90 protein-coding genes, 1 tRNA gene, 1 other RNA gene and 1 pseudogene are annotated in these 93,897 nt (G+C 68.5%); 51 read left to right on the top strand and 42 right to left on the bottom strand.

All coding sequences use genetic code 11. The features are described from left to right. Positions 1-914 (bottom strand): branched-chain amino acid aminotransferase (locus A5711_RS14225; RefSeq protein ID WP_067947505.1); only part of this gene is annotated, 914 nt, incomplete at its 3' end. 53 nt (positions 915-967) lie between these two features. Further along, positions 968-2,065 carry a glycine cleavage system aminomethyltransferase GcvT gene (gcvT, locus tag A5711_RS14220; RefSeq protein ID WP_067947485.1) on the bottom strand — a complete coding sequence of 366 codons (1,098 nt, stop codon included), beginning with the start codon at positions 2,063-2,065 and terminating at the stop codon, positions 968-970. A gap of 41 nt (positions 2,066-2,106) precedes the next feature. Between gcvT and A5711_RS14215 the strand changes: the two genes are divergently transcribed. Together A5711_RS14215 and A5711_RS14210 are read left to right on the top strand one after the other, a co-directional pair. Continuing rightward, entirely contained in the window at positions 2,107-3,231 is a 1,125-nt protein-coding gene (locus tag A5711_RS14215) for an adenylate/guanylate cyclase domain-containing protein (protein WP_067947483.1), read from the top strand. A gap of 11 nt (positions 3,232-3,242) precedes the next feature. Beyond that, positions 3,243-4,790, top strand: coding sequence for a leucyl aminopeptidase (locus A5711_RS14210; RefSeq protein ID WP_197520798.1), 1,548 nt, complete (start codon positions 3,243-3,245; stop codon positions 4,788-4,790). 7 nt (positions 4,791-4,797) lie between these two features. Here the strand turns inward: A5711_RS14210 and A5711_RS14205 are convergent, their stop codons facing one another. Both A5711_RS14205 and A5711_RS14200 read right to left on the bottom strand, forming a co-directional pair. Continuing rightward, on the bottom strand, positions 4,798-6,399 hold the full coding sequence (locus A5711_RS14205; protein WP_067947478.1) for an NAD(P)/FAD-dependent oxidoreductase: 1,602 nt from the start codon (positions 6,397-6,399) through the stop codon (positions 4,798-4,800). Continuing rightward, positions 6,396-6,845, bottom strand: a complete 450-nt coding sequence (locus A5711_RS14200; RefSeq protein ID WP_067947504.1) for an SRPBCC domain-containing protein — start codon at positions 6,843-6,845, stop codon at positions 6,396-6,398. The genes A5711_RS14205 and A5711_RS14200 overlap by 4 nt, the downstream gene beginning before the upstream one ends. A gap of 137 nt (positions 6,846-6,982) precedes the next feature. Here A5711_RS14200 and A5711_RS14195 point away from each other — a divergent pair, with 137 nt between their 5' ends. Next, positions 6,983-7,327 carry an aminopeptidase gene (locus tag A5711_RS14195; protein WP_067947503.1) on the top strand — a complete coding sequence of 115 codons (345 nt, stop codon included), beginning with the start codon at positions 6,983-6,985 and terminating at the stop codon, positions 7,325-7,327. Positions 7,328-7,335: 8 nt separating this feature from the next. Here the strand turns inward: A5711_RS14195 and A5711_RS14190 are convergent, their stop codons facing one another. Next, on the bottom strand, positions 7,336-9,111 hold the full coding sequence (locus A5711_RS14190) for an SDR family oxidoreductase (protein WP_067947476.1): 1,776 nt from the start codon (positions 9,109-9,111) through the stop codon (positions 7,336-7,338). A 196-nt stretch (positions 9,112-9,307) separates the two neighbouring features. Here A5711_RS14190 and sucB point away from each other — a divergent pair, with 196 nt between their 5' ends. The 5 genes from sucB (at position 9,308) to A5711_RS14165 (ending at position 14,543) form a co-directional block, all read left to right on the top strand. After that, positions 9,308-11,104: a 2-oxoglutarate dehydrogenase, E2 component, dihydrolipoamide succinyltransferase gene (sucB, locus tag A5711_RS14185; protein ID WP_067947474.1), complete on the top strand. Its 1,797-nt coding sequence runs from the start codon at positions 9,308-9,310 to the stop codon at positions 11,102-11,104. A gap of 15 nt (positions 11,105-11,119) precedes the next feature. Next, positions 11,120-12,031 carry a TIGR01777 family oxidoreductase gene (locus tag A5711_RS14180; protein WP_067947472.1) on the top strand — a complete coding sequence of 304 codons (912 nt, stop codon included), beginning with the start codon at positions 11,120-11,122 and terminating at the stop codon, positions 12,029-12,031. Positions 12,032-12,123: 92 nt separating this feature from the next. Then, positions 12,124-12,822, top strand: a complete 699-nt coding sequence (gene lipB, locus A5711_RS14175) for a lipoyl(octanoyl) transferase LipB (RefSeq protein ID WP_067947470.1) — start codon at positions 12,124-12,126, stop codon at positions 12,820-12,822. Next, complete coding sequence (gene lipA / locus A5711_RS14170) at positions 12,819-13,742, top strand: lipoyl synthase (protein WP_067947468.1); 924 nt, start codon at positions 12,819-12,821, stop codon at positions 13,740-13,742. The genes lipB and lipA overlap by 4 nt, the downstream gene beginning before the upstream one ends. A 48-nt stretch (positions 13,743-13,790) precedes the next feature. Then, positions 13,791-14,543, top strand: a complete 753-nt coding sequence (locus tag A5711_RS14165) for a DUF4191 domain-containing protein (RefSeq protein WP_067947466.1) — start codon at positions 13,791-13,793, stop codon at positions 14,541-14,543. Between the two features lie 8 nt (positions 14,544-14,551). On the opposite strand, the gene A5711_RS14160 is transcribed toward A5711_RS14165, so the two are convergent. Further along, positions 14,552-14,974, bottom strand: a complete 423-nt coding sequence (locus A5711_RS14160; protein ID WP_067947463.1) for an RDD family protein — start codon at positions 14,972-14,974, stop codon at positions 14,552-14,554. 245 nt (positions 14,975-15,219) lie between these two features. Here A5711_RS14160 and glnA point away from each other — a divergent pair, with 245 nt between their 5' ends. Continuing rightward, entirely contained in the window at positions 15,220-16,656 is a 1,437-nt protein-coding gene (gene glnA / locus A5711_RS14155; RefSeq protein WP_067947462.1) for a type I glutamate--ammonia ligase, read from the top strand. Positions 16,657-16,818: 162 nt separating this feature from the next. Then, positions 16,819-16,998, top strand: a complete 180-nt coding sequence (locus A5711_RS26875) for a hypothetical protein (protein WP_156744939.1) — start codon at positions 16,819-16,821, stop codon at positions 16,996-16,998. A 4-nt stretch (positions 16,999-17,002) separates the two neighbouring features. On the opposite strand, the gene A5711_RS14150 is transcribed toward A5711_RS26875, so the two are convergent. The 8 genes from A5711_RS14150 to A5711_RS14115 all read right to left on the bottom strand — a co-directional run bounded on the left by A5711_RS14150 (position 17,003) and on the right by A5711_RS14115 (position 28,391). Beyond that, positions 17,003-17,536, bottom strand: coding sequence for a GNAT family N-acetyltransferase (locus A5711_RS14150; protein WP_067947501.1), 534 nt, complete (start codon positions 17,534-17,536; stop codon positions 17,003-17,005). A 217-nt stretch (positions 17,537-17,753) separates the two neighbouring features. Further along, positions 17,754-18,614, bottom strand: a complete 861-nt coding sequence (locus A5711_RS14145) for a TIGR03619 family F420-dependent LLM class oxidoreductase (protein ID WP_067947460.1) — start codon at positions 18,612-18,614, stop codon at positions 17,754-17,756. Beyond that, entirely contained in the window at positions 18,611-19,255 is a 645-nt protein-coding gene (locus A5711_RS14140; RefSeq protein ID WP_067947458.1) for a PaaI family thioesterase, read from the bottom strand. Before A5711_RS14140 ends, A5711_RS14145 begins: the two co-directional genes overlap by 4 nt. Then, on the bottom strand, positions 19,252-22,227 hold the full coding sequence (locus A5711_RS14135) for a bifunctional [glutamine synthetase] adenylyltransferase/[glutamine synthetase]-adenylyl-L-tyrosine phosphorylase (RefSeq protein ID WP_067947456.1): 2,976 nt from the start codon (positions 22,225-22,227) through the stop codon (positions 19,252-19,254). The genes A5711_RS14140 and A5711_RS14135 overlap by 4 nt, the downstream gene beginning before the upstream one ends. A 63-nt stretch (positions 22,228-22,290) precedes the next feature. Further along, positions 22,291-23,628, bottom strand: coding sequence for a glutamine synthetase family protein (locus A5711_RS14130; RefSeq protein ID WP_067947454.1), 1,338 nt, complete (start codon positions 23,626-23,628; stop codon positions 22,291-22,293). 91 nt (positions 23,629-23,719) lie between these two features. Beyond that, positions 23,720-25,282 (bottom strand): alpha/beta hydrolase, encoded by a 1,563-nt coding sequence (locus A5711_RS14125; RefSeq protein WP_156744937.1) that lies wholly within the window; start codon positions 25,280-25,282, stop codon positions 23,720-23,722. 101 nt (positions 25,283-25,383) lie between these two features. Further along, positions 25,384-26,940, bottom strand: coding sequence for an alpha/beta hydrolase (locus tag A5711_RS14120; RefSeq protein WP_067947450.1), 1,557 nt, complete (start codon positions 26,938-26,940; stop codon positions 25,384-25,386). Between the two features lie 56 nt (positions 26,941-26,996). After that, positions 26,997-28,391: a wax ester/triacylglycerol synthase family O-acyltransferase gene (locus A5711_RS14115; RefSeq protein WP_067947448.1), complete on the bottom strand. Its 1,395-nt coding sequence runs from the start codon at positions 28,389-28,391 to the stop codon at positions 26,997-26,999. Between the two features lie 131 nt (positions 28,392-28,522). On the opposite strand from A5711_RS14115, the gene panB reads away from it, so the two are divergent. From panB to A5711_RS14100, 3 genes are all read left to right on the top strand, one after another. Next, a complete protein-coding gene (panB, locus tag A5711_RS14110) occupies positions 28,523-29,368 on the top strand; it encodes a 3-methyl-2-oxobutanoate hydroxymethyltransferase (protein WP_067947499.1) in 846 nt (281 codons plus the stop codon). Positions 29,369-29,522: 154 nt separating this feature from the next. Then, positions 29,523-30,716 carry a 1,4-beta-xylanase gene (locus A5711_RS14105; protein ID WP_067947446.1) on the top strand — a complete coding sequence of 398 codons (1,194 nt, stop codon included), beginning with the start codon at positions 29,523-29,525 and terminating at the stop codon, positions 30,714-30,716. Positions 30,717-30,839: 123 nt separating this feature from the next. Beyond that, positions 30,840-32,375, top strand: coding sequence for a CYTH and CHAD domain-containing protein (locus A5711_RS14100; RefSeq protein ID WP_067947444.1), 1,536 nt, complete (start codon positions 30,840-30,842; stop codon positions 32,373-32,375). 536 nt (positions 32,376-32,911) lie between these two features. On the opposite strand, the gene A5711_RS14095 is transcribed toward A5711_RS14100, so the two are convergent. Continuing rightward, complete coding sequence (locus tag A5711_RS14095; protein ID WP_067947442.1) at positions 32,912-33,505, bottom strand: TetR/AcrR family transcriptional regulator; 594 nt, start codon at positions 33,503-33,505, stop codon at positions 32,912-32,914. A 167-nt stretch (positions 33,506-33,672) separates the two neighbouring features. Between A5711_RS14095 and A5711_RS14090 the strand changes: the two genes are divergently transcribed. The 3 genes from A5711_RS14090 to A5711_RS14080 are packed head-to-tail and all read left to right on the top strand — an operon-like array spanning position 33,673 to position 37,422. Then, complete coding sequence (locus A5711_RS14090; RefSeq protein WP_067947440.1) at positions 33,673-34,884, top strand: cytochrome P450; 1,212 nt, start codon at positions 33,673-33,675, stop codon at positions 34,882-34,884. Then, positions 34,881-36,185: a DUF427 domain-containing protein gene (locus A5711_RS14085; RefSeq protein ID WP_067947438.1), complete on the top strand. Its 1,305-nt coding sequence runs from the start codon at positions 34,881-34,883 to the stop codon at positions 36,183-36,185. The genes A5711_RS14090 and A5711_RS14085 overlap by 4 nt, the downstream gene beginning before the upstream one ends. Positions 36,186-36,210: 25 nt before the next feature. After that, complete coding sequence (locus tag A5711_RS14080; RefSeq protein WP_067947436.1) at positions 36,211-37,422, top strand: cytochrome P450; 1,212 nt, start codon at positions 36,211-36,213, stop codon at positions 37,420-37,422. 47 nt (positions 37,423-37,469) lie between these two features. Here the strand turns inward: A5711_RS14080 and rnpB are convergent. After that, positions 37,470-37,870: RNase P RNA component class A (gene rnpB, locus A5711_RS14075), an RNA gene on the bottom strand. An 87-nt stretch (positions 37,871-37,957) separates the two neighbouring features. Here rnpB and A5711_RS14070 point away from each other — a divergent pair. Next, complete coding sequence (locus A5711_RS14070; protein WP_067947434.1) at positions 37,958-38,668, top strand: 2OG-Fe(II) oxygenase; 711 nt, start codon at positions 37,958-37,960, stop codon at positions 38,666-38,668. Here the strand turns inward: A5711_RS14070 and A5711_RS14065 are convergent. Further along, the gene (locus tag A5711_RS14065; RefSeq protein WP_067947432.1) at positions 38,653-39,303 is read right to left on the bottom strand and encodes a bifunctional 2-polyprenyl-6-hydroxyphenol methylase/3-demethylubiquinol 3-O-methyltransferase UbiG; all 651 of its coding nucleotides are present in this window, start codon (positions 39,301-39,303) and stop codon (positions 38,653-38,655) included. The genes A5711_RS14070 and A5711_RS14065 overlap by 16 nt on opposite strands. A gap of 46 nt (positions 39,304-39,349) precedes the next feature. On the opposite strand from A5711_RS14065, the gene A5711_RS14060 reads away from it, so the two are divergent. The 4 genes from A5711_RS14060 to A5711_RS14045 all read left to right on the top strand — a co-directional run bounded on the left by A5711_RS14060 (position 39,350) and on the right by A5711_RS14045 (position 42,916). Further along, on the top strand, positions 39,350-39,925 hold the full coding sequence (locus tag A5711_RS14060; protein WP_067947429.1) for a helix-turn-helix domain-containing protein: 576 nt from the start codon (positions 39,350-39,352) through the stop codon (positions 39,923-39,925). A 74-nt stretch (positions 39,926-39,999) separates the two neighbouring features. After that, the gene (locus tag A5711_RS14055; protein WP_067947427.1) at positions 40,000-41,169 is read left to right on the top strand and encodes a cytochrome P450; all 1,170 of its coding nucleotides are present in this window, start codon (positions 40,000-40,002) and stop codon (positions 41,167-41,169) included. Further along, positions 41,166-41,360, top strand: a complete 195-nt coding sequence (locus A5711_RS14050; RefSeq protein ID WP_067947425.1) for a ferredoxin — start codon at positions 41,166-41,168, stop codon at positions 41,358-41,360. The genes A5711_RS14055 and A5711_RS14050 overlap by 4 nt, the downstream gene beginning before the upstream one ends. Before the next feature lie 44 nt (positions 41,361-41,404). Further along, a complete protein-coding gene (locus A5711_RS14045; RefSeq protein ID WP_067947423.1) occupies positions 41,405-42,916 on the top strand; it encodes a molybdopterin-dependent oxidoreductase in 1,512 nt (503 codons plus the stop codon). A gap of 4 nt (positions 42,917-42,920) precedes the next feature. Here the strand turns inward: A5711_RS14045 and A5711_RS14040 are convergent, their stop codons facing one another. Genes A5711_RS14040 through cobC form a run of 6 tightly spaced genes read right to left on the bottom strand, consistent with a single transcriptional unit; the run spans position 42,921 to position 47,751 of the window. Then, entirely contained in the window at positions 42,921-43,121 is a 201-nt protein-coding gene (locus A5711_RS14040) for a hypothetical protein (RefSeq protein ID WP_067200991.1), read from the bottom strand. Between the two features lie 21 nt (positions 43,122-43,142). Next, on the bottom strand, positions 43,143-43,724 hold the full coding sequence (locus tag A5711_RS14035) for a TetR-like C-terminal domain-containing protein (RefSeq protein WP_067947421.1): 582 nt from the start codon (positions 43,722-43,724) through the stop codon (positions 43,143-43,145). Positions 43,725-43,740: 16 nt separating this feature from the next. Next, on the bottom strand, positions 43,741-44,859 hold the full coding sequence (locus tag A5711_RS14030) for a bifunctional RNase H/acid phosphatase (protein WP_067947419.1): 1,119 nt from the start codon (positions 44,857-44,859) through the stop codon (positions 43,741-43,743). Continuing rightward, a complete protein-coding gene (locus tag A5711_RS14025) occupies positions 44,856-45,593 on the bottom strand; it encodes a zinc ribbon domain-containing protein (RefSeq protein WP_067947417.1) in 738 nt (245 codons plus the stop codon). The genes A5711_RS14030 and A5711_RS14025 overlap by 4 nt, the downstream gene beginning before the upstream one ends. Then, on the bottom strand, positions 45,593-46,726 hold the full coding sequence (locus A5711_RS14020) for a Nif3-like dinuclear metal center hexameric protein (RefSeq protein WP_067947415.1): 1,134 nt from the start codon (positions 46,724-46,726) through the stop codon (positions 45,593-45,595). Before A5711_RS14020 ends, A5711_RS14025 begins: the two co-directional genes overlap by 1 nt. Continuing rightward, positions 46,723-47,751, bottom strand: coding sequence for an Rv2231c family pyridoxal phosphate-dependent protein CobC (cobC, locus tag A5711_RS14015; protein WP_067947413.1), 1,029 nt, complete (start codon positions 47,749-47,751; stop codon positions 46,723-46,725). Before cobC ends, A5711_RS14020 begins: the two co-directional genes overlap by 4 nt. Positions 47,752-47,832: 81 nt before the next feature. Between cobC and A5711_RS14010 the strand changes: the two genes are divergently transcribed. The 3 genes from A5711_RS14010 to A5711_RS14000 are packed head-to-tail and all read left to right on the top strand — an operon-like array spanning position 47,833 to position 49,845. Continuing rightward, the gene (locus A5711_RS14010; RefSeq protein ID WP_197520797.1) at positions 47,833-48,516 is read left to right on the top strand and encodes an HAD-IA family hydrolase; all 684 of its coding nucleotides are present in this window, start codon (positions 47,833-47,835) and stop codon (positions 48,514-48,516) included. Beyond that, complete coding sequence (locus A5711_RS14005; RefSeq protein WP_067947411.1) at positions 48,509-49,000, top strand: low molecular weight protein-tyrosine-phosphatase; 492 nt, start codon at positions 48,509-48,511, stop codon at positions 48,998-49,000. The genes A5711_RS14010 and A5711_RS14005 overlap by 8 nt, the downstream gene beginning before the upstream one ends. Positions 49,001-49,011: 11 nt before the next feature. Then, a complete protein-coding gene (locus A5711_RS14000) occupies positions 49,012-49,845 on the top strand; it encodes an SURF1 family protein (RefSeq protein ID WP_156673146.1) in 834 nt (277 codons plus the stop codon). Here the strand turns inward: A5711_RS14000 and A5711_RS13995 are convergent. Further along, on the bottom strand, positions 49,827-50,768 hold the full coding sequence (locus tag A5711_RS13995; RefSeq protein WP_369829938.1) for a cobalamin biosynthesis protein: 942 nt from the start codon (positions 50,766-50,768) through the stop codon (positions 49,827-49,829). The genes A5711_RS14000 and A5711_RS13995 overlap by 19 nt on opposite strands. Positions 50,769-50,811: 43 nt before the next feature. Beyond that, complete coding sequence (locus A5711_RS26870) at positions 50,812-50,964, bottom strand: hypothetical protein (RefSeq protein ID WP_156744933.1); 153 nt, start codon at positions 50,962-50,964, stop codon at positions 50,812-50,814. A gap of 94 nt (positions 50,965-51,058) precedes the next feature. Here A5711_RS26870 and A5711_RS13990 point away from each other — a divergent pair, with 94 nt between their 5' ends. After that, the gene (locus A5711_RS13990; protein ID WP_067947495.1) at positions 51,059-51,883 is read left to right on the top strand and encodes an oxygenase MpaB family protein; all 825 of its coding nucleotides are present in this window, start codon (positions 51,059-51,061) and stop codon (positions 51,881-51,883) included. On the opposite strand, the gene A5711_RS13985 is transcribed toward A5711_RS13990, so the two are convergent. Continuing rightward, the gene (locus A5711_RS13985) at positions 51,880-53,001 is read right to left on the bottom strand and encodes an epoxide hydrolase family protein (RefSeq protein WP_067947493.1); all 1,122 of its coding nucleotides are present in this window, start codon (positions 52,999-53,001) and stop codon (positions 51,880-51,882) included. The two genes, A5711_RS13990 and A5711_RS13985, sit on opposite strands and share 4 nt — an antisense overlap. A gap of 88 nt (positions 53,002-53,089) precedes the next feature. Between A5711_RS13985 and A5711_RS13980 the strand changes: the two genes are divergently transcribed. Beyond that, entirely contained in the window at positions 53,090-54,370 is a 1,281-nt protein-coding gene (locus A5711_RS13980) for an NRAMP family divalent metal transporter (protein WP_197500908.1), read from the top strand. 24 nt (positions 54,371-54,394) lie between these two features. On the opposite strand, the gene A5711_RS13975 is transcribed toward A5711_RS13980, so the two are convergent. From A5711_RS13975 to A5711_RS13960, 4 genes are all read right to left on the bottom strand, one after another. Next, positions 54,395-54,469, bottom strand: a tRNA-Val gene (locus tag A5711_RS13975). A 46-nt stretch (positions 54,470-54,515) separates the two neighbouring features. Beyond that, positions 54,516-54,977 carry a peroxiredoxin gene (locus A5711_RS13970; RefSeq protein WP_067947403.1) on the bottom strand — a complete coding sequence of 154 codons (462 nt, stop codon included), beginning with the start codon at positions 54,975-54,977 and terminating at the stop codon, positions 54,516-54,518. Further along, positions 54,977-55,399 carry a DUF3052 domain-containing protein gene (locus tag A5711_RS13965; protein WP_066951594.1) on the bottom strand — a complete coding sequence of 141 codons (423 nt, stop codon included), beginning with the start codon at positions 55,397-55,399 and terminating at the stop codon, positions 54,977-54,979. The genes A5711_RS13970 and A5711_RS13965 overlap by 1 nt, the downstream gene beginning before the upstream one ends. 92 nt (positions 55,400-55,491) lie before the next feature. Further along, positions 55,492-56,073, bottom strand: a complete 582-nt coding sequence (locus A5711_RS13960; protein WP_067947402.1) for a hypothetical protein — start codon at positions 56,071-56,073, stop codon at positions 55,492-55,494. Between the two features lie 185 nt (positions 56,074-56,258). Between A5711_RS13960 and aceE the strand changes: the two genes are divergently transcribed. The 7 genes from aceE to A5711_RS13925 all read left to right on the top strand — a co-directional run bounded on the left by aceE (position 56,259) and on the right by A5711_RS13925 (position 66,077). After that, entirely contained in the window at positions 56,259-59,051 is a 2,793-nt protein-coding gene (gene aceE / locus A5711_RS13955) for a pyruvate dehydrogenase (acetyl-transferring), homodimeric type (protein ID WP_067947400.1), read from the top strand. A 174-nt stretch (positions 59,052-59,225) separates the two neighbouring features. Continuing rightward, entirely contained in the window at positions 59,226-60,554 is a 1,329-nt protein-coding gene (locus A5711_RS13950; protein ID WP_067947398.1) for a CdaR family transcriptional regulator, read from the top strand. A 137-nt stretch (positions 60,555-60,691) separates the two neighbouring features. Further along, the gene (locus tag A5711_RS13945; protein WP_067947396.1) at positions 60,692-61,600 is read left to right on the top strand and encodes an ACP S-malonyltransferase; all 909 of its coding nucleotides are present in this window, start codon (positions 60,692-60,694) and stop codon (positions 61,598-61,600) included. An 81-nt stretch (positions 61,601-61,681) separates the two neighbouring features. Beyond that, on the top strand, positions 61,682-62,026 hold the full coding sequence (gene acpM, locus A5711_RS13940) for a meromycolate extension acyl carrier protein AcpM (RefSeq protein ID WP_066949723.1): 345 nt from the start codon (positions 61,682-61,684) through the stop codon (positions 62,024-62,026). Then, positions 62,023-63,273: a 3-oxoacyl-ACP synthase KasA gene (gene kasA / locus A5711_RS13935; RefSeq protein WP_067947394.1), complete on the top strand. Its 1,251-nt coding sequence runs from the start codon at positions 62,023-62,025 to the stop codon at positions 63,271-63,273. The genes acpM and kasA overlap by 4 nt, the downstream gene beginning before the upstream one ends. A gap of 81 nt (positions 63,274-63,354) precedes the next feature. Then, entirely contained in the window at positions 63,355-64,608 is a 1,254-nt protein-coding gene (gene kasB, locus A5711_RS13930; RefSeq protein WP_067947392.1) for a 3-oxoacyl-ACP synthase KasB, read from the top strand. A 47-nt stretch (positions 64,609-64,655) separates the two neighbouring features. Continuing rightward, a complete protein-coding gene (locus A5711_RS13925; RefSeq protein ID WP_067947389.1) occupies positions 64,656-66,077 on the top strand; it encodes an acyl-CoA carboxylase subunit beta in 1,422 nt (473 codons plus the stop codon). 87 nt (positions 66,078-66,164) lie between these two features. Here A5711_RS13925 and A5711_RS13920 read toward each other — a convergent pair whose 3' ends face one another. The 3 genes from A5711_RS13920 to A5711_RS13910 form a co-directional block, all read right to left on the bottom strand. Continuing rightward, positions 66,165-67,724 carry an FAD-dependent monooxygenase gene (locus tag A5711_RS13920; RefSeq protein ID WP_067947387.1) on the bottom strand — a complete coding sequence of 520 codons (1,560 nt, stop codon included), beginning with the start codon at positions 67,722-67,724 and terminating at the stop codon, positions 66,165-66,167. Positions 67,725-67,789: 65 nt separating this feature from the next. Continuing rightward, positions 67,790-69,334, bottom strand: a complete 1,545-nt coding sequence (locus tag A5711_RS13915; protein ID WP_067947385.1) for a glycerol-3-phosphate dehydrogenase/oxidase — start codon at positions 69,332-69,334, stop codon at positions 67,790-67,792. After that, positions 69,331-69,906, bottom strand: a complete 576-nt coding sequence (locus tag A5711_RS13910) for a TetR/AcrR family transcriptional regulator (RefSeq protein WP_067947383.1) — start codon at positions 69,904-69,906, stop codon at positions 69,331-69,333. The genes A5711_RS13915 and A5711_RS13910 overlap by 4 nt, the downstream gene beginning before the upstream one ends. A 47-nt stretch (positions 69,907-69,953) precedes the next feature. On the opposite strand from A5711_RS13910, the gene A5711_RS13905 reads away from it, so the two are divergent. Continuing rightward, positions 69,954-71,534: an FAD-binding oxidoreductase gene (locus A5711_RS13905; RefSeq protein WP_369829937.1), complete on the top strand. Its 1,581-nt coding sequence runs from the start codon at positions 69,954-69,956 to the stop codon at positions 71,532-71,534. Next, positions 71,531-72,448, top strand: coding sequence for a diacylglycerol kinase (locus tag A5711_RS13900; RefSeq protein WP_067947379.1), 918 nt, complete (start codon positions 71,531-71,533; stop codon positions 72,446-72,448). Before A5711_RS13905 ends, A5711_RS13900 begins: the two co-directional genes overlap by 4 nt. A gap of 66 nt (positions 72,449-72,514) precedes the next feature. Here A5711_RS13900 and A5711_RS13895 read toward each other — a convergent pair whose 3' ends face one another. From A5711_RS13895 to A5711_RS13885, 3 genes are all read right to left on the bottom strand, one after another. Beyond that, positions 72,515-73,027: a DUF3145 domain-containing protein gene (locus tag A5711_RS13895; RefSeq protein ID WP_055405156.1), complete on the bottom strand. Its 513-nt coding sequence runs from the start codon at positions 73,025-73,027 to the stop codon at positions 72,515-72,517. A gap of 140 nt (positions 73,028-73,167) precedes the next feature. Continuing rightward, a complete protein-coding gene (locus A5711_RS13890; protein WP_067947377.1) occupies positions 73,168-73,986 on the bottom strand; it encodes a serine hydrolase in 819 nt (272 codons plus the stop codon). After that, on the bottom strand, positions 73,986-75,044 hold the full coding sequence (locus A5711_RS13885) for a class I SAM-dependent methyltransferase (RefSeq protein ID WP_067947375.1): 1,059 nt from the start codon (positions 75,042-75,044) through the stop codon (positions 73,986-73,988). Before A5711_RS13885 ends, A5711_RS13890 begins: the two co-directional genes overlap by 1 nt. 32 nt (positions 75,045-75,076) lie before the next feature. On the opposite strand from A5711_RS13885, the gene A5711_RS13880 reads away from it, so the two are divergent. Beyond that, positions 75,077-76,162, top strand: a complete 1,086-nt coding sequence (locus tag A5711_RS13880; protein WP_067947373.1) for an S-(hydroxymethyl)mycothiol dehydrogenase — start codon at positions 75,077-75,079, stop codon at positions 76,160-76,162. Further along, the gene (locus A5711_RS13875; RefSeq protein ID WP_067947371.1) at positions 76,162-76,785 is read left to right on the top strand and encodes an MBL fold metallo-hydrolase; all 624 of its coding nucleotides are present in this window, start codon (positions 76,162-76,164) and stop codon (positions 76,783-76,785) included. The genes A5711_RS13880 and A5711_RS13875 overlap by 1 nt, the downstream gene beginning before the upstream one ends. 131 nt (positions 76,786-76,916) lie before the next feature. Here A5711_RS13875 and A5711_RS13870 read toward each other — a convergent pair whose 3' ends face one another. Then, positions 76,917-77,489: a hypothetical protein gene (locus A5711_RS13870; RefSeq protein ID WP_067947369.1), complete on the bottom strand. Its 573-nt coding sequence runs from the start codon at positions 77,487-77,489 to the stop codon at positions 76,917-76,919. After that, on the bottom strand, positions 77,486-78,982 hold the full coding sequence (lnt, locus tag A5711_RS13865) for an apolipoprotein N-acyltransferase (RefSeq protein ID WP_082975734.1): 1,497 nt from the start codon (positions 78,980-78,982) through the stop codon (positions 77,486-77,488). The genes A5711_RS13870 and lnt overlap by 4 nt, the downstream gene beginning before the upstream one ends. Before the next feature lie 35 nt (positions 78,983-79,017). Here lnt and A5711_RS13860 point away from each other — a divergent pair, with 35 nt between their 5' ends. From A5711_RS13860 to A5711_RS13850, 3 genes are all read left to right on the top strand, one after another. Further along, on the top strand, positions 79,018-79,974 hold the full coding sequence (locus A5711_RS13860) for an SDR family oxidoreductase (RefSeq protein ID WP_067947367.1): 957 nt from the start codon (positions 79,018-79,020) through the stop codon (positions 79,972-79,974). Between the two features lie 16 nt (positions 79,975-79,990). Further along, positions 79,991-81,085, top strand: a complete 1,095-nt coding sequence (locus tag A5711_RS13855; protein ID WP_067947365.1) for an SAM-dependent methyltransferase — start codon at positions 79,991-79,993, stop codon at positions 81,083-81,085. Between the two features lie 73 nt (positions 81,086-81,158). Next, on the top strand, positions 81,159-81,563 hold the full coding sequence (locus tag A5711_RS13850; RefSeq protein WP_067947363.1) for a hypothetical protein: 405 nt from the start codon (positions 81,159-81,161) through the stop codon (positions 81,561-81,563). Between the two features lies 1 nt (position 81,564). Here the strand turns inward: A5711_RS13850 and A5711_RS13845 are convergent, their stop codons facing one another. Together A5711_RS13845 and A5711_RS13840 are read right to left on the bottom strand one after the other, a co-directional pair. After that, entirely contained in the window at positions 81,565-83,337 is a 1,773-nt protein-coding gene (locus A5711_RS13845) for an Hsp70 family protein (RefSeq protein ID WP_067947361.1), read from the bottom strand. Positions 83,338-83,442: 105 nt separating this feature from the next. Beyond that, entirely contained in the window at positions 83,443-84,528 is a 1,086-nt protein-coding gene (locus A5711_RS13840) for a dihydrodipicolinate reductase (RefSeq protein WP_067947359.1), read from the bottom strand. A gap of 101 nt (positions 84,529-84,629) precedes the next feature. Between A5711_RS13840 and A5711_RS13835 the strand changes: the two genes are divergently transcribed. The 4 genes from A5711_RS13835 (at position 84,630) to A5711_RS13820 (ending at position 87,360) form a co-directional block, all read left to right on the top strand. Further along, entirely contained in the window at positions 84,630-84,971 is a 342-nt protein-coding gene (locus tag A5711_RS13835) for an MmpS family transport accessory protein (RefSeq protein WP_197520171.1), read from the top strand. Between the two features lie 22 nt (positions 84,972-84,993). Next, on the top strand, positions 84,994-86,292 hold the full coding sequence (locus A5711_RS13830; RefSeq protein WP_067947355.1) for a cytochrome P450: 1,299 nt from the start codon (positions 84,994-84,996) through the stop codon (positions 86,290-86,292). 78 nt (positions 86,293-86,370) lie between these two features. Further along, positions 86,371-86,910 carry an ester cyclase gene (locus A5711_RS13825; RefSeq protein WP_067947353.1) on the top strand — a complete coding sequence of 180 codons (540 nt, stop codon included), beginning with the start codon at positions 86,371-86,373 and terminating at the stop codon, positions 86,908-86,910. 9 nt (positions 86,911-86,919) lie between these two features. After that, positions 86,920-87,360 carry a hypothetical protein gene (locus A5711_RS13820; protein ID WP_067947351.1) on the top strand — a complete coding sequence of 147 codons (441 nt, stop codon included), beginning with the start codon at positions 86,920-86,922 and terminating at the stop codon, positions 87,358-87,360. On the opposite strand, the gene A5711_RS13815 is transcribed toward A5711_RS13820, so the two are convergent. Continuing rightward, complete coding sequence (locus A5711_RS13815) at positions 87,361-88,059, bottom strand: haloacid dehalogenase type II (RefSeq protein ID WP_067947349.1); 699 nt, start codon at positions 88,057-88,059, stop codon at positions 87,361-87,363. A 6-nt stretch (positions 88,060-88,065) separates the two neighbouring features. Between A5711_RS13815 and A5711_RS13810 the strand changes: the two genes are divergently transcribed. The 7 genes from A5711_RS13810 (at position 88,066) to A5711_RS13780 (ending at position 93,329) form a co-directional block, all read left to right on the top strand. Next, positions 88,066-88,437 (top strand): YidH family protein, encoded by a 372-nt coding sequence (locus A5711_RS13810; RefSeq protein ID WP_067947347.1) that lies wholly within the window; start codon positions 88,066-88,068, stop codon positions 88,435-88,437. Beyond that, on the top strand, positions 88,434-88,736 hold the full coding sequence (locus A5711_RS13805) for a DUF202 domain-containing protein (protein ID WP_067947345.1): 303 nt from the start codon (positions 88,434-88,436) through the stop codon (positions 88,734-88,736). Before A5711_RS13810 ends, A5711_RS13805 begins: the two co-directional genes overlap by 4 nt. Positions 88,737-88,815: 79 nt before the next feature. Then, positions 88,816-89,379, top strand: a complete 564-nt coding sequence (locus A5711_RS13800) for a sigma-70 family RNA polymerase sigma factor (RefSeq protein ID WP_067947343.1) — start codon at positions 88,816-88,818, stop codon at positions 89,377-89,379. Then, positions 89,376-90,074 (top strand): anti-sigma factor domain-containing protein, encoded by a 699-nt coding sequence (locus A5711_RS13795; protein ID WP_067947341.1) that lies wholly within the window; start codon positions 89,376-89,378, stop codon positions 90,072-90,074. The genes A5711_RS13800 and A5711_RS13795 overlap by 4 nt, the downstream gene beginning before the upstream one ends. Positions 90,075-90,278: 204 nt before the next feature. Continuing rightward, positions 90,279-90,839 carry a fasciclin domain-containing protein gene (locus A5711_RS13790; protein WP_369829936.1) on the top strand — a complete coding sequence of 187 codons (561 nt, stop codon included), beginning with the start codon at positions 90,279-90,281 and terminating at the stop codon, positions 90,837-90,839. 99 nt (positions 90,840-90,938) lie between these two features. After that, a complete protein-coding gene (locus A5711_RS13785) occupies positions 90,939-92,660 on the top strand; it encodes a cytochrome c biogenesis protein DipZ (RefSeq protein ID WP_067947489.1) in 1,722 nt (573 codons plus the stop codon). A gap of 135 nt (positions 92,661-92,795) precedes the next feature. Further along, entirely contained in the window at positions 92,796-93,329 is a 534-nt protein-coding gene (locus A5711_RS13780) for a fasciclin domain-containing protein (protein WP_231987476.1), read from the top strand. A 171-nt stretch (positions 93,330-93,500) separates the two neighbouring features. Here the strand turns inward: A5711_RS13780 and A5711_RS13775 are convergent. Beyond that, a pseudogene (locus A5711_RS13775) lies at positions 93,501-93,897 on the bottom strand (NAD(P)/FAD-dependent oxidoreductase); the annotation flags it as partial.

The raw sequence follows: 93,897 nt of genomic DNA, 5'->3' as shown, positions 1-93,897 counted from the left end.
TCGCCGGCGGCGGCCTTCTTCTGCCATTCGTCGATGTCGATCTTGCGTTCCTCGACGGAGAACCCGGCGTCAATCGCCAACTGCAGCAACGAATCCCGGGTGATCCCGGGCAACAGCGAACCGGACAGCTCCGGGGTGACCAACCGCGCGGACCCGCCGCTGCCGAACACGAAGAAGATGTTCATGCCGCCCATCTCCTCGACGAAGCGGCGTTCGACGGCGTCCAGCCACACCACCTGGTCGCACTGGTGTGCGGCGGCCTCGGCCTGGGCAAGCAGGGAGGCGGCGTAGTTGCCGCCGAACTTGGCCGCGCCGGTGCCGCCCGGGCTGGCCCGCACGTAGTCCGTCGACACCCAAACGGTGACGGGGTTGATGCCGCCCTTGAAGTACGCGCCGGCCGGTGAGGCGATCAGCAGATACCGGTACCGCTTGGACGGCCGCACGCCCAACCCTGGCTCGGTGGCGATGATGAACGGGCGCAGATACAACGCGTCTTCCCCGCCGGCCGCGGGCACCCAGGCCTTGTCGACGGCGATGAGCTGGCACAGCGAGCCCATGAACAGTTCGTCAGGCAGTTCGGGCATCGCGAGGCGCCGCGCCGACGACCGCATCCGCGCGGCGTTGGCCTCGGCGCGAAACGACACGATCGAGTCGTCGGCCCAGCGGTATGCCTTGAGCCCTTCGAAGATCTCCTGCGCGTAGTGCAGCACGATCGCCGAGGGGTCCAGTTCGATCGGGCCGTACGGGATGACGCGCGCGTTGTGCCAGCCCCGCTCCTCGTCGTAGTCGATCGAGACCATGTGGTCGGTGAAGTATTTGCCGAAACCGGGTGCGGCCAGGATGGATCCACGTTCGGCGTCGGTCGCGGGGTGGGCCGAACGTGAAACCGTGAACTCGAGGGAGCCGCTGGTCATGGGGCTGATTGTATATCCGCCTGCGACCGGGCTTTTCACCTGAACCGGCCGCACTAACGAGTTTTCGCGTCGACGAAGGGCGGCCGCACGACTTCGCACTCTGCGGCGCGCCCGCGGATGTCGACGGTGACCCGCTGGCCGTCCTCGATGCCGGCGCCGGTGTCGATCAGCGCCAGCCCGATGCCGAGTTGCAGCGTCGGGGAGAAGGTTCCCGACGTGGTCACCCCCACCGGCGTCTCGCCGGCGAGCACCGTCAGACCGGGCCGCAGCACACCGCGCCCGACCATCCGCAGGCCGCGCAGCAGCCGCGGCGGTCCGGCCTCCTTCTCCGCCAGCAGCGCGTCGCGGCCGAAGAACGCGCCCTTCTTCCAGCCGATCGCCCAGCCGCATCGGGCCTGCAGCGGCGAAATATCCAGCGCCAGTTCGTGCCCGTGCAGCGGGTAGCCCATCTCGGTGCGCAGCGTGTCGCGGGCGCCCAGCCCGGCGGGTTCGCCGCCGGCGGCGCCGACCGCCGCGGCGAGCGCGTCGAACACCACACCCGCGGATTCCCACGGCGGCAGCAGTTCGTAGCCGTGCTCCCCGGTGTATCCGGTCCGGCAGACCCGCACCGGGACCCCCGCGTAGGAGGCGTCGGCATAGCCCATGTAATCCATGCCGGTCGGCAGGCCCAGCTCGCCGAGCACATCCGTCGAGCGCGGGCCCTGCACCGCGAGCACCGCGTAGGAGCGATGCTCGTTGGTGATCGTCAGACCCGCCGGGGCAGCCGCCCGCAGCGCCTCGACCACCGCGGCGGTGTTGGCCGCGTTGGGCACCAGAAAGATCTCGTCGTCGTCGACGTAGTAGGCGATCAAATCGTCGATGACGCCGCCGGATTCGTTGCAGCACAACGTGTATTGCGCCTTGCCGGGCCCGATTCGGCTCAGGTCGTTGGTGAGCGTCGAGTTGACGAATTCGGCGGCGCCCGGCCCGCGGATCAACGCCTTGCCCAGGTGGCTGACGTCGAATAGGCCGACGGCGTTGCGGGTGGCGTTGTGTTCGCTGACGGTGCCCGCGTACGACACGGGCATGAGCCAGCCGCTGAACTCGGCGAAACTGGCCCCCAGGTCGCGGTGGCGGTCTTCGAGCGGGCCATGCTGCAGGTCATCGGTCACGACGGTTCACCCTAATCGCGGCTGCTGGCACACTTGGGTGGGTGGTCGATTCCCCGGATTTCGAAGCGCTGGAGGCTGCCGGAATCGCTCGTGCGCGCGAACGGTCAGACCTGATCAAGTACCTCGACGAACTCGGCTTCAGCGTCGACGAAATGGTGGAAGCCGAGCAGCGCGGGCGGCTGTTCGGGCTTGCCGGCGACGTCCTGCAATGGTCGGGGCGCCCGATCCACACGATGGCGACCGCCGCCGAGCAGCTCGGCTTGTCACCCGAGGAAGTCACCCACGCGTGGGGTCTGCTCGGTTTGACGGTCGCCGGCCCCGACGTTCCCGTGCTGAGCCAGGCCGACGTCGACGCGCTGGCGACCTGGGTGGCCTTGAAGACGGTGGTGGGCGAGGACGGCGCGTTCGGGTTGCTGCGGGTGCTCGGCGCGGCGATGGCCCGGCTCGCGGAGGCCGAGTCGACCGCGATCCGGGCCGGGACTCCGGACATCCAGATGACCTACACCAACGACGAGCTCGCCACGGCGCAGGCGTACCGCGCGGTCGCGGAGTTCGTCCCCCGGATTTCGGCGCTGATCGACGTCGTTCACCGCCACCATCTGACCGGCGCCCGAACCCACTTCGAGGGCGTCCTTCGCGACACCTCGGCAAGCGTGGTGTGCGGCATCGGTTTTGCGGATCTGTCCGGCTTCACCGTGCTCACCCGCGCGCTGACCCCCGCCCAGCTTTCGGATCTGCTCAACGAGTTCGCCGGGACCGTCGCGGATGTGGTCCACCGCGACGGCGGCCGGGTGGTGAAGTTCATCGGCGACGAGGTGATGTGGGTGAGCGCGTCGCCCGAACGCCTGGCCAGGGCGGCGGTCGACCTCGTCGAGCACCCGCGGGCACGCGAGGAGGGCCTGCAGGTCCGCGCCGGCCTCGCCTACGGCAGCGTCCTGGCGATCAACGGGGACTACTTCGGCAGCCCGGTCAACCTGGCGGCGCGCCTGGTCGGGGCCGCCGCCCCGGGCCAGATCCTGGCCGATTCGGCCCTGCACGAGCAACTGCCGGATTGGCCGGCGACGGCCCGCGGTCCCTTTGACCTCAAGGGTTTTGACGCCCCCGTCGTCGCCTTCGAGCTGCAGGGCGCGGGCGCCGCCGACCTCGGCGCGGGCTCCGGCGTTTAGGGTAAATGCCCGTGAGCACCGAATTGAGCTATCCAGGCCCATCCGTCAACGTCGCCACGTCGCTGCCGAAACGCGGGGCGGGTTCTTCGGTATTGATCGTGCCGGTCGTCTCGACCGGCGACGAGGACAGGCCCGGGGCGGCGGTCGCGGCGGGCGAGTCGCTGCTGCCGGCCGACGCGGTCGCCGAGATCGAATCCGGCCTGCGGGCGCTGGACGCCACCGGCGGCAGCGAGCAGGTCCACCGCCTGGTGGTGCCGTCGCTGCCGGTGTCGAGCGTGCTGACGATCGGCCTGGGTAAACCGCGTCCGGAGTGGCCGGCCGACACCGTCCGGCGCGCCGCGGGTGTGGCGGCGCGGTCGCTGGGCACCGCCGAGGCGGCGCTCCTCACGCTGCCCGGCGACTTTGACGCCGACGTCTGCTCGGCGGCCGTCGAGGGGCTCATCCTGGGCAGCTACCGGTTCACCGAATTCCGCAGCGGCAAGACCGCGCCGAAAGACAAAGGGCTGCGCAAGATCACCGTGCTGTCCGCATCGACGGACGCCAAAGCGGGCGGCGCGCACGGCGCGGCCGTGGCGACGGCGGTGGCCACCGCCCGTGACTTCGTCAACACGCCGCCAAGTCACCTCTTCCCGGCCGAATTCGCCAAGCGCGCAAAGGCTTTGGGTGAATCCGTCGGACTCGAGGTGGAGGTGCTCGACGACAAGGCGCTACAGAAGGCCGGCTACGGCGGCGTGATCGGCGTCGGGCAGGGCTCGTCGCGGCCGCCGCGGCTGGTGCGGCTGACCCACCGGGGCGCGAAGCTGGCCAAGAAGTCGAAGCAGGCCAAGCGAGTGGCGCTGGTCGGCAAGGGCATCACGTTCGACACCGGCGGCATCTCGATCAAGCCGGCGGCGTCGATGCACTACATGACCTCGGACATGGGCGGCGCGGCCGCGGTCATCGCCACGGTGGCGCTGGCCGCGCAGTTGCGGTTGCCGATCGACGTGATCGCCACCGTGCCGATGGCCGAGAACATGCCGTCGGGTACCGCGCAGCGTCCGGGCGACGTGCTGACCCAGTACGGCGGCATCACCGTCGAGGTGCAGAACACCGACGCCGAGGGTCGGCTCATCCTGGCCGACGCCATCGTGCGGGCGTGCGAGGACAACCCCGATTACCTGATCGAGACGTCCACGTTGACCGGTGCGCAGACGGTGGCGTTGGGCGCCCGGATCCCCGGCGTGATGGGCAGCGACGCGTTCCGCGACCGGGTCGCCGCGATCTCGCAGCGGGTGGGCGAGAACGGTTGGCCGATGCCGCTGCCCGACGAACTCAAGGACGACCTGAAATCGACCGTGGCCGACCTGTCCAACATCAGCGGCCAGCGCTTCGCCGGCATGCTGGTCGCCGGGGTGTTCCTGCGCGAATTCGTCGCCGACGGCGTGAGCTGGGCGCACATCGACGTGGCCGGCCCGGCGTACAACACCGGCAGCCCGTGGGGGTACACCCCCAAGGGCGGCACCGGTGTGCCGACGCGGACCATGTTCGCGGTGCTCGAGGACATCTGCGAAAAAGGCTAGTGAACGGCTAGCGCTTACCCGCCACCAACGAGAAGACGGCCCGCTGCACCGTGCGGCGGGGCCAGCCGGTCGCGCCGTCGGCGGCCAGCGCGGCGTTGGCCGCGTTGCGCCCGCAGGCTCCGTGCACCGAGCCGCCCGGGGTCGCCGAAGCGCTACCCAGATACAGCCCCTGCACCGGAGTTTCGGCCCGGCCCATGCCGGGTGCCGGGCGGAAGATCAGCATCTGCTGCAATTGCGCGGTGCCGCCGTTGAGCGCCCCCATGTGCAGGTTCGCGTCGCTGGCCTCCAGGTCCGACGGCCGCTGCACGAACCTGTCGATGACCGCCGAACCGAAGCCCGGCGCGTGTTCCTCGATGACCCGGTCCATCCGCTCGGCGAGCCGGTCGGCCGACGCGTCGTCGGCGACGTTGCGCGGCAAATGCGTATAGGCCCAAACACTTTCGGTACCCGCCGGAGACCTGCTCGGATCCGCGGTGGTGGTCTGGCCGAACAACATGAACGGATGCTCGGGCACCACCCGGGTGTTCAGGTCGGCCATCCAGCGAACCAGCCCGTCGCCGTCGGCCCCCAGGTGAACGGTGCCGACACCGTGCAGGTCTTTGGCCCGCCAGGGAACGGCCCCGCCCAGCGCGTAGTTGACCTTCACCACCGGCGGATCCCACGTGAAGTGCTCGAGGTCGCGTAACAGTTTGGGCGGCAACGCATCGGCGGGCAGCATGTCACCGAACAGGCGCGGTGCCGTCACGTCGGCGACGATCGCCCGCCGGGCCGCGACGGTGCGCCCCTCGGCCGTCGTCACGCCGACCGCGCGTCCGCCCCGCACCTGGATGCGGGAAACGTTCTGGTTGCATTCGATTCGCGCGCCCGCCGAGCGGGCACGGTTGACCAGCGCGGCCGTCAGCTGACCGGAACCCCCGACCGGCACGGGCCAGCCGCCGTCCTGGGCCAGCATCGTCATCAGGAATCCCATGGCGCCGCTGATCGGCGCGTCCGGCGGGACGTCGGCGTGCATCGCGTTGCCCAACAACAGAACTCGGGGCGCCTCGCCGGCGAACAGCTCGCTCGCCATCGTGTTGGCCGGCTGCACCAACAGTCGCGCCACCCGAATCGCCTCGGCCGTACCGAGTTTGGTCAGCAGTCGCATCAGCGGGCGCACGGGCGGGAAGGGCGCCAGCATGGCGTCGAGCAGCGGGGCCTTGATCCGCTGCCACAAGTCCACCAGCCGCCACCAGTTATCGCCGTCGGCGGGTTCCCGCCGCGCGAATTCCGTTGCGGTGCGGGCAGGGTCGCGATACACGATGGGCGGATCGTCATCGGCCGCGCTGCGCGGATGCCCGACCACCGCCGGCGCGTGCGACCACCGCAGCCCGTGGTCTTCGAGCCGCAGCGCCGCCATCGCCGGTGAGGCGACCGTCATCGGGTAGTAGGAGCTGAACAGGTCGGTGATGTAGCCGGGCGTCAGCTCCGCGCTGCGGACCGCGCCACCCGGTTCCGGCTGGGCTTCGAGCACCAGCACGTCCCATCCGGCGTCGGCCAGCATCGAGGCGGCGACCAGGCCGTGGTGTCCGGCCCCGATGACGACGGCGTCCGCGGTGTCCCGCACGATCACTTCACCTGGCTCGGCTCCTTGCGCTCCGCCAGGGCCCCCAGTCGCCACAGGCATTCTTTGTTGCGCGGGTAAGCCGCGGCCAGCGCAAGCGAATTGGGCACGGCCCCCATCGGGCCCTCGACGGGCACTTCGATCATCTCCACCCGGCAGCCCGTCGGGGTCTCGTGCAGCAGCATCGTTATCCGCGCGGCGCCGAGCGGCCCAAGGCGGGCGCACAGCACCAGCTTGTGCGGCGGTTCGGCCTCTTCGACGATGGTCGCGTCGTTGATCACCAGCGGCCAGATCCCGATCGAGTGCCTGATCGATGAGCCGGGCTCCGGCCAGTTCGGATCGACCGCCCGCATGCGGCTGTTGCCCACCACCCACTGGGTGTAGGTCCACCCTTGGGCCAGCACTTCCCACACCCGCTCGCAAGGCGCGGCCACGTCCCGCGTCGCACTCAGCACCACAACCAATTCCCCTTTCGGTACCGCGGCGGAATACCCACGTGGCGGGCGTCGTACCGGATCAAATTCGGGTTTACCGGGCCCCGACAGTGGTTAATCTCCTAGCGGTCCAAATCCGGACGGCGAAAGGCGAGATCGTGACGATTCGACGGTTGATCCTCGGTGTGGGCGCGGTTCTTTTGCTGGCCGGTGTGATCGGGCTGTTGGCGCCGGTGTCGATTTCCGACGGCAACGGCCATTCGATTGGGTGCGGCAACGCCGTCGCGACGGACCTGTCCGCGGCCAGAAGCGCGAACAACAACAGCGTGGCGAACATCCCGATCCTGAATCAGGTCGTGCCCCACACCGACTATGTGGCGCAGTGCCAGTCGTCGGTGGGCAGTCGGCGCATGTGGTCCATTCCGCTGGCCGTCATCGGGCTGCTCGCGATCGGCGGGGTGTTGCTCACGGGCCGTCAGGGCGCGGCGCGGGCGGGCACCTGAACCGCGGGTCAGATCACCCGCATCCGCGCGAAGTTGCGCAGGCCCTGCGGCGCGACGCGCGAGAGTCCGTACAGCGCATAGGCTTCGGGGGCCACGGGGCGAATCGGCTTCTTCTTCTTGACCGACGACAGGATCGCGTTGGCGACCTTGTCGGGGCCGTAGTGCCGCAGCGCGAACATCTTGCCGAGCTGGCCGCGGCGGCCGTCGACCTGTTCGACCTTTCCGGCGGGCGCGTCGAACCGGGTGGTGTTGATGATGTTGGTGTCGATGACGCCCGGGCAGATAGTGGTCAGCCCCACTCCCGCGGCGTCGAGTTCGGCGCGCAGGCAATCGGAGAACATGTAGGTCGCCGCCTTCGAGGTGCAGTACGCGTTCAGCGACTGCAACGGCGCGTAGGCCGCCATCGATGACACGTTGACGATGTACCCGCCGGTGCCCCGCTCGACCAGCCGGCGCGCGAAGGACCGGCAGCCGTTGACCACGCCGCCCAGGTTGACGTCGAGCACCCGGTCGAACTGGTCGGCCGGGGTGTCCAGAAACCCCCCGGCCTGGCCGATGCCGGCGTTGTTGACCACGATGTCGGGCACCCCGTGCTCGGCGCTGACCCGCTCGGCGAACGCCTCCACGGCCGCGGCGTCGGACACGTCCAGCACGTAGGGGTGCGCGACGCCGCCGCGGGTGGCGATCTCGTCGGCCGTGGCCTTGACGGCCGCCTCGTCGATGTCGCTGATGACCAGCTCGGCGCCCTCCCGTGCGAACGCGAACGCCGTCTCGCGACCGATTCCGCTGCCGGCGCCGGTGACCGACACCAGGGTGTCGCCGAAGGATCCGCGGGGGCGGCCGACCTGCGCGCGCAGTAGCGCGCGGCTGGGTGGTTTGCCCTCGGCCAGGTCGGCGAACTCGTGCACCGCCGCGGCCATCACCTGCGGGTGGGACATCGGCGAGAAGTGGCCGGCCTTGATGTCGCGCCGCCACAGCCGCGGTACGAAGCGCGGGGTGTGGTCGTACCCGTACGGCCGCACGTACTTGTCCTTGGTGTTGACGATCAGCTGCACGGGCACGTCGACGACGTGGACGCCCTGCCCGCGGCCGGAGAACGAGCGAAAGTAGTTGGCGGGATAGGTCTTCACCGAACGGGCGGCGTCGCGGGCCAGGTGCGGCGAGTGGTGAATCTGCTCGACGGGGATGTTGTCCACCGCATTGCGCCGAAGCGCCGGGATCGACAGCGTCAGCCGCAACGCCAGCGGCGCGAGCACCGGGATCGAGAAGAAGATCATGTAGGTCAGCCGCAGCGCCTGGCTGACCGCCCGGGCGAAGGTGCGCGGGCGCCAGGGCCGCCGCAGGCCGCTGAAGATGTAGTCGACCAGTTGGTCCTGGCTGGGGCCGGACACCGACGTGAACGTGGCGACCCGGTCAGCGGCGCCCGGCCGCTTCAGGTAGTGCCACACGCCGACCGAGCCCCAGTCGTGGGCGAGCACGTGCACGGGCCGGCCGGGGCTGAGCTCGGCGGTCACCGCGGCGAAGTCACCGGCGAACCGGTCCATGCGGTACGCCGACACCGGCTTGGGCGCCGAGGACTCACCGACACCACGGTTGTCGTACCGCAGGATGCGGAACCGGTCGGCCAGCAGCGGCACGACACCGTCCCACAACACGTGGGAGTCGGGGAAGCCGTGCACCAACACGACGGTGGGCCCGTCGGGGTTGCCTTCCTCGTAGACCGCGATTCGCGCGCCGTCGGCGCTGTCAACGAAATGCTGGACTAGCTGTTGTGTTGCCGGCATCTCCGACCTCCCCGCTTCAACTGCAGTGGCCACACCGTAGCAAGGGCGTTCGGGGCTTCCTGGCAACCGCGCGCGGTCCGCCCTGGATGTGTGCCGATGCGGACGCAGTGACAGGATAGTTTTGGATAGTTACTTCGAACGGCTAGCGACATGTTCGACCCACCCCGACCCACGAGCGATCGAGGAGTCAAAAACGATGGCCTTCTCCGTCCAGATGCCGGCACTCGGTGAGAGCGTCACCGAAGGGACGGTAACCCGCTGGCTCAAGCAGGAAGGCGACACGGTCGAGCTCGACGAGCCCCTCGTCGAGGTGTCCACCGACAAGGTCGACACCGAAATCCCGTCGCCCGCCGCGGGTGTGCTGACCAAGATCGTCGCCCAGGAGGACGACACCGTCGAGGTGGGCGGCGAGCTGGCCGTGATCGGCGACTCGGCGGAGGGTGGTTCGGAGGGCGGCGGTTCCGAGGCGGCCCCGCAGGCGCCCAGCCATCCGGAGCCGCAGGCGGAATCCGCCCCGCCGGCCCAACCCGAGCCCGAACCCGCAGCGCCGGCCCAGCCGGAGCCCGAGCCCCAGCCCGCTGCGCAGAGCTCCGGCGGCGGCGACGCCACCCCGGTGTTGATGCCCGAGCTCGGCGAGTCGGTGGCCGAGGGCACGGTGACCCGCTGGCTGAAGAAGGTCGGCGACTCGGTCCAGGTGGACGACGCGCTGGTGGAGGTGTCGACCGACAAGGTGGACACCGAGATCCCGTCCCCGGTGGCCGGCGTCCTGATCAGCATCACCGCCGAAGAGGACGCCACCGTCCCGGTCGGCGGCGAGCTGGCGCGCATCGGCAGCGGCTCGGAAGCCGCTTCCGCGCCCACGCCGCCGCCCGCCCCCAAACCGGAACCCAAGCCCGAGCCGGCACCCGAGCGGCCCAAGGCCGAGGCGAAGCCCGAACCGCAGCCGGTTTCGCAGCCCGAGCCCGCACCGAAAGCCCAACCGGCGCAGGCACAACCGGCGTCCGAGCCGAGCGGCTCGAGCCCGAACGGCGCACCGTACGTGACCCCGCTGGTGCGCAAACTTGCCACCGAGCACAACATCGATCTCGCCGAAATCAGCGGCACCGGCGTCGGCGGCCGCATCCGCAAGCAAGACGTGCTCGCCGCGGCGGAAAAGAAGCAACAGGCCCAGAAGGCGCCCGCGCCGCAGGCGCCGCCCGCTGCCGCGCCGGCCGGGGACGGCAAGCCGGCTCCGGCGGCCGCGCCCACCCCGGCGCCGGCGCTGGCGCACCTGCGCGGCACCACGCAGAAGGCCAGCCGGATCCGCCAGCTCACGGCGAACAAAACTCGGGAATCCCTGCAGGCCACGGCCCAGCTCACCCAGACGCACGAGGTCGACATGACCAGGATCGTCGGGTTGCGGGCCAGGGCGAAGTCGGCGTTCGCCGAACGCGAGGGCGTGAACCTGACGTTCCTGCCGTTCATCGCCAGGGCGGTGATCGACGCGTTGAAGATCCACCCCAACATCAACGCGAGCTACAACGAGCAGACCAAGGAGATCACCTACTACGACGCCGAGCATCTCGGCTTCGCCGTCGACACCGATCAGGGCCTGCTCTCCCCCGTCATCCACAACGCCGGCGACCTCTCGCTGGCCGGACTGGCCCGGGCCATCGCCGACATCGCCGCGCGCGCCCGCTCCGGTGACCTCAAACCGGATGAACTGTCCGGCGGAACCTTCACCATCACCAACATCGGCAGCCAGGGCGCGTTGTTCGACACCCCCATCCTGGTCCCGCCGCAGGCCGCCATGCTGGGCACCGGTGCCATCGTGAAGCGGCCCAGGGTGATCGTCGACGAATTCGGCAACGAGTCCATCGGCGTGCGCTCCATCTGCTATCTCCCGCTCACCTATGACCATCGGCTCATCGACGGCGCTGATGCCGGACGCTTCCTCACCACGATCAAGAACCGGCTCGAAGAGGGAGCGTTCGAGGCCGACTTGGGTCTTTAGGGGAGCGGGCATACGGTGGCCAAGCTCGTCATCGCCATAGCGGGTTCGTCCGGACTGATTGGATCCGCTTTGACCGCGGCGCTGCGTGCGGCCGACCACCGGGTGTTGCGCATCGTGCGCCGGGCGCCGTCGAGTTCCGACGAATTGCACTGGAATCCCGAGAGCGGCGAGATCGACGTCGACGCGATCAGCGACGTCGACGCCGTCGTTAACCTGTGCGGTGTCAACATCGGCCAGCGTCGCTGGTCGGGCGCCTTCAAGCAGGGCCTGCGGGACAGCCGCATCGCTCCCACCGAAGTCTTGGCGCACGCCGTCGCCGAGGCCGGGGTGGGCACCCTGGTCAACGCCAGCGCGGTGGGCTACTACGGGAACACCAAAGACCGCGTGGTCGACGAAAACGACCGGGCGGGAAAGGGATTCCTGGCCCAGCTGTGCGAAGACTGGGAGGCCGCCACGCTGCCGGCGCAATACGGTGGCGCCCGGGTGGTGCTCGCCCGCACCGGGCTGGTGTTCTCCCCCGCGGGCGGCGCGCTGGGGCGCCTGCGGCCGTTGTTCCGAACGGGCCTCGGGGCCAGGCTGGGCAGTGGCCGTCAATACATGTCCTGGATCACCCTGGAGGACGAGGTGCGCGCGTTGCTGTTCGCGATCACCAACACCGCGCTGTCCGGGCCGGTCAACCTGACCGGGCCCGCGCCGGTCACCAATGCCGAATTCACCACCGCATTCGGGCGGGCGGTCAACCGGCCGACGCCGTTGATGATGCCCGGGTTCGCCGTGCGCGCCGCGCTCGGTGAGTTCGCCGACGAGGGCGTGCTGATCGGCCAGCGCGCCATCCCGTCCGCGCTGGAACGGGCCGGTTTCCAATTCCACCACAACACAATTGGCGAGGCGCTCGGCTACGCCACGGCGCGACGCGACCGCGACTAGCCACGGCCGGCGAGTGTGGCTGACGCCGCCCAGCGTCACGCGGGCGTGGCGCGGCGTCGCGGGGCGCCTGCCCGGCGAGTACCGTCGCGAACGTGAGCGACTCCATCCGGTCCAGCCGGGCCGCGATCGACGTTCGCCAGCTCGGAACGGTCGACTACCGCACCGCCTGGCAGCTGCAGCGCGAGCTGGCCGACGCGAGGGTCGGCGGCGGCAGCGACACACTGCTGCTGCTGGAGCACCCGCCCGTCTACACCGCGGGGCGGCGCACCGAGCCGCACGAACGGCCGGTGAACGGCACCCCCGTGGTCGACACCGACCGTGGCGGCAAGATCACCTGGCACGGCCCTGGGCAGCTGGTCGGGTATCCGATCATCGGCCTGGCTGAACCGCTCGACGTGGTGAACTACGTTCGCCGCCTCGAGGAGGCGCTGATCAAGGTGTGCGGCGACCTGGGCCTTCAGACATGCCGGGTGCACGGCCGCTCCGGGGTGTGGGTGCCCGGCAGTGGCGGCCGCCCCGACCGCAAGGTGGCGGCCATCGGCGTCCGGGTGTCACGCGCGACCACCCTGCACGGGTTCGCGCTCAACTGCGACTGCGACCTCGGCGCGTTCGGCACGATCGTGCCCTGTGGCATCAGCGACGCCGGCGTGACGTCGTTGTCCGCCGAGCTGGGACGTCCGGTGGTGGTCGACGACGTCCGCGCGGCCGTCGCCGCCGCCGTCTGCGATGCCCTCGACGGCGCCCTGCCGGTCCAGGAACACCCGGGCACGCGCGTAGCATCAGCCATGTGACTGTCGCACCCGAAGGCCGCAAATTGCTGCGCCTCGAGGTCCGCAACGCGCAAACGCCGATCGAACGCAAGCCGCCGTGGATCAAGGTCCGGGCCCGGATGGGACCCGAATACACCCAGTTGAAGGGCCTGGTCCGCCGCGAGGGGCTGCACACGGTCTGCGAAGAGGCCGGCTGCCCCAACATCTTCGAGTGCTGGGAGGACCGGGAAGCCACCTTTCTGATCGGTGGTGACCAGTGCACCCGGCGCTGCGACTTCTGCCAGATCGACACCGGCAAGCCCGCCGACTTGGACCGCGACGAGCCGAGGCGCGTCGCCGACAGCGTGCGCACCATGGGACTGCGTTACGCCACCATCACCGGCGTGGCCCGCGATGACCTGCCCGACGGGGGGGCCTGGCTCTACGCCGAGACGGTGCGCGCCATCAAGGAACTCAACCCGTCGACCGGCGTCGAACTGTTGATCCCCGACTTCAACGGCGAGCCCGCCCGGCTTGCCGAGGTTTTCGGGTCCCGCCCGGAAGTGTTGGCGCACAACGTCGAAACCGTGCCCCGCATCTTCAAGCGGATCCGGCCCGCGTTCAGCTACCGGCGCAGCCTCGACGTCATCACCGCGGCGCGCGATGCCGGGCTGGTCACCAAGAGCAATCTCATTCTCGGGCTGGGCGAAACCGCCGACGAGGTGCGCACCGCCCTGGCCGACCTGCGGGGCGCCGGCTGCGACATCGTCACCATCACCCAATACCTGCGACCGTCGACGCGGCACCATCCGGTCGAACGCTGGGTGCATCCCGACGAGTTCGTCGAGTTCGCCCGGCACGCCGAGGCGCTGGGCTTCGCCGGCGTGCTGGCCGGGCCGCTGGTGCGGTCGTCCTACCGGGCGGGCCGGCTCTACGAGCAGGCCGCGCGCACCCGCGCCTGAAGATGCCGCGGCGCGCTAGTCACCGGCGCCGGTACGTATTCTTTGACTATGGCTAAACCCCGCAACGCCGCTGAGAACAAGGCCGCCCGAGCGCAGGCGCAAGCCGCGCGCAAGGCCGCCGCGAAGGAGCGGCGCGCCCAGCTGTGGCAGGCGTTCAACATGCAGCGCCGCGAGGACAAGCGGCTGCTGCCCTACATGATCGGTGCCTTCGTCCTGATCATCGCCATCTCGGTGGCGGTCGGTTTGTGGGCCGGCGGGCTGACGATGATCACCCTGATCCCGCTGGGCGTGGTGCTGGGCGGGCTGGTCGCCTTCATCATCTTCGGCCGCCGCGCCCAGAAGAGCGTCTACAGCAAGGCCGAGGGCCAAACCGGTGCCGCCGCATGGGCTTTGGATAACTTGCGCGGCAAGTGGCGGGTGACGCCGGGGGTGGCCGCGACCGGCCACCTCGACGCGGTGCACCGGGTCATCGGCCGGCCCGGCGTCATCTTGGTCGGGGAAGGGTCGTCGGCACGGGTCCGGCCGCTGCTGGCCCAGGAGAAGAAGCGCACCGCGCGGCTGATCGGCGACGTGCCGATTTACGACATCATCGTCGGCAATGGCGACGACGAGGTTCCGCTGTCCAAGCTGGAGCGCCACCTCAACCGACTGCCGGCCAACATCACCGCCAAACAGATGGACACGCTGGAGTCCCGGTTGGCCGCGTTGGGAACGCGGGCCGGTGCCGCCGTCCTACCGAAGGGACCGCTCCCCAACGCCGGCAAGATGCGGGGCGTGCAGCGCACCGTGCGCCGCAAGTAGCCCTCGACTCAGCGTCGCACGACCGCGGTTGCGGTCAGCCGATCCTGTAGACCACGGCCATCCCAGTCGGTGAACAACGCCGGGACGACCGTTCCCACCAGCACGCCCCGCACCACCGCGCGGACGATGCCGACCGCCGCCTGCCCGTCGACCGGCACCACCCGCAGCCCCAGCACCAACTGCCCCGGCGTGAAGCCGAACAGCCGCACCGAGACCACGCCCAGCACGAACCAGATGGCCAGCACCGCCGTCGCCAGCATGTGTTCGGAGAAAGCACCGAAGCGCAGGGCCAGCGCCGCCAGGCCGTAGGAGATCAGCCAGTCGATCATCAACGCGCCGAGCCGGCGTCCCATCGGGGCCAGGGACCCCGGTCCGGTTTCCGGCAGGCCCAGCTTCTCGCCGGGGTACGCGGACCGCGATTCGGACGTCATCGGCCGAAACCGGGGTTCGGCTCCCTGACCTGCACGGGCCGGGCCAAAAAGACAACGCTGCGCTCGGGCGCCGGACCAGATACGATCTTGCGATCCATGGCCCCACAATAGAACCCGCCGCCGACGCCGCCTCTTTTGTGGATGACACGGGTCGCGTAACGTGCGCGCAACACGGGGTTGACTGGCGGGCAACATCTGCTCCATAGCGTCAGGCCGCGGATCTCACCAAGTAAAGGAGCATTTCTGTGACGGAAACGACGCCCGACGACGTCTTCAAACTCGTCAAGGACGAGAACGTCGAGTTTGTCGACGTCCGGTTCTGTGACTTGCCAGGCATCATGCAGCACTTCACGATTCCGGTTTCGTTTTTCGATGAGAGCGTCTTCGAGGACGGCCTGGCCTTCGACGGCTCGTCGATTCGCGGATTCCAGTCCATCCATGAGTCCGACATGCTGCTCCTGCCGGACCCCGCGACGGCGCAGATCGACCTGTTCACCGAGCACAAGACGCTGAACCTGAACTTCTTCGTGCACGACCCGTTCACCCTCGAGCCGTACTCTCGCGACCCGCGCAACATCGCCCGCAAGGCGGAGAACTACCTGATCAGCACCGGCGTCGCGGACACCGCCTACTTCGGCGCCGAGGCCGAGTTCTACATCTTCGACTCGGTCACCTTCGACTCGCGCACCAACGGGTCCTTCTACGAGGTCGACGCGATCTCGGGGTGGTGGAACACCGGCGAGCCGACCGAGAACGACGGCACCCCCAACCGCGGCTACAAGGTCCGCCCGAAGGGCGGGTACTTCCCGGTCGCGCCCGTCGACCACTACGTCGACCTGCGCGCGGACATGCTGTCGAACCTCATCAAGGCGGGCTTCAGCCTGGAGAAGGGCCACCACGAGGTGGGCAGCGGCGGGCAGGCCGAGATCAACTACAAGTTCAACACGCTGCTGCACGCCGCCGACGACATGCAGCTGTACAAGTACATCGTCAAGAACACGGCGTGGCAGGCCGGCAAGACCGTCACGTTCATGCCCAAGCCGCTGTTCGGCGACAACGGATCCGGCATGCACACCCACCAGTCGCTGTGGAAGGACGGCAGCCCGCTGATGTACGACGAGACCGGTTACGCCGGCCTGTCGGACACCGCGCGGCACTACATCGGCGGCCTGCTACACCACGCCCCGTCGCTGCTGGCGTTCACCAACCCGACCGTCAACTCCTACAAGCGACTGGTTCCGGGGTACGAGGCGCCGATCAACCTGGTCTACAGCCAGCGCAATCGCTCGGCGTGTGTCCGCATTCCGATCACCGGCAGCAACCCGAAGGCCAAGCGCCTCGAGTTCCGCTGCCCCGACTCGTCGGGCAACCCGTACCTGGCGTTCTCGGCGATGCTGATGGCCGGGCTCGACGGCATCAAGAACAAGATCGAGCCGCAGGCCCCGGTGGACAAGGACCTGTATGAGTTGCCGCCGGAGGAGGCCGCCAACATCCCGCAGGCGCCCACCCAGCTGTCCGCGGTGATCGACCGGCTCGAAGAGGACCACGAATACCTCACTGAGGGCGGCGTTTTCACGCCCGACCTGATCGAGACGTGGATCAGCTTCAAACGCGAGAACGAGATCCTGCCGGTGCAGATCCGGCCGCACCCGTACGAGTTCGCGCTCTACTACGACGTCTAACTCGACGTTCGTCCGCAGTAGCTCCGAGAAGAGTCCACCCGCTCCGCGATCAGTTCGTCGATTGCCGAGCGGGTGGACTCATCGCTTTCTGCAGGAAATGTGGCGGAAAGTTCAGATTTGAAGCCTTGCGGCGGCAACGGATTCGGCATTAGTTTTTGGGCCATGACTATCAGCACCGCACAGGTAATGGTTAAGAGCGCCCACATCGGCGGGGGCGCCGGCGGCGGCCGCAGTGGTGGCGGCGCCGGCGGGGGCTTCGTTGGCGGCGGTGCCGGCGGCGGCTTCGTTGGCGGCGGTGCCGGCGGGGGCTTTGTCGGTGGCGGTGCCGGCGGGGGCCGCTAACCAATCACACGATCGGGCTAGGCGGCTCGTCGGGGTCGGCGGTGCCGCCCAGGTCGAGTTGCATCCACGCGACGTCGTGCCAGCGACCGTGTTTCCATTCGACGCGCCGATATAGGCCGGCGTCCTGGAACCCGAACGATCGGTGAAAGCTGGTGCTGGCCTCGTTCGGTTGGGTGATACCGGCGAACGCTCTCCGGTACCCGCGCTCCGTGAGCCGGCTCAGCAATCGCGTGTAGAGCTCACGACCGCCGCGCGTGCGGTGATGGTCGAGGTCGACATAAATCCCGGTTTCCACCGACCATTGGAAGCTTGGAAGTCGTAGCAGCGCGTGGCCGTAGGCGAAACCGATGGCCCGGCCGTCGCGTTCGAGGACGAGCCAGTCGTGCGCGTCGCGGATGCGGTTGGCCATCTCGCCGACGCTCGGGACTTCGACCTCCCAGCTGATCGTCGTTCGCTCGACATACGGGCGGTAGATCGCAAGGCACTCCGCGGCATCCGCCGCGGACGCCGGACGCACCTCGTCGATGTTCGCTGGCATGCCCGGCATTCTTTCAGGCTTGCAAGGGGTTACCACCGGCCGCCCAATCGCGATCGAACTCGCGAGACATAAACCACGGCGCTCGTTTGCGGCGTGTCGTCGCCATAGGTTAAGTGTCGCGGCGAGCAGGCAAGTGTCGCGACGAGCCAGCGAGCAGGCGAGCATGGCGAGCAGGCGAGCGAAGGCGAGCAGGCGAGAAGCCGAGAAGGGCCAAGAGCTAGCCGTCGAGCGCCAGGTCCTTGCGAAAGCGCTGCATGCCGTCGATCTTGTCGGCCAGCGACGCGTCCGGCCCCGCGTAGAACATCCACGGCATCGTAATGACGCCCGTGATCCCCGCGTCGGCGGCGCGTTGGTAGTCGGCGGTGGTGAAGGCGTCGGTCAGCGGCGTCAGGATGGTGAAATCGTCCATCGACAAACCGTTTTCGGCGCGCAACTCCCGCAGCCGGCCCACGGCTTCGATGGCGCGCTCGGTCTTGATCAGATCACCGATCCAGCCGTCGTTGCGGGCGGCGCGGCGCAGCGCGATGTCGCTGAGCCCGCCGACGTACACCGGGATCGGCGGGGGCGTCGGCTCCATTTCCAGCCGAGGGGTGCGATAGAACGTGCCCTCGAATTCCGTCCAGCCCGTCCGCCACAGCGCGCGCATCAGGTCGATGATCTCGTCGGTCCGCTTCCCGCGGGCCTCGAACCGCTCGCCCATCAACGCGAATTCCTCACGGCACCAGCCGACGCCGATGCCGAGCTCCACCCGGCCCGCCGCCAGAACCGCCGCGGTGCCAATGGCTTTGGCGGCCGAATACGGGTTGCGCATCGCGGGGATGTAAACGGTGGTGACGAAGCGCAGCCGCGTGGTGACCTGAGCCAGCGCGCCGATGAGAACCCACGGGTCGGGCCAGTCCGTGAACGGCTGCCAACGCCGTTGCCCGTCCTTGGTGTACGGGTACGGGGTGTTCAGGGTCTCCAGGTTGACGACGTGATCGGGAATCCCGATGCCGTCGTAGCCGAGTTCGTCGGCAGCCTTGGCGAGCTCGATGATCTCCCGGGTGTTCAGGAAGGCGCTGCTGATGTAGAACTTCATTCGGCTTCCCGGGCCCACGCCGGCTCGATGAAGACGCCCTCGGCCTCGACGGTGACCCCCGCGGCATCCGAAATCGTCCCGCGCGCAAAGACTTTGCGGCCCTCCTTGCCGTCGACCCACGCCTCGCAGCGAAGCGGCCCGAGCGGGGTGCCGCGCAGGTACTTCACGGTGATCGTTCCGGTGAAGCGCGCCTTGGACAGCCCCTCGCTGGCCGCCTCGCCGAGCATGTGGTCAAGCACCAGGGCGCTGACCCCGCCGTGCACCAGCTTCGGTGGACCCTCGTAGGCCGACCCGAGGACGAACTCGCTCCAGCAGCGCCCCCCGCCGTCGTGGTGGACGACGATCGGCGGCGCGATCGGGTTGCACACGCCGATCGCGGCGTTGCCCAGCGGCAGCGGGCGGCCGTCGACGCGGTAAGTCACCCCGACCGGCCGGGTGCGTTGCCGCAGCGACTCGGTGACGGCCTCGATCGCGGACCGTGCCTGGGCGACGACGTCGTCGTCGACCTCGGTCCGGATGGTGGCGTCGACGAGTTCGCGCACGGCGTCGGCCAACGGGGCGTAGAGCGCTGTGACTCGCTGCGCCTCCGCCGCGTCGAGCACCTCGAATATGGCGTCCAACGCGCCGGCCTCCTGACTCAACTGCCAAACACCTTCCGTACCACGACTTTTGCCCGTCGCGTCACCCGTAGATAGTTGTCCAAGAACTCCCCGCCGTCGTCGGTCGGCCAGCCCGCGGCCACCGCGACGGCGTTGAGCTGGCGTCCGGGTCCCGGCAGCTGATCGGTCGGCTTGCCGCGGACCAGCACCAGCGCGTTGCGGGCGCGCGTCGCGGTGAGCCACGCCTGCCGCAGCAGGTCCACCTCCTCCGCGGGCACCAGGTCGGCCGCGGCGATCGCGTCCAGGCATTGCAGCGTCGAGGTGTTGTGCAGGGCGGGAATCTCGTGCGCGTGCCGCAGCTGCATCAGCTGCACGGTCCATTCGATGTCGGCCAGTCCCCCGCGGCCCAGCTTGGTGTGCGTGTTGGGGTCGGCGCCGCGCGGCAACCGTTCGGACTCGACGCGGGCCTTGATGCGGCGGATCTCCCGCACCGCCTCGGCGGACACCCCGGCGGGTGGGTAGCGCGTCTCGTCGGCCATCAACAAGAACCGCTCGCCCAGGTCCGCGTCGCCGGCGACCGCGTGCGCCCGCAGCAGGGCCTGAATTTCCCACGGCTGTGCCCACTGCTGGTAATAGGCGGCGTAGGCACCCAGTGTGCGCACCAGCGGACCCTGGCGGCCTTCGGGCCGCAGGTTGGCGTCCACCTCCAGCGGCGGGTCGACGCTGGGCGTGCCCAGCAGCGTGCGGACCTGCTCGGCCACCGTCGTCGACCAGCGGATCGCCACCGAGTCTTCGACGCCGGCCGCCGCCTCGCACACGAACATCACGTCGGCGTCGGACCCGTAGCCCAACTCCATGCCGCCCAGCCTGCCCATACCGATCACCGCGATAACCGCCGGCGCCTTGCCGTCCTTGGGGAGGTTGGCACGGATGATCGCGTCCAGCGCGGCCTGCAGCACGGCCACCCACACCGAGGTGAGCGCCCGGCACACATCGGTGACCTCGTAGAAGCCGAGCAGGTCGGCCGAGCCGATGCGGGCCAGTTCGCGGCGGCGCAGCGTGCGGGCGGCCGCGATCGCGCGCACCGCGTCGGGGTGGCGGCCGGCCGAGGCGACCAGCGCCCTGGCCACCGCGGCGGGATCGGTTTCGAGCAGCTTGGGCCCGGCCGGACCGTCGCTGTAGTCCTCGATCACCCGGGGCGCGCGCATCAACAGGTCCGGCACGTAGGAGGAGGTGCCCAGCACGTGCATGAGGCGCTTCGCCACCGCGGGCTTGTCCCGCAGGGTGGACAGATACCAGGTCTCCGCGGCCAGCGCCTCCGACAGGCGGCGGTAGGCCAGCAGCCCGCCGTCGGGGTCGGGGGCGTACGACATCCAGTTCAGCAGCCGGGGCAGCAGCACCGACTGCACGCGCCCCCGCCGGCCGCTCTGGTTGACCAGCGCCGACATGTGTTTCAACGCCGTCTGCGGCCCCTCGTAGCCGAGCGCGGCGAGCTGTCGTTCGGCGGCCTCCGAGGTCATGCCGTGCCTGATCTCCAGGCCGGCCGGGCCGATCGACTCCAGCAGCGGCTGGTAGAAGAGCTTGGCGTGCAGCTGCGACACCCGCAGGTTCTGGTGCCGCAGCTCCTCGCGCAGCACGCCCGCGGCGTCGTGCCGCCCGTCGGGGCGGATGTGCGCGGCGCGGGCCAGCCAGCGCACGGCCTCCTCGTCCTCGGCCTCCGGCAACAGGTGGGTGCGTTTGAGCCGCTGCAGCTGCAGCCGGTGCTCGAGGAGCCGGAGGAATTCGTAGGACGCGGTCAGGTTCGCCGCGTCCTCGCGTCCGACGTAGCCGCCCTGCCCCAACGCCTCGAGCGCGTCCACGGTGGACGCGACGTGCAGCGAATCGTCGCTGCGGCCGTGCACCAGCTGCAGCAGCTGCACTGCGAACTCCACGTCCCGCAACCCGCCGCTGCCGAGTTTGATCTCGCGGCCGCGCACGTCGGCGGGCACCAGCTGCTCGACGCGGCGGCGCATGGCCTGCACCTCGCTGACGAAATCCTCGCGCTCGCAGGCGACCCACACCATCGGCATCAACGCGGTCAGGTAGCGCTCGGCGAGTTCCTGATCACCCACGGCCGCGCGGGCTTTCAGCAACGCCTGGAATTCCCAGGTTTTCGCCCAGCGCTGGTAGTAGGCGATGTGCGATTCGACGGTGCGGACCAGCTCGCCGCTGCGGCCCTCGGGCCGCAGCCCGGCATCGACCTGGAAGAAGGCCTCCGACGCGATCCGCATCATCTCGCCGGCCAGCCGGGTGGTGAGCGCGTCGGCGCGCTCACCGACGAAGATGACGTCGACGTCGCTGACGTAGTTCAGTTCGCGCGCACCGCATTTGCCCATCGCGATGACGGCCAGCCGTGGCGGTGTGCGGTCCCCGCACACGCTGGCCTCGGCCGCCCGCAGCGCGGCGGCCAGCGCGGCGTCCGCTAGGTCCGCCAGCTGGGCGCCCACCACGGTGAACGGCAGCACCGGCTCGTCTTCCACCGTCGCGGCCAGGTCGAGCGCGGCCAGCACCAGCAGCTGGTCGCGGTACAGGGTCTGCAGGCGCGGCACGATCGAACCCGACGCCTCGTCGACACACTGGGTGAACACCGCCCGCAGCTCGTCGCGCGTGGGCAGTTTGGCCTTGCCCCGCAACAGTTTCCACGACTGCGGGTGGACGGCCAGGTGATCCCCGAGGGCCAACGACGCGCCGAGTACCGCGAACAGCCGCCCGCGCAAGGGCCGTTCGGTGAGCAGCGCGGCGTTGAGCTCGTTCCAGTCGGTGTCGGGGTTCTCCGCCAGCCGAATCAGGGCGCGCAGCGCGGCGTCGGGGTCGGGTGCGCGCGACAGCGACCACAGCAGGTCGACGTGGGCTTGGTCGTCGTGGTCGTACCAACCCAACTGCGCCAGGCGATCGCCCGCGGCAGGATCGACCAGGCCAAGCCGGCCCACGCTGGGCAACCGGGGGCGCTGCGTCGCGGGTTTGGTCACGCCCACGACGGTATCGCAACCCCCCGCAGCGCACGGGCAAGGCGGCCGCCCTGTTAACGGCGACGCGAGTTACAGCGACAGGTAGGTGCTCAGCTCGTACTGCGTGACATGGCTGCGGTAGTTCGCCCACTCCGTGCGCTTGTTGCGCAGGAAGAAGTCAAAAACGTGCTCCCCCAACGTTTCCGCGACGAGTTCGGAGGACTCCATGGCACGCAGCGCGCTGTCCAGGCTGGTCGGCAGCTCGCGGTAGCCCATCGCGATCCGCTCCTCGGGCGTCAGGTCCCACACGTTGTCCTCGGCCTGCGGCCCCAGCACGTAGCCCTTCTCCACCCCGCGCAGCCCGGCGGCCAGCAACACGGCGAACGTCAGGTACGGGTTGCAGGCCGAGTCGGGGCTGCGCACCTCGATGCGCCGCGACGACGTCTTGTGCGGGGTGTACATCGGCACCCGCACCAGCGCGGACCGGTTGGCCGCACCCCACGACGCGGCGGTGGGCGCCTCTCCGCCCTGCACCAGCCGCTTGTAGGAGTTGACCCACTGATTGGTGACCGCGCTGATCTCGGAGGCGTGCTCCAGGATGCCGGCGATGAACGACTTGCCGACGTCGGACAGCTGCAGCGGGTCGTCGGGGCTGTGGAACGCGTTGACGTCACCCTCGAACAGGCTCATGTGGGTGTGCATCGCCGAGCCGGGGTGTTGCCCGAACGGCTTGGGCATGAACGACGCCCGGGCGCCGTTCTCGATCGCGACCTCCTTGATGACGTAGCGGAACGTCATCACGTTGTCGGCCATCGACAGCGCGTCGGCGAAGCGCAGGTCGATCTCCTGCTGGCCGGGCGCGCCTTCGTGGTGGCTGAACTCCACCGAGATGCCCATGAATTCCAGCGCTTCGATCGCGTGGCGGCGGAAGTTCGAGGCGGAGTCGTGCACCGCTTGGTCGAAGTAGCCGGCGTTGTCGACCGGGACCGGCACCGACCCGTCGTCCGGGCCCGGCTTGAGCAGGAAGAACTCGATCTCGGGGTGGACGTAGCAGGAGAAGCCGAGGTCGTTGGCCTTCTGCAGCTGGCGGCGCAGCACATGCCGCGGGTCCGCCCAGGACGGCGAGCCGTCCGGCATGGTGATGTCGCAGAACATCCGGGCCGAGTGGTGGTGGCCGCCGGAAGCCCACGGCAGCACCTGGAAGGTCGAGGGGTCCGGGTTGGCCACGGTGTCGGATTCGGAGACGCGCGAGAAACCCTCGATCGAGGATCCGTCGAAGCCGATCCCTTCCTCGAAGGCGCCTTCGAGTTCGGCCGGGGCGATGGCGACCGACTTGAGGAAACCGAGCACGTCGGTGAACCACAGCCGAACAAAGCGGATATCCCGTTCCTCCAGGGTGCGGAGGACGAATTCCTTCTGGCGATCCATAACCGAAACAGTAGGCAACAGCTGTTAATTCTGTGTTACCGACGCACGATCGGAACAATTGCGAACATTGCAAACAGGCTGCTCAGTGCGGTCACGACTGGCAGCGGTAGGCCGCGGGCGGCAACGTGCCCGCGACGAGGTAACGCATGACGGCGGCGTCCACACACTGATCGCCGTTGAACACCGCGGTGTGCTGAGTCCCGTCGTAGGTGATCAACGGGCCGCCCAGCTGGCGCGCCAGGTTCACGCCGGCCTGATAAGGGGTGGCCGGGTCGTGCGTGGTGGAGACCACGACCACCTTGCCCGGCGCGGCGGGCGACGCGGCGTGCGGCGTCGACGTCGCCGGGACCGGCCACAGCGCGCACAGATCGCGGGGCGCGTTGCCGGTGAACTGCCCGTAGCTGAGGAACGGCGCGGCCTGGCGGATGCGCTGGTCGGCGGAAACCCAGCTCGCCGAATCCCGCGGCGTGGGCGCGTCGACGCACCGGATCGCGTTGAACGCGTCCTGATCGTTGGTGTAATGCCCGCCGCGGTCCCGGCCCTCGTAGTCGTCGGCGAGCAGCAGCAGGTCGCCCGCGTCGGTGCCGCGCTGCAGCCCGAGCAGGCCGCTGGTCAGGTACTTCCAGTGCGCCGGGGTGTACAGCGCGTTGATGGTGCCGGTGGTGGCGTCGGCGTAGCTCAGGCCGCGCGGGTCCGACGTGCGACCCGGCTTGGCGACCAATGGGTCGACCAGCGCGTGGTAACGGTTGACGAACTGGGCCGGGTCGGTGCCCAGCGGGCAGCCCGCCGAGCGGGCGCAGTCGGTGGCGTAGTCGTTGAAGGCGGTTTGGAAACCCGCCATCTGCTGGACGTTTTCGTCGACCGGGCCGACGGTCGGGTCGATCGCGCCGTCGAGCACCATCGTCCGGACGTGGGCACCGAACTTCTCCAGGTAGGCCGTCCCGAGCTCGGTGCCGTAGCTGTACCCGAGGTAGTTGATCTGGTCGTCGCCCAGCGCCTGGCGGACCGTGTCCATGTCGCGCGCCACGGACGCGGTGCCGACGTTGGCCAGAAACCCGCTGCCCATCCGGGAAACACACTGCTGGGCCAGCTGCTGGTAGAGCTGTTCGATGTGCGCGACGCCGGCCGGGCTGTAGTCGACCATCGGCTCGCGCCGGTAGGCGTCGAACTCGGCGTCCGAGCGGCAGCGCAGCGTCGGGGTCGAGTGACCCACCCCCCTCGGGTCGAAGCCGACCAGGTCGAAGTGCTGCCTGATGGGCGTGCCCTCCAGATTCGGGGCCATCGCGGTCACCATGTCCACCGCGGACCCGCCGGGACCGCCCGGATTGACCAGCAGCGCGCCGATCCGTTGGCCGGTCGCCGGCACGCGAATCACCGCCAGCTTGGCTTGGCCGGCTCCCGGGTTGTCGTAGTCGACCGGGACGGAGACGGTGGTGCATTGCGCGGTGGGCACTTCGTTTGTGTCCGTGGCGAATTGGCCGCAGCTCCCCCAGGCCTGCGGCGTCGCGACCGACGGTTTCGGCGCGGGGGTCTGCCCCGCACCGGGTTCCGGGGTGGCGCCCGCCACCGGCAGTCCCACCGCCGATTGGCCCACCAGCAGCCCGAATGACAGCAGCGCCGAGCTCAAGGATCTCAGGCGCGACATGGCTGTCATCGTGTCAGCCCCGGGTACCCGAAGCGGCGCGAAACGGTTACGCCTTGGTCTCGTCTGGCTGCCCTCGCGGGGGTGCGGCCGGCGTCAGACCTCCACGCGCGCTAGCACTTCGCGCCGCTGGGCGGCGTGGCGCCGCCGACCAGATACGCGGTGACATAGTTGTCGATGCAACTGTCGCCCTGGAACACCACCGTGTGCTGGGTTCCGTCGTAGGTGAGCAGCGAACTGCGCAGCTGGTTGGCCAGATCCACCCCGGCCTTGTAGGGCGTCGCCGGGTCATGGGTGGTCGACACCACCACCGTCGGCGCCAGGCCGGGCGCGGAGATGGTGTGCGGCTTGCTCGTCGGTGGCACCGGCCAGAACGCGCAGGTGCCCAGAGGGGCGTCGCCGGTGAACGTGCCGTAGCTCATGAACGGCGCGATCTCCCGCGAGCGACGGTCCTCGTCAATCACCTTGGCGCGGTCGGTGATTGGCGGCTGGTCGACGCAGTTGATCGCCACCCGCGCGTCGGTCGCGTTGGTGTAGTGGCCGTGGGCGTCCCGGCGCATGTACATGTCGGCCAGGGCGAGCAGGGTGTCGCCGCGGTGGTTGACCAGTTCGCTCAGCCCGTCGGTCAGGTGGTGCCACAACGTCGGTGAGTACAGCGCCATGATCGTGCCGACGATGGCGTCGCTATAGCTCAGTCCCCGTGGGTCGTTCGTCGGCGCCGGCCTGCCGACCATCGGGTTGTTGGGGTCGACGAGCGGGTCGACCAGGCTGTGGTAGACGTCGACGGCCTTGGCCGGATCGGTCCCCAGCGGGCAGCTCGATTGCTTCGCGCAATCGGTGGCGTAGTCGTTGAACGCGTCCTGAAAACCCTTGGCCTGGCGCAGATCTGCCTCGATGGGGTCGGCGTTGGGGTCGACCGCGCCGTCGAGGATCATCGCGCGCACCTTGTCGGGGTAGGCCTCGGCGTAGGCGGAGCCGATCCTGGTGCCGTAGGAGTAGCCGAGGTAGGTCAGCTTGTCGTCGCCCAGCGCCGCCCGGATCGCGTCCAGATCCCGCGCGACGTTGACCGTGCCGATGTTGGCCAGGAAGTTCTTCCCCATCTTGTCGACGCAGCGGCCGACGAATTGCTTGGTCTCGTCCTCGATGTGGGCCACGCCGGCCGGGCTGTAGTCGACGTTCGGCTCCGTGCGCAGCCGGTCGTTGTCGGCGTCGGAGTTGCACCAGACGGACGGCCGCGACGACCCCACCCCCCGGGGGTCGAAGCCGACCAAATCGAACCGTTCGCGGACCCGCTTCGGCAGCGACTGAACGACACCCAGGGCGGCCTCCATACCGGACTCGCCGGGACCGCCGGGGTTGATCACCAACGAACCGATCTTGTCCCCGGTGGCGGGGAAGCGAATCATCGCCAGCGTCGCCACGTCTCCGTCGAGGTGGTCGTAGTCGACCGGTACCGCCAGCTTGCCGCACAGCGCACCGGCGGGAATCTTGACCTTCGGGTTCGCCGTCCGGCACGGTGTCCACTCCACCGCCTGGCCGAGCTTCGGTTCAGCCAGCAGGGCGCGGCCGCCGACGACACGCACGCAGCCCGCGACAAGGAGCGCCACGGCAGCGACCGTTGTCCAAACCAGCAGCGTGCGCGCAATCGTGTCGCGGCGAGACAGACCCATGCCAACATATGCTGCCAGAGGAAACCTGAGATCCTCATGAGCGGCACCACCGCCGGCTACCGGGTGGCCGCGAGCAACTCCTCCATCGCCACCGCGAACTCGTCGGCCATCTCCCACAGGTCCGGCACCAGATCGGGGCACGCGAGGAGCCCGACGTCCAACTTGCCCCGCAGCGACATCGCGGTGATGTTGAGTCCCGACCCGTGAAAGATCGGACCCAGCGGATACATCGCCTTGACCTCGCAGCCCAGCATGTACAGCGGCACCTGCGGGCCGGGCACGTTGGACACCACCAGGTTGTGCACCGGCATGCTGTCGGTGAACCGCGTCCTGGCATAAAGCCGCATCGCGATACCGAAAACGGCCGGCGCGGCGAACTGCGTCCAATCCTGCAACAGCGACGCGCCGATGGCGGAACTGTGTTCCTTGGCAACCGAATTCGCGTGGGCGATGGCCTTCAGGCGCTCCACCGGATCCGCGACATCGGTATGCAGGCTGGAGAACATGGCCGACACCTGGTTGCGGCCGGGCCGCTCGGATTTTCCATGCACGGAAACCGGCACCGACGCCACCAACGGCGAGTCCGGCAAAGCGTTTCGGTCGGCCAGGTACTGGCGCAGCACAGCGGAAACCAACGCCATCACCACGTCATTGACTTTGACGCCGTCGAATCGATTCTTAACCGCCTTGATGTCGTCGAGATTCAATTCGGCGTAGGCGATGTTTCGGCGGTCGGTGATCCGGGCGTTGAATGCGGTGGCCGGCGCCGCGAACGGCCGCGCCATCGCCTGGCCCTCGAGCGCCCGCCGCAACGTGGTGACCACCGAGGAGACGGTGTCGGGCACCACGTTGGCCAGCTGCAGCGGCCTGGCGGCGAATCGGACGAGCCCGCCCGCGGCGATCTGCCACCCACTGGCGCCCCCGACCCCGCGGGCCGGATCCGGGGGCGGGGCGTCGGGTTCGGTGCCGCAAAGCTGCGACATCAGGTTGGCGCCGGTCACGCCGTCGACGCCGGCATGGTGCACCTTGGTCATCACCGCCAGCCGCCCGTCACGATGGCAATCGGTGCCCGCCACGCCTTCGACGACCCACATCTCCCACAGCGGCCGGCGCCGGTCCAGCGGTGACTCCGCGATATGCCCGCAAATCTCGGCGAGCTCGGCGCGGCCGCCCGGCGCGGGCAGCGCGATCCGGTGCAGATGGCGGTCGAGATTGAAGTTCTCGTCATCCACCCAGACCGGATGATCGAGATTCAGCGGGTTGTCGGCCAGCTTCTCGCGGAACTCCGGGATCGCTTTGATGCGCAGCGCCAGGGCGTCGCGAAGCCGGTCGAAGGTGTAGCCGCCGGGCATCGTCGAGGTGTCCAACTCCATGATCGAGCACACGTGCATGGGCTGCGACGAGGTCTCCAGGTAGAGGAAGCTGGCGTCGAGTCCGCTGAGCCGCTGCATCCGAGCATGGTATGTCTCACATCACCAGAGCGGTGCAACCGCGCAGAAGAAATGGCAGAATGGCACCGTCAGACGAACCCGGGGACCCTATCCGGCCACGAGGATCGAACCGACCACCTTTAGGGACAATGATGTCTGAGCAAAACGTTTACGGTGCAGGCACATCTGAGCACGCGCAACCGCTCACCAAAATTCGCACGCACCACCTGCAGAAGATGAAGGCCGAAGGCCACAAGTGGGCCATGCTCACGGCCTACGACTATTCGACGGCCCGCATTTTCGATGAGGCGGGCATTCCGGTCCTGCTGGTCGGCGACTCGGCCGCCAACGTCGTATACGGCTACGACACCACGGTGCCCGTCTCGATCGACGAGATGATCCCGCTGGTGCGCGGCGTCGTGCGGGGCGCCCGTCACGCCCTGGTCGTCGCGGACCTGCCGTTCGGCAGCTACGAGGCGGGGCCGGCCGCGGCCCTGGCGTCGGCCACCCGATTCATGAAGGAGGGCGGCGCACACGCCGTCAAGCTCGAGGGCGGCGAGCGGGTCGCCGAGCAGATCGCCTGCCTGACCGCGGCGGGCATCCCCGTGATGGCGCACATCGGGTTCACGCCGCAGAGCGTCAACAGCTTGGGCGGCTTCCGCGTCCAGGGCCGCGGCGACGCCGCGGAACAGACCGTCGCCGACGCGATCGCCGTCGCCGAAGCCGGCGCATTCTCCGTCGTCATGGAGATGGTGCCGGCCGACCTGGCCACCCAGATCACCGGCAAGCTGACCATCCCGACCATCGGCATCGGAGCCGGCCCGAACTGCGACGGCCAGGTGCTGGTGTGGCAGGACATGGCGGGCGTCAGCAGCGGCAAGGCCGCCCGCTTCGTCAAGCGGTTCGGCGACATCGGCGCGGAATTGCGCCGGGCCGCAATGCAATATGCGCAAGAAGTGGCCGAGGGGGTCTTCCCGGCCGACGAGCACTGCTTCTGACGGAAGCCACCAGAGGGTTTCCGCCCACCGCAACCCCCGATCCTGTCAATTTCCGAAACTCCTTGTGTGGCAGGCGGGTACGATTGCTCTTGGATAAAGTCTCTACTCCGAGAGCAAGGGTGAACACATCGACCGGGAGATTTGCGGTGACTTCGTGCACCGTCGAACGGTACTGAAGCTTCCGCTGTTACTGGCGGGAGGCGCTGCACTGACTCGAGCACCTCGCGCGTCCGCGGAACCCGCGCCTGGCAGCTCGCCGCAGGCGAGCCGCTGGTCACCCGAGCGCGCCAACCGGTGGTATCAGGCGCAGGACTGGCCGGTCGGGGCGAACTACATCACATCGAACGCCATCAATCAGCTGGAGATGTTTCAGCCCGATACGTTCGATCCCCGGCGGATCGACACCGAGTTGGGCTGGGCCCGCGGCATCGGGTTCAACGCGGTCCGCGTCTTCCTGCACGATCTGCTGTGGGAGCAGGGCCCCCGGGGGTTCCAAGTCCGCCTCGCCCAGTTCGTCGACATCGCGGCGCGCCACGACATCAAGCCGCTGTTCGTGTTGTTCGACTCCTGTTGGGATCCTCACCCCCAATCCGGTCCACAGCGCGCGCCGACGCCCGGCGTGCACAACTCGGGCTGGGTGCAGAGCCCGGGTGCGCAACGCCTCGGTGAACGCTCCTACATCCCGACCCTGCGCAGCTACGTCACCGGGGTGCTCAGTCAATTCCGCACCGACGACCGCGTTTTGGGCTGGGACCTGTGGAACGAGCCCGACAATCCGTCCAAGTACTACCGCTCGGTCGAGCGGAAGGACAAGCTCGAATTGGTCACCGACCTGCTCCCCCAGGTGTTCGGTTGGGCCCGTTCGGTCGATCCGAGCCAACCGTTGACGAGCGGCGTCTGGGACGGCGAGTGGGCGAACCCCGCGCGCCGCAGCGCGATCAGCGGCATCCAGCTGGACAACTCGGACGTGATCACGTTCCACTCCTATGCCCCGCCGGCCGAGTTCGAGAGCCGCATCGCCGAGCTCGCGCCGCTGGGGCGCCCCATCCTGTGCACCGAATACATGGCCCGGCCGTTGGGCAGCACCATCCAGGGCGTGTTGCCCATCGCGAAGCGCCGCAACGTCGGCGCGTTCAACTGGGGCCTGGTCGTCGGGAAGACGCAGACCTTCTTCCCCTGGGACTCATGGGAGCACCCCAACCCCGCCATGCCGGCTGAATGGTTCCACGACCTGCTCACGCCCGACGGGCAACCGTTCCGCGATCCCGAGGTTCAGACGATCCGCGAGCTGGGCGGCCTGGCGATGCATCTCCGCGAAGATTCCCCGCCGCCGGCGCCGCCCGGCTGAGCCCCGCGACAGTCGGCGGCCATCGCCGCCAGCCGCGTCACCGCGGTATGGCAGGCTATGAGAGCCCAGCACCACCGTCCATGACGTTCAAGGCCGCGGCGACGCGCCGCAACGGAGCCGAACATGCCTGCAAAAGCGCCGCAAGCCTCGCGCCATCGAGAGGTGGAGCGCAAGTTCGACGTTGGCGAATCCACCGTGTCACCCTCGTTCGAAGGCATCGCCGCCGTGGCGCACGTCGACAAGTCGCCGACTCAGACACTGGACGCGACGTACTTCGACACCCCGGCACAGGACCTGGCCCGCAACAAGATCACCCTGCGCCGCCGCACCGGTGGGTCCGACGCGGGGTGGCACCTCAAGCTGCCGACCGGTCCCGAAGCCCGCACCGAGGTCCGGGTGCCGCTGGACGCGTCCGGCACCGACACCGTGCCGGAAGAGTTGGTGGACGTCGTGCTGGCGATCGTCCGCGACAGTCCCCTCGTACCGGTCGCGCGGATCACCACCCAACGCGAAAGCCAGGTGCTCTACTCGGCCGACGGCGAGCCGCTGGCGGAGTTCAGCAACGACCACGTCACCGCGTGGTCGGCCCGTACTTCCGAGGACGCCGACCTGGAGCCCACGCAACAGGAGTGGCGCGAATGGGAGCTCGAACTCGCCGAGCAGAATGGGGCCCCGGACACCGAGCTGTTGAACCGCTTGGGTAACCGGCTGCTCGACGCCGGCGCCGCACCCGCCGGTCACGCCTCCAAGCTGGCACGCGTGCTCGGCACCACCACGGCGCAGCCCGACAGCGCGCAGCCCGCCGAGCACCCCTTGCAGCGCGCGGTGGCCGAGCAGATTCGCGAACTGTTGGTGTGGGATCGCGCCGTGCGGGCCGACGCTTTCGATTCCATTCACCAGATGCGGGTCACCACCCGTAAGCTGCGCAGCCTGCTGCGCGACTACCAGGAATCGTTTGGATTGCCCGACGACGGCTGGGTTCTCGACGAGCTGCGCGAGCTGGCCGGCATCCTCGGCATCGCGCGCGACGCGGAGGTGCTCGCGGAACGTTACGAGCGTCAATTGGACGGGCTGACACCGGATTTGGTGCGCGGGCCGGTGCACGAACGGCTGGTCGGGGGCGCCCAGCGCCGTTATCAGACCGGGCTGCGCCGGTCGCTGATGGCCATGCGTTCGCAGCGCTATTTCCGGCTGCTCGACGCCCTCGACGCGATAGCGGCGCAACCCCCCGGCAGCGCCTCGGGCGAGGAACACGCGCCGGTCACCATCGACGCCGCCTACAAGAAGGTTCGCAAGGCCGCCAAGGCCGCGACGCAAATTTACCGGGACCACCCGGACGACCAGCATCAGCGCGACGAGGCGGTGCACCGGATCCGCAAGCGGGCCAAGCGACTTCGCTACACCGCGGCGGCCACCGGCGAGGACAAGGTTTCCGAGCAGTCCAAGGCCGTCCAGTCGCTGCTCGGTGACCACCAGGACAGCGTGGTCAGCCGCGAACACCTGCGCCACGAATCCGAAGCCGCGCACGCCGCCGGCGAGGACACCTTCACTTACGGCCTGCTGTACCAGCAGGAGGCCGACCTGGCCGAGCGGTGCGAACAGCAGCTCGACGACGCGCTGCGCAAACTCGCCAAGGCGGTGCGCAAGGCCCGGCACTGAGCGGGGCGGACGAGTTGGCCTGCAAGCCGGATTCTGTTATCTGGGCGTTTGCACCGTTTGCTGTGTTGGCCGAGTCAGAAATACCGAGGTCACAGGGTTGGTTGCGTTGACCAATTACGACTGCGATTAATTCTGCTGCGGACTGGCTGCGGACCAGACCGCCGCCATGGCGACGGTTCCCAACGCCCGGTTATTTCCAGCAGCGGGCCCCACTCGAACGTGACATCGCGCCATTCCGTACATACGTCGCTGTCACGCTGCAATCCGAACCGTCGGTAACAAACGATGAGCGTTGGCTGGAACCGAATCGCAAGCTGAACAGGAACAGTGAGCGTCGACTATTAGCCCGCGTTGGCTTCTTGCCGGCCTGTTGCGTTGGCGACGTTGACCAATGGGGGCCGCTGTTTGGACCTACTCCGGACGGACTGCGGACGCTTCGTCCGAAGCCATCTCTCCGGAGAGAGACGGTGCTCGCCGTACGAGGCGCACGTCAGTCGGTCGAGCGGACACCCCCCACCCCTGTCGATCCCGCCCGACTAGCTCGGAGGGGGTTCGCCTTCGACTTCGCGGAGGTAGCGCTCGACGAGTCCGACTATCTCGGTGTGCCCGGCGGTGATGTCGATTTGGTCCTCCATGAATAGGACTGGCGGGATGACGGTCATCAGGAATGCCACCGCCATGGGCGGAACGCTTCGTTCATCGACGTCGTACTTCTTCAACACGGCGGCGACCATCTCAGCTTGCTGGGCGCGGAACGTCTGTGCGTAGTGGCGTAGTTCGGCTGCGAGTTGCGGACGATGGTTGGCCAGGGCAAGAACCTCGATGGCCCACTTACCCCAAGGGGCATCGCGAATCATCCGCCAGAGTGCCCACAGCGGCTGCGGCGATTCAAGGGCTTCGGCATGTGCTGAGGACCCTGTTTCGGCTTGGCGTTGGAAAACCGCCCGAAGGAGATCGTCCATGGTGCCGAAGTGGTAGTGCACGAGCTGTGAGCCAAGACCGGCTCTCTCAGCAACGCGGCGGCCAGTGACGGCTGCCCAGCCCTCATCGAGCATAAGTTGCTCGGCTGCATCCAGTATCACGGTGCGTGTCTTCGCGTTTGGCGACGCGATCCGTCGTGGCGATGCCATTCATGACTCGCATTCTTCGTAAGTGCTGACAGGTCAGGCTATCGGGTTGACCAGCTTCGCCTCGGCGTGTTAAGCAGGTGCTTAACTTTTAAGCACCTGCTTAAAAGTACTTCACAACCCGGCCAGCGGCAAATAACCGCACGTCGGCGAGGTAGAGGAGCGACAAAATGTCCCGCAACACGATTGGTGAGCTTCGTTTCGATCCTTACGACGTCGACCTTGTCGCCGATCCCTACCCTGTGTACCGGCGGTTACGAGACGAGGTGCCGCTCTACTACAACGAGCAGCACGACTTCTTCGCGCTGAGCCGCTACACAGATGTCGAGAAGGCACTTTTCGACAACAAGACGTTCAGTTCCGCACGCGGCGACATCTTGGAGTTCATCAAGGCGGATATGGAGATTCCGTCCGGGCTTATCGTCGCGGAGGACCCGCCCCGACACGACATTCACCGAAGGCTGTTGTCGCGGATGTTCACCCCGCGCAAGATCAGCGCATTGGAGCCTCAGATTCGAGAGTTCTGCGTGCGCAGCCTCGACCCGCTCGTCGGTGCGGGCGGGTTCGACTTTGTCACGGACTTCGGCGCGGAACTGCCCATGCGGGTAATCGGCATGCTGTTGGGCTTCCCCGATGAGGATCAACTGAGGTCCCGCGACCACGCGAACGCGATTCTGACGACGGAGGCGGGTCGGCCCATGGAAAGCGCGTCGACCGGATTCGATGACGGTCAACTCTGGGCGGACTACATCGACTGGCGAGCCGACAATCCTTCCGATGACATCGTCACCGAACTGCTCAATGTGCAGTTCGAAGACGAGCATGGCGTCACTCGCCACTTGGAGCGCGCCGAGCTGCTCATGTACGTCAACATGGTCGCCCTGGCGGGCAATGAGACGACAGCACGGCTTATCGGATGGGCGGCAAAGGTGCTCGCCGAGCACCCTGACCAACGAAGCGAGCTTGTCGCCGATCCAGGTCTGATCCCTCAGGCGGTCGAGGAGTTATTGCGTTTCGAAGGGCCCGCTCCCTTCGTATCGCGCTACGTCACACGCGAGGTCGAATACTACGGCCAGCAGGTGCCTAGCGGCAGCGTGATGACGCTCCTCATCGGTTCGGCTAACAGAGACGACCGCCAATTCGGTTCCGACGCAGAGAGTTTCAACATACACCGCCAAAACCGGTCACACATCGCCTTCGCTGTCGGTACGCATTTCTGCATCGGTGCGGCCCTGGCGCGTCTGGAAGGGCGCATCGCACTCGAAGAGATCCTTAAACGGTTTCCCGAGTGGGACGTCGACCTCTCGGCCGCACGGATGTCGACCACCTCGACCGTCCGAGGCTGGGAAACCATGCCCGCACTCGTCAGAGATAAATCGTGACACCCACCGACCGGCATGCCGCGAGCGATCAGGTCGACTCGGCGTGGCCCGACCACCCGGACTATCGGATTGACATCACGCCCTCTCAGCACACCGGTCAGGTCTGGCACGGTGACGTGCTCATCGCCGAAAGTGACGGCTGTCTGGTGGTGACCGAGACCGATCATGTTGACCGACTGTATTTCCCGAAGTCCGACGTCCGTTGGGACCTGTTGACGCCCTCGGATCGGACAACGGAATGCCCGTTCAAGGGTCGCGCTGCATATTGGGACCTCGCAGGTGCCCACGACCACGCGGACAGCGTCGCGTGGACCTACCGCACTCCGCTTCCCGAGGTCGCAGGGATCGCGGACTACGTGTCGTTCTACGACACGCCCTGTCGCATCGAAATCGTCGAGCGGTGGCCTGACGGCAGGAGCGTTCCAGCCTCCTTCCCGCTGTGGGGCGACGCTGCCGAGCTGGTGCGGATCATTGATGTCGAGCCCGCCGGTGAGGGCCGGTTCGTCGGCCCCGCGCACGGACCTACCTGGCGCAACGTCGTGGAGGGTGGCCAACTCGTCGCAGAGTCCGTCGTCGCGGTATCCAAGTCGCTTCCGGGCCAACGAGTTACCTCTGTATCGACCATTTTCACAAAATCAGCAGCCTTCGATGGCCCGGTCGATCTAACCGTCGAGGTGCTGCGGCACGGCAAGACCTTCTCTACGACGCAAGTCCACGCCACTCAACACGGTGGGCTGTGCTGCGCGGCGCTAGTGCTCGCCGATTCCGGCGCACCCGACCTGATTCGCGACCAGCCACCCATGCCCGACGTGCCAGGACACGAGGCGGCGGAAAGCTTTCCGGGATTCGGAGTCACCGGACGCGAGATCCGAGTCGTCAACGGAGCCTACGATTCCGACCCCGACCGCATCGGACCGCCCCACATCGATGTGTGGGTCCGCTTCCGGGATGCGCCTGACGAGTCGTATTTGCACGCTGCGCTTCTTGCCCAATCGACCACACATTGGACCATTGCGGCAGGCATGGCACCGCATCGGGGCTTCGGTGAAGCCCAAGCACACGACACCATCTCGACCGCAGTCATGATGAGCACCATCGCCTTTCACGACGACGTCGATGTCAGCAACTGGCTGCTGTACAGCAATGACGCGTTCTGGTCGGGACGTGGACTGATCCAAGGCAACGGCAAGGTCTTCACCGTCGACGGTCGCCTCGCAGCGTCGTACACAGTGCAGGCCATGGCACGCGCCTTCGACCGCACCCCGGCAGCTATGGGCCGCGACAATCGCACTGCGATGTGATGTATCCGAGGTACTGGAGGGTGCCATGACGACCGCAGAAATCGTCTTCGATCCGTTCTCGGAGGACTTCTTCAACGGGGCCTACCAGACCTACCGACGCATGCGCGATGAGCAACCGGTCTACTACAACGCCGACCTCGACTTCTACGCACTGACCCGCCATGCCGACGTCGCGCCCGCGTATAAAGACGCTGCGACATACTCGTCGGCCCGTGGAACCGACCTCGCCTCGATCCGCAATGGACTACCCGTCGACACCGGCCCACGCATGATCATCATGATGGACCCTCCCAGCCATCGAGACATGCGAAGCTTGCTCAACAAAGTCTTCACGCCCAGAGCAATCCAAGCCCAAAAGGCAATGGCGACCGAGAAGATCGACAAGTACCTCAACCGAGTCGACCCCGACGGATTCGACGCCGTCCAGGACTTCGCCGCACCGTTTCCAGTGGAAGTCATCACCAGCATGCTCGGCGCACCTGAGGACGACGCACAAAAGGTGCGGCACTGGGTCGACTTGTCCTTAACGCGCGAGATCGGACAACTCGAACTGACCGAGGAGGGCACCCAAGCCTCCATCGATACTGCGATGTACTACTACGGGCTAATCGAACAGCGCCGCGCCCAACCCAGAGATGATCTGCTCACCAAATTGCTCGGAGCCGAGTTGGTCCGTCACGACGGAAAGAAGACTCGACTCGATGACATCGAAATCGCCGCATTCGCAACGATGCTCGGCGGAGCGGGAGCCGAAACCGTGACCAAGCTCGTCGGCAGCGCGATCTACCTCTTCGCCCGGCACCCACACCAATGGCAGAAGTTGCTCGATGATCGGAGCCGGATTCCCGCTGCGGTCGAAGAATTACTGCGGTACGAGGCACCTTCCCAATACAACGTCCGCGTCGCCACGAGAGACGTCCAGCTGCACGGACAAACGATCCCCGAGGGCGCCCCTGTGTTCCTGATCAATGGGTCTGCCAATCGTGACCACCTGGCGTGGACTGACGCCGACACGTTCGACATCGACCGAGACCGCACCGAGGCCCAGAATCTCGGCCTCGGATACGGCATCCACAGTTGCCTCGGTGCCGCCTTGGCTCGCATGGAAAGCGCCATCGCGTTGGAGAAGCTACTCGACTTCATGCCCCGATACGAAGTCGACTTCGAACGGTGCGAACGGGTTCAGATGGCGAATGTCGTCGGCTGGAAAACAATACCGGTACGGGTAATCAGATAGGACTGTAGAAGAGCTAACCCCTGAACGTGCAGCTCAGGATGTTAGCGCGGACGAGTTGGCCTGTAAGCCGGATTCTGTGCCGCACACCTCCGGAAGCCGGAGATGCGCAGTGGCGACCATCCATCTGGACACACCGTCACCGGGTGCCTCGAGCGGCCTACCCGCAGGCTCGGGCGAGCAACCCTCGGACGCCTGCGCGGCCACACCTTTCGGTGCGGCCTTCTTGGCCTTGCTTCGGGTGGGGTTTGCCTAGCCACCCCGGTCACCCGGGATGCTGGTGCGCTCTTACCGCACCGTTTCACCCTTACCACCGCGAGGGTGGCGGTCTGTTTTCTGTGGCACTGTCCCGCGAGTCACCTCGGATTGCCGTTAGCAATCACCCTGCTCTGTGAAGTCCGGACTTTCCTCGAACCGCCTTGCGACGGTCCGCGGCCGCCCGGCCAACTCGTCCGCGACGATCCACGGTACTACCTGCGCGATGCCGGTGCCAGCAACTATCGCCGGCCGGCGCCGGGACGCCTCTATCGTGGACGGAGTGGACCGGTGGAACAAGCGAGTCGACTCCGCCGACTGGGACGGCGTCGCCGCCGCGGTCGACGAGTACGGCGGGGCGCTGCTGCCACGGCTCCTCACCGGCGCCGAGGCGGCCCGGCTGCGCAGACTCTACGCCGACGACAGCCTGTTCCGCTCGACCATCGACATGGCACCCAAGCGGTACGGCGCCGGGCAATACCGCTACTTTCACGCGCCGTATCCCGACCCGATCGAGGACCTCAAACAGGCGCTGTACCCCCGCCTGTTGCCGATCGCCCGCGACTGGTGGGCAAAGCTGGGCCGCCACGCGCCCTGGCCGGACACCCTCGACGATTGGCTGGCCACCTGCCACGCGGCCGGCCAGACCCGGTCCACCGCGCTGATGCTCAAGTACGGCCCGGGCGATTGGAACGCCTTGCACCGAGACCTTTACGGGGACTTGGTTTTTCCGCTACAGGTGGTGATCAACTTGAGCGAACCCGACACCGATTACACCGGCGGCGAATTCCTGCTCGTCGAACAGCGGCCGCGCGCGCAGTCCCGCGGCACCGCAACGCAATTGCCGCAGGGCCATGGATTCGTGTTCACCACGCGGGAGCGGCCGGTGCCCTCGAGTCGCGGCTGGTCCGCTGCCCCGGTGCGGCACGGGGTCTCGGTGGTGCGCTCCGGTGAGCGTTACGCCATGGGGCTGATCTTTCACGACGCGGCCTGAGCGTCCCCGGCCCGTCGCCACACCATCACATGGTCGGTCACGGTCCCGACTTGCCCTTTCGGGCCGGTCGCCTCGCGTTCGGCCGCCTCAGCCCGGACCCGGGCCCAGCGGTCGCTGTCCAGCCGCAACGAGGCGAGCACCTCGTCGATACCCGGAAGGCGGTGATCATCGTGCTCTGCCCACGGCGGGGGCGCTCCATGGTCGACGATCAACAGCACGCCCCCGACGTTCACGTGCTCGGCCGCGCGTCGCAGCACCGCCTCACGGTCCAACCGGGCCGGCGAGTGCAGATACTGCGCCGATACCAGGTCGAACATGCCGTCGGGAAAGCTCTCGTTGAGGTCGTGTTGCTGAAAGTCGATCTGCACGAGCAGATTCCGCTCCGAGGCCGCCTCCCTCGCGCGTTGCAGCGCGGTGGCCGAGACGTCGACGGCCACCACGCGCCAACCGCGTTCGGCCAGCCATAGCGCGTCGGCGCCCTCCCCGCAGCCGAGGTCGAGGGCACGGCCGGCCGGCACGTCGGCGACCGCTTCGGCAAGGCGGGGATTGACCCGTCCGGTCCACACCCGCCCCGTCGAGCGGTAGCGCTCTTCCCAGAACCGCCGGGCGTCATCGGGTTTGCAAGAAGTTTCCATGCCGCGAGATTGCCCAGCGCCGCCCAATTTGCCAAGGTTATTTGCCATGCAGGCAAAATCTGCTCCCGATATCGACCTTCAGGTGCGCCGGCGGCTGCGGGAACTTCGCATCCAGCGGGGCATGACGTTGCAGGAGGTGGGTGTGCGCGCCGGGATCGACATCTCGACGCTCAGCCGCCTCGAGTCGGGCAAACGCCGGCTCGCGCTCGACCACCTGCCACGCCTCGCGCGGGCCCTGTCGGTGAGCACCGACGAGTTGTTGGCGACCTCTGAAGCCCACGACCCGCGGGTGCGCGGGGCGGCGCACACCCACCACGGGGTCACCTACTGGCCGCTGACGCGCCAGGGTCCCGCCGGCGGCCTGCACGCCTTCAAGGTCCGCGTCAGCACCCGGCGCCGCACCCCGCCCGCGGAACTGCCGGTGCACGAGGGGCAGGAGTGGATGTACGTCCTGTCCGGTCGACTGCGGTTGGTGCTGGGCGACCGCGACTTCACCATTGCTCCGGGCGAAGCGGTCGAGTTCTCGACCTGGACACCGCACTGGTTCGGGGTGGTCGACGGGCCGGTGGAGGCCATCATGATCTTCGGGGCGCACGGCGAGCGGCTTCACCTGCACAGTTGACGCCCGCGCACCGATTGTGCGACCGCTTAGCATTGACCATTGCCCAGCGGGGATGTTGGTGCCAGTCTGACCAGATGACAGAAACCGAAGGGTTCGTCGACCAGACCGTGACCGGTCTCGCGGAGCCGCAGCCGATGTACAAGGCGCTGCGCGAAACCAGCCCGGTGTTCCGGTCGCCGCAGGCCGTGGTCCTCAGCCGCCTGGCCGACATCGAGATGGCGCTCAAACGCACCGAGGTGTTCTCGTCGAACATGGACGCCGTCGACCTGGGCAATGTGCGGCCGCTGATCCCCCTGCAGATCGACCCGCCCGAACACGCGAAGTACCGCCGCGTCCTCGACCCGCTGTTCACCCCGCGGGAGATGGCCCGCCGGGAACCCCGCGTCACCGAACTGGTGAACGAGATGATCGACCGCTTCGCCGATCGGGGCGAATGCGACTTCCACGCCGAGTTCGCGGTGCCCCTGCCGTGCACCGTCTTCCTGCAGGTGCTCGGGCTGCCGCTGGAGGACCTCGACAAGTTCCTGGAATGGAAGGACGGCGTGATCCGCCCGGAGGGGGATTCCGGCTTCGACCGCCGCCACGAAAGCTCCGCAGCGGTGGCGCAACAGATCTACGACTACTTCGACCGCGCCATCGACGACCACATCGCCAGCCCCCGCGACGACGTGCTGTCGGCGATGATCGCCGCCGAGATCGCCGGGCAGCCGCTGTCGCGCGAAGAGCTCCTGGACATCTGCTTCCTGTTCCTGATCGCCGGCCTGGACACGGTGACCGACTCGCTCGACTGCTTCTTCGTGTACCTCGCCCGCCACCCCGACCACCGTCGCCAGCTGGTCGAGCAGCCCGACGTGCTGCCGGGCGCCGTCGAGGAGTTACTGCGCTGGGAGACACCGGTGCCCGGTGTCGCCCGCGTCGCCATTCAAGACGTCGAGGTGGGCGGGTGTCCCATCAGCAAGGGCGAACGGGTCAGCCCTCTGCTGGGGGCCGCCAACACCGACCCGGCCGAGTTCGCCGACCCGGAACTGGTCGATTTCACCCGCAACCCGAACCGGCACCGCGCATTCGGCGGCGGCCCGCACCGCTGCCTCGGCTCTCACCTCGCCCGCATGGAGCTGCGGGTGGCGTTACGCGAATTCCACCGGCGCATACCGGATTACGAGATCAAGCCCGGCACCCAGCTGACCTACACCGCCGCGCTGCGTTCGGTGGAGTCGCTGCCGCTGGTGTTTCCGGCGCCATGACCCGGATAGTCGTCGACGCCGACCGTTGCACCGGGCACGGGCGCTGCTACACCCTGGCGCCCGACGTCTTCGACGCCGACGAGGTCGGCCACTCCGTCGTGCTCGTCGCCGAGGTGTCCGGCGAACTCGAGGCGCAGGCCGTCACCGCGGAGCAAAACTGTCCCGAAGGCGCAATCTCCCTATCCCGTTGAGGCAGAACGTAACTCCGGTGGCCGCCCCGCCGTCGAATGAGCGGATGATCGCCGGGGTCGCCGCCGCATCCGTCGCGCTCGGGATGGCCCAGCTGGTGGGCATCCCGTTCGGTGCGCGGGCCGACGCACGTGCCGCCATCGGCGCGGCGGTCGTCGACCTGACACCCGGCCCGGTCAAAGAGTGGACGATTCAGACCCTGGGCTCTTTGGACAAACTCTTCCTGGCCGTGGCCGTGCTGGTGGTGATCGCGGCGATCGCCGCCATTGCCGGGACGCTGGAGACCCGGCGCCGCCCACTCGGGAGCGCCGTGATCGCCGCGGCGGGCGCGCTCGGATGCGTCGCGGTGTTGTCGCGACCGGGAGCGACGGCGCTCGACGCGATCCCGACCATCGCGGGCGCGGCGTGCGGCGTGGCGGCCCTGCGCCTGCTCACCCGTCGTTTTCGGCAGGATCCCGAAGACGCTGGCAACCACGACGAGCCGGATGCCGACAGACGCAGGTTGGTCCTGCTCGGCGTGCTCGGATTCGGAGTCGTGAGTGGCGTGGCGGGCGCGGTCATCACACGGTTGGCGCATTCGGTGGCCGCGGACCGCACCGGCTTCACGTTCCCCAAGCCGCGCACGCCGGCACCCCCGGTGCCCGCCGATGTGCAGCCGAAAGGCGTTGCGCTGCCGAGCTTCGTGACCCCCAGCGCCGACTTCTACCGGGTGGACACCGCGCTCACCGTTCCCCAACTCAGCCACTCCGACTGGCGGCTGCGCATTCACGGCATGGTGAATCGCGAAGCCACTTACAGTTTCGCCGACCTCGCCGGCTTCGACGTGATCGAAAAGGTGGCGACGCTCACCTGCGTTTCCAATCCCGTTGGGGGCAACCTCATTTCGACTGGGGTGTGGACGGGCTATCGAGTGGCCGACCTGTTGGCGGCGGCCGGCGTGCGTCCGGAGGCCGACATGGTGCTGTCGACGTCGATCGACGGGTTCACTGCCGGCACGCCGGTGGATGCGCTCACCGATGGCCGCGACGCGCTATTGGCGGTCGCCCTCAACGGTGAGCCACTGCCGATCGAGCATGGCTATCCGGCCCGCCTGGTCGTCCCGGGGCTCTATGGGTATGTGTCGGCCACCAAGTGGGTCGTCGACGTGGAGCTGACCCGCTTCGACAAGGCGCAGGCGTACTGGACGCGGCAGGGCTGGGCACCGCGCGCACCCGTCAAGACCGAGTCGCGGATCGACGTGCCGAAAAACGGTCAGCGGGTGCCGGTGGGTCCCGTCGTTTTCGGCGGTGTCGCGTGGGCGCAGAATCGTGGCGTGCGGTCCGTGGAAGTCCGCATCGACGACGGCGCGTGGCAGGCCGCCGAACAGGGCGCGAGCTACTCCAACGAGACGTGGCGACTGTGGAGCTTTCCCTGGCAGGCGAAAAGCCCTGGGCAGCACGCCATCACCGTGCGCGCCACCGACAACACCGGGGAAACCCAGACCTCGCACAGAGCCGCTACGGTCCCCGACGGCGCCACCGGCTGGCACACGGTGGACTTCACCGTGACGGGGACGTGAAGCCCTATTTCGACGAGAGTTTCCGCCAGCTGACTACGGCGATCACGATGCCGATCACCGCAGTGATCGGACCGATGACCGACCAGGTGGTGGTGTTGCTCATCGGGCTACCACCGAGCACCCCGAATCCCTGAAGCGCCCAGATCAAGCCGAACAAGGCGACGATCAAACCGAAGGCTAAGGTCGCGACGAATGTCCTTCTCATAGGGGGATGGTACGACCAGGCTCACCGGCGGGCGAGCGCGTGCCAGGCCAAGTCAACGATGGCGGCGCAATAATCGTCGTCGACCGGAACGTCGGAGTACAGGGCCCGAATGTTGAGCGGCGCCAACAGGATCTGAACCGCGGCCAGGGTGTTGACGCCGTCGCGCAATTCACCCCGCTCCCTGGCCCGGTCCACGACCGCACGCATCGCATTGAAATGTGCCCGCCAGAACCGCACGCGGGTGACTTCGTCGTGCCCCCCGCGGCGGTCCATCACCAGCGCACGCAACAGTGTGCAGCCGACTTCAGTGTTGATCCGGTTGGTCACATTGCGGGCCAAGGCCTCCAGGTCTCCCCGCAACGAGCCGGTGTCGGTTCCCGACCTCACCGTCTCGACGTCGGAAAGCACCGCGTCGACCATGAGTTGGCGCCGATCTGCCCAATAGCGGTACACCATCGCGGGGTCGAGGTGATGCCGCTCGGCCAACGCCTCGATGCTGAACCGCTCGACGCCCCATCGGGTCAACTCGTCGAGTACGGCCGGCATCACCAGCGCCCGAACGTCCGCAGGAATCGGATCTGCTGATGGTTGGGACGGCCGCATGAGTTCTCCTTGGCGCCTACAGGTAGCCCGTCTGGTTCACCAGACGCACGGACGACGCCCCGTCAGAATAGAACTCCGCAATGCTCAGCGATGCCAGGTCGAGATGCAGCCGGTACAGGATGCCCGGCCCGGCCTCCAGCGCGAGCCGCAGCAGCATCTTGATCGGCGTCACGTGGGACACCACCAGCACCGTCGTGCCCTGGTGCGCGGCGATGATGCGTTCGCGCGCCCGCAGTACCCGGTCGAGCACGTCGTCGAAGCTTTCACCGCCCGGCGGGGTGGTGCCGGTGTCCCGCAGCCAGCGCCCGTGCAGTTCCGGGTCGCGCTCGGCGGCCTCGGCGAACGTCAATCCCTCCCAGGCGCCGAAGTCGGTCTCGATCAAGTCGTCGTCGACGGTCACGTCCAGGCCGAGCGCCTTGGCGGCCCTGGCCGCGGTGTCGTAGGCCCGCTGCAGCGGCGAGGCGAACACCGCCGAGATTCCGCCGCGCTGCGCCAGATAACGCGCCGCGGCGTCGGCCTGCCGGCGGCCCACTTCGGTCAGGGCCGGGTTGCCGCGGCCCGAATAGCGGCGCTGCGCCGACAGCTCGGTCTGGCCGTGTCGCAGCAGCAGCAGCCTGGTGGGCGTACCGCGCGCCCCGGTCCATCCGGGCGCATGCGGGGGTGGCGAGGACTGCGCCGCAGCGGTTTTCGCGGGTTCGGCCGCGGCCAGTCCGGGATCTTCCCCCGTGCCGCTGGCGGCGGCGTCCATCGCCTCGTTCGCCAGCCGATCGGCATAAGAGTTGCGGTCCCGCGGAATCCACGTGTAGCTGATCCGATCGAAGCGCGCCGCCAGCTTTCGGGCCTGGCCGTGCAGCTCGACCAGGTCGGGATGCTTGACCTTCCACCGCCCCGACATCTGCTCCACCAGCAGCTTGGAATCCAGGAAGACCGCGGCCTCGGTCGCGCCAACCCGCAGGGCGTCGTCCAAACCGGCCAACAGGCCACGGTATTCGGCCACGTTGTTGGTGGCCCGGCCGATGGCCTGCTTGGTTTCCGCCAGCACCGTCGCGCGGTCCTCCGTCCAGACCACGGCGCCGTATCCGGCCGGGCCGGGATTGCCGCGCGACCCGCCGTCGGCCTCGATCACCACCTTCACTGGTCCATCCCCTTGACCCGCAACAGGATCGCGCCGCACTCCGGGCACCGCACCACGTCGTCGTTGTTGGCGGCGGAGATCCGCGACATCTCGCCGCGGTCGATCTCGAGGCGACAGGCACCACACCGCCGCCCGAGCAACGGTCCGGCGCCCGGGCCTCCCCCGGCGCGCTGGCGTTCGTACAAGGCGGACAGGGCCGGGTCCAGCGCCGCGCTCAGCGTTTCGCGCCGTGACGAATGCGCTTGCCGGGTCTCGCTGATTTCGGCGAGCGCGGCGTCGAGAGCCCGCTGGGCGTCGGCGAGTTCGGCCTCCAGCGCTTCGACCTTGCCCTGGCCGTCATCCAGCTGGGACTGCAGTTCCTCGCGGCGCTCCAGCACATCGAGCAGCGAATCTTCCAGGCTGGCCTGGCGGCGCGTCAGGGTCTCCAGCTCGTGCTGCAGATCCGACAGTTGCTTCGCGTCGGTGGCACCGGACTGCAGCAACGAGCGGTCGCGGTCCTCGCGCTGGCGAACCGCCTCGATTTCGGACTCGAGTCGCGACACCTGAACGTCGATGTCCTCCAACGCGATCCGAATGGCGCCCACGCGGTCGCCGGCGGCGCTGAGCTCCTCCTGCAGCCGCTCGCAGGCCTGTTGCTCCGCCAGATGGCTGGCCCGGTGCGTGATGCGGGACAGCTCGGCATCCAGCTTCGACAGCTCGAGCAGCGAACGCTGCTGAGCGACTTCGGCCTTCATCAGTGGTCACCCTCCAGTTGCCCCATAGTCCATGGGTCGGTGCGAATGGTGCATACCCGCACCGGCAGCGCGGCACCGAAACGCGACCGCAGCAGGTCGGCGGCCTGGTCGCACCAGGGGAATTCGCTCGCCCAGTGCGCCACGTCGATCAGCGCCACGCCGGAGGCCCGGCGATGTTCGTCGGCGGGATGGTGCCGCAGGTCGGCCGTGACGTACGCCTGCACATCCGCGCCGGCCGCCGCCGCGAGCAGCGAGTCCCCGGCGCCGCCGCAAACGGCGACCCGGGATACCGACAGGTCGGGATCGCCGGCCGCGCGGACGCCCCACGCCGTGCGCGGCAGGGCGGCTTCGACGCGGGCCACGAAGTCGCGCAGCGGTTCGGGCCGGGGCAGGGCGCCGATGCGGCCCAGCCCGGCGCCGCCGGGCGGGGGCAGCAACGCGAAGACGTCGAACGCGGGCTCCTCGTAGGGATGGGCGGCGCGCATGGCCGCCAGCACGGCGGCCCGGATCCGGGCGGGCGCGACAACCTCGAACCGGTCCTCGGCCACCTTCTCGACGGCTCCGATGCTGCCCACCGCGGGCGATGCGCCTTCGTGGGGCAGGAACTGCCCGATGCCGCTGACGCTCCAGCTGCAGTGCGAGTAGTCGCCGATGTGCCCGGCGCCCGCCTCGAACACGGCCGCCCGCACCGCTTCCGCGTTGTCGCGCGGGACATAGATGACCCACTTGTCCAGGTCGGGCGCGGCCGTTCGCGGCTCCAGGGCGGCTTCGACGGTGAGGCCGAGGGCCTGGGCCAGCGCATCGGACACGCCCGGTGACGCCGAGTCGGCGTTGGTGTGCGCGGTGAACAGCGAACGCCCCGTTCGGATCAGGCGGTGCACCAGCGCACCCTTGGGCGTGCTGGCCGCCACGGTGTCGACCCCGCGCAGCAGCAAGGGGTGATGGGCCAGCAGCAGGTCACCCTCGGGAACTTGGTCGACGACGGCGGCCGTCGCGTCGACCGCGACGGTCACCGACTCGATCGCGTCGCCGGGGTCGCCGCACACCAGGCCCACCGAGTCCCAGGATTCGGCGAGCCGCGGCGGGTAGGCCTCGTCCAGCACGTCGATGATGTCGGCCAGCCGCACGCTCACCGGCGCACCTCCGCGATGGCTGCGACCAGCAGCGGCCACTCCCGGCGCACCGTGGCCCGCAGGTAACTCTCGTCCAAGCCGACGAAAGTATCACAGCGACGGATAGCTATCTCCTTGTCCCGCAATGCCTTTCGAAGCTCCACCGCGTCAGGCCTGCGGAACAGCACGAACGGTGCCCGGCCGTCGACCACCTCGGCGCCCACCGACGTCAGGCCGGCCACCATCTCGGCACGCAACTCCGCCAGGCGCGCGGCACCGGCCGCCGCCTCGGCGACGGCCTGCCGGCCGCAACACGCCGCGATGGCCGCCAGTTGCAGCGTCCCCACCGGCCAGTGGGCACGCTGCGAGGTCAACCGGGCCAGCATTTCCGGGGAGCCCAGGGCGTAGCCCACCCGCAATCCCGCCAGCGCCCACGTCTTGGTCAGGCTGCGCAGCACCAGCACATCGGGCAGCGAATCAGCGGCCAGCGACTCGGGTTCGCCCGGGATCGAATCGGCGAACGCCTCGTCGACCACCAGGATCCGGCCGGGCCGGCGCAACGCGAGCAGCTGCTCGCGGGTGTGCAGCACCGAGGTCGGGTTGGTCGGATTGCCCACCACGACCAGGTCGGCGTCCTCGGGAACGCTCACCGCGTCCAGGCCGAAGGGCGGCTCGAGCACCACGTGGTGCACGGGCACCCCGGCCGCGCCCAGAGCGTCCGCCGGCTCGGTGAAGGCGGGCGCGACGACCGCCGCCCGCGCCGGACGCAGGTTGCTCAGCAGCGCGAACCCCTCCGCGGCCCCGGCCAGCGGCAGCACCTCGTCGTGTTGCCTGCCGTGCCGCTCCGCGACCTTTTCCTGCGCCGCGCGCACGTCCTGGGCGCTGGGGTAGCGCCCAAGATCCGGCAGCCGCGCGGCCAGCCGCCGCACCAGCCACTCGGGCGGTTGCGCGTGACGGACGTTGACGGCGAAATCCAGCATCCCGGGTGCGACGGCCTGATCACCGTGATAGCGCGTCGCAGGCGGGCTCAAGTTCAGACTCGCCATCCGAGAAACACTAGTGGGCCGCTCGGGCGGGTGGCAGCGACACCGTCACACCCGGACGCGGCCATCGAGGACAATGGTGAGGTGACAGGCACAACGGCCACCGATCGCCCTTCGCCGGGCCTCACCACCGAGCTGGTGATCTTCGACCTCGACGGCACCCTCACCGACTCCGCGGAGGGCATCGTGGCCAGCTTTCTGCATGCACTCGAGCACGTCGGCGTCGCTGTGCCCGACGGCGACCTGGTGGCGCAGATCGTGGGCCCGCCGATGGACGACACCTTCCGGTCCATGCTGGGCGGGGACGCCGAGCGGGCCATCACCGCCTTCCGCGCCGAATACGGCAGCCGGGGCTGGGCGATGAACACGCTGTTCGAGGGCATCGAGCCGCTGCTGGCCGATTTGAGCGCCGCCGGTGTCCGGCTGGCCGTGGCCACCTCGAAGCTCGAACCGACGGCGCGGCGCATCCTCGCCCATTTCGGGCTCGATGGGTATTTCGAGGTGATCGCCGGGGCGAGCCCCGACGGCTCCCGCAAGACCAAGGTCGACGTGCTGGCGCACGCGTTGGAGCAACTGCAGCCGCTGCCCGAGCGGGTGCTCATGGTCGGCGACCGCAGCCACGACGTGCACGGCGCGGCCGCGCACGGCATCGACACGGTGGTGGTGGGCTGGGGTTACGGGCGGGACGATTTCGCCGACGGGTTCGGCGTCACCGGCGTGACGCACGCCGCGACCATCGACGAGCTGCGGGCGGCGCTCGGTGTCTGAGCCGCTGCACGTCACCTTCGTCTGCACGGGGAACATCTGCCGGTCGGTAATGGCCGAGAAGATGTTCGCCGACCAGCTGCGCCGCCGCGGCCTGGCCGACGCCGTTCGGGTGACCAGCGCGGGCACCGGCAACTGGCATGTCGGCCAATGCGCCGACGAGCGGGCGGCCGATGTGCTGCGCGCCCACGGCTACTCCACCGACCACCGCGCCGCTCAGGTCGAGGCCGACCATCTGGCCGCCGACCTGGTGGTGGCGCTGGGCCGTAACCATCTGCGGATGCTGCGCGAGCTGGGTGTCGACGACGAGCGGGTGCGGATGTTGCGGTCCTTCGACCCGCGTTCGGGCGCCCACGCCCCCGACGTGGAGGACCCCTACTACGGCGACGCGCAGGACTTCGAGGAGGTCTTCGCGGTCATCGAGGCCGCGCTGCCCGGCCTGCACGCCTGGGTGGACGACCGGCTCGGCGGGAACGGATCGCCCTGATGCCCCGGGTGCTGCGTCGGCTGGCGTTCCTGCTGCGGCCCGGCTGGATCGCGCTGGCGCTCGTGGTCGTCGCCTTCACCTACCTGTGCTTCACGGTGCTGGCGCCCTGGCAGCTGGGCAAGCACAACCGGACGTCGCGGGAGAACCGCCAGATCGAGTATTCCCTCAACACCGAACCCGTCCCACTCAAAACGCTGCTGCCACAACAGAATTCCTCGGCCACGAACGCGCAGTGGCGCCGCGTGACGGCCACCGGGCACTACCTGCCCGACGTCCAGGTGCTCGCCCGGTTGCGGGTGATCGAGGGCAAGCCGGCGTTCGAGGTGCTGGCACCGTTCGTCGTCGACGCCGGACCCACCGTGCTCGTGGACCGCGGCTACGTGCGGCCCGAACAGGGATCCCACGTCCCGCCGATCCCCCGCCCGCCCCAGGACACGGTCACCATCACCGCGCGGCTGCGCGACTCCGAGGCCGTCGCGCCGGGCAAAGATCCCTTCACCCAAGACGGTGTGCAGCAGGTGTACTCGATCAGCACCGAACAGGTCGCGGCGCTGACCAAGGTCCCGCTGGCGGGCTCGTATCTTCAGTTGACCGAGGACCAGCCCGGCGGGCTCGGCGTGATCGGCGTGCCGCACCTGGACGCCGGGCCCTTCCTGTCCTACGGAATTCAGTGGATCTCGTTCGGCATCGTCGCGCCACTCGGGTTGGGCTACTTCATCTATTCCGAGATCCGCGCGCGCCGACGGGAAAAGCAACAGCAACCCGCGGCCGAGGCGGCGCCGGCTCCGGAGACCCCGAAGACCGTGGAGGCGAAACTCGCCGACCGCTACGGCCGCCGCAGGTAACACAGCGGCACCGCCAGCAGCGCGGCGCCCGCTTGCACCGTCCGCGACAGCGCCACGGCGCGGCGCAGGTCGGCCACCGTCGGCTGGTGTCCGTCGCCCAGGGTCGGCCGGATCTGCAACTCGTGGCGGTACTGGGTGGGCCCGCCGAGTCGGACCCCCAGGGCCCCGGCGAAGGCCGCCTCGACGACACCGGCGTTGGGGCTGGGGTGACGGGCGGCATCACGGCGCCAGGCCCGCACCGCACCCGAGGGCGACCCGCCGACGAACGGCGCGAACATCACCACCAACACCGCCGTCGCCCGCGCGCCGAGGTAGTTGGCCACATCATCCAATCTCGCTGCGGCCCAACCGAATCGGGCGTAGCGGGCCGAGCGGTAGCCGATCATCGAGTCCAGCGTGTTGACGGCGCGGTACGCCAGCACCGCGGGCGTCCCGCCCATCGCCGCGCACAGCAGCGGCGCCACCTGGGCGTCGGACGTGTTCTCCGCGACCGATTCCAGCGACGCACGCGTGAGGCCGGCGCCGTCCAGCATGGCCGGATCGCGCCCACACAGCGACGGCAACAGCCGGCGCGCGGCCTCGATGTCCCCGCGTTCCAGCAGTTCCGCCATCGCCAAGCCGGTGCGCGCCAACGATGTTCCGCCCACCGATACCCAGGTGGCCGCTGCGATGGCGGCGATCGACCAGGGCGGGCCGGCGCGGTCGGCGGTCCGTTGCAGCGCGGCGCCGAGCAAGCCGACGGCCCCGACCAGCGCGCCGACGTGCACCGCCCCCGCGGCCCTGCTGTCGCGGTAGGTCAGCTGCTCCAACCCGGCGGCGGCCCGCCCGAAGGCCGCGACCGGATGCCCCCGCACCGGGTCGCCCAGCGCGACGTCGGCCAGGTAGCCGGCCAGCACGCCGGCCAACCGGGTCCGCGTCGCCAACACCCTGGCAGCGTCTCACACGGGACGCGCCGGCCAGGCGGGCCTACGCCATGGCGAAGACGGCCGCAACGATCACCACGGCGATCAGCAGGCCGATCACCCACCACATCAGTAGGGATGATTCGAGGGCGCCCGTCGACACGGCCGCCCGGTGGCGCGGCGGCCCGGAAGCCGAGACGCCGAAATGGGTACTCATCTGCCCAGGCGTGCCCGTTTTCGGCCGGTTATAACGTCTCGGCCCTCGGCATGTGGGAGTACGTGGTTGACTCGGCGGCATGGCGTCGTCCGCGATGAAGCGGCCCGCGACCCGGGCCGCCGACCTGTTGAACCCGGCGGCACTGCTGCTTCCGGCCGCGAACGTGATCATGCAATTGTCCCTGCCCGGCGTCGGGTACGGGGTGCTGGAAAGCCCGGTGGACAGCGGCAACGTCTACAAGCATCCGTTCAAGCGGGCCCGCACCACCGGCACCTACCTCGCGGTCGCCACGATCGGGACCGAGTCCGACCGCGCGTTGATCCGCGGCGCCGTCGACATCGCGCACCGGCAGGTCCGATCCACGTCGTCAAGCCCGGTGTCCTACAACGCTTTCGACCCCAAGCTGCAGCTGTGGGTGGCCTCGTGCCTGTACCGCTATTTCATCGACCAGCACGAGTTCCTGCACGGCCCGCTCGACCCGAATGATCCGGCCACCGCCGACGCCGTCTACCTCGACGCCAAACGGCTGGCCACCACGCTGCAGGTGCCCGATCGCATGTGGCCGCCGGACCGGGCGGCGTTCGACGAGTACTGGAAGCACACGCTCGACGAGCTGCGCATCGACCCTCCGGTACGGGAGCATCTGCGCGGCGTGGCGTCGCTGGCGTTCCTGCCGTGGCCGTTGCGAGTCTTGGCGGGGCCGTTCAACCTCTTTGCGACGACGGGGTTTTTGGCTCCGGAGTTTCGCGCGCTGATGCAGCTGGACTGGTCCCCCGGCCAACAGCGCCGGTTCGAGTGGCTGCTGTCCGCGCTGCGGCTGGCAGACCTCTTCCTGCCGCACGGGATCTGGCTCCTCGGATATCAGATCTACTTGTGGGACATGCGTTTTCGGGCGCGGCGCGGCCGGCGGATCGTCTAGGCCCGCACCGTCGCGAAGAACGCGCCCACGTCCTCGACGAACAGCTCCGGCTGCTCGAACGCGGCGAAGTGCCCGCCGCGCTCCATGGTCGTCCAGTGCGTGATGTTGTAGACCGGCTCGCACCAGCTTCTGGGCGCCTTCAGCAGCTCGCCCGGGAAAGCCGCGACGCCCGTGGGCATTTCGACGCGGCCCAGCTGACCAAAGACCCTGAAGCTCTCCCAGTACAGGCGGGCCGACGACGCGCCGGTGTTGTTCACCCAATAGAGCATCACGTTGTCCAGCAGCTCGTCTCGGGTGAACACATTCTCCGGGTGACCGTCGCAATCGGCCCACGCCCAGAACTTCTCGACGATCCACGCCATTTGCCCCACCGGCGAATCGGCCAGCCCGTAGCCCAGCGTTTGCGGCCGGGTGGACTGCTGCTTGGAATAGCCGGTGCCCCACTCGCGGTGCTCGGCCATTGCGGCCATTGCCCGCTGCTCCTCTTCGGTCGGGTTCTTGAGCGACTCCGGGGTGGGCCGCCCGATCGGCATGTTGAGGTGGATGCCCGCGCAGTGGCCGCCGTTACGGCCGATCTGGGTGGTCACGGCGGCGCCCCAGTCGCCGCCCTGGGCGCCGTAGCGGTCGTAGCCCAGGCGCAGCATCAACGTCTCCCAGGCCTCGGCGATCTTCTGCACGCCCCAGCCCGTGCGCGTCGGCTTGCCGGAAAACCCGTATCCCGGCAGCGACGGGCAGATCACGTGGAAGGCGTCCTCGGCGCGCCCGGACGCCGGATTGGTCAGCGGCTCGATCACCTTGTGGAACTCCACGATCGAGCCGGGCCAGCCGTGGGTGATCAGCAGCGGGAACGCGTCGTCGTGCGGCGACCGGTGGTGGACGAAATGAATGTCCAGCCCGTCGATCTCGGTGATGAACTGGTCGAAGCGGTTGAGCGCGTCCTCGCGGGAGCGCCAGTCGTACTCGTCGGCCCAATAGCCGGCCAGTTCGCGGGTGTAGGCCAGCGGCATGCCCTGGCTCCAGTCGTCCACGCATTCGGCTTCCGGCCAGCGGGTGCGGGTCAGCCGCGATTGCAGGTCGTCCAGGACGTCGTCTGGGACGTCGATGCGAAACGGTTCCACGGGTTCGACATTCACGCCCCTGAGGCTGCCACACCAGGGCGAGCCATAGAAGTCGATCGACAGCCGAGCCATGTGCCATCATTCGGGCGTGTCCCTTCGTGCCCGCGCCGCGGCCGCCTGGCACATTCTCGGACCCGGGTTCGTCACCGGGTCGTCCGACGACGATCCATCGGGCATTCAGACCTATAGCCAGACCGGTGCCCAATTCGGCTACGCCCAGCTGTGGGTGGCCGCATGGACGTACCCGTTCATGGGTGCGATCCAAGAAATCTGCGGACGGATCGGCATGGTCACCGGCCGCGGGCTGGCGGCGGTGCTGCGCGAGCACTATTCGCGCCGCGTGCTCTACGTGGCCGTGTCGCTGCTGTTGGTCGCCAACACCGTCAATGTCGGTGCCGACCTCGGCGCGATGGCGGCAACCGGTCAGTTGCTCGTTCACGCCCCGCTGCTGGCCTGGTTGGCGGTGATCGTCGGGATTTCGCTGGCGCTGCAGATTTCAGTGCCCTACCCGGCTTACGCGCGGTTCCTCAAGTATGTGTGCCTGAGCCTGTTGGCCTACGTCGTGGCGGCGTTCGTCGTCCACCATCCGTGGTGGCCCACGGTGGCGCTCAGCGCGTTCACACCGCATTTCGAATGGTCGCGCGACTATGCGCTGAACATCGTGGCGGTGCTCGGGACCACGATCACGCCCTACTGCTTTTTCTGGGAGGCCGACCAGGAGGCCGAGGAGGATTTCGCCCGGGGGCGGATGAAGTTCTACGGCAAGGGCGTCCCGGTCGTGGTCGAAAGCGATATCCGCGGCATGCGCGCCGACACCGCCGTCGGAATGGGCTTCTCCAACATCGTGCAGTTCTTCATCATCCTGACCTGCGCGTCCGTGCTGCACCCGGCGGGTGTGGTGTCGGTGGACACCCCCGACCAGGCGGCACTGGCTTTGCGGCCGCTGGCCGGCGATCTGACCTATCTGCTGTTCGCGGTGGGGATCATCGGCGTCGGCTTCCTGGCCGTGCCCACGCTGAGCGGCTCGGCCTCCTACGCGCTGTCCGAAGCGCTGGGCTGGAAAGCGGGCCTGGGCTACACATTCCGCGAGGCGCGCGCCTTCTACGTGGTGATCGCCCTGGCCACGCTCGTGGGCGTGGGGCTGAACTTCATCGGGATTCCCCCGTTCCGGATGCTCTATTACGCCGCCGCGGTGAATGGCGTGCTTGCCCCGCCCTTGATGGCGATGATCACGCTGGTCGGCAACAACCGGGCAATCATGGGGCGGCACACCAACAACGGGTTCGCCAACGTGATGGGATGGGCGATCGTCGCGATCATGGGCGTGTGCGCCCTGGCCCTGATCGCGTCGCTGATCGTCGGGCCGTGACCAAAAAGAAAGCCGACGAGTTCTTGGTGGGCGCGGACGGTATCGAACCGCCGACCGCTGGTGTGTAAAACCAGAGCTCTACCACTGAGCTACGCGCCCGTGCCCGAGGCAGGCTACACGCACAACGCCCGAGTACCCAAAACTCTCAGCCCCGCAAAGCCGCCAGCGCGTCGGTCCACAGCCGCTGGTTGCGGGATTCGCCGGGTTGTTTCATCTCCGCGAACCGGATCACGCCGGAACGGTCGATGACGAAGGTGCCGCGGTTGGGGTAGCCGGCCTCGTCGTTGAATACGCCGTAGGCCTGGCTGACCTCTCCGTGCGGCCAGAAGTCCGACAGCACCGGGAACGTGAATCCGCTCTCCAGCGACCAGATCCGGTGCGTGGGCGGCGGTCCCACCGAGATGGCCAGTGCCGCGCTGTCGTCGTTCTCGAAGTCGGGCAGGTGATCGCGAAGCTGATCCAGCTCGCCCTGGCAGATGCCGGTGAAGGCCAGCGGGAAGAAGACCAACAGGACGTTCTTGGCGCCGCGGTAGGCGCTCAGGCTGACCCGCTGTTGGTTCTGGTCGCGCAGTGTGAAGTCCGGGGCGGTGGCGCCGACGGGCAGCATCAACGCTTCCCGGCTCGGGACTTCGGCTGCACCAGGCGGCTGGCGCTCCAGTCACCCAGGTTGACCGAGGACGTCGGCATCAGGCCGGCCGTGGGGGCGGCCTCGGCGATCTCGGCGGGCAGCACGTGGCCGGGCTTGCCGGTCTTGGGCGTCAGCACCCAGATCACGCCGTCCTCGGCCAGCGGGCCGATCGCGTCCATCAGGGTGTCCACCAGGTCGCCGTCCCCGTCGCGCCACCACAGCAGGACGACGTCGACCACCTCGTCGGTGTCCTCGTCGAGCAACTCGGCGCCGCACGCTTCCTCGACGTCAGCGCGGATTTCGTCGTCGGCGTCCTCGTCCCAGCCCCATTCCTGGACAACTTGGTCTCGTTGGATGCCCAGTTTGCGAGCGTAGCTCGAGGCGTTATCCGCCGCGACCACCGTGGAGCCTCCTTAAACCGTCCAGCGCCGTGCGATGGGGATTATCGTCGCACAGCCGCAACCGCGTCGACACTCGCGCCTCACGAGGCGCCTCAGAAGGACGCCAGGCAAAGTTTGAGTGCCTTCGTCTTGGCGTCGTTGAGCCGGTCCACCCGCCGGTTGAATTCCCCCGTCGCCGCGTGGGTGCCGATCGCGTTGGCCACCCCGCGGGCCGCGTCGATATACGAGTTGAACGCGTCCTTCAGCTGCTGGGACAGCGCATCGTTGAAGCTGTTGCTGACCGTGTCGGCGCTGTTGTTCAGCGCGTCGATGGCGGGGCCCTCCGTGGGACCGGTGCCGCGGCCCGCGTTGAACGCGCCGACGAAGATGTTCACCTTGTCGATCGCGTCCTTGCTCGTCGTGGCCAGGTTGTCGCACGAGGTGCGCACCGCCCGGGTGGTCAGCGACTGCTGCCGCTGCGACTCGCGGACCCGCGAGGTCGCCGACGACGCGGACACCGACGCGGACACCGACTGCCGATAAGCCGGGGCCACCTGCGTATCGGGCCCGGCCGTGCCGTTGGTGACGGTGGTACACCCCACGATCCCCATCAGCGTCGCCGCGATACACCCGAGCGCCAGAGCGCCTCGCCTGGGAAAGCTCCCCGCAAGTACGGCACGCCATCCGATGAGCACGGCTCCTGACGTTACCGGTTGGCTTTGCCGATCGTCCCGCTACGCACGAGTTCGTGTCGGCCGGGTGAACCCGTGCCAGCTACCCGACGTCGGCTAGCCCCGCCCAACGCCGGTGCGGCACGATAGAGGGAGACGGTGCGCAGCACCCCGAGGGCACAAGCCCCGCCAACTACAGGAGCAGTGCGTTGACAACCGAGTTCGCACGCCACGATCTGGCCAAAACCCCTAGCAGCGCAAGCGAACCCGACCGCGTTCGGGTGATTCGCGAAGGCGTCGCGTCGTACCTGCCCGACATCGACCCCGAAGAGACCTCGGAGTGGCTGGAGTCGTTCGACGAACTGCTGGAGCGCTCCGGGCCGGCGCGGGCGCGGTACCTGATGCTGCGACTGCTGGAACGGGCCGGCGAGCAGCGCGTGGCCATCCCGTCACTCACGTCAACCGATTACGTCAACACCATCCCGACGGAATTGGAACCGTGGTTCCCCGGCGACGAGGACGTCGAACGGCGCTTCCGGGCGTGGATCCGGTGGAACGCCGCCATCATGGTGCACCGCGCCCAGCGCCCGGGAGTCGGCGTGGGCGGCCACATTTCGACCTACGCCTCGTCGGCCGCGCTGTACGAGGTCGGCTTCAACCACTTCTTCCGGGGCAAATCGCATCCCGGCGGCGGCGACCAGATTTTCATCCAGGGCCACGCGTCCCCCGGGATTTATGCGCGCGCGTTCCTCGAAGGGCGGCTCAGCGAGGATCGGCTCGACGGCTTCCGCCAGGAACACAGCCATGCCGGCGGTGGCCTGCCGTCCTACCCGCACCCGCGCCTGATGCCCGACTTCTGGGAGTTCCCCACCGTGTCCATGGGCCTGGGCCCGCTCAACGCCATCTACCAGGCGCGGTTCAACCACTATCTGCACGACCGGGGCATCAAGGACACCTCCGACCAGCACGTGTGGTGCTTCCTGGGCGACGGTGAGATGGACGAGCCGGAGAGCCGCGGGCTGGCGCACGTCGGGGCGCTCGAGGGCCTGGACAACCTGACGTTCGTCATCAACTGCAACCTGCAGCGCCTCGACGGGCCGGTGCGCGGGAACGGCAAGATCATCCAGGAACTGGAGTCGTTCTTCCGCGGGGCGGGATGGAACGTCATCAAGGTGGTCTGGGGCCGCGAGTGGGACGCCCTGCTGCACGCCGACCGCGACGGCGCGCTGGTGAACCTGATGAACACCACCCCGGACGGCGACTACCAGACATATAAGGCCAACGACGGCGCCTACGTGCGCGACCACTTCTTCGGCCGCGACCCGCGCACCAAGGCGCTCGTCGAGAACATGACCGATTCCGAGATCTGGAATCTCAAGCGCGGCGGCCACGACTACCGCAAGGTGTACGCCGCCTACCGCGCCGCCGTCGACCACAAGGGTCAGCCGACGGTGATCCTGGCCAAGACCATCAAGGGCTACTCGCTGGGGGCGCACTTCCAGGGCCGCAACGCCACGCACCAGATGAAAAAGCTTGCGCTGGAAGACCTTAAGTGGTTCCGCGACTCCATGCGGATCCCGATCAGCGACGCGCAGCTGGACGAGGACCCCTACCTGCCGCCCTACTACCACCCCGGCCCGGACGCGCCGGAGATCCGCTACATGCTCGACCGTCGCCGCACCCTCGGCGGCTTTCTGCCCGAGCGCCGCACCAAGGCCAAGGCGCTCAAGCTGCCCGGGCGCGAGATCTACTCCGCGCTGAAGAAGGGCTCGGGCACCCAGGAGGTCGCGACCACCATGGCGACCGTGCGCACCTTCAAGGAAGTGTTGCGGGACAAGGAGGTTGGCCCGCGAATCGTGCCGATCATTCCCGACGAGGCGCGCACATTCGGCATGGACTCGTGGTTCCCGTCGCTGAAGATCTACAACCGCCTCGGCCAGCTGTACACCGCCGTCGACGCCGAGCTGATGCTGGCTTATAAGGAAAGCGAAGTCGGGCAGATCCTGCACGAGGGCATCAACGAGGCGGGCTCGGTGGGCTCGTTCATCGCGGCGGGCACGTCGTATGCGACGCACAACGAGCCGATGATCCCGATCTACATCTTCTATTCGATGTTCGGCTTCCAGCGCACCGGCGACGGGCTGTGGGCCGCGGCCGACCAGATGACCCGCGGCTTCCTGCTCGGGGCCACCGCGGGGCGCACCACGCTGACCGGCGAGGGGCTGCAGCACGCCGACGGCCACTCGCTGCTGCTTGCCAGCACCAACCCGGCGGTGGTCGCCTACGACCCGGCCTTCGCCTACGAGATCGCCTACATCGTGGAGAGCGGGCTGGCGCGGATGTTCGGGGACAACCCCGAAGACGTGTACTTCTACATCACCGTCTACAACGAGCCGTACGTGCAGCCGCCGGAGCCGGAGAACTTCGATCCGGAGGGCGTGCTGCGGGGCATCTACCGCTACCGCGCCGCCACCGAACAGCGCGCGAACACCGCCCAGATCCTGGCCTCCGGGGTGGCGATGCCGTCGGCGCTGCAGGCGGCCGAGATGCTGGCCGCCGAGTGGGACGTCGCCGCCGACGTCTGGTCGGTGACCAGCTGGGGCGAACTCAACCGCGACGGCGTGGCCGTCGAGAGGGCGAAGCTGCGCCACCCCGACCGGCCCGCCGGGACCGCCTACGTCACCCAGGCCCTGTCGAACGCCGCCGGCCCGGTGATCGCCGTGTCGGACTGGATGCGCGCCGTCCCCGAGCAGATCCGGCCATGGGTGCCCGGCACCTTCGTCACGCTGGGCACCGACGGGTTCGGTTTCTCGGACACCCGGCCCGCCGCGCGCCGGTATTTCAACACCGACGCCGAGTCGCAGGTGGTCGCGGTGCTGGAAGCGTTGGCGCGCGACGGGGAGATCGACCCCTCGGTTCCGGTCGCGGCCGCCCGCCAGTACAAGATCGACGACGTCCAGGCCGCCCGCGGGCAGAGCGCCGAGGCGGGGACGGCCACGTAGCGGGGGTTCGCTGGTCCGCGAGCGCCCGGCCAGCCGGGCGGCGGGACGTGAGCATGCGGCCAGCCGCACATTCGGCGTCGAGCGTGCGGCTGGCCGCACACTCGACCGCGGCGCACAGCGCACCTCGCCCGACGCTTTGGCGGTAACTTCCAAAAAGTGGCGTAGGTTTTAGGGGTGAATGACAACCCGTTCGCCGGCCCGTTCGCCAAGCAGCCCCGGTCGCCGCTCGAACTTCTGGACACCGTGCCGGATTCGGTCCTGCGCCGGTTGAAGCAGTACTCCGGCCGGCTGGCCACCGAGGCGGTCTCGGTAATGCAGGACCGGTTGCCGTTCTTTGCCGACCTGGAGGCCTCCCAGCGGGCCAGCGTCGCCCTGGTGGTGCAAACGGCGATCAACAACTTCGTCGAATGGATGCAGGACCCCCACAGCAACGTCAGCTACACCGCGCAGGCCTTCGAGCTGGTGCCCCAGGACCTCGCCCGACGGATCGCCTTGCGGCACAGCGTGGACATGGTCCGCGTCACCATGGAGTTCTTCGAAGAGGTGCTGCCGCTGGTGGCCCGCTCCGAAGAGCAGCTGACCGCCCTGACCGTGGGCGTCCTGAAGTACAGCCGCGACCTGGCCTTCACCTCGGCCTCGGCCTACGCGAACGCAGCCGAGGCGCGCGGCACCTGGGACAGCCGGATGGAGGCCAGCGTCGTCGACGCGGTGGTCCGCGGTGACACCGGCCCCGAGCTGTTGTCCCGGGCCGCGGCGCTCAACTGGGACACCACCGCCCCCGCGACGGTCGTGGTCGGAGTCCCCGCGCCGGGCCCCGGCGGATCCACTGGACCGGGCGACGACCAGCGGGCCAGCCAGCACGTCCGCGACATCGCCGCCCGGCACGGCCGCGCCGCCCTCACCGATGTGCACGGCACCTGGCTGGTCGCTGTCGTATCGGGCCAACTGTCGCCCACCGACAAATTCCTCGGCGACTTGCTGGAGGCGTTCTCCGACGGCCCGGTGGTCATCGGGCCGACGGCGCCCATGCTGACCGCGGCCTACCACAGCGCCAGCGAGGCGATCTCCGGGATGAACGCCGTCGGCGGCTGGCGGGGGGCGCCCCGCCCCGTGCCGGCGCGCGAACTCCTGCCCGAACGCGCCCTGATGGGGGACGCCTCGGCGATCGTGGCGTTGCACACCGACGTCATGGGGCCGTTGGCCGCGGCGGGCCCCACGCTCATCGAGACCCTTGACGCTTACTTAGATTGTGGCGGCGCGATTGAAGCTTGTGCCAGAAAGTTGTTCGTTCATCCAAACACCGTCCGCTACCGGCTCAAGCGGGTCACCGACTTCACGGGGCGCGATCCCACGCAGCCCCGCGACGCGTATGTGCTGCGAGTGGCGGCGACGGTTGGCCAGCTCAACTACCCCACCGCTCCCGCTAGCGTCGGCACCAACGCGATGCCGCCGGTTCCGCTGCCGGTCAGGGCCGCTATTGGGGGTCAATCCGAGGCGCAGTGACCCAGGCCACAGATCGCGGCGCGGTATCGAACATGTAGCTTACGGAGCTATTTTGTGGGGACTACACAAAAACCTAAGACGAGGTTCATAATCTGTTACACCCGCCAAAACCGTTTCCACAGTGTTCTCTTAAACACGTGATCGCATTGCTTGCGCCCGGACAGGGTTCGCAGACCGAGGGGATGCTCTCGCCGTGGCTCGACCTGCCGGGTGCCGCGGACCAGCTCGACCTGTGGTCGAAGGCCAGCGGCCTCGACCTGGTCCGGCTGGGCACCACCGCGTCGACCGAGGAGATCACCGACACCGCGGTCACCCAGCCCCTGGTCGTGGCGGCCACCCTGCTGGCCCACCAGGAGCTCACCAAGCGCGGCCTGCTGTCGTCCGCGGAACTCATCGTGGCCGGCCACTCCGTCGGCGAGATCGCGGCCTACGCGATCGCCGGTGTGATGGCCGCCGATGACGCCGTCGCGCTGGCCGCCACCCGCGGCGCCGAAATGGCCAAGGCCTGCGCCATCGAGCCGACCGGCATGTCCGCGGTGCTCGGCGGCGACGAGGCCGAGGTGCTGGCCCGTCTCGAGCAGCTCGACCTGTTCCCCGCCAACCGCAACGCCGCCGGCCAGATCGTCGCCGCCGGCCCGCTGACGGCGCTGGAGAAGCTGGCCGAGGACCCGCCGGCCAAGGCCCGGGTCCGCGCCCTCGGGGTGGCCGGGGCGTTCCACACCAAGTACATGGCTCCGGCCCTCGACCGCTACGCCGCCGCGGCAGCCGCGGTCGCGACCGCCGAGCCCACCGCCACGCTGCTGTCCAACCGCGACGGGCAGCCCGTCGCCTCGGCGGCGGCGGCGATGGACGCGCTGGTCGCTCAGCTCACCCAGCCGGTGCGCTGGGACCTGTGCACGGCCACCATGCGTGACCGGGAAATCACGGCGGCGGTGGAGTTCCCCCCTGCGGGCACTCTGACCGGAATCGCCAAACGCGAACTTCGGGGGGTTACGACCCGCGCCGTCAAAGCACCCGCAGACCTGGACGCACTGGCCGAACTCTAAAAGCCGCTTCCAGTACAACCACATACCGCTCTAAAGAACATTCTGTTCGATCAACACAACACATTACGAAGGGAAGAGGCTGTGGCCGTCACTCAAGAAGAAATCATTGCCGGTATCGCGGAGATCATCGAAGAGGTCACCGGTATCGAGCCGTCCGAGGTCACCCCGGAGAAGTCGTTCGTCGACGACCTGGACATCGACTCGCTGTCGATGGTTGAGATCGCGGTGCAGACCGAGGACAAGTACGGCGTGAAGATCCCGGACGAGGACCTCGCCGGTCTGCGCACCGTCGGTGACGTCGTCGCCTACATCCAGAAGCTCGAGGAAGAAGACCCCGAAGCCGCCGCAGCGCTGCGCGCCAAGCTGGAGTCGGAGAACCCCGACGCCGTTGCCAACGTCAAGGCGAGGCTGGAAGCGGACAAGTGAGCAAGCCTTCCACTGCCAATGGCGGTTACCCCAGCGTTGTGGTAACCGCCGTCACGGCGACGACATCGATCGCGCCGGACATCGAGAGCACGTGGAAGGGTCTGTTGGCCGGCGAAAGCGGCATCCACGTACTCGAAGACGAGTTCGTCACCAAGTGGGATCTGCCCGTCAAGATCGGCGGTCACCTCAAGGAGCCCATCGACGAGCACATGAGCAGGCTCGACCTGCGGCGTATGTCCTACGTCCAACGGTTGGCCAAGATGCTCAGCACTCAGCTCTGGGAATCCGCCGGCAGCCCGGAGGTCGACCCCGACCGGTTCTCGGTCGTGGTCGGCACCGGTCTGGGTGGCGCCGAGCGGATCGTGGAGAGCTACGACCTGATGAACGAGGGTGGCCCCCGCAAGGTGTCGCCGCTGGCCGTTCAGATGATCATGCCCAACGGCGCCGCGGCGGTGGTGGGCCTGCAGCTGGGCGCCCGGGCCGGGGTGATCACTCCGGTGTCGGCGTGCTCGTCCGGCTCGGAGGCGATCGCGCACGCGTGGCGCCAGATCGCAATGGGTGACGCCGACTTCGCCGTCTGCGGCGGTGTCGAGGGTCCCATCGAGGCGCTGCCCATCGCGGCGTTCTCCATGATGCGGGCCATGTCCACTCGCAACGACGAGCCCGAGCGTGCATCGAGGCCGTTCGACAAGGACCGCGACGGCTTCGTGTTCGGTGAGGCCGGGGCCTTGATGATCATCGAGACCGAAGAGCACGCCAAGGCCCGCGGCGCCAAGCCGCTGGCCCGGTTGATGGGTGCCGGCATCACGTCGGACGCGTTCCACATGGTCGCGCCGGCGGCGGACGGCGTGCGCGCCGGCCGGGCGATGCAACGGTCACTCGAGTTGGCTGGCTTGTCCCCCAAGGACATTGACCACGTCAACGCCCACGGGACGGCGACGCCGATCGGCGACACAGCCGAGGCGAACGCCATCCGGGTCGCCGGCTGCGAGCAAGCAGCGGTGTACGCGCCGAAGTCGGCGCTGGGCCACTCCATCGGCGCGGTCGGCGCGCTGGAATCTGTTCTCACGGTATTGAGCCTTCGGGACGGCGTGATACCGCCAACACTGAATTACGAAACGCCAGACCCTGAGATCGACCTTGATGTTGTCGCGGGCGAACCTCGCTACGGCGATTTCCGTTACGCGATCAACAACTCGTTCGGCTTCGGTGGTCACAACGTGGCGCTCGCCTTCGGGCGGTACTGAGCACGACGTCCGGCGACGACGCGGGCCGCAAGCGGCTCGAGGAGGAACCGGACAAGTACGGAAGGAACGTTCGCAAGACCCATGACAGAGCTGGTTACCGGGAAGACACTCCCGAACGTGGTCGTCACTGGCGTCGCCATGACGACCGCGCTGGCCACTGACGCCGAAAACACCTGGAAGCTGTTGCTGGACGGCCAAAGTGGTATCCGCAGGCTCGAGGACCCGTTCGTCGAGGAGTTCGACCTGCCGGTGAAGATCGGCGGGCACCTGTTAGAGGAATTCGACAGTCAGATGACCCGCGTCGAGCTGCGCCGGACGGGTTATCTGCAACGGATGTCCACCATCTTGAGCCGACGGGTCTGGGAGAACGCCGGCTCGCCGGAGGTCGACTCCGACCGCTTGCTGGTGTCGATCGGCACCGGCCTGGGCTCGTCGGAGGAGATGGTCTTCAGCTACGACGACATGCGCGCCCGTGGCATGAAGGCCGTCTCTCCGCTGGGTGTGCAGAAGTACATGCCCAACGGCGCCGCCGCGGCGGTGGGCCTGGAACGGCACGCCAAGGCCGGCGTGATCACGCCGGTGTCGGCGTGCGCGTCCGGTTCCGAGGGTGTCGCCCAGGCCTGGCGCAACATCGTTTTCGGTGAGGCCGACATCGCCATCTGCGGTGGGGTCGAGACCAAGATCGAAGCGGTGCCGATCGCGGCCTTCGCCCAGATGCGCATCGTGATGTCGACGAAGAACGACGACCCGGCGGGCGCGTGCCGCCCGTTCGACCGGGATCGCACCGGCTTCGTGTTCGGCGAGGCGGGGGCGCTCATGGTGATCGAGACCGAGGAGCACGCCAAGGCTCGTGGGGCCAACATCCTGGCCCGGATCATGGGTGCCAGCATCACTTCGGACGGTTACCACATGGTGGCGCCGGATCCCAACGGGCTCCGGGCCGGGCATGCGATGAGCCGGGCGATTCAGCTGGCCGGCCTGACTCCTGGCGACATCGACCACGTGAACGCGCACGCCACCGGCACTTCGGTGGGTGACGTCGCGGAGAGCAAGGCGATCGGCAACGCGTTGGGGAGCCACAAGCCGGCGGTGTACGCACCCAAGGCGGCTCTGGGTCACTCCGTCGGCGCGGTGGGTGCGGTCGAGTCGATCCTGACGGTGCTCGCCCTGCGGGACCAGGTCGTTCCGCCGACGCTGAACCTCGAAAACCAGGATCCCGAAATCGATTTGGACGTGGTGGCGGGTAAGCCGCGGCCGGGCAACTACCAGTACGCCATCAACAACTCGTTCGGATTCGGCGGGCACAACGTCGCCATCGCCTTCGGGCGGTACTGATCAGCGCTTCCTCACCAGAGAGCACACCGGAAACAAGGAGACCTGCGATGACAATCATGGCCCCCGCGTCGGTCGGCGAGTCGCTCGACCCCAGGGACCCGTTGCTGCGTCTGAGCAACTTCTTCGACGAGGGCAGCGTCGAGCTGCTGCACGAGCGTGACCGCTCGGGTGTGCTTGCGGCGTCGGGCACCGTCAACGGCGTGCGGACCATCGCGTTCTGCACCGACGGGACCGTGATGGGCGGTGCCATGGGCGTCGAGGGCTGTGCCCACATCGTCAACGCCTATGACACCGCCATCGAGGAGCAGAGCCCCATCGTGGGCATCTGGCACTCCGGCGGGGCGCGCCTGGCCGAGGGCGTCAAGGCGTTGCACGCGGTCGGGACGGTGTTCGAGGCGATGATTCGCGCGTCCGGATATGTCCCGCAGATCTCGGTGGTCGTCGGTTTCGCCGCCGGGGGTGCGGCCTACGGCCCCGCGCTGACCGACGTCATCGTGATGGCGCCGGAAAGCCGGGTGTTCGTCACCGGGCCCGACGTGGTGCGCAGCGTCACCGGTGAGGACGTCGACATGGCGTCCCTCGGCGGCCCGGAGACCCACCACAAGAAGTCCGGCGTGTGCCACATCGTCGCCGACGACGAGCTCGACGCCTACGAGCGTGGCCGCCGCCTGGTCGGATTGTTCTGCCAGCAGGGCCATTTCGACCGCAGCAGGGCCGAGGCCGGTGACACCGATATCCACGCGCTGCTGCCCGAATCGGCTCGGCGGGCCTACGACGTGCGTCCGATCGTGACCGCGATCCTGGATGACGAGACGCCGTTCGACGAGTTCCAGGCCAACTGGGCGCCGTCGATGGTGATCGGGCTGGGCCGGCTGTCCGGCCGCACGGTGGGCGTCCTGGCCAACAACCCGTTGCGGCTGGGTGGCTGCCTGAACTCCGAAAGCGCCGAGAAGGCAGCACGATTCGTGCGCCTGTGCGACGCGTTCGGCATCCCGCTGATCGTGGTCGTCGATGTTCCCGGTTACCTGCCGGGCGTCGACCAGGAGTGGGGCGGCGTGGTGCGCCGCGGCGCCAAGCTGCTGCACGCGTTCGGCGAGTGCACGGTTCCGCGCGTCACGCTGGTCACCCGAAAGACCTACGGCGGGGCCTACATCGCGATGAACTCCCGCTCGCTCAACGCGACGAAGGTGTACGCCTGGCCGGACGCCGAGGTGGCCGTGATGGGCGCCAAGGCCGCCGTCGGCATCCTGCACAAGAAGAAGCTGGCCGCCGCGGCCGATCACGAGCGCGAAGCGCTGCACGACCAGCTGGCCGCCGAGCACGAGAAGATCGCCGGCGGCGTGGACAGCGCCATCGAGATCGGTGTGGTCGACGAGAAGATCGACCCCTCGCACACCCGCAGCAAGCTCACCGAGGCGCTGGCCCAGGCGCCGGCGCGCCGCGGGCGCCACAAGAACATTCCGCTGTAAGTCCCAGCGGCCCCGCCGCACCGCTCTCCCAGCATTGGGCGACCCACGGATTTGATATCACCCGCGCTATCGAATCCGTCAGGACGGTCATGATCTGCAGAGGATCTTCGTAAGCGCCTGGCGCAGTTCGCCTTCCGGGTCCGCGGGCAGCGCATCGGCACGCCAGCCGACGAAATCGTCAGGGCGGATCAACAGCGCGCCTTCGGGAGTGAGTCCGGTGACCGCCGCCCACTCGTCGCTATCGATGCGATGGGCGGCTACCGACACTGAAGCTGCGGCGGCACACCAGCGTTCGTCGCCTGTCAGCACTGTGAAGCCGGGCCCCAGCAGGTCGAGCGTCGACACGCCGTCGCGCACCCACACGTGCGGAACCCGGGTGCCGGGCTGAGCGCGTAACTCCCCCACGAGCTGCACGGCGTCCGAATCCGCCGCAGGCCCGTCGAGGCTCACCACCGCGGCCGAGCGGTATCGGTAACCGATGAGAAGTTCGAACATCGAGCACTCCTCGTCAGCCGGCAGTTGCGGGACCTCCCCGCCCGGGGACAGCACGGCCACCGTCGGGCCGGTCAGCGACTGCCGGGCGGCGAACCGCCCCACCGGGTGCCGCTCGGCCTGGTAGGTGTCCAGCAGTGCCGGATCGGCGGTCCCGTCCACCACGGCGGCCAGTTTCCAGGCCAGGTTGTGCGCACTCTGGATGGCGGTGTTGGCTCCCCCCGCCTTGAACGGCGGCATGGTGTGCGCCGAATCGCCGACGAGAAAGGTTCGACCACATTGGAATTGGTCGGCCACCTGCTCGTAGGGCTGCCAGGCCGCGACCTCGATGACGTCGATATCGATCCGCTCGCCGATCGCTTTGGTGAGCACATCGCGGCAGCGTTGCGGGGTGAACTGCTCCGAGGTCTCCCCGGTGGCGGGGAAGTACGTGGTGATGAACATCCCCAGCTCGCCGTCGACCAACAGAAAGATGCCATCAACATCAGAGTTCTTGACCTGCACGGCATCCCCGTCGGCCAACTGCGAGACGAACTTCGTCCAGGGCGCGCGGAAGTAAATGAACACGACGAAGATCGGTAATGCGCCATGACCGGACGTGTTGATGCCCAGCCAGTTCCGGACCGGGCTGTGTACGCCGTCGGCAGCGACGAGGTAGTCGGCGTGGACAGTCTCGGACTCCCCGGTGTCGCGGTCGCGGACCACCGCGGTGACGCCCGCCCCGTCCTGCTCGAGCGACACGACTTCCGTCCCGTACCGCACCTCGCTATCCCGTCGGCGGGTGTCGGCAAGCAGGATCGGCTCCAGCCTGCTCTGCGGGCAGTACTGCGCGGCGGGCTCAGGGCTGAGCGCGTCAAGTCCCGCGAAGATCGAGTTGACGTCGATGGCCAGTCGTTCCTCGGCGCTGTTGAGCGTGGGCCTGACCATCATGGTCGAAACGTGGTCGGCGACCGCATGTACTTCGTCGCCGAGTCCCAGTCCGCGCAGAATTTCCAGGGTGCGGAAGCTCAGATTGCGGGCCTTGGGATAGATGAAGATCTCTCGCCGCTTCTCCACCAGTAGGGAGCGCACTCCGTGTTTGGCCAGCAGCGCCGAGGTGGCCAGGCCGGCGGCGCCGGCACCAACGATGAGCACGGGAACGCGGAGGGTCGTCATCCACAAAATGATAGTCTCTGTCATTCAGGATTGACAGTCACAATCTGAACTGCCGACGCGACGCCTTAACCGAAACGCGCGACGAACTCCTCCGCCACCGCCACTACGCGCTCGCGATCGGACGCGACCAATCCGATGCGCGTCCGCCGATCCAGGATGTCCGAGACGTCCAGCGCGCCCTCATGGGTGATGGCGTACTCGAATTCCGCCCGGGTGACGTCGATGCCCTCGGCGACCGGCTCGGCCGGGCGCTTGCAGCCGGCGGCGGCGACGACCTTTGCCGCCTCCGCGCCGTAGCGCCGCACCAGCGACGCCGGCAACCCGGCAACCGAGCCCGAGCCGGCCGACCCCGGGTTGCCGGGCGCGCCGATCAGCGGCAGGTCGTGGGTCCGGCACTTCGCGGCGCGCAGATGCCGCAGGCCGATCGCCCGGTCCAGCACGTCCTGTGCCATGTAACGGTATTCGGTCAGCTTGCCGCCGATCACGCTGATGATCCCCGACGCCGACTCGACGACGGCGTGCTCGCGCGAGACGTCGGCGGTGCGGCCCTCCCCGGTGTCGATCAGCGGCCGCAGGCCCGCGTACGCCCCGATGACGTCGGCGGGGCCGAGCGCGACCCCCAATGCGGTGTTGACCGTTTCCAGCAGGAACGCGACCTCGTCCACCGACGGGGTGGGCACGTCGGGGATCGGTCCGGGAGCATCTTCGTCGGTCAGTCCCAGGTAAACCCGGCCGAGCTGTTCGGGCATGGCGAACACGAACCGGTTCAGCTCGCCGGGTATCGGAACCGTCAGCGCCGCGGTGGGATTGCCGAAAGCCTCGGCATCGAACACCAGATGGGTGCCGCGGCTGGGTCGCAGCCGCAACAGGCCGTCGATCTCGGCCGCCCACACCCCGGCCGCGTTGATGACCGCCCGGGCCGAGACATCGAACGACTGCCCGGTGCGCTGGTCGGTCAGCCGCACCGAGGTGCCGGTGGCGTTCGAGGCCGCCACATAGGTCAGGATCCGGGCGCCGTGCTGCGCCGCGGTGCGCGCGACCGCGGTGACCAGCCGCGCGTCGTCGATCAACTGACCGTCGTAGGCCAGCAGGCCGCCGTCCAGGCCGTCACGCCGAACGGTGGGCGCCATCTGCACGACGCGGTCGGGCCCGATTCGGCGCGACCGGGGCAGTGTCGACGACGACGTGCCCGCCAGCATCCGCAGCGCGTCGCCGGCCACGAACCCCGCACGCACCAGCGCGCGCTTGCCCCGGCTCATGGACGGCAGCAACGGGACCAGTTGCGGCATGGCGTGAACGAGGTGAGGGGCGTTGCGGCTCATCAGGATTCCGCGTTCGATGGCGCTGCGCCGGGCGATCCCCACGTTGCCGGTCGCCAGGTACCGCAGGCCGCCGTGCACCAGCTTGGAACTCCAGCGGCTGGTGCCGAAGGCCAGGTCGTGCTTTTCCACCAGCGCGACCCGCAATCCGCGCGACGCGGCATCCAAAGCGATGCCGGCTCCCGTGATGCCGCCACCGATCACGATGACGTCCAGCGGTTCGCCGTCGGCCAGTGCCGTCAGGTCGGCCGTGCGGCGGGCGGCGTTGAGCGCGGTGGGGTCGGGTATCACGACAGGTACCCGTTCAGCGAGTAGGCGAGTTCGCCGGCCAGCGTTTCGGCGTCCAGGAGCGGTTCGACGATCTGCGCCGACTGAATGGTCGACTGGGCGATCAGCAACACCATGGTCGCCATTTGGACCGGGTCACCGGCGCGCACGCTGCCGTTGCGCTGGGCGACTCGCAGCCGGGCGGCGAGGGCGTCGATCAGCATGTGCTGACTGGTCCCGAGGCGCTCGGTGATGTAGATCGGCGCGAGCTCGGAATGCAGCACGGACATCACGAGCCGGTCCTGGCGCAACAGATTGGCCACCGTAACGATCTGTCGCACAAGCGATTCCCGGTCGTCACCGAGCAGGGGCGCGTCCCGCATCACCTCCGTGACGTGCCGGGTCAGCAGCGCCGCCACGATCGATTGGGTGTCCGGCCAGCGCCGGTACACGGTCGGCCTGCTGACGCCCGCCCGCCGGGCGATCTCGGCGAGGGTCACCCGGTCTACCCCGTAATCGACCACACAGCTGGCCGCTGCCGCGAGGATGCGCTCTCCCGTGTCCACCGGCGCTTGAGCGTTACTGATTGACAGCATGTGTAATACTGTAACGCATGACGCAACCCGAGGGCCTCCTGCCCCCGATGAAATGGAACGCGTGGGGAGATCCCGCCGCAGCCAAGCCGCTCTCCGAGGGGATCAGGGCGCTGCTGAAACAGGCTGTGGGCGTGGAGGATTCCACCGCGGCCGAACTCGAACTCGATCAGGTGCGCGTGCGCCCGTCGGCGTTGGCGCAGGCGCATCGCGACGCGCTGGCCGAGCTCGTCGGCGCCGCATATTGTCGCACCGACGACCGGGATCGGCTGCTGCACGCCGGCGGCAAGTCCACGATCGACCTGCTGCGCCGCAAGGACGCGGGTGTGCAGGACGCGCCCGACGCCATCCTGCTGCCGGGCGACGAGGATGCCGTCGCCACGGTCCTGCGCTACTGCTCCCACCACCGCATCGCCGTGGTTCCGTTCGGCGGCGGCACCAGCGTGGTCGGCGGTTTGGATCCCATTCGCGGTGAGTTCCCAGCCGTGGTGTCCCTCGACCTGCGCCGCCTCGATCGGCTGATCTCCCTCGACGAAGTGTCCGGCCAGGCCGTTTTCGAAGCCGGCGTCACCGGTCCGAACGCGGAGCGTTTGCTTGGCGCCCAAGGCTTTTCGCTCGGGCATTTTCCGCAGAGCTTCGAATACGCGACCATCGGCGGTTTCGCCGCGACCCGCTCGTCCGGGCAGGACTCGGCGGGCTACGGCCGGTTCAACGACATGGTGCGCGGCCTGCGCGTCGTGACCCCGGTGGGCACCATGGACCTGGGGCGTGCCCCCGAGTCCGCCGCCGGCCCCGACCTGCGCCAGCTGATGATCGGCTCCGAGGGCGCCTTCGGCGTCATCACCCAGGTGCGGCTGCGCGTGCACCGCGCCCCGGAAGCCGTTCGCCACGAAGCGTGGTCGTTCCCCGATTTCGAGACCGGGGCCGCCGCCCTGCGCGCCGTCACCCAGACTGCCACCGGCCCCACCGTCATCCGGCTTTCCGACGAGGCCGAGACGGGAGTCAACCTGGCCACCACCGAGTCGATCGGCGAAAGTCAGATCACCGGCGGCTGCCTGGCGATCACGGTGTTCGAGGGCACCGAGGAGCACGTCGAGAGCCGGCACGCCGAAACCAGCGCCCTGCTGGCGGCGCACGGCGCAACGTCGCTGGGCGAAGCGCCGGCGCGGGCGTGGGAACACGGCCGGTACGGCGCGCCGTATCTGCGCGACTCGCTGCTCTCGGCGGGCGCGCTCTGCGAGACGCTGGAGACCGCCACCGACTGGTCCAACATTCCCGCGCTCAAAGCCGCCGTGACGCAAGCCCTTACCGAGGCGCTGGCCGAGACCGGCACACCGGCGCTGGTGATGTGCCACATCTCGCACGTCTACCCCACCGGCGCGTCGTTGTACTTCACCGTCGTCGCCGGCCAGCGCGGCAACCCGATCGAACAATGGAAGGCCGCGAAAAGGGCGGCGTGCGACGCGATCATGGCCACCGGCGGCACGATCACCCACCACCACGCGGTCGGCGCCGACCACCGGCCCTGGATGGCCGACGAGGTTGGCGAGCTGGGGGTGCAACTCTTACGCGCGGTCAAGGCGACCCTGGACCCGGCCGGAATCCTCAATCCCGGCAAGCTGATTCCATGAACCGGCGCGAGATCGCGAAAGTGATCGCGCTGACCAATCCCGTCTCGGGGCACGGCGCCGCGATCCGGGCGGCGGAGCGGGCGATCGCGCGGCTGCACCACCACGGCGTCGAGGTCGTCGAGATCATCGGCGACGACGCGCAAGACGCGCGCTACCTGGTGAGCGCGGCACTGGAAAAGGGTGCCGACGCGGTGATGGTGACCGGCGGCGACGGCGTCGTCTCCAACGCGCTGCAAGTGCTCGCGGGCACCGACATCCCTATCGGCATCGTGGCGGCGGGAACGGGTAACGACCACGCTCGCGAATTCGGGCTCCCCACAAAGGATCCGGAAGCAGCCGCGGACATCATCGTCGACGGCTGCACGGAAACCATCGACCTGGGCCGGATTCGCGGCGAAAGCGGCGTCGACAAGTGGTTCGGCACCGTGGCGGCCACCGGATTCGACTCCCTGGTGACCGACCGGGCCAACCGGATGACCTGGCCGGACGGGCGGTTGCGGTACTACCTCGCGATGCTCGCCGAGCTATCGCAGTTGCGGCTGTTGCCGTTTCGCATGGTGCTGGACGGGACGCGAGAGATCGACGCCGACATGACGCTGGCCGCCTTCGGCAACACCCGCAGCTATGGCGGGGGCATGCTGATCTGTCCCCACGCCGATCACACCGACGGCCTGCTCGACATCACCATGGTGCACTCCGCGTCGCGGACGAAGCTGGTCCGCCTGTTCCCCACCGTGATGAAAGGCACCCACGTCAATCTCTCGGAGGTGAGCACGACGCGGGCCAAGTCCGTGCACATCGAGTGCCCGGGCATCAACGTCTACGCCGACGGCGACTTCGCCTGCCCGCTGCCCGCGGAGATCAGCGCGGTTCCGGGCGCGCTACGGGTTTTGCGCCGAGCCGACGACCAATAGCAGCTCGCGGAATTTGATATCGCCCGCGATATCAAATTCGGCGGTCGCTCAATGGTCTCCGGAGAGCTAGCCGACTCCCCGGCTGAGCCAGGTCACCTCGCCGACCTCGCCGCCGTCGCGGTACGCCTCGAGGGCGTCGTCCCAAGCCGTTCCCAGGACCGTGTCCAGCTCGGCGGCCAGGGTGTCGGCGCCCTGCGCCATCAGCGCCCGCAGCCGCATCTCCCCGACCATGACGTCGCCGTTGGCGCTCATCGCCCCGCTCCACAGGCCGAGCTGCGGGGTGTGGCTGAACCGCTGGCCGTCCACTCCGGGGCTGGGGTCCTCGGTGACCTCGAACCGCAGCACGGACCAGGAGCGCAGGGCATTGGCCAGCCTGGCGCCGGTGCCGACCGGTCCGACCCAGTTGGTGACCGCGCGCAGCTGTCCGGGCATGGCCGGCTGCGGCGTCCACGTGAGGTTCGCCTTCGCCCCAAGGGTCGACGACAACGCCCACTCGACATGCGGGCATACCGCTGCCGGCGAGGCGTGCACGTACACCACGCCCGTGGTGACGTCGGCGAATTGATTCGACGCACGCATATCCTGCTCCTTCGGTTCCGCGAGGGACGTCTTCCCCAACGACCTGGCGGACCTACAAGCAGGATCTGCTAACTATTTTGTGTGTCGTGCGTGTCTATTGTGCCTTGTGATACCCGTGTTGCGCTAGTGTGCATTTTCCATCAGCCGAATTCGGCTATCACGGCATCGGAAATCGCCGGCCAGGGCCGCAGCGCCCACTCCCCGAAATCGCGGTTGGTAAGGGCCACCAGCGCCAGGTCACGTTCGGGATCTGCCCAGATGAAACCGCCCGACTGGCCGAAATGGCCGTACGTTCGCGGCGAGTTGCGGGCGCCGGTCCAGTGCGGCGATTTGGCGTCCCTGATCTCGAAACCCAGCCCCCAGTCGTTGGGCCGCTGCACGCCGTAGCCGGGCAACACACCGTCCAGACCGGGAAATTGCACCGTGGTCGCCTCGGCGTGCAGTTCGGCCGACACGGTGGACGGGCGCAGCAGGTCGACGGCGAAAGCCGCCAGGTCCGCCACCGTCGACCTGGCCCCGAATCCCGCGGCCGGCGCGCCGCCGTCCAGCCGGGTGGCGGCCATGCCCAGCGGTTCGCAGACCGCTTCGGCCAGGTAGCGGCCGAACTCGATGCCAGATTCACGCTCGACGACCTGGGCCAGCACGGTGAAGCCGTGGTTGGAGTAGATGCGCCGCGCTCCCGGGGCGGCGAGCACGTGATCGTTGTGCAGGGCCAGGCCTGACGCGTGCGCCAGCAGGTGGCGGATCGTGGCGCCCGGCGGGCCGGCGGTGGTGTCCAGGTCGACGACACCCTCTTCGACGGCCACGTGCACTGCGCGGGCCACCAGCGGCTTGGTCACCGAGGCCAGCTCGAACACCCGCTCGGTGTCCCCGTGGCCGGCCAGCACCCCATCGGGTCCGATCACCGCCGCGGCGGCGGCCTCGACCGGCCAATCAGCCAGCGCGTCGAGGGCCGCCATCATTTCCGAGCGATGTAGTAGTTGTTGATCGGGTCCGACTCGATCTCGGCCACCCGGACGTCGTCGAACCCGGCCTCGCCGAGCATCGCGGTGGCCAGCTGTGTCCCCCAGGCGGTGCCCAGCCCCGCGCCGTCCAGCGCCAGCGACACCGTCATGCAGTGCATCAGCGACGTGGTGTATAGGTAGGTGCTCATCGGGATGCCGACGTTGTCCTCGAGCCGGCTCGACGCCTTGATGTCGGCCATCAGCAGCACGCCGCCGGGCCGCAGGGCGCGGTGGATGTTCCCCAGCACCCGCGCCGGGTGGGCCTGGTCGTGGATGGCGTCGAACACCGTGATGACGTCGTAGGCGTCCCGCTTGTCCAGCTCGGCCAGGTTGTGGCTCTCGAAGGTCGCGTTCGTCAGGCCGAGGTCGGCCGCCTCGCGGGCGCCGACGGCGATCGCCTCGTCGGAGAAGTCGATGCCGGTGAAGCGGCTGGCCGGGAACGCCCGCGCCATCACGTTGACCGCGTGCCCGCTGCCGCAGCCGAAGTCCGCCACGTCGGCGCCCGAGCGCAGGCGCTCGACGAGGCCGTCGACCAGCGGCAGCACCACATCGACCAAGGCGTTGTCGTAGACCACGCCGCTCTGCTCGGCCATCAGCGCGTGGAACCGGGGGAACTCGCTGTAGTGCAGGCCGCCGCCCTCGCGGAAGCAACCGATGATCTTCTGTTCGACTTCGGCGAGCTGCGGGACGAACAGGGCCACCAGGGCCAGGTTGTCCGGCCCGGCCTCCCGCGTCAGCACGCCGGCGCGGTGCGCGGGCAGCGAATAGGTGGCGGAGTCGGGGTCGTAGTCGACGACGCGCCCGGTCGTCATGCCGGCCAGCCACTCGCGCACGTAGCGCTCGTTGAGGCCGGCCGCTTCGGCGATCTGCGCGCTGGTTGCGGCGGCCAGACCCGCCATCGTGTCGAGCAGCCCGGTCTGGTGCCCGATGCTCAGCAACAGCGTCAGGCTGGCGCCGTCGATGGCCGCGGCGATTCGTCCGGCGAATTCCTCACCTGTCTCGGCTGCCGTCATGCTCAGCGACGGTACACCGTAGGTTGGTGGCCATGAGTCAGACAGTGCGCGGCGTGATTTCACGAAAAAAGGGCGAGCCCGTCGAGCTGGTGGACATCGTCGTCCCGGACCCCGGACCGGGCGAGGCCCTGGTCGACATCATCGCCTGCGGGGTGTGCCACACCGACCTGACTTACCGCGAGGGCGGCATCAACGACGAGTACCCCTTCCTGCTCGGCCACGAGGCCGCCGGCCGGGTCGAGGCGGTCGGTCCCGGCGTGACCGCGGTCGAGCCCGGTGACTTCGTCATCCTGAACTGGCGCGCGGTCTGCGGTCAGTGCCGCGCCTGCAAGCGCGGCCGCCCGCACCTGTGCTTCGACACCTTCAACGCCGCGCAGAAGATGACGCTGACCGACGGCACGGAACTGACGCCCGCACTGGGCATCGGGGCATTCGCCGACAAGACGCTGGTGCACGCCGGCCAGTGCACCAAGGTCGATCCCGCCGCCGACCCCGCCGTCGCGGGCCTGCTCGGCTGCGGGGTGATGGCCGGCATCGGCGCGGCGATCAACACCGGCGGCGTCACCCGCGACGATACGGTCGCGGTGATCGGCTGCGGCGGCGTCGGCGATGCCGCGATCGCCGGTGCCGCGCTGGTCGGCGCCCGGCGCATCATCGCCGTCGACACCGACGACACCAAGCTGGACTGGGCCCGCAAGTTCGGCGCCACCCACACCATCAACGCCCGCCAGGCCGACGTCGTGGAGGCGATCCAGGACCTCACCGACGGGTTCGGTGTCAACGTCGCGATCGACGCCGTCGGCCGGCCCGAAACCTGGAAGCAGGCCTTCTACGCCCGCGACCTCGCGGGAACCGTTGTGCTGGTGGGTGTTCCGACGCCCGACATGAAGCTCGACATGCCGCTGATCGACTTCTTCTCGCACGGCGGGTCGCTGAAGTCGTCGTGGTACGGCGATTGCCTGCCCGAACGCGACTTCCCCACCCTGATCGACCTCTACCTGCAGGGCCGGCTGCCCCTGGAGAAGTTTGTCTCCGAGCGAATCGGGCTAGACGACGTCGAGGAGGCTTTTCATAAGATGCACGGCGGCAAGGTGTTGCGTTCGGTGGTGATGCTCTGATGGTCCAGATTCAGAAGGTGGTCACCCACGGCACCTTCGAACTCGACGGCGGCAGTTGGGAAGTCGACAACAACATCTGGCTGATCGGCGACAACTCGAATGTGGTGGTCTTCGACGCCGCCCACGACGCGGCACCGATCGTCGAGGCCGTGGACGGCAGGCACGTGGTCGCGATCGTCTGCACCCACGGCCACAACGACCACGTGACGGTCGCGCCGGAACTCGGCAAGACCCTCGACGCGCCGGTTCTCCTGCATCCCGCCGACGAAGTGCTGTGGCGAATGACCCACCTCGACAACGACTTTCGTTCGCTGGCGGATGGCGAAACGCTGAGCGTAGGAGGGACCGAGCTACGGGCGCTGCGCACCCCGGGCCACTCCCCGGGTTCTGTGTGTTGGTATTCGCATGACCTGGGCGTCGTGTTCAGCGGCGACACGCTGTTCGCCGGCGGCCCGGGCGCGACCGGCCGTTCGTATTCGGACTTTCCGACGATCCTGCAGTCCATCTCCGAGCGGCTGGGCAAGCTGCCCGGCGAGACGGTGGTGCACACCGGCCACGGCGACAGCACCACCATCGGCGACGAGATCGTCCACTACGAGGAGTGGGTGGCCCGCGGCCACTGAGCCCGCGTCCGGACCGTGCGGCCACAACCGCCACACCAGCACCAGTCCCGGACCACCATGCGGTCGCCGTTTTTGATATCGCGGGTGATATCAAAAACGAGAGTCGTCGATTGGTTCGAGACCCGCGCCCGTCACGGCCGCGGCAGATTGGCCGCCACCACCGCCTTGCGGCGGGTGCGCGCCAGCCACCAACCCGACAGCGCCGAACCGGCCAGCCCCACTACGAACAGCCCCACGAACAACCACACCGCGAAGCCGGCGGAAGTCTTGTGCCCGAAGGCCAATCGCGGTTCGATATAGCCGTTCACCTGACCGTCGGTGGTGATGTTGTAGGTGCCACTGGCCGCGATCCGAGCGACCCACACCCGCACGTGCGCATCGTTGTTGACCGTCGTTGTGCTGCCGATGCTTTCGGTCACCACGGGCTGCGGCACGCCGTCGGGCGGCGCGAGGGTGACCCCCAGCGGAGGCACCGGCAGTCCGCGGTCGGGGCTGCTGATGACGACGGTGTGCAGGCTGACGGTGACGTCACCGGCGGGCAGGTAGAGGGTGCCCGAGCCGGGGACGGGCACCTCCCCGTAGGCGTTGTACTTGTCCAGAAAGAACGCGTTGAGCACCAGGGCGACGATGAAGCCGCCGACCGACACGACCATCAGCGCGACTGCGCCGGCCAGCGACATCTTGGCGAGCCGCCTGTTGTTCATCCGAGCAGTGTGGCACCGCGGGCGGGGCGCTGCCAGCGCACCAGCGCACAGCCGACGACGACGAAGGCCAGCATCGGCACCCAGTCCCCCAGCCGCTGGTAGGGCGTGACGCGCGATCCCAGCGGCACGCTCACCACGGTCACCCCCCGAAAGCCCGACGGGCACCACGCCAGCCGGTGGCCGCGCGCGTCGAAGGCCGAGCTGTCGCCGGACAATCCGGCGTGTACGGCCGGGCGGCCCGCCTCGACGGCGCGCACCGCCACCTGGGCGGCCAGCTGCGGCTGCGCCCAAGTCCCCTGGTATGACGACGTGGAGCTCTGATACACCAGCAGCTCCGCACCGAGTTGCGCCTCCCGGCGGGCCAGGTCGGAGAACAGGGTCTCGTAGCTGACCAACGGGCCGATCCCCAGGGCGCCCGCGTGCAACACGACGGGCCCGGTCCCGCGTTGCCGATCCTCGGCCGCGGCCCTGCTGTGGCGGGTGATCCAGCCGAAAACCGGTCGCAGCGGGACGTATTCGCCGAACGGCACCAGCCGGGTCTTCCGGTACGTGCCCAACGATCCGCCCGGCCCGATCAGCACCGCCGACTTGTAGATCCCGCCGCCGGGCGCGGGCGCGTCGACGTTGACCAAAAGGTCCGCCCCCACCCGCCGCGACAGCTCGGCGAGCCGCGCCAAGACCTCCGGGTGACCGGCAAGATCGGAGCCCACGCTGCTCTCCCCCCAGACCACCAGGTCCGGCCGCTGACCCGCGACCGACGCGGTGAGCTCCTCGCTCGCGGCCTGGCGCGCACCGGAGTCGGCGATGTCGCCGGGCTGGACCAGCGCCACCCGCACCGTGGCGCCGCCGGCGGGCGACAGGCCCAGCAGGTACCAGGCCGGGCCGATAGCCGCACAGGCCGCCGCACACCCAAGCGCGACCAGCCGGCCCGAAACGCCGCGGTGCACCAACGCACCGACCAGAGCCGTATTGGCCGCCACGACAAGGAAACTCGTCAGCCATACCCCGCCAAGTGACGCCGACGCCAGCGTGCCGGGCTGAGCGGATTGCGACGCGCCCAGTGACGCCCATGACCCACCGAACGGTGGCCAGGACCGCACGGCCTCGGCCGCGACCCACGCGCTGGGCAACACCACCATGGCGGCGACCGTCCGCCCCGGGTCGACCGGCCCGGAGAGCAACCGGTGCGCCAACCACCCCCACGGCAGCCAGAGCAATCCGAAGCCGGCGGCCATCACCGCGAGCAACGGCCCGGCGAACGCCACCAGCCAGTACTGGGTGGCCAGTACGAATCCTGAGACGCCGAACCAGGCCAGCACGCACGCCTCCCATCCGGAAGGCGCGGCCCGCACCAACAGCAGCAGCGGCACCAGGCCGAACCACGCCAGCCACCACCACGACGGCGCGGGAAAGGCGAGCGCGGGCAGCGCGCCGGCGGCGAACGCGGCCGCCCAGCCTTGGATGCGCTGCCGACGAGCCGACACAAAGAGCACACTATGACGGGGCGTACACGAAGGGAGCGATACGCATGGCCAACGATCTTGTCGCCACGGTGCCCGACCTGTCGGGCAAGCTGGCAATCGTCACCGGCGCCAACAGCGGCCTGGGGTTCGGCCTGGCCCGGCGGCTCGCGGCCGCCGGCGCCGACGTCGTCATGGCGATCCGCAACCGCGGCAAAGGGGAAAAGGCGATCGCGGAAATCCGCGACACGGTGCCCGACGCCAAGCTCACCATCAAGTCGCTGGACCTGTCGTCGCTGGCCTCGGTCGCCGCGCTGGGTGAACAACTCAACGCCGAGGGCCGCCCCATCGACATCCTGATCAACAACGCCGGCGTCATGACGCCGCCGGAACGCGACACCACCGCCGACGGTTTCGAATTGCAGTTCGGCAGCAACCATCTCGGGCACTTCGCCCTGACGGGGCACGTGCTGCCGCTGCTGCGCGCGGCGGGCAAGGCACGCGTCGTCTCGCTGAGCAGCCTGGCCGCCCGCCAAAGCGGCAAGATCCACTTCGACGACCCGCAGTTTGAGAAGTCCTACGCGGCCATGTCGGCCTACGGCCAATCGAAGCTGGCGGTGCTGATGTTCGCCCTCGAGCTGGATCGGCGCAGCCGGGCGGCCGGCTGGGGCATCATGTCCAACGCCGCGCACCCCGGCCTGACCAAGACCAACCTGCAGATCGCCGGGCCCTCGCACGGGCGGGAAAAGCCCGCGCTGATGGAGCGGCTGTACAAGGCGTCCTGGCGCTTCACGCCATTTTTGTGGCAGGAGATCGACGAGGGCATCCTCCCGGCGCTCTACGCCGCCGCGGCGCCGCACGCCCAGGGCGGCGCATTCTACGGCCCCCGCGGCTTCTACGAGGCCGCCGGCGGCGGGGTGCGGCTTGCCAAGGTGCCCGAGCGGGCCCGCAACGAGGCTGACTGCCAACGACTTTGGGAGCTTTCCGAGCAGCTCACCGGCGTCAGCTACCCGAAGCCGACCTGACGACTATCGTTGGGCCATGCGGCCAGAGCCTCGGATGCCCGAATCGAGCATTGTGGTTCGGCCGGAGCCCGTTTACACCCAGTCGTCGCGGCTGCAGGCCGCCGGGTTGGGCCCGGCCATCGCGTTGTTCGAGCGGGCCGCCGAGCAAGTGCCGCTGCCCAAGCCCCCGCAGCCCATCGTCATCGCCGACTACGGCGCCGCCAACGGGCACAATTCGCTCAAGCCGATGTCGGCGGCGATCGCGATCCTGCGCCGGCGCACCCGGCACGACCACGCAATCCTGGTGGCGCACACCGACATTCCGGACAACGACTTCTCGGCGCTGTTTCACACCCTGTCCGACGACCCGGAGAGCTACCTGCACCTGGACGCGGCGACGTTCGCGTCGTCGATCGGCCGTTCGTTCTACGACCAGATCGTGCCGTCCAAGACGGTCAACCTGGGCTGGTCGTCGTGGGCGGCGCAGTGGCTGAGCACGATGCCCGCCGAGGTGCACGATCACCTGCACATCTCCTACAGCCGCGACGACGCGGCGCGCGCGGCATACGCCGAGCGGGCGGCCCTGGACTGGCACAACTTCGTGGCGTTCCGCGGCCGCGAACTGGCCCCCGACGGGCGGCTGGTGGTGATGACGATCGCCCTCGACGAGGACGGCACATCGGGGTTCCCGACGCTGCTCGACGCGATGCTCACGGCGCTGCGTGAACAGGTCCGCGACGGCCTGTTGCGCCAGGAAGAACTGCGGCGGATGACCATTCCCACATTTGCGCGCAGCGAGAAGGACTTTCGCGCCCCCTTCGCGCCCAGCGGGCGCTTCGAGGGCTTGACCATCGACCATCTCGAGACGTTCAATGCCGAGGACCGTTTCTGGGTTCGGTTCCAGGCCGACCGCGACGCCGAGACGTTCGGCGCGCAGTGGGCGGCCTTCGCCCGCGCGGCGCTGTTCCCCGCGCTGGTGCGCGGGCTGGATGACGGGGTGCGCGACGCGCGGGCCGGCGAATTCGTCGAGCAACTTCAGGGCGCGGTGGCGGCGCAACTGTCAAGCGCACCCGAGCCGATGCGGATTCCGCTTGCGCTGGTCGAGCTGGTCAAGCGCGAACGATTCGGCTGATGAGAGTTTCGACACAACGCTGCAGCGGGTAACCCGTGCAAATCGCGACCTGCGATTGCGAGGGGGTAGATGCATGAGCGTGCAGGACGATAAGTCGGCCGACCAGCACACCGATCAGGATCAGGAACCCGATCAGGACACCGATCAAAAGCTGACGGAAAAGCCAGAGCCGGACGAGGACGACAAAAAGAAGGCCGCCGAGATGATGGAGGCCTACAAGGAAAAGGCCACCATCGTGCTGCCCGGTACGGGTGGCAGCGTTTCGGGTACCGCCGTCAACGACTGGCTGGACGAGGACGGCAATCCCAGGCACGAAGTCCCGGACAATGCCGGTTCCGATGCCGGTTCGGATGAGCCAGCCGAAGGCGACGAGGGCCGCGACGAGGAAGCGCTGAAGGAGCAGATCGAGAAGGACAAGGCCCTGAACGAGAAGCTCAAAGAGGCCGCGAAAGCGGAGAACAAGGGCGAAAAGGACTGACCTACCGGGTCGTTCCCAGCTGAGGGCCCAATTGGGGGATGCCGCTGATGCCCAAGTCGCCCCCGATCCCCTGGATGATCTGATTGATCCGGTCCAGCCCTGGGATGGGTTCGTTGAGGCCGGGCACCGCCGGGATGGGCGGCACCTGCGGGATCGCCGGACGCACGGGCGCGGCAGCGAGCGGCGGCGCATGTTGGGGTTTCGCTGACGGGACGCTGGTCGACGGCGTCTCGGTCTGCGCGGGCGGGTTGGTGTCGGTCGTCGAGGGCGCCGGCGCCTCTTCGCTCGGCGGGGGCGCCTGAGCGGTCGCGGTGTTGGCCGGCGGCGCGGGCACCTGGCTGCTGGTCACGCCCGGCGCCGGGGTCGTCGCGGATTTGTTCGCCGAGGTCAGTCCGATCGTGACTGCGGTGCCGACCAGCGCCAGCGCCGCGGCGGCGCCGACGATTCCCGCCATCACCGGCAGCCGGAACAGGCGGCGCTTGCGCTTCTCGCCAGCGGAATCGGCGGCGGGCTCGTCGGCGGGGGACGCCGCCTGGGAGGCGGTCGCCTGCGAATCGGGCGCCACCTGCGCTTGCTTGCCGGTCTGCGACCACGCCTGCACGGCCGCGGCACCCGCGGTGGGCCAGGCAGGCGCCGCCTGCGCCGTCGCGGTCGCCTCGGGCGGGCGGCCGCCCGGGACGGCCCGCGCCGTCGCCGTGGCGGACGCGGCCGGCGCCGACGCCGTCGCGGCGCTCTCGCCGGGGCCATGCGCGGCCCGGAGCGCGGCGCCGGTGGCCGCCGTCAATTGCGGGCGCGGCGTGGTGATGACCGGGACGCGGAAGTACTGCGACAGCGTGGTGGTGATCGCGGGGATATTCGCTCCGCCGCCGGCGGAAACCACGGCGGCCAGGTCATGAATCCCGTTGCGCGCCAACGTGTTTTCCAACACGGCCACGAACCTGTCCAGCGGGGTGCGGATCGCCTCGTCGAGCTCGTCGCGGGTGACCCGCACTTCGCCGGTCAGCCCGTCGCTCAGCATGGTCGCCGTGCTCGCGGACAGCTCCTCCTTGGCGCTTCGGCATGCCGTGCGCAGCCGGCTCAGCGACCCGATCGCCACGGTGCCCGCGGGGTCGAAGCCAGCGGTGCTCGGCATGTTGGAGATGACGGCGCTCAGTAGCGCCTGGTCGATCAGGTCGCCGGAGAAATCGTGCAGGCGAACGGTCGGGGCCAGCGCCTGATAATCGCCGTCGGCGCGCATGAACGTGATGCTGGTGCCGCTACCGCCGAAGTCGCACACCGCCACCGTCCCGCGGGCCGGTATGCCGGGGGTGGTTCGCACGGCCAGCAGCGTCGCCGCGGCGTCGGGAATCAGCATCAGCGGCCGCGCCCGGTTGGACCATTCGGCCACCGAACTCAGCGCGGTGCCCACCGCGTCGACCGCCGGGGACGGCCAGTGGGCGGGATAGGTGACGCCGACGCTCTCGGGCAGGGTGCGCCCGCCGGTCACGGCGTAGGCCAGCGCCCGCATCGCGTCGGCGATCAATTCCTCGCTGCGGTGCACCGAGCCGTCGGCCGCCACGACGCCGCGGGGATCGGAGATGCGGTTGACGAACCCGGTGATCACCAGGCCCGGCTGGTTGAGCCGCGGGTTTTCTGCGGGGATGCCGACCTCGGGCGCGCGTTCCGGATAGAGCGTCAGGACGGGCTTGCGGGTGATGGCCTGGCCCGCGGCGACCGCCGCCAGGTTGGTGGTGCCGATCGACAAGCCCAGCGCGGTCCCTGCTCCATCGGCCATCTGTCCCAACCTAAACTTCAGCAACTCGCAAACCGGCTAGCCGTCATTGTGTCGCGCAAACCTGTACCGAGTCTCTGCGGTACCTATGTGCAGGCTGTGCGCCGGTCACCGGATGTTGCCCGCCCCGGCGATCAGGGGCAGGTCGAGCGGCGTGACCCAGCCCGGCCGCAACTCGTTGACCGCGGGCACGGCGTTGAGGGCCCGCATCCCGGTCGCCAGGCAGCCGGCCGTGGCCGCGTCGCGGCCCGAGCCGTCGGTGAACCGGAACGCGGTTTCCTGGAAGATGCTCGGCGTGCCCTCGATCTCCACCCGGTAGACGTCGTTGTCGTGGCCGGAGGGCCAGTCGGGGGCGGCGTCGAGGCCGATCCGGTTGACGTGTTCGAGCTGAATCCTGTTCTCGCCCTTGTAGATTCCGTTGATGGTGAACCGGACGGCCGCCACGTGCCCGGGTTTGATGACGCCCTTGACGGTGTTGCGCTCGGTGGGCGTCACCCATTTGTCCCACGTGGTGGTGATCTCGTCGAGCATGATGCCGGCCGCGTGGGCGATCATCGGGACGGTGGCGCCCCACGCGAAGATCAGCATGTTGGAGTCCTCGAGCAAGGGGCTGTATTCGGGCTCGCGGCCGATGCCCATCTCGACTTCGTAATCGCCCTCGTAGTTGGTGTAGTCCAGCAGTTCGGAGGCCCGCACCCGGCGCACCTCCGAGCACAGGCCCATCAGCGTCATGGGGAACAGGTCGTTGGCGAACCCGGGGTCGATGCCGGTGGTGAAGCAGGACGACTCCCCCAGCTCGCAGGCTTCGGTGATCGGCGCGATCCAGTTCGGCGGGTTGAGGTGCATGGTCGGCCACACCCACGGGGTCATCGCCGTCGAGCACACGTCGATGCCCGCCCGCAGGAAGCGGGTGATCAGCGCGATGTTGTCCTTGGCGTGCATCGCGGTCGGGCCGTAGTGCACCAGCGCGTCGGGCTTCAGCGCGATCAGGGCGTCGACGTCGTCGGTGGCGATGATGCCCGTCGGCTCGGGCAGCCCGCAGATCTCGCCGACGTCGCGCCCGACCTTGTCGGGGTTGCTGACGCCGACCCCCACCAACTCGAACAGCGGATGCTTGAGGATTTCGGCGATCACCATCTTGCCGACGAAGCCCGTGCCCCAGACCACCACACGCTTTGACCCGTGTTCCGACATACTCACCTTTCCGTAGCCGCCCCCGTGGGACTCACACTAGAACGGCTTTCGTTAGGGCGGAAAGCTTCCGTAGCACCGCGCGTGGTGACACGATGCAAATCATGACGAAGCATGTGCGCGGGCTTTCGCTTCTGTTCGCCGTGGGCGTCGGTTGCGCGGGGACGATTCCCGGCGTGGCCCATGCGATCCCCGAGATGCCCCACGCCCGTTACGAGGTGACCGGTGCCGGGGTCGCGCAGTACCTCGTGTATCAAACCGACACCGGTCAACTGCACCAGGTCAACGCGCCGCTGCCCTGGTCGACGGAATTCACCTCCTTCGGGGGTCAGGTGTTCCTGATCAGCGCGCAGGGGGTGGGCCCCATCCGCTGCCGCATCCTGCTCGACGGCAACGTTGTCGCCGACGCGCAATCGGCCGGCGGCAGGACCGTGTGTACGCACTAACGGGTTTCCTAGGAGGTAATCGGTGAGCCTCAAGACGGGTATTGCGACGCGAACCAACGGGGCGCCACCACCGGAGGTGCCGCTGTCCGAGATCCACCTCGACTCGCTGGACTTCTGGAGTCTCGACGACGACTTCCGCGACGGCGCCTTCGCGACCTTGCGCCGCGAGGCCCCCCTGTCGTTCTGGCCCGCGATCGAGATGGAGGGATTCGTGGCGGGCGACGGGTATTGGTCGCTCACCAAGCACGACGACGTGCACTTCGCCAGCCGTCATCCGGAGATCTTCAGCAGCACCCCGAACATCACCGTCAACGACAACGCGCCGGAGATCGCCGAATACTTCGGCTCGATGATCGTGCTCGACGATCCGCGGCACCAACGGCTGCGCTCGATCGTCAGCCGCGCGTTCACCCCAAAGGTGGTGGCGCGCATCGAGGCGTCGGTGCGCGAGCGGGCCCGCCGGCTGGTCTCGGCGCTGATCACCAACCACCCCAACGGGGAAGCCGATTTGGTCACCGAGCTCGCCGGGCCGCTGCCGCTGCAGATCATCTGCGACATGATGGGTATCCCCGAAGAAGACCATCAGCGAATCTTCCACTGGACCAACGTGATTCTCGGGTTCGGCGACCCCGACCTGACCACCGACTTCGACGAATTCCTCAAGATCTCGATGGACATCGGGGCGTACGCCACCGCGCTCGCCGAGGACCGCCGCGTCAATCACCACGACGACCTGACCACCAGCCTGGTCGAAGCCGAGGTGGACGGCGAACGGTTGTCGTCGGCCGAGATCGCGTCGTTCTTCATCCTGCTGGTGGTGGCCGGCAACGAGACGACGCGCAACGCGATCAGCCACGGCGTGCTGGCCCTGTCCCGCTACCCCGACGAGCGGGACAAGTGGTGGGCCAACTTCGACCGTCTGGCGCCCACGGCCGTCGAGGAGATCGTGCGATGGGCCTCGCCGGTGGTCTACATGCGGCGGACCCTGACCCGCGACTTCAAGCTGAGCGGCACCAAGCTGGCCGAGGGCGACAAGGCCGTGCTGTGGTACAACTCGGCCAACCGCGACGAGTCGACGTTCGCCAACCCCTGGCTGTTCGACGTGGCCCGCACCCCCAACCCGCATTTCGGCTTCGGCGGCGGCGGCGCGCATTTCTGCCTCGGCGCCAACCTCGCCCGCCGCGAGATCCGGGTGGTCTTCGACGAGTTGCGCCGCGAGATACCCGACATCGTCGCTGTCGAGGAACCCGCGCGGCTGCTGTCGCAATTCATCCACGGCATCAAGGCCCTGCCGGTCGCCTGGACCCCGCCGCGCGGGTAGCGCGCAGCCCGGAAGCATGTGCGCACTTTCAAATTTGATAGCGCATGCGATATCAAATCCGGGCCTAACCTAGTCGTCATGACGATCCCCGCGTTCCCCCCGCCGGAGGTGCTGGCCGCCCGCGAGAAGCTGGTGCTCGACCATTTCCACGACGAGGTCCGCCAGGACTGGGACGACGTGCTGTCGACCTTCCCGCATCCGCGCTACGAGTTGATCCCGCAGATGATCGTGCACGACGGCGACAAAGCGGTGCGCGACTACTACGCCTACACGCGGACCGCGTTTCCCGACCAGGACCACGAGATCATCGCGCTGCGGCACAGCGCCGACGCGGTGATCGTCGAGTTCTGGTTGATGGGCACGCATCTGGGTTACCTGGGCAAGGTTCCGCCCACCGGCAGCCGGTTCCGGGTCCGCATGACGGCCTACTTCGTCTTCGACGAGGCCGAAACGCTTGTCTGCGAACGCATTTACTTCGACACGCTGACCATGATCAAACAGCTCCTCGGCGGGCTGGACATGAAGAAGCCGGCGAACTGGCTGCTGGCCGCGCGATGCGCGCGCGGGTTCCTGTCGATGTCCTCGGAAAAGCCCGACCCGGCGCTGACGGGTGCCTAGACTCACTGCATGCGTGGCATTCATGCGTTGTGCGGCGTGACCGCCGCGGCGATGTTGGGTGCCTGCGCCACCGCCACGGCCGCCCCCACCATCTCGCACACCGAGAAGTGGATCGACCTGCAGACCGGCGAGTGCGTGGCCGACCTACCGCCGATCGATTTGAGCCGCGTGACGGTCACCGTCGTCGACTGTGCCACAGCGCATTTGGCCGAGGTGTACCTGCGTGCCCCGATGGCCGTGGACAAAGCCGTCGCCATCGTCGCCAACAAGGACTGCAACGAAGGATTCGCCCCGTATACGGGCCGACCCGTTGCCGGCAGCCCGTTTTCGATCACCTACCTGATCGACTCGAATCAGGACCGCACCGGCGCCAATCCCACGCCCAGCACGGTCATCTGCCTGCTGCAGTCGGCCAACGGCCAACCCCTGACCGGGTCCGCGCACCGCTGATCAGCAGCCGAGTTGGCTTGCGAGGTCCAGGAAGTCGGACGCGTTGACGTCGAATTCGGCGGAATATTCGACGTCGGCCTCGCCGTCGACGCCGAACTCCAGCGGCCGCGCGACGAAGGCGGTCCGGAACCCGAGCCGGCCCGCGGCGCGGATGTCGTACTTGTGGCTGGCCACCATCATGATCTCGCCGGGTTCCAGGCCCAGGTAGGCGGCGGCCATCCGGTAGATCGCCGGGTCGGGCTTGAACACCCCGGCCATCTCCGCGGCGAAGACGGCGTCCCAGGGCAGGCCCGCGCGCTTGGAGATCTCGATGACCGTCGACACGTCGGCGTTGGACAGCGTGGCCAGCGTGTAGGCGGTTCGTAGCCGGGTCAGCCCCGGGATCACGTCCGGCCACGGCTTCAGCCGCCGCCAGGCCAGCGTGAGTTCGTCGCGTTCGGCCTCCGAAAGCGGGACGCCGCAACCGTCCAGCGCCCGGCGGTACACCGACTGCACCGACACCCATCCGGTCTGCCGGCTTCGGGCGTCCTCCAGCGCGGTGAAGTAGCCTGCGCGCCAACGCCGCACCACGTCGGGCCAATCCACCCCCGGGTGGCGGCCGGCGCTGATCCGCCGCGCCTCGTCGCAGACGGTCGAGTGAAAGTCCGTCGCCGTGCCTTGCACGTCGAACAACAGCGCCTTGACCACACGCGCAATCATGCAACGATGTGCCCCGTGGCCGACACCGACAGCGCCGACGAGCACGAGCCCGACTACCGGCTCACCTTCGCCAACGAGCGGACGTTCCTGGCCTGGCAGCGCACCGCGCTGGGGCTGCTCGCCGCGGCGGTTGCCGTCGTGCAACTGGTCCCGGAGCTGGGCGTCCCCGGCGCGCGCCGCGCGCTCGGCGTGGGGCTCGCGCTGCTGGCCATTCTCACCAGCGGGATGGGGCTGCTGCGCTGGCAGCAGGCGGATGGCGCCATGCGCCGCGGCGCCCCCTTGCCCCGCCAGCCCTCACCGACCTACCTCGCCGTGGGTCTGACCGTGGTGGGGCTCATCGCGCTCGGCTTGGTGATCGCCAAGGCGGTCATCGGTTGAACGGCAGTCAGGCCGAACGGACGACGCTGGCCTGGACGCGAACGTCCTTCGCCTTCCTGGCGAACGGCGCCCTGCTGATGATCAAGAACCTGCACGGTTCCGTCGGGCCGGCCGCATTCATCCCCGCCGCGCTGGCCGGCGCGGTGGCGCTCGCGACGTTCGTGATCGCCGTCCGGCGGCAACGCATGCTGCAGCGACGGCCCCTGCCGACGCGGCTCACGCCCCGGCGCCAGGTTCACATCATCGGAACGGCCGTGCTCGCCCTCATCGCCGTCACCACCCTCGCCCAACTCATCTAGCCGGACCTCGAATCGTCCGCCCCGCCTTGGGCTACGAATTACGGGAGTGGACAGCTGCCTGGCGCTAGGCTACCGATCGATGACGGGACCGCCCACGCCCAGCAAGGACCTGGACGCGCTGCTGCACAAGGTCGCGCGCGGGGACCGCGACGCGTTCGCCGCGGTTTACGACCTCACCAAGAGTCGCGTGTACGGAATGGTGATGCGGGTGCTGCGCGATCCCGGCTACAGCGAGGAGACCACCCAAGAGGTCTACTGCGAGGTCTGGCGGACGGCATCGGGCTACGACGCCGGCAGGGGCTCGGCCCTGTCCTGGCTGATGACCATCGCGCACCGGCGGGCCGTCGACCGGGTGCGGACCGAGGAAGCGTCCGGCAGGCGGGATTCCCGCTACGCCGCGGCCAGCGCCGACCCCGCCAGTGACGTGGTCGCCGATTCGGCGATCGCCGGTGACGAGCGCCGCCGCGTGGCCGAATGCCTGGGCGCGTTGACCGACACGCAGCGGGAGTGTATCCAGTTGGCTTACTACGACGGACTCACCTACAGCCAAGTGTCGGACCGGCTGGCCGCGAATCTGTCGACGATCAAGTCACGCATGCGCGACGCGCTGCGCGCCTTGCGTAACTGCCTGGAAGTGTCATGACCGAACCGAACGAATTCGAATTGCTCGAGCTCGCAACGCCATACGCGTTGGATGCCGTGTCGGGCGAGGAACGCGCCGAAATCGAGCGGCGGCTGGCGGCCGCGCCACGATCGGTGGCGGCGGCCTTCGAGGACGAAGTCCGTGCCATCCGCGAGACGATGGCGGTCGTCTCGGCGACGACGGCCGTCGAACCGCCGGAGCGCCTGCGGGCCGCGACGCTGGCGGCGATACCTGCGAGCGATGAGCGCAAATACCGTTGGCGCACCGCTGTTTTGGCGGCCGCGGCGGCGGCGGTGGTGGTCGGCGCCGCCGCATTCGGCGTCGGGATCCTGATGCGCCCGAACCCGCCTTCGACCGTCGCCGAGCAGGTATTCGCGGCCCGGGACGTGCGCACCGTTTCCGGCCCGCTCGGCAATGGCACTGCCACCGTCGTCTTTTCCCACGACCGCAACGCCGGTGTGCTGGTGATGAACAACGTCCCGCCGCCGAAACCCGGGACCGTCTACCAAATGTGGTTGCTCAGCGACAAAGGCCCGACGTCGGCCGGGACGATGGGCCCGGCGGCCGTGGCGCCGTCGACCACCGCGACGCTCACCAACCTCGGATCGTCCACCACCCTGGCGTTCACCGTCGAACCCGGTAGCGGGTCGCCGCAGCCGACCGGAACGATCCTGGCCGCGTTGCCCCTCGGCTGACTCTCGACTCTGACCCGTCCGCGGCCGCGTCGTCTCCGAATCACTCCCGTCCGGTCGAAAGGCGGTGCCACGGGCCGCCCACAAAGAAGGAGTGCAAACGCGATGATCGACGTTCGGGGCAGGACAATCGCCGCGGCAGGGCTCGCGACGATTGCGGTAGTTGGTTTCTCGGCGTGTTCGAACAACAAGTCGGCGTCCGAACCGATGACCAGCAGCAGCTCGGCCACGGTCACCAGCAGCATGGCGGCGCCGGCCGCGGCCGATCCGGCGGCCGACCTCATCGGTGCGGGCTGCGGCGACTACGCCAAGCAGAACCCTAGCGGCCCCGGGTCAGTCGCCGGGATGGCGCAGGACCCGGTCGCCACGGCCGCGTCCAACAACCCGATGCTGACCACCCTGACCTCGGCACTGTCGGGCAAGCTGAACCCGAATGTCAACCTGGTCGATACGTTGAACAACGGCCAGTACACGGTCTTCGCGCCCACCAACGCCGCGTTCGACAAGCTGCCGGCGGCCACCATCGACAAGCTCAAGACCGACTCGCAGCTACTCAAGAGCATCTTGACCTATCACGTGGTGCAGGGGCAGGAGAGCCCGGCCAAGGTCGGTGGTGACCACGTCACCCTGCAGGGCGCCAAGCTGAACGTGAGCGGTCAGGGCAACGACCTGAAGGTCAACAACGCCGGTTTGGTGTGCGGCGGGGTGCACACCGCCAACGCGACGGTGTACATGATCGACATGGTGCTGATGCCGCCGGGCCGTTGAGCTCGCCTGCCGATCAGGGGATGAACAGCCCGGCTTCGGCCGGGCTGTTTTCTTTGCGGCAGCACCAATCCGCGGCGCCCTTGGCAGCGAATGACTTTCATGTTCACCCTTGCGCTGATCGGCTTCGTCGGAGGCCTCATCACCGGCGTATCGCCGTGCATCCTGCCGGTGCTGCCGGTCATCTTCTTCGCCGGGGCGCAGGGCGGTGCTAATAACCCTGCGGGCGTGGACGTCGCGGTCAAGCCGCAGCGCAGTGCGCGCCCCTACCTGGTCATCGGCGGTCTGGTGCTCAGCTTCACCGCGGTCACGTTGGCCGGGTCGACGCTGCTCTCGTTGGCGCACCTGCCCCAGGACGCCATCCGCTGGTTCGCTCTGGCCGCGTTGGTTGCCATCGGTCTCGGCCTGATCTTCCCGCGTGTCGAGCAATTGCTGGAGCGTCCGTTCGCGCGTATCCCCCAGAAGCAGTGGGGTTTTGGTAGCGGCGGGTTCGGTCTCGGCCTGGCGCTGGGGGTGTTGTATGTCCCGTGCGCCGGGCCCATTCTCGCCGCCATCGTGGTGGCCGGCGCCACCGCACCTCTCGGCCTGCGCACCGTGGTGCTGACTGGCACCTTCGCGCTGGGTGCCGCGCTGCCGTTGTTGGTCTTCGCGTTGGCGGGCCATCGGGTGGCTCAGCGGGTGGGAGCGTTCCGGCGGTGGCAGCGGCAGATCCGGGTCGCGGCCGGAATCGTGATGATCGTCCTCGCGGTCGGTTTGGTGTTCAACGTTCCCGCGGTTCTGCAACGGGCGGTTCCCGACTACACCAGCGGGCTGCAACAACGGTTGGCCACCGATCGCGCCGTCCGCGAGAAGCTCAACCTCGGCGGCATCGTCAACGACCAGAACGCGCAGCTGTCGAATTGCAGCGACGGTGGTCGGGAGCTCGAAAGCTGCGGCCAGGCACCCGATCTCAAGGGCATCGCCGGCTGGCTGAACACGCCGGGCAACCAACCGATCCCGCTCGCGTCCCTGCGCGGCAAGGTGGTGCTGATCGACTTTTGGGCGTACTCCTGCATCAACTGCCAACGCGCCATCCAGCACGTCGTCAGCTGGTACCACGCCTACCAGGGCGACGGCTTCGAGGTCATCGGGGTCCACACCCCGGAGTACGCGTTCGAACAGGTGCCCGGGAATGTCGCCAAAGGCGCCGCCGACCTGAGCATCACGTACCCGATCGCCATGGACAACGGCTACTCCTCGTGGACGAACTACCGCAACCGCTACTGGCCGGCGGAGTATCTGATCGACGCCACCGGCCAGGTGCGTCACATCAAATTCGGCGAGGGCGACTACAACGTCACCGAAGATCTGATCAGACAGCTGATCGTGGCCGCGCATCCCGGGGAAAAGCTGCCACCGCCCACGAACGCAAGCCGCTCGACGCTGCCAGACAAGACCACGCCCGAGACCTACTTCGGCGTCGGCAAGGTGGTCAACTATGGCGGCGGCGGGCTATACGACGAAGGCACAACCACTTTCGACTATCCGCCCGTCCTGGCCGCTGACAGCTTCGCCCTGAAAGGCCCCTGGTCGCTGGACTACCAGGGCGCCACCGCCGCGGGCACCCAGTCCAGCATCAGGCTGAATTACCACGCCAAGAATGTCTACATCGTCGTCGGCGGCGCCGGGTCCCTCACGGTGACCCGCGACGGACGGTCCGTCGCGATCCCGATCGCCGGGCCGCCTACGTCGCACCAGATCGTCTCCGGCGAGCAGCCGCAGTCGGGGACGCTCGAGGTCCACCCCGACCAAGGGCTGCAGGTGTATTCGTTCACGTACGGCTGAAACTTTTCCCCCGGCACCCATCCGAAGGTGTTCGGTCTCCGAATCACTCATCAAATGTCGGACCAATCGAAGGAGTCAAACGCGATGAAGGCACAACGGACGTCGGTGGCGGCGAAGGGATTCGCGGTAGCGGCGATGGTGGGTCTGGGTGTGGTGACCGCGCCGAGCGCGGCGGCGGCCGATCTCGTGGGTCCCGGGTGTCCCGACTACGCGGCCGCGCACCCCAGCGGCCCGGCATCGGTGGAGGGGATGTCGCAGGTTCCGGTCGCGGTAGCGGCGTCCAACAATCCGGCGCTGAGCACCCTGACCTCCGCGCTATCGGGCAAGCTGAACCCGAATGTCAACCTGGTTGACACGCTGAACAACGGCCAGTACACGGTCTTCGCGCCGACCGACGCCGCATTCGGCAAGCTGCCGGCACAGACGATCGACCAGCTGAAGACGGATTCCAACCTGCTGACCAGCATCCTGACCTATCACGTGGTGCCGGGGCAGCTGAGCCCGGCCAGGGTCGCCGGCTCCCACAAGACGGTTCAGGGCGCGAACGTGACCGTCACCGGGCAGGGCAACGGCCTCAAGGTCAACAACGCGGGTCTGGTCTGCGGCGGCGTGCCCACCGCCAATGCAACGGTGTACATGATCGACACGGTGCTGATGCCGCCGGCGTAACGGCGGAATGGCCCACCCGTCAGTCGCATTCGCCACACCAGCCTCTTCGAGCAGTGACGCGCTCTTTGCCCGCCTCACAGCGACAATCCGGCGGCGCACCCAAGTTGTCGCTCAGAGGCGGGCAAACAGCCAACCGCTTCCCGTGCCGGGGCTGGTGTGGCGATTGTGACGCTAGGCGATCGCGTAGTCGCTGAGGGGGAACGTCGCGGCTTCCCGCACCGAGTTCAATGTCGAGGTCGGCCGCAGCAGCGACGCCTCACCGCTGGGGCTGAAGTAGTACGAGCGCGAGGTGGCGCAGTTGCCGGCGTAGAACACCGAAGTGTCCAGCCGTTTGGTCATCCGCTCCATGAAATCTTCCATGGCCTCTTCGGTCACCTCGAAGGTGGTCGCACCGCGGCGCTTGACCTCGCCGAGCAACCGGTCCATGTGCCGCATCTGGTATTCGATGGTGTGGAAGAAGGACAGTCCGGAGAAGGCGAACGGGCTGGCCAGGCTCAGGTAATTGGGGAAGTACGGCATCGTGACGCCCTGGTAAGCCTGGAACCGGGTCTCCCGCCACCACTTGCCC

The sequence above is a fragment of the Mycobacterium sp. E2238 genome (assembly GCF_001672665.1).
Lineage (GTDB): Bacteria > Actinomycetota > Actinomycetes > Mycobacteriales > Mycobacteriaceae > Mycobacterium.
This window is presented reverse-complemented; position numbering and strand designations above follow the sequence as displayed.

What these genes read in the sequence shown, in the direction of transcription:
- A5711_RS14190 (WP_067947476.1), bottom strand. Translation starts at nt 9,111, where the DNA reads ATGCCGGCAACACAACAGCTAGTCCAGCATTTCGTTGACAGCGCCGAC.
- sucB (WP_067947474.1), top strand. Translation starts at nt 9,308, where the DNA reads ATGGCCTTCTCCGTCCAGATGCCGGCACTCGGTGAGAGCGTCACCGAA.
- A5711_RS14165 (WP_067947466.1), top strand. Translation starts at nt 13,791, where the DNA reads ATGGCTAAACCCCGCAACGCCGCTGAGAACAAGGCCGCCCGAGCGCAG.
- A5711_RS14160 (WP_067947463.1), bottom strand. Translation starts at nt 14,974, where the DNA reads ATGACGTCCGAATCGCGGTCCGCGTACCCCGGCGAGAAGCTGGGCCTG.
- A5711_RS26875 (WP_156744939.1), top strand. Translation starts at nt 16,819, where the DNA reads ATGACTATCAGCACCGCACAGGTAATGGTTAAGAGCGCCCACATCGGC.
- A5711_RS14150 (WP_067947501.1), bottom strand. Translation starts at nt 17,536, where the DNA reads ATGCCAGCGAACATCGACGAGGTGCGTCCGGCGTCCGCGGCGGATGCC.
- A5711_RS14145 (WP_067947460.1), bottom strand. Translation starts at nt 18,614, where the DNA reads ATGAAGTTCTACATCAGCAGCGCCTTCCTGAACACCCGGGAGATCATC.
- A5711_RS14130 (WP_067947454.1), bottom strand. Translation starts at nt 23,628, where the DNA reads ATGGATCGCCAGAAGGAATTCGTCCTCCGCACCCTGGAGGAACGGGAT.
- A5711_RS14125 (WP_156744937.1), bottom strand. Translation starts at nt 25,282, where the DNA reads ATGACAGCCATGTCGCGCCTGAGATCCTTGAGCTCGGCGCTGCTGTCA.
- A5711_RS14120 (WP_067947450.1), bottom strand. Translation starts at nt 26,940, where the DNA reads ATGGGTCTGTCTCGCCGCGACACGATTGCGCGCACGCTGCTGGTTTGG.
- A5711_RS14115 (WP_067947448.1), bottom strand. Translation starts at nt 28,391, where the DNA reads ATGCAGCGGCTCAGCGGACTCGACGCCAGCTTCCTCTACCTGGAGACC.
- panB (WP_067947499.1), top strand. Translation starts at nt 28,523, where the DNA reads ATGTCTGAGCAAAACGTTTACGGTGCAGGCACATCTGAGCACGCGCAA.
- A5711_RS14100 (WP_067947444.1), top strand. Translation starts at nt 30,840, where the DNA reads ATGCCTGCAAAAGCGCCGCAAGCCTCGCGCCATCGAGAGGTGGAGCGC.
- A5711_RS14095 (WP_067947442.1), bottom strand. Translation starts at nt 33,505, where the DNA reads ATGGCATCGCCACGACGGATCGCGTCGCCAAACGCGAAGACACGCACC.
- A5711_RS14090 (WP_067947440.1), top strand. Translation starts at nt 33,673, where the DNA reads ATGTCCCGCAACACGATTGGTGAGCTTCGTTTCGATCCTTACGACGTC.
- A5711_RS14080 (WP_067947436.1), top strand. Translation starts at nt 36,211, where the DNA reads ATGACGACCGCAGAAATCGTCTTCGATCCGTTCTCGGAGGACTTCTTC.
- A5711_RS14065 (WP_067947432.1), bottom strand. Translation starts at nt 39,303, where the DNA reads ATGGAAACTTCTTGCAAACCCGATGACGCCCGGCGGTTCTGGGAAGAG.
- A5711_RS14060 (WP_067947429.1), top strand. Translation starts at nt 39,350, where the DNA reads ATGCAGGCAAAATCTGCTCCCGATATCGACCTTCAGGTGCGCCGGCGG.
- A5711_RS14055 (WP_067947427.1), top strand. Translation starts at nt 40,000, where the DNA reads ATGACAGAAACCGAAGGGTTCGTCGACCAGACCGTGACCGGTCTCGCG.
- A5711_RS14050 (WP_067947425.1), top strand. Translation starts at nt 41,166, where the DNA reads ATGACCCGGATAGTCGTCGACGCCGACCGTTGCACCGGGCACGGGCGC.
- A5711_RS14045 (WP_067947423.1), top strand. Translation starts at nt 41,405, where the DNA reads ATGATCGCCGGGGTCGCCGCCGCATCCGTCGCGCTCGGGATGGCCCAG.
- A5711_RS14040 (WP_067200991.1), bottom strand. Translation starts at nt 43,121, where the DNA reads ATGAGAAGGACATTCGTCGCGACCTTAGCCTTCGGTTTGATCGTCGCC.
- A5711_RS14035 (WP_067947421.1), bottom strand. Translation starts at nt 43,724, where the DNA reads ATGCGGCCGTCCCAACCATCAGCAGATCCGATTCCTGCGGACGTTCGG.
- A5711_RS14025 (WP_067947417.1), bottom strand. Translation starts at nt 45,593, where the DNA reads ATGAAGGCCGAAGTCGCTCAGCAGCGTTCGCTGCTCGAGCTGTCGAAG.
- cobC (WP_067947413.1), bottom strand. Translation starts at nt 47,751, where the DNA reads ATGGCGAGTCTGAACTTGAGCCCGCCTGCGACGCGCTATCACGGTGAT.
- A5711_RS26870 (WP_156744933.1), bottom strand. Translation starts at nt 50,964, where the DNA reads ATGAGTACCCATTTCGGCGTCTCGGCTTCCGGGCCGCCGCGCCACCGG.
- A5711_RS13990 (WP_067947495.1), top strand. Translation starts at nt 51,059, where the DNA reads ATGAAGCGGCCCGCGACCCGGGCCGCCGACCTGTTGAACCCGGCGGCA.
- A5711_RS13970 (WP_067947403.1), bottom strand. Translation starts at nt 54,977, where the DNA reads ATGCTGCCCGTCGGCGCCACCGCCCCGGACTTCACACTGCGCGACCAG.
- kasB (WP_067947392.1), top strand. Translation starts at nt 63,355, where the DNA reads ATGACAGAGCTGGTTACCGGGAAGACACTCCCGAACGTGGTCGTCACT.
- A5711_RS13925 (WP_067947389.1), top strand. Translation starts at nt 64,656, where the DNA reads ATGACAATCATGGCCCCCGCGTCGGTCGGCGAGTCGCTCGACCCCAGG.
- A5711_RS13920 (WP_067947387.1), bottom strand. Translation starts at nt 67,724, where the DNA reads ATGACGACCCTCCGCGTTCCCGTGCTCATCGTTGGTGCCGGCGCCGCC.
- A5711_RS13910 (WP_067947383.1), bottom strand. Translation starts at nt 69,906, where the DNA reads ATGCTGTCAATCAGTAACGCTCAAGCGCCGGTGGACACGGGAGAGCGC.
- A5711_RS13905 (WP_369829937.1), top strand. Translation starts at nt 69,954, where the DNA reads ATGAAATGGAACGCGTGGGGAGATCCCGCCGCAGCCAAGCCGCTCTCC.
- A5711_RS13900 (WP_067947379.1), top strand. Translation starts at nt 71,531, where the DNA reads ATGAACCGGCGCGAGATCGCGAAAGTGATCGCGCTGACCAATCCCGTC.
- A5711_RS13895 (WP_055405156.1), bottom strand. Translation starts at nt 73,027, where the DNA reads ATGCGTGCGTCGAATCAATTCGCCGACGTCACCACGGGCGTGGTGTAC.
- A5711_RS13890 (WP_067947377.1), bottom strand. Translation starts at nt 73,986, where the DNA reads ATGGCGGCCCTCGACGCGCTGGCTGATTGGCCGGTCGAGGCCGCCGCC.
- A5711_RS13885 (WP_067947375.1), bottom strand. Translation starts at nt 75,044, where the DNA reads ATGACGGCAGCCGAGACAGGTGAGGAATTCGCCGGACGAATCGCCGCG.
- A5711_RS13880 (WP_067947373.1), top strand. Translation starts at nt 75,077, where the DNA reads ATGAGTCAGACAGTGCGCGGCGTGATTTCACGAAAAAAGGGCGAGCCC.
- A5711_RS13875 (WP_067947371.1), top strand. Translation starts at nt 76,162, where the DNA reads ATGGTCCAGATTCAGAAGGTGGTCACCCACGGCACCTTCGAACTCGAC.
- A5711_RS13870 (WP_067947369.1), bottom strand. Translation starts at nt 77,489, where the DNA reads ATGAACAACAGGCGGCTCGCCAAGATGTCGCTGGCCGGCGCAGTCGCG.
- A5711_RS13860 (WP_067947367.1), top strand. Translation starts at nt 79,018, where the DNA reads ATGGCCAACGATCTTGTCGCCACGGTGCCCGACCTGTCGGGCAAGCTG.
- A5711_RS13855 (WP_067947365.1), top strand. Translation starts at nt 79,991, where the DNA reads ATGCGGCCAGAGCCTCGGATGCCCGAATCGAGCATTGTGGTTCGGCCG.
- A5711_RS13850 (WP_067947363.1), top strand. Translation starts at nt 81,159, where the DNA reads ATGAGCGTGCAGGACGATAAGTCGGCCGACCAGCACACCGATCAGGAT.
- A5711_RS13845 (WP_067947361.1), bottom strand. Translation starts at nt 83,337, where the DNA reads ATGGCCGATGGAGCAGGGACCGCGCTGGGCTTGTCGATCGGCACCACC.
- A5711_RS13840 (WP_067947359.1), bottom strand. Translation starts at nt 84,528, where the DNA reads ATGTCGGAACACGGGTCAAAGCGTGTGGTGGTCTGGGGCACGGGCTTC.
- A5711_RS13835 (WP_197520171.1), top strand. Translation starts at nt 84,630, where the DNA reads ATGACGAAGCATGTGCGCGGGCTTTCGCTTCTGTTCGCCGTGGGCGTC.
- A5711_RS13825 (WP_067947353.1), top strand. Translation starts at nt 86,371, where the DNA reads ATGACGATCCCCGCGTTCCCCCCGCCGGAGGTGCTGGCCGCCCGCGAG.
- A5711_RS13820 (WP_067947351.1), top strand. Translation starts at nt 86,920, where the DNA reads ATGCGTGGCATTCATGCGTTGTGCGGCGTGACCGCCGCGGCGATGTTG.
- A5711_RS13815 (WP_067947349.1), bottom strand. Translation starts at nt 88,059, where the DNA reads ATGATTGCGCGTGTGGTCAAGGCGCTGTTGTTCGACGTGCAAGGCACG.
- A5711_RS13810 (WP_067947347.1), top strand. Translation starts at nt 88,066, where the DNA reads ATGTGCCCCGTGGCCGACACCGACAGCGCCGACGAGCACGAGCCCGAC.
- A5711_RS13800 (WP_067947343.1), top strand. Translation starts at nt 88,816, where the DNA reads ATGACGGGACCGCCCACGCCCAGCAAGGACCTGGACGCGCTGCTGCAC.
- A5711_RS13795 (WP_067947341.1), top strand. Translation starts at nt 89,376, where the DNA reads ATGACCGAACCGAACGAATTCGAATTGCTCGAGCTCGCAACGCCATAC.
- A5711_RS13790 (WP_369829936.1), top strand. Translation starts at nt 90,279, where the DNA reads ATGACCAGCAGCAGCTCGGCCACGGTCACCAGCAGCATGGCGGCGCCG.
- A5711_RS13785 (WP_067947489.1), top strand. Translation starts at nt 90,939, where the DNA reads ATGTTCACCCTTGCGCTGATCGGCTTCGTCGGAGGCCTCATCACCGGC.
- A5711_RS13780 (WP_231987476.1), top strand. Translation starts at nt 92,796, where the DNA reads ATGGTGGGTCTGGGTGTGGTGACCGCGCCGAGCGCGGCGGCGGCCGAT.